The following is a 115,343-nucleotide window of genomic DNA, read 5'->3' as shown; positions in this document are numbered from 1 at the left end:
ATTCGCCGCCTTCCGATATTGCCAGCTTGACGATCCGCACCTCCACTCTCCGCACGCGCGCATCGGAGACAAACAGCGTGTCGCAGACATGCTCGGCCACTGCCTCGATCAGGGTGAAATGTGTGTCCCGCGGCAGCGCCGTGGTCGCAGCATGCTTCAGGTCGATATAGCTTTTCGAGGCGCCGAGCGGCGTGTCGGGATCGAATCGCTCGGGCATGTCGATGTCCGCGGTCACCGAGATGCGCAGCGGCTGCGGCAAATGCGTTTCTTCGGAGTAGATGCCGGTCAGGACTTCGACTTCCAGGTCGTGGACCTGAAGCTGGAGGAGATCGCGCAAACGCATGCCTTTCGTGAATTTGCGCCGCGCATAGCAGAAGGTGTCGCGGGAGGAAGCCTCGCATCATCATCAGGTCTTGCGTCATGATGTGCGGGCGTTAAAGCGCGCGACCCCCTGGTGGGGGTCCGAACTGAAGGAATGCCCGTGATTGCCTTGGTTCCGCTTGCAAGCATTGCTCCTCCAGCGATCGATTCCCTGCTCGATCGGGCATTCGGGCTCGATCGCCGCGGCCGCACTGCCTACCGGATCCGTGCCGGAATTTCCGCCCTCGACGAGCTCAGCTTTGCGGCGCTCGGCAAGGAAGGTGAGCTATTGGGCACCATCCAGTGCTGGCCGGTCGAACTGGCATGCGACAACGGCAAGGCCTTCCCGCTCGTGATGGTGGGTCCCGTCGCGGTCGAACCCGATCGGCAACAGGAGGGTATCGGCCGCGCGCTGATGGATCGCATGCTCGACGCGGTTCCCGGCTGCAGCTCCAGAGGGTGCGATTCGCTGATGCTCGTCGGCGATCCCGAATATTATGGCCGCTTTTTCGGCTTCACTGCGGAGCGTACCGCCGAGTGGCGCCTCCCCGGCCCGTTCGAGTCGCATCGCCTGCTCGCTCGGGGGCCGCGTGTGCCCGATTGCGCCGGGCTACTCGGACCTCGTTCCCCGCGGACGGCGTAACCGTTCCCCGCTCGCGCCGAACGGTCTAAGGAAGCCCATGCCCGCCCCGCCCCCGCCCGATTTCGCCAACCTCTCGCTGACTGAGATCGCGCGCCTGGCGGAGGAAAATCGCCTGCCGCCCGTCGAGAGCTGGAATCCCGATCATTGCGGGAATAGTGACATGCGCATTGCGCGCGACGGCACCTGGTTTCACCAGGGCTCACCGATCGGTCGCCCGGCAATGGTGCGTCTCTTCTCGACGATTCTCCGTCGCGAGCCGGATGGGCGTTTCGTGCTGGTGACCCCGGTCGAAAAGCTGGACATCGACGTCGAGGATGCACCGTTTACCGCAGTCGAGCTGAAGGCGGAGGGCAGCGGCGAATCGACCAAACTCGCCTTCCGGCTCAACACCAGCGACATCGTCACCGCTGGGCCAACGAACCCATTGCGCTTCGACGACCAGGAAGACGGTCCGCGCCCTTACCTGATGGTGCGTAGAGGGCTCGAGGCGCTAGTGACGCGGTCTGTATATTACGAACTTGCTTCGATGGCATTGGGCAACGGCACCCAACCGGCGGGCGTGTGGAGCAACGGCGCATTCTTCGCGCTGGAGCCGGGCGCATGAGTCTCGCCGATCGGCTGCGCGCCGCCCTGGAGGCCCCGCATGCGGAGGCCCCGATCCTGCTTCCGAGCGACGATTACCTCATCGATCCCCAGGTTGCCGGCCGCGAGGCGGCGGTGCTGGTCGCGATCACCGATCGTGCGGAGCCCGGAATTATCCTGACCACGCGGACCGAGACACTGCGCAGCCATGCCGGACAAGTCGCGTTTCCGGGCGGGCGGATCGATCCGGACGATGACGGCCCCGTCGGCGCGGCGCTGCGCGAAGCCGAGGAGGAAATCGCGCTCTCCGCCGGAAAGGTCTGGGTGATAGGTGTCGCCGATCGCTATCGCACGGTCACCGGCTTCGATGTCACTCCGGTTGTCGGCGTCGTACCGCCCGATCTGCCGCTGGTACCCGCCGAGGCGGAAGTCGCCGACGTATTCGAGGTTCCGCTCTCCTTTCTGTTCGACCCCGCCAATCATGTGCAACGCGTCGCCGAGCATCTTGGTCGGGAGCGACGTTATTATGAGATCCTGTGGAGAGAGCGCCGGATCTGGGGCGCCACCGCAGCCATGCTGATCAACCTTTCGAGGCGGATGCGATGGGAAATCTGATGCTGCCGGATGCCGATTGGCGTCATCGTGCAGGGCTCGACCGGCTGGTCGAGGTGTTGGGAGACGTCCGGTTCGTCGGGGGCTGCGTACGCGACACCCTGCTGCAGATCCCGGTGTCCGACATCGACATCGCCACGCCGCTGCCTCCCGAGGATGTCCTCGACCTGCTCGGAAGCGCGGGTATCCGTGCCGTGCCCACCGGCCTCGCGCACGGCACGATCACCGCGGTGATCGAGAGCGGCCCGGTCGAAGTCACGACGCTGCGCCGCGACGTGTCGACCGACGGCCGCCACGCCACGGTGGCCTTCACCGACGATTGGCGTGCGGATGCCGCGCGGCGCGACTTCACGATGAACGCGCTCTACGCCGATCCGCGCACGGGGGAAATGTTCGACTATTTCGGCGGGCGGGCCGATCTCGATGCGCGCCACGTCCGCTTCATCGGCGATCCGCTGCAGCGCATCGCCGAGGATCATTTGCGCATCCTCCGCTTCTTCCGCTTCCTCGCGCGCTTCGGCGACCAGCCCGATGCCGAGGGACTTGCGGCCTGCGCAGCACGGGCGAACGACCTCATGGCCTTGTCGCGCGAACGGATTGCCGACGAGCTGCTCAAGCTCCTGGTCGCAAAGGACGCCGTCCGCGTCGTCGATCTGATGGTCGATCGAGGCATCTTCCAACCGGTGCTGCCCGAAATCGAGCAATCAGGCGTCGAGCGACTGGGTCAGCTCTCCCGGCATGAGGCGTCGGCAGGAATCGAGACCGACGCCGTCCGCCGGCTCGCGGCGCTGCTCCCCGCAGACGCACAGACGGCGGAGACGATCGGCGCGCGGCTCAAGCTATCGAAGGCGCAGCGCAAGCGACTCGTGGTCGCGGCGGGCGCGCTAGCCGACCTGCCGAAGGCCATGGCGTATCGTATCGGCACCGAAGGCGCGGTCGATATGCTGCTTCTGGCTGGCCGGCCGGCTGACGCCAGGCTCGTGTCGGACTGGCCCCTGCCCCGCCTGCCGATCGGGGGGGGCGCGCTGGTCGCACGCGGGCTTTCAAAGGGTCCGGACGTCGCGCGCCTACTTCGCCAGATCGAGGATCGCTGGATTGCAGAGGACTTTCCCGATGCGGCGCGCGTCGAGCAACTGGCCGACAGCCTGGTGGCTCAGGCGCTCAGCAACGCGTAGGCATCGGCCTCGGCCAGCGGGCGGGCGTAGAGATAGCCCTGGCCATAGGAGCAGCCCAGCGCCGCCAGCGTCTGCGCCAGTTCGTTGGTCTCGATGCCTTCGGCCGTCGTCTGCATGCCCAGCGCCTGCGCGAGGCTGAGGATCGCGCGGACGATCGCGACCTTGTCGCGATCCGCCAGCATTCCCGAGACGAAGCTTCGGTCGATCTTGAGGATGTCGATAGGCAGTTTCTGGAGATAGGCCAGGTTGGAATAGCCGGTGCCGAAATCGTCCATCGCGAGCGTGGTGCCCATGTCCTTGAGCGCTATCATCGTTCGAGTGATCCGATCGGGGTCGCTGACGATCGCGCTCTCGGTGAGCTCAAGTGTGATCCTTTTGCCCGAAACGTTGTGCCGGGCGAGCGCCGCCTCGACCATTTCGGGAATGCTGTCGCGTTGCAGCTGGATTGCGGAGAGATTGACCGCAACCTTCACGCCACAGTCGCCGCCGGCCGCGCGGTCCCATTCCGCAATTGCCCTGGCGGCTTCCTCCATCGCCCAGCGGCCGAGCGGGATGATAAGTCCCGATTCCTCGGCGACCGGAATGAATTCGTCCGGCGAGAGCTTGACACCGTCCTCGGTCGTCCAGCGCGCCAGCGCCTCGAAGGAAGTGATCTTGCCGGTTCCCAGATCGCAGATCGGCTGGTAGCTCAGCGTCATCTTGCCGTTCTCGATCGCGCGGCGCAGTTCGGTCTCGATGCTGAACTGTTCGCGAGCGATGTCGAAGGCGCGCGCCTGATAGATTTCGGTACGGCCGCTCTTCTTCGCGCGCTTCACCGCAAACTGCGCGTGACGGATCAGATCTTCCGGATCGCCCGAATCGTCGATGCCCATCGCAATACCGATCGAGCAATCGACCCTGATCTCGAACGCAGAGAGACGGAACGGCGTGGTCAGCGCCGCTTCGATACGCTTGGCTACCTGGAGCGCGTCGGCGAGCCCTTCGTCGAGCGTCAACAGCACGCCGAACTCGTCGCCGCCCATCCGCGCCAATATGTCGCGTCCGCGCAGCGCGCCCTTCAGGCGCCGGGCGACGGAGATCAGCACCTCATCGCCCGCCAGCCCGCCCATGCAGGCATTGACGCGGCTGAATCGATCGAGATTGATTACCAGCACCGCAAAGCGCGCCGACTCACCCGGGGCGATCGCATTTTCGAGCTGGTCGCTGAACCCGGCGCGATTTGGCAGGCCGGTTAGACTGTCGGTCGCCATCTCGCGGCGCAGACTATGCTCGGTGCGCAGCTCGGCGGTAAGGTCGACCAGCGTCACCAGGCAGCTGCGCGCCCCCCGGTCCGAGGCGCGCCGGGCGAACAGCACGCGGAAATAGCGGCAGTCGACTTCCTCGCCAAACTGCCAGCTGATCTCGCAATGGGTTTCGTCGGACTCCAGAAAGCGGCGCAGGCGGGTGCCGAGCAGGCGGATCAACGGCGATTCCTGCGCCACCGTGCCCAGCCCGGCCGTGCGGAACGGCTTGTTGAGCGCGCCGAACCGAAACTTGCCTCCCTCGAGAAAGACGGTCGCCGCGGGCACCGGCAGCAGATCGAGCATCATCGCCGTATCGAGCGGGCCGACGGCAAGCGCGTCCGGCACCTTCGGAGCGGTCTCCGCGGGCTGGTGGGGGGCAGGCTTGATGCGTCCAAACGCCATTGCCTTCATCCCCTAGAGGGAATTGGTTAAATCGGGCTGAAGCGCGGGATCCGGACTAGAAGCGGTTGTCGCGTGGGAAACCGGTCGGCGGCATTCGCCCCGCCGCGCCCCGCGCCGCGCGCCACGGCGAGAGATCGGTCTCGGTCCGCGTCCGCCCGCTCTCGCCGCCCATCGCCCAGCTCAGCCCATCGGCCATGCGGAAGCTGATCGCATCCGAAAGCCCGCCGTCGCGGTAGCGCTGGAGCTGCACCCCCTGCCCCCGCGCCAGCTCGGCGACTTCGGTGATCGGGAATACCAGCATCTTTCGATTGTCGCCGATCGCCGCGATCGTATCGTCCTCGGTGCCGACGCGTCGAACGATCTTGAGCCGGGCGCCCGCGCGTGGAGTCACCACTTGCTTGCCCTTGCGGGTTTCCGCGATCACGTCAGACACGTTGACGATGAAGCCACGCCCGTCGCTCGCCGCGAGCAGCAGCTTCTGGCTCGCCACCGCCGGCATCAAGGCGACGATGGTCCGCTCGCCCTCCAGGTCGATCATCAGCCGCACGGGCTCGCCAAAGCCGCGCCCGCCGGGCAACTTGTCGCCGCCCAGCGTGTAGAAACGGCCATTGTCGGCGGCGAGCAGGATCTTGTCGGTGGTCTGGGCGTGAAAGGCGTAGAGCGGGCCGTCGCCTTCCTTGAACTTCAGGGTCTCCGCAGACGCGAGCTCGACATGCCCCTTCATCGCCCGGATCCATCCGCGCTGCGACAGGATAACGGTGATCGGCTCGCGCTCGATCATCGCCTCGAGCGGAATCTCGCGGGTCGGCCCGGCTTCGGTGATCGCAGTGCGACGTGCGCCCAGCGGCGTATCCTGACCGTAGCGAACGAGCAGCTTGCCGAGATCGCGCTTCATCCGCGTGCGCTGGCGCGCGTCGGACGAGAGCAAGAGCTCGAGCTCGCCTTTCTCTTTCTCCAGCGCTGCCTGCTCTTTCCGAAGCTCCATCTCCTCGAGCCGGCGCAGCGAGCGGAGCCGCATGTTTAGGATCGCTTCGGCCTGGCGATCGGTCAGCTCGAACTCCGCCATCATGATCGGCTTCGGCTCATCCTCGGTGCGGATGATCTCGATGACCCGATCGAGGTTGAGGAAGGCGGTGATATAGCCCGCGACGATCTCGAGCCGGTCGCCGATCTTGTCGAGTCGATGCTGCGACTTGCGCTGGAGGACGATGAACTGGTGCGCGAGCCACTGGGTCAGCGCCTCGTGCAGGCTCATCACCCGCGGCGTGTGCAGCGCATCGAGTACGTTGAGGTTGAGCGGAACGCGGATTTCGAGGTCCGACAGCCGGTACAGGCTGTTCATCAGATCCTCGGCGCTCACCGTGCGGCTGCGCGGCTCGAGGATGATGCGCAAATCGTCGGCGGATTCGTCGCGGACGTCGCCGAGGATCGGGAGCTTCTTGTCGTTGATCAGCTCGGCGATCGCCTCGATCAGCTTGCCCTTCTGGACGCCGTAGGGGATCTCGGTAACGAGCAGGTGCCAGCCGCCGCCCTTCTCGGTCACCTTCTCGATCTTCGCACGGACACGAAAGCTGCCGCGGCCGGTCACATAGGATTCGCGGATCGCGGCGGGGCTGTCGACGACGACGCCGCCGGTCGGGAAATCGGGCCCGCTGACATAGTCTAGCACGTCCGCTTGCGGCTGATCGATCAGCGCGACCGCGGCGTTGATCAATTCCGCGGCGTTGTGCGGGGGGATCGAGGTCGCCATCCCCACCGCGATGCCGGCGGCGCCATTGGCGAGCAGATTGGGGAACAGGCCCGGGAACAGCTCGGGCTCTTCCTCCTCTCCATTATAGGTCAGGCGGAAATCGGTGGCATTCTCGTCGAGCCCGTCCATCAGGTCGATTGCGACCTGGGTCAGCCGGGCTTCGGTATAGCGATAGGCGGCGGCATTATCGCCGTCGATATTGCCGAAATTGCCCTGCCCGTCGACCAGCGGATAGCGCAGCGCAAAGGTCTGCGCGAGGCGGACCATCGCGTCATAGACAGACTGATCGCCGTGCGGATGATATTTGCCGATGACGTCGCCGACGACGCGCGCGCATTTCTTGTAGCCCGAGGCAGGATCGAGCCGCAGCAGCCGCATCGCCCAGAGCAAGCGGCGATGCACCGGCTTCAACCCGTCGCGCACATCGGGCAGCGAGCGCGCGGTGATCGTCGACATCGCATAGACGAGATAGCGCTCGGACAGCGCGGTATCGAACGGAACGTCGGACTGGCCGGCGGGATCGGGCGTTTCGGTGTCGAGGGTCATATCGGGAACGCGATAGCAGGCGGGCCGGCATGGGAAAAGCGCGGCGAATTATGCAGAATGCCGCGGTGCGTCCAACCTGTCCGTAGCCGAAGCGCTATCCAGCCGCTCGAGCCTGCCGCGTCGTTTTGCGATGTTCTTATAGTCCCATTGGATCGTCCGCGAAGCCGCCAGCCATCGGTGCAGAAGGTCCGAGTCCACCGCATCGACGCTCGCATAGTTCGCCTCCGCCGCCTGGAACTTGCCTTCGGGCGCAAGGCCTGGCTCGTCGAACGATCGACCGCTCCAGAACAAGAGCTGCACCCGCCCCTTGCGCACCAATAGCCGACGATCGGATTGCCGCTGAGGAACCACACCGGGCCGCCGTGCCAGAGCCTGGCGCTTGCTTCAGGAAGTCCCCGCGCAATCTCGTCCGCAAGTCGCTCGCAGATATGTCGCCATTCCGGAGCCTGTGCCTCGTGATACGCGCGAATGGCCTCTTCCATGCGCCTAGACCAGGGCTTCGAGCCGGACATATCCGGCCTCCATGCCATGCTCCATACCGGTGGCGAGCATGGCCGCCCGCGTCTCGGCGTCGGGCAGGGTCATCAGCATCGTCATCAACGTCCCCGTGCCGCTGGCCTCGAACGTGGTGACGATATGATTGTCGGGCGTGGGATCGGGCAGGTGCATCCGCTCGACATGCTCGATCCGACTGAACGGCGTGAGTTCGATGAATTCGCCGGTGAGCTGGAAGCGATGACCGTCGCCATTCGCCCATTCGTAGCGGATTTCCCCGCCCGGCCGGGCATCGTTGATGCACAGGGGCATCGTCCACCCGTCTGGCCCGAGCATCCATTTCTGGATCAGCTCCGGTTCGATATGCGCCCGATAGACCGCCTCCGGCGCCGCCGCGAACTGGCGGGTCACGATAACATTGGTCTCACCGTCGGTCTTGATCTCGAGTTTCGACATGGCTCGTCCTTTCTCAATCGTTGCGCGGGCTCCCCGACAGGGCATCGAGTCGATCATAATTCATCTCCAGCCCCTCGCGGAGCTGTGTCAGCCATGCGTCGATCGCGTCGAGTGCGCCGGGCACGAGCCGACACGGCCGCTTCGTGCCGTCGATACGCCGCACGATGAGACCGGCGCCTTCGAGCACCTTGAGGTGCCGCGACACCGCAGGCTGCGACATCGCGAAGGGCCGGGCGATGTCCATCACCGTGGCCTCACCCAAAGCGAGCTGGGCAAGGATCGCGCGTCGTGTCGGGTCCGCGAGGGCGCCGAAGGTCGAGTCCAGATTCAAACTACATAACCTCGTTATATAAGCTATGCGCTATATAACCAGGTCGGTCAAGTGTAGGGCTGGCTTTACGCCTGTCGCCATCCTGCCGCCATCGGAGCCGCCCATCAAAATGGAATAATAAGGCAGGATGCCACATTTTGGCCATGGTTACGGCTATTTTACGGCTTTACTTTGTCCCTGCGTCGTGATGGGATGACGGCTCCTACTGCTGGAGACTTGCCCATGCGCCGCATCCTAGCGCTTGCCACCGCCGCGACCCTGGCCGCCTGTTCGGCGGAAAATCCGGATACCACGCAGCCCGGCCAATCGGTTGCGGAGGGCGTCCCGAACGACGCGCTCGCCGCCGACATCGCCCGGAGCGCCGTGCCCGCCGATCCCCGATCGAAGCTTCCGACGACGCTGCCGCAACTCAGCTATGCCTACACACTGTCTTATCTGGTCCCCGGCGATAAGATCGCCACCGCGCAAGACGCGCACCGCGAACTGTGCGCGGAAATGGGGCCGTCACGCTGCCAGCTCGTCGGGCTCGAGCGCGGCGTGGGCAGCGACCGGTCCAATGCAGCCTCGCTCAAGCTGCGTGTCGCCACCAGCGAAGCCCACCGCTTTCAGGTCCTGCTGGATCACAGCGTCAACGCGGCTGGCGGCCGCGCCGAAAACGCCACGATTGCCACCGACGAAGTCTCCAAGCAGATCGTCGATACCGAGGCCCGCGTTCGCCAGCGCGAACTGCTCGTCGCGCGGCACACCGAAATGCTTCGCAAGCGCGGCGGCACGCCCGCCGATCTGCTCGACGCAGAACGCAGCATCGCTCAGGCGCAGGGAGAGCTGGAACAGGGCCGGAGCTGGCTCGCCGAGCTAAGGGGCCGCGTCGCAATGTCCGACTTCCAGATCCGTTATGCCGCGATCGCGCCATCGGCCGGTCAGATCGGCGCACAGCTTGGCGAATCGCTCTCCGGCTCGGCCGCGGTATTCCTGATCGGCCTGCGCTTCCTGCTCTCGCTGCTGATCTATCTCCTCCCCTGGGGGCTGCTCGCCGCGATTCCCGTCGTCGCTTTCCGCGCCCTGCGCAGACGGCGCGCCAGCGAAGCGTGATTGCACGGCACCACGCCGTGCTTTATAGGCCCGAACCTTCCAGCGCCCCGGCAGTCGTACGGTCCCATCCCGTGCCGCCGGGGCCACGCTTTTCAGGGGTATAGGCCGACATGGCACGCCGCCGTCAGATCTACGAAGGCAAGGCCAAGATTCTCTATGAGGGTCCGGAGCCCGGCACGCTTATCCAATATTTCAAGGACGATGCGACCGCGTTCAACGCCCAGAAGAAGGGCACGATCAGCGGCAAGGGCGTGCTCAACAACCGGATTTCCGAGCATATCTTCACGCTGCTCGGCCATATCGGCATCCCCACGCACTTCATACGCCGCCTCAACATGCGCGAACAACTCATTCGCCAGGTCGAGATCATTCCGATCGAAGTCGTATGCCGCAATGTCGTTGCCGGCAGCTTGGCGAAGCGACTGGGGATCGAAGAGGGTGGCCCCCTGCCCCGCACGATCATCGAATATTATTTCAAGGACGATGCGCTCGGCGATCCGATGGTCACCGACGAGCATATCCTGGCGTTTGGCTGGGCGACGCAGGAGGAACTGCACGACATGGCCGACATGGCCATCCGCGTGAACGACTTCCTTTCGGGCCTGTTTGCCGGAGTCGGCATCCGGCTGATCGACTTCAAGCTCGAATTCGGCCGGATCTGGGATAATGATTTCGCACGCGTGATCCTTGCCGACGAGATCAGCCCGGACGGGTGCCGGCTCTGGGATATCGCCACGGACGAGAAGCTCGACAAGGATCGCTTCCGTCGCGACCTGGGCGGTGAAGTCGAGGCATATCAGGAAGTTGCGCGGCGACTTGGATTGTTGCCGGAAGGTGCCGATTCGGCGGTCCTCGACCTCGAAAGCCATCGGAAGCGCCGGGGGAAGTAAGTCCCCGACGCTGCGTTGGAAGCATCCTAAAAAGCGCGATTTTTGCACTCGGGTTAAACAGCTTCTTAACCACGGCCGCTTTATTCCCAAGCCAACTTCCGGGCTGGGGGAATTTCCGATGCGTTCGTTCCGTAACTTCGTGGTGCTTTCAGGCGCCGTTCTGCTCGCCGCATGCGGCGGCGATACCGCACCGCAGACTGTCGGCAGCGTCGCGCCCCCGGCAGGCGGATCACCAGGCTCCGGCGGCGGCGTCGGCACCGGCGGCGGCACGACCACGCCGACGCCGACCCCGGCGAATTTCCTCGATGTGACGAGCGCCGCCACCTTCGACGCGATCGGCGGCTTCCAGGCGCTCGACCGCAAGACGGATGCCACGACAGGCGCGGTTGCGACGCTCTACACCGGCAATGCAGCCACCGTCGGCGCCCCCAGCGGCACGATCAGCTATGATCCGCGCGACGGCGTGTTCACGCTCAAGGTCGCCGACACCAAGGCAAACGTTTCGCGTGACCTGCGCTTCCAGGATCCCGCCCATCGCACTGAATATAGCAGCGCCGGCTTTGCCGCGCGCCAGTTGCCGAACCTGTCCGGGTTCAATTATCTCGAAGTCTTCGACGGCACGTCGAACCCCGTCTTCTTCTATCAGCGCCCGGGCACCCAGACGACCTATGTCTCGCTGGGGGGATATTCGCGCACCGCCGAAGACGTGACTGCCGGCACGTTCAACGCCGAACGCGGCGTTTTCGTCTTTGGCCAGAAGACCGCGATCGCGCAGGTCCCGGCGGCAGGCTCGGGCACCTATGAAGGCGGGATGCTCGCCTCGATGGTCAACGATCCCAGCGGCGGCAATGCCTCCTATCTCCAGTGGATCAACGGCACGAGCAAGATCGACATCAATTTCGCGACGGGCAAGGTCGATATGGCGCTTGCCGGCACGGTCGGACCTGCCTTTGCCCAAGGCGGCGGCGCCGTGGACCCGACCCGGTTGGCGGTCGGGAACGGCTCGACCTTCCGCGCGAACGGCACCGCGCAGGTCGATCTGATCCGCAGCGGTGGCTTTGCAGGCGTGTTCCGCCAGAATGTCGCCGCAAGCCCCGGCGTGGCGGCGCAGCAGAATGTCGGCTTCACGGATGCCGCAGGTACCTTCCTGGGCGTCGACTTCGCAAGCGTCTCGCAGGGTCTGCCCACGGCGGGCGCAAGCTCGATCGACGGCGCCTTCTTCGGCCCCGGCGCGATCAATGTCGGCGGCAATTTCCGTATCATCGGCGGTGTGCCCAACCAGCGCATCGACATCCAGGGCGCGTTCACCGGCGCGAAGAAGTAAGCGCCGGCCACCACCGGAACAGCGCCATGCGTATCCCGATGCTTGCCGCTGCCCTGCTCCTCACCGGGCTGGGCGCGCCCGCTCATGCGCAGGTCACCCGGCAGTGCGTCGACGATATATGCGAGCTTCGCCTGACGCCGGACCAGTTGGTCGCGGCGGCGGAAAAACTGGTGGGGATGCGGCGTTTCGACGAGGCCAAGCCGCTGATCGAGGCGCTGCGGCAGGCACCGGGCTATGCGCTGCAGACGCGCTTCCTGAGCGGCTTTATCGCCGCCGAGCAAGGCGATTTCGCCCGCGCCGCCGACCAATATAAGGCGATCCTGGCCGACGACCCCAACCAGACCCGCGTCCGGCTCGAACTGGGCAAGGCGATGATGGCGCTGGGCAAGCCGCAAAGCGCCGACAAGCAGTTTCGCCTGGCAGGGCAGGACGGCGATCTGCCGCCCGAACTCGCCAAGGCTATCCGCGGCGTCAGATCGGTGATCCGGCAGCAGCGCGCCTGGCGGCTCGACGTGGATTTCGGGATCGCACCCGACAGCAATATCAACAATGCAACCGCCGTGGATCAGGTGACGATCAATCTCGGCGGCTATACCCTCCCCGTGACGCTCAACGACGGCGCCAGGGCGCGATCGGGCACGGGCCAGACCGCCAGCGTCTCGGCGGGGCTGCGGCTCCCCGTCGGGGGCAATTTCTCGATGCTGCTCGACGTCGACAGCAATGGCACCAACTATGCCGGCGCGGCCTATGACGATTATCAGGGCCAGATCGCCGCGGGCCCCGAGCTGCGGCTCTCGCAGAGTGCGAGCATCTTCGCCGAAGGCGTGGTCGCGCAGCGCTGGTTCGGTGGCAGCCTCGCCAGCCGCCAGTTCGGGATCAAGGCGGGCGGCCAGGCCGCCATCGGCATGCGTGACCGCGCCGGTCTCCAGCTTGACGCGCGGCGCACCGATGCCCGCTTCGGCGACGAATATGACGGCTGGCAGGTGGGCCTCTACGGCAGCTACGAACATGCCCTCTCGCAATCGCTGGTCGGATCGGCAGGCTTCATCGCCCGGCGCGACTGGCTGCGCGAGGCGGCATTCTCCAGCACGGAGCTGGGCCTGACCGCCGGCGTCGGCGGCGAATTGCCGCTGGGCATCAACTTCAGCCTGAGCGGCAGCGTGAGCCGTGCGCATTACGATGCGCCGATCCAGCTATTTTCGCCCGATCCACGCAGCGACTGGCGCTTCGCCACGCGTGCGACGCTGGGCAATCGCGGCATCCGCCTGTTCGGCTTCTCCCCCGAAATCAGCCTCTCTTACCTTCGCAACCGGTCCAACATCGACTTCTACAGCACCGAGCGCGTTCGCGTGCGGATGGCGCTCGCCCGCTATTTCTGATTGCGGCGCGCGGCGCGGCGCGGCATAGGCGCGGGCCATGAAGCTTCGCATCATCGTGACCTTGAAGAACGGCGTGCTCGACCCGCAGGGCAAGGCCATCCAGCATGCGCTCGGGGGTCTCGGTTTCGAGGGCGTCCACGACGTCCGCGCCGGCAAGATCTTCGAGCTCGACGTGGCCGACGGCACCAGCGACGCCGCGGTCGACGAGATGTGCCGCAAGCTGCTCGCCAACACCGTCATCGAAAATTATCGAGTCGAGCCTGCATGAAGACGGCGGTCATCGTCTTTCCGGGTTCCAACTGCGATCGCGACATCGCCGTCGCGCTGGAAGCGGTGACGGGCGCGCGACCCGAAATGGTCTGGCACGGCGACAGCACGCTTCCCACCGGTCTGGGCATGATCGCCTTGCCGGGCGGCTTCTCGTATGGCGACTATCTGCGCTGCGGCGCGATCGCGGCGCGTTCGCCGATCGTGCGCGCCGTGATCGACGCGGCGGGACGCGGCGTGCCGGTAGCGGGAATCTGCAACGGCTTCCAGATCCTGACCGAGACCGGGCTGCTCCCAGGCGCGCTGATGCGCAACGCCAATCTCGATTTCGTATGCCGCGACGTGGCGTTGCAGGTGGACAATAGCCAGTCGATCTTTACCTCCGCCTATCGATCGGGCGAGACGATCTCGATCCCCGTCGCGCATCATGACGGCAATTATTTCGCCGATGCCAAGACGCTAGACCGGCTCGAAGGCGAAAGCCGGATCGCGTTCCGATATGCCGAGGAAGTCAACGGATCGGCGCGCAACATCGCCGGGCTGCTCAACGAGTCCGGAAATGTGATCGGCATGATGCCGCACCCCGAGCGCCGCATCGAAGCCGCCCATGGCGGCACCGACGGCCTACGCTTCTTCGAGGGGCTCCTCCAGGCCGTCGGCTGAGACGCCGAACAGCGATGTCCTGCGCGCCAGGATCAGGATCACGGTCGGCCAGAGCATCCCGTTCCAGATATCCTTCCAGCTCCCCCACAAGTCGAACGACGGCGCCTGCATGAAATTGTCGCGCAGGTCGAGCAGTTCGCCGATCAGCGCCACGCCGAGCCCAGCGCACCAGGGCTTCCAGCTGCGCAGCGGCCAACGGAACAGCAAGGCGGGGCCGAACAGGACCAGCAGCACGAAATGCACGTGCAACGCATCCTTCGCGAGCCCGAGATTGTCGATGAACACCATCTTGAGGTCTTGAAAGGGACCCACCGTCAGACCTTCGTCGCGAACGGGCTAAAATCGGTACCTTCGTCAAACACGTCCACGCCTTCACGCCTCTTCAGAAAACCAACCAGCATATAGGTGACCGGCGTCAGCAAAACTTCCCACGCTACCTTCAGCGCCCATTGCGTGAACATCACCTGGACCACAAGGTCGGTCGTCCAGCCTTCCGCACCCAGAAATGCAAGCGGATAGAAGATCAGGCTGTCGATCCCCTGCCCCGCCACTGTCGATCCGATCGTGCGGCTCCACAGCATCCGCCCCTGCGTCCACAGCTTCATCCGGGCCAGCACATAGGAATTGACGAACTCGCCCGCCCAGAATGCGCAGACCGACGCCAGCACGATCCGCGGCACCTGGCCGAAGATCGTCGCATATGCGGACTGGTTGCCCCAGCTCGGCGCCGGCGGCAGCAGGACGACCACCCAGGCCATTAAGGCCATGAACAGCACCGCGACGGTACCCGCCCAGATCACCCGGCGGGCGCGGGCATAGCCATAGACCTCGGTCAGCACGTCGCCGATGACGTAGGAGAGCGGGAAGAACAGGATGCCCGCGCCGAACGGCCAATATTGCTCCCAAAAGGGCAGCCAGATCTGCGAGACCTTGCCCGCCCCCAGCACATTGGAGAGCAAGAGGATCGCCACGAAGGCCGCCATCACGAAATCGTAATAGCGCAGTTGCCCACCCGCGATCGCGCGCGCGGAAACCTGCTCGGGAATGGCTGCCCCCTCGTTCATCCGCTTTTTATGATGCCGGTTCCGTCGCGGCGCAATCCGCGCTAACCGCATTCGGCGCGCGCCCGTAGCTCAGCTGGATAGAGCACATGCCTTCTAAGCCTGTGGTCGCTGGTTCGAATCCAGCCGGGCGCGCCACCCACACTCAAGCACTTGATATCATTGTACTATCCTATGGAGTTAGCGCCGAATCCGCGCAGTTCTGCGGTCTTTTAGCGCTCGTCAGCGACCGCGTGGGCGGAGACCGGATTTCGTGCGAGGCTCATTGAAGGCATTCGCCTGCGCGTCTCTCGACGGCATTTTCGTGGCCACGGGGCTAATCGTTCAAGCGAGCCCGAGATGTTTTCGTTGATCGCTCCAGGCGATCGGGATGCCGGGCAACTTCAGCAGCCGACGGCTGGTCAGGGAAGCGGGATGGTTACCATCGAGGATGGCAGCCGTGATGTCGGGCGCGAGATATGCGAGCCGCGCGAGCCGCTCGAGGTGGCGATCCCCGCGTCGCGTCGGCTCTGCAAACAGCTCTCCGCGCGCCTGATGAGCCTTGGCAAGCAGGGTGGCCAGTCTGGGATCAGCGGATGGTTGGCCTTGGGCCTTGCTTGTGATGACGAGCCGTGCGCCGCGGTTTCGCCAAGTGATGTCGAGGGCCACAACGATGCGTGGGCCGTCGCTGGGTGCCGCCGGAGCTTCGTGATCCAATGTAGCTAGCAGCGCGTCGCGCGCCACGCTCGCGTCAATGCGGCCCGCATGAACTGTGATAGAAAAGTCCAACCGCTCCAGGAGCGAACGAGCCCAGCTTCGTGAGTCTGGCCCAACCTGCAACGCGAGCTCGGCGGCGGCCGCGAGCCTTTTGCGCACCGTTGCAGTGTCACCACCTTCACACAGCCCGTTCGATTTTACCTCGTTTAGCAGGAGGCTATGAATTGACGCGCGAACCGCCGCGTCGAGCGCTCTTGCCGGGACCCTGGTGATTGGTTCTGATGGTCCATGCAGACCGCGATCGATATCCTTGCTGATGCTCGACACATAATAGTGGTACCGCCGCCCCTGCTTCACGGTGAACGACGGCGACATTGGCCGGTCGGCAGAATCGCGGATCATACCGGTTAGCAACGCGGTGCTACCGCCGATGGTGGCGTTGCGGCGCTCGGCGGCGGAGGCAGCCAATTTGGCCTGGACTGCCTCCCACAGATCCAGCTGAACGATGGCCTCATGCTGACCGTCATGCAGCTTCTCCTTATGACGCAGCTTGCCGAGGTAGATCGGGTTCGAGAGCAGCCAGTAAAGTGCACCTCGCGAGAACGGACCACCGCCGCGCGGACCCGCCTTTCCGTACTGGCGCTTGGTGCGAACGCCCTGCTCATCGAGCGCCGCTTTCAGAGAGCGCACGGAGGGCAGTTCCAGGTAGGAACGGAAGATGTGCAAGATCGTGGCGACCTCTGCCGGGTTAGGAAGCAGCTTCCGATCGCATACATCATAGCCCAGCGGGACATTGCCCCCCATCCAGATGCCTCGCGCCTTAGACTGCGCCACCTTGTCGCGCACGCGCTCGGCAATGACCTCCCGCTCGAACTGCGCGAACGACAGCAGAACATTGAGCGTAAGCCGCCCCATGCTGGTGGTCGTATTGAACGCCTGCGTCACGCTTACGAACGAGGAGCCAGCGGCATCCAGCACATCTACGATCCGCGCAAAGTCCGACAGAGCTCGGGTCAGGCGGTCAACCTTGTAGACGACGATGACATCGACCTTCCCGCTGCGCACGTCGGCAAGCAGCCGGACGAGGCCTGGACGTTCCAGCGTACCGCCAGAGAAGCCACCATCGTCATATGCTTCGGGCGAGAGAACCCAGCCTTCAGCCTTCTGGCTCTTCACATAGGCTTCACATGCCTCACGCTGGGCATCGAGGCTGTTGAACGCCATGTCCAGGCCTTCCTCGGTCGACTTGCGCGTGTAGATCGCGCAGCGCAGCCTCTTCATGACCGAGTCCCGAAGAAGCGTGGGCCAGACCACCGTGCGCCGGTTATCTCGCGCGCGATGGCCGAGAGAGACGTCCACGTCCGCCCAGCGTAGAAAAACCTACCATCCGGCTCGACGCTCACGCGATGGGTCCGCCCGCCCCACTCGCGCAACAGCTGAGTTCCAGTGCCAAGTGTAGTGCCGCAGACCTTCTTGGCCTGATTGCCGTCGGCATTTGCTACGACCAGTTCCCGAAGCCGACGTTCGAGGCGTTTGTCCGGCCCGCCGAACAGGGCCAGCTGCGCTTGATGCGCGAGGTCGCGCGCAAGCAGGCTCGGCGTGACTGCCGGAGCGGGTGCGCGATGCACCCGCTCCCATTCCGCAATCAACTCCGCTGCAGACATCGCAACAATCGCCGCAACGCGATCCGCTCGGCCGCTCACGCCTCGATCCGGTAAATCGTGACGCTTCCCTGCTGGGCGCGCACGATCGCATGGCCCTTTTTTCGAAGGCCGGTGAGCGCTGCACGCACCGTATGCGGCAGCCAGCCTAGACTGCTGCCCAGCTCCTCTATGCTCGCTCCCGCGGGAGCATTGAGCATTGCAACGAGCCACTCGATCTTGGTTGGCGCGCGGGGCGTGACGGGCTGTTCTGACGGCGCAGCTGTCCGCTTAGATGAGCCTGTACGTTTCGTGATCATCGGTGATTTCCTCTGTCGGGACTTGGCGGCATGCCGGTCCCACCACCTAGAGCCCCGCTGGTGATCAGCCGGGGCCCGACCCGCCGAAGATCAGCGCGAGCCGTGCGTTACCAATGCTCTGTTGCGCCCCGCAGTCCAGTGCAATGTCTGCTTCGCGTCCCAATTCCGGCCACTGATGACGGTAAACGTGGCGCCCGTTAGCAACCATTCACCGTTCTCGCGCGGGGGCGGTCAATCACCCGGGCCTCAGCCGACGGAGCGATGACTCGGACACCATTCTCCCCTGCCGACAACAGAGTCCATTCACGCTAATAATTTAGGCTCCAGCCGATGAAGCCCGCCATCCACGCGACCCATAAGAAGCCGATCAGAGCAAGCGCTACGACGAAGCTGCGTGCACGCGCAGCCCAATTCAGCTTCGCCCGCAATGCGAGCCATGCGTTTACAAGCCCCAGGATCGCCCCGAGCAGCGGCACGATCGCAGCGACTTGCAGGAACCGGATAAAGCTATCCAGCCCGCCATTGTAATAGCTCACGTCGGTCCGCAAAATTGGCGCGAGCACGCTGTACCAAGCGAGGAGATAGATCAGGTTCGCAACCACTGCGATCCGCGTGAGACGGCGGACCCGGGCCTCACAGCCAGTGGCAAGCGGCCCAAGCCGCCGGCTGTATCGCACCCACGCCGCGATCGGCCAAGTGATCGCGGCGCACAGCAGGACCAGCAAGGAGAGGCCGGTGACAAGCTGGAAAACAACCCCGCTGCGGCTTGTTGGCGCCGCCTGTAGGATCGCCACGGGATTGCGGCTGTCGACGATGGCGGGACGTCCACCTGATTGGACGGCGAGCAATTGTCGCGTGCCGGCGACTTCGCGCCAGAGGCCCGGCGCAATTTCCCGGAAGCGCTCGCCTGGTACCCAGGACGCGCTGATCGTGCCATCCTCGTGCGCGACGATTTGGTCCTGTTGCAGTAAGTAGAACAGGCTGATGAAGCCTGTCTCGACGCGCCGCGAACTCTCATAACTACCGGCGATGGCGCCCGCGTCGCCCGTCGCAGTGGCGATCGCAGGTGGCGTGACCGGCACAGGTGCCGCGAAATAGCGATCGAGGAAGAGCTGGAACAGCCGCTCGCGCGCGCCGTAGACTGCGTCATTCTCGCCTCTGCTGTTGAAGCTGACGAAAATGCCAACGCCCTCCTCGGGAAGGAGGTTCAGGTCGCTATGGAAGACCACCGTATCGCCACCATGTCCCAGGACGATGCGACCGTTGCGCTTTCCGCGGAAAAAGCCATGAGCGAGGGTGTCGAATCCCGCCGGCGCTCTCAGCGACGGCGAATGCATCAGGCGCGCCGTCTCGGGCCGCAGGATGCGGGCGTCGCCAAAGCGACCGTCCTGCAGGTGAGCAAGCATGAAATTGGCCATGTCTGCCGCGGTCGCGGAAATCTGTCCGGCGGGAGCGGTGCCCACGAGCTCGAACGGGCTCGGCGGCGTCTCGCTGGTACGATACCCCTTGGCTGCGGTCTCGGCGAATGCCGGGGGAAGCGGTTGGCGCGCCGTCGTCGAGCGCATGCTCAGCGGTGCGAGGATGTGCCGCTCCACATAGGCCTCGTAGGATTCCCCTGAGACACGCTGGACGATGTACCCGGCAAGGGCGGTGCCGTAGTTTGAATAGGCCGGCACCTCTCCCGGCGCGAACATGAAGGGACGCATATTCTCCTTCAGATAGCGCTCGTTCGTTTTCAGAAACTTCGGATCGGTAGCCATGACGTCCTTCAGCCCCTCTTCGAAGCCCCCGCGGTGCGTCATCAGATCGGCCATCGTCACAGGTCGATCGCCCCGGGGCGAAATCCTGAAATCGAGATAGCGGTTCACGTCGGCGTCGAGATCAATCTTTCCCGCTTCCACCAACTGCATCACCGCCGTCCACACGAACAGCTTCGAAGTGGAGCCGATCCGCATCTGATGGCGATCCGGATCCATCGGAGTTTCTGCCGCTACGTCCGCATAGCCGTAGCCCCGCTTGAACAGTACCTCGCCGTCGTCGACGACCACGACCTGCGCAGCCGCGATCTTTCCCTGTTCGAGCGTGGCGGCCATGAAACCGTCGAGCCAAGCGCCAAGATCGGTCGCCGTGAGCGCATGCTGGCCGGAGGCGCGCGGAGCAGCCGCTACCGCTGCCGGACGGGGCCCCTGCTGGGCAACGGCCGCCGCTGCGAGCGACAGGACCCCAAGCAGGGCGAGCAACAATCTGCGACCGGTCAATTTTGTTCTCCAGCACGAACATCCGGATGGAAGCGTCGCCACCGAGCCGGTTTATAGAGAACAAATATTCTCTTATTGATGAGCCGTCAAGATTGGCTATCTTGACCCTCCGTCCTCAAAGTATTGCGAGCCATGCCGAAGCGAAGCCCCGACCATATGAGCGCCCAGCGCGAACGCATCCTTCGCGCCACCATCCGGTGTATCGGGGACCTCGGCCTCGAACAGACTTCGATCGCCGCTATCCGAAAGGAGGCTGAACTGAGTACCGGCGCGATCTACAAACACTTCACCGGAAAGGACGAAATCGTCACAGCGGCGTTGCAATTCGCAGCGATGGACCAGTCGGACGTGCCACACCACTGGCCGTTGCTCAGGGACGATATGGCAGCGCTGGGCGATGAGCGCGGCTTTGATATGAATGTTATTGCCAGGACGAACCTGCAATTGCTCGCCAGCAGCCTTCGGCCCGGACCCCTGCGTGTCTTGTTAACGTCCCAGATGGAGCACACGCTTTCGGTTCTTGCCGACCGGCTGACCGCGATGGAGCAGGCAGGAGAAATCCGGCTGCGGATGAGTCCACTACGAACCGCAAACTGCATCGCCGCGCTAGCGGAAGGACTAACTTGGCTGGGCCTGGCATCCGGTCGCAGGTTGGAGGAGATATCGCGGGACATCGTGGCGGGTTTGGAATGCTTGGTAGACGCGGACGCATCAGCGTCGGTTAGCGATTAGTAGGCCCAAACCTCACCTACGGGGCGAGACAGCTGATGCCCGAGCCTCGCCCCGCCTCCGTCATCTGCTCGCTGTTCGTTTTATGAGCGGACGCTCAACTCAGCGCTTAACGCAGCCCTCCCGGCCCGCTAGCGAACGCCGTGGGCTGATGCCACATTGCTTTGACAGAGCCCTTAAGAGCCATAGCTCAACTCCTTTCGCACGGTAAACGACCAAATTGTTCGCGGGGTGCCTACCACCTGCCGGCGGCCGGGTCGCTAAGTGCCCTGGGCGGACGCGCGAAGCTGACGCCATAAGCAGGCTGCGATGCGCTTTATGAAGAAGCCGTTGAAGCGGCACGGCTCGCCCGAGGCGATCACCACCGATGGGCTTCGGTCGCACAAGGCGGCGATGAAGGAACTCGGCAACACCGAGAAGCAGGAGGTGGGACGTGGGGCAACAACCGCGTCGAAAATAGCCACCTCTCCTTCCGAAGACGGGAACGAGCAATGCTCCGGTTTCGACGGATGAAGACGCGGCGGATATTCGCCAGCGTGCATGCCAACGTCCACAACCACTCCAATTTGGAGCGTCATTTAGTCGATCGTCAAACGTTCAAGGAACGCCGCTCAGCCGCCCTGGCTGAGCGGCAGATCCTTGCGAGCTAGGCCGCTGCGCTCAAAGGCCGAACTGCATCGTGTGGAGAGCGGTTCGCATTAGACTGACAGCAGCCCTGCGACGTACAAATTGGTGAGATGGGCCGTCGGGGCAGGGAACTCGCGCGAGCGAACCAACGTTTTTCGGGCTCTGGCTCAGCGAGTCTGAAGGCCGCCATGGAACGAAAGGCGGGCCATGGGGGTCACTCTCGTTGGTAAGAACGCTCCATGTTAGCCCCTCAATCCGCTGGCGGCAGCAATTGGTTGATGCCCGCTGCGAGTGTCTCGAGCTTGTAAGGCTTCCGAAGGATCGGAAAGTCGCGCTGATGGGCGGGAATGAATTGCTTGCTGCTATAGCCGCTTGCGAGCAGCACAGGCAGATCGAGGCCCATCTGCTTGATCCTCTTTCCGAGATCGACACCGCTCATGCCGGGCATGACGATGTCCGAGAAAACAATGTCGAACTGGTGTTCGTCCAGCAGGCGGAGCGCTTCGTGGCCGTCCTCTGCTTCCACGACGTCGCAGCCCAGATCCTCCAGAAGATGTCGAGCGAAGTAGCGCACGTGGCCGCTGTCTTCGACGAGCAGAACCTTCAGCCCCACCGGGATCGTAACGTCCAGTTGGCCTCTTGCTTCCTCTCGAACAGGCTTGGTCGTCCGGGGTAGCAAGATCCGAACCGTGGTGCCTTGCCCTACCTCCGATTCGATATTGACCGCGCCCCCCGATTGGACGGCGAAACCGTGTATCTGGGACAGTCCTAGCCCAGTCCCCTTGCCCGTCGGCTTCGTGGTGAAGAAAGGTTCAAAGACCCGCTCCAGTTTATCTCGCGGGATACCCTCACCAGCGTCGCTGAGCGCAAGCTCGACCATATCCCCAACTGAGCGAGAAAGGTTCCTCGTCGAGATGTTGATCGACCCGCCGTCCGGCATGGCGTCGCGGGCATTCAAGACGGCGTTCAGCAGAGCGGTTTCCAGTCCGGTAGGGTCAATCTCGACTGGCCAGAGCGCTGCCGAAAGATCGAGCTGGAGTTCATACTGGCTGCCAAGGGTACGCTGAAGCATCTCGCCCATCGCATCCATACGAACACTTAAATCGATGACTTCAGGCTCAAGGGGTTGGCGCCGCGCGAAGGCCAGCAGCTGCGAGGTCAGGCTCGTTGCCCGCTCCGCCGTTTCCAGCATCACATGCAGGTAGCGATTGCGCTTCTCGGCAGGCATCTCCGGCTGCCTCAGCAGAAAGTCTGCAGAGCCGCTCATGACCGTCATCAGATTATTAAAGTCGTGAGCTATTCCGCCGGCCAGCTCGCCAAGGGCCTGCAGCTTCTGCGATTGTAGCAGTTCAGCCTGAGTCTGTCGAAGTTCACCTTCCGCCCGCACCTTCTCGCTGATGTCGCGCGTGATCTTCGCGAAACCAATATGCTCGCCTGATTCGTCGTGGATCGGGTCAATCACCACATGGGCCCAGAACAGCGAACCGTCCTTGCGCACGCGCTGTGCTTCGGCTTCGAATTTTCCGGCGTGCAAGGCGGTTTCCAGTGCAGCTTCCGGCGCGCCGCGAGCACGGTCTTCCTCGGTGTAGAAGCGAGAAAAATGCTGCCCTACCACCTCGGCCTCTTCATAGCCCTTGATGGCGCGAGCCCCGGAGTTCCAGCTTGTGATGACCCCGCGCCGATCCAGCATATAAATTGCGTAGTCTCGGACGCCCTGCACGAGCATGCGGAATTGCAATTCGCTGGCGTACGCCGCCTGTTCCAAAAGCCGTTTGTCGGTGATGTCTCGAGTGATTTTGGCGAACCCGAGCAGCGATCCATCGTCCGATCGGATCGGATCGAGAATGGCGTGCGCCCAGAAGCGGGTGCCGTCCTTTCTCACCCTCCACCCTTCGGCCTCGAAGCGGCCTTCACGTGCTGCCGTCTCGAGCGCTCTCGCAGGCAATCCTGCATCGCGGTCTTCCGGCGTGAAGAAGCGCGAGAAATGCTCGCCAATGATCTCTGCCGCAGAGTAGCTTTTGAAGCGCTGGGCGCCCGGGTTCCAGGTCACCACCCGGCCGGTCGCGTCGAGCATATAGAGCGCATAGTCCGTAACCGATTGGACCAACAGCTCGAACCGCCGGTTCCCAGTGTGGTCATCAAAAGCAGACGTAGCCATCCAAAATCCTACCGGTCCCCCGCGAGTGCCTAGCGGTCGAAGCGTCAGCGAATCAAGCGCCTTACGCGCCCGGTCAGGCCGAGAGGGACGGCGGCATCTCAAAATAAACGCCCGTTAGCATTGGCTACGCCAGAAAGCGGATTCGGCGGCAGTTAAGGACGTGGTGGAGGACCTAATTGCCTCGTCAGCCGGCTCCGGCAAATCTGAACGAGTGGTAGCTAAGGGCACGCGATGGACATGAGCTGCACGGCCGGAATTGGGCGCGTAGCTGCCGTCTCAAGCTGACGGGGACGCGTGCGCTCGGCGACCACCCCCTACTCAATTTCGCGGATGTGGGAAGTTTTGGCAACCACCGGTGTCCGGATGGCAAGCTGGGTACTTTTGACCTCCCCCACCCTGCTCCTCATGGCCGGGAGTCGCAACGCGCAGGACTGCCCTGCTCTATGATCCTGCACGTTGACCATCTGGTGACCTCCGCAGAGCGGCGTGAGTCCGGCAGCCCCGGGGGCGACGGTGCTGGGTCGGCATCGTGCTGGCAAACTGTGGCGGCCAGCTCACGTCAGCTCGGAATGAAGTTCATCCAAAACAGCCGGTTTGATGGCGAACGCGTCTCGGATGTGGCGCGTTGATGTTGCCGATCGGCCTGAGTGAGGGGCACCGAAAGGCGAGGGTCAATCCCGCGGCTGTTCGCCGCGGAGCTCGGTAAGCACAGCTTGCATTGCACGTAAAACATACGACCTAGCCAGCACGTTGTGGATCTCGTTAGCATCGGCATCGGGTGCGAGTTGAGCCTGTGCACGCTCAGCGCGCGCTTTATGGGCGAAGTAGGCTAAGCCAAGGTCATCCATATAATCTTCTACCGTAATCCGACTAGAGTGTGGGGCAGGATCCACCGACCGACGTGGTAACTATCAACGACGTGATGGGCCCGGCGCCAGAACATAAACGCTATGGGTGAACGAAATGCGTCTCGACAGGGAAATGCGGCTCCCGGCTGTCACTCGCTTGTCTCACCGACTAGAACGACGAGGTCCCCCCTCCGTTTGGCAAGCAGCCGCTTACTTACGGTAATCCATTAGAGGAGATCCCCAAGGTTCAAGCATCCGCCATCTTTGAATCGCATTCCGAAGCGGAGCGCGTCGTCTCTGAGCTTCGGGCCGCAGGTGTTGGGGACCCCCACCTTTCGATCATCGCCCATCATGGAGGAACGACCACTGCCACATCGGGCGAAGGGGAAATTAAGACGAGCATCACCGCAATGTGCTGCGTGGCATCTTGGATGGCGGTGCACTTGGCGCCGGTCTGGGGACTGAAGCGCTCGCTATTCCCGGCGTCGGCCCAATCGCAGCAGCGGGCGCGATTGCAGCTGGTGCTGTTCACGAAGCAACGGCTATCGGCGCAGGAATTGGTGCATTGACCGTCGCCTTCAACGAAGTTCTGACCAAGCATGGCGTAAGTGAGAAAGATGCCACCTACTACGGCGGCCGCATGAACGACGGCGGCGTGGTCGTAACCGTCGGTGGCGACGATATCGATGCCGAGCGTGCTGGTGAATCCTTCATCACAGCGGCCGTCACAACTCGACGCAAGAGCGCTCGCCCCACCCCTGGAGCTTTAACGATGGACGGTTAGTAGAATTTGCCCTTTCTTAACCCATGTTTCTCTGGAATATTTTCGTTTTATTTGCGTCAGCTGGAGATAGAAAATGATTATGGCTGATTTATTTTCAGGATCTCGATTAGGTGGCATAAACAAACTGTGTTATAAAGACCTATCCCCGGCGATGTCTCTTGAGGCGCTGGTGACTGTGAGACGAATGTGCTCCCGCCTTGGGCCGGAGATTTTATGTACCCTTCGCAGCATCGTTCGTTACACGCGTTCGTGCATCGTCTCACCTCGAGATCCATCCTGACAGAGGATGAGATCAACGCGATTCTCGCCCTCGATGGTCACGAGGTGGTGGTGGCTGCGCACTCCGACTTCGTGCGTATGGGCGAGCATGTTGATCACTCTTGTCTCGTGGTGGATGGGCTGGTTGGGCGTTTTGGCCAAAATTCGAATGGCGCACGTCAGATTACTTGCCTGCACATTCCAGGCGATATGGCCGACCTTCCGTCGGTGGTGAGCCCCAAATCTGGTTGGGGTTTGGCCGCGATGACGCGCACGAAAATCCTCCGCGTGCCTCACGCCGAACTTCGACGCATCGCTGCGAAGCATCCGGGAATCGCCGAGGCTTTTTGGCGTGACTGCGTGGCGGATGGATCGATCTTCTCGGAGTGGGTCGTAAATGTAGGCCGGAGAGACGCCCTCACCCGCGTTGCTCACTTGCTTTGCGAGATGGCAATCAAGAACGAGCTAGCGGAATGCGGTACCAAGCGCTATTTCCCGTTTCCGATTGTTCAGGCCGACCTTGGCGACGCCACGGGCCTGACTACCGTCCATGTGAATCGAACTCTCAAGGAGCTCAGAGAGCGATCCATCGTTACTGTGCGAAGCGGTGCCGTCACTATACATGACTGGGATCAGCTTGTTTATGCGGGTGACTTCGATGTTGCTTTCATGCTCCTCGACGGCCCCTCTCCCCGCATCGCTGCATCGGCCGGAGACGCCCATATATACGCGGAAGGAATGATAATAAGCAGCGCTTCGACGCAGAACCCACGCCGTTGACATGTTTCTGTTTTGTCTTGATCCATGGTCGTTGGCATCCCCAGCGATTAGGCAGACCTCTCTCATGCGCCAACCGAGGACATGTCTCTTTCGGTTCCTCTGAAGATCAGTTTCTTACGGTTGCGACCGCTTCGAGGCGTCAACCTTGGCTTTTAGGCAGCGAAAGGCCCCAGCCTCCCCATGAGTACGCACGAGCAATGCTTAACCAGCCGAAACCGAGCTGTGTCCTAGGACATCAACTTTTCTCGCCCACGCCGCTTTCGTGGATCTAGACTCGACTGGCATGGCCGGAGTTGGAACATACGAATAATACGCTGGAAAAGTGATCTTGATGGGGATCATTACACGGCGACTATGTGCTTCATGTAGTGATGTTAACATACGCTATCATTGAACACGACTGGTAAGGACGCCAGTGGCTGTGAGATCTGCCTGGTCCGGCCTTTGTAGGGAACAAATCATGTTTCATCTTCTAAACAGGGGTCTGCACCTATTTGGCGGCCGGTGTTTATCGGGAGACGAAGCTCCGCCGCCATTGTGAGAAGCCGTCCGCATAGAGAGGTTGCCAGCGTGCGGCAGCAACTAGCCGTTCGCGAAAAGCCGATCGTAAGCGGGTTAAACGCGGCAAATAATGGTGCAAAGCGTCATGCCGGTCACTCGCGTCCGGATGACAGGTCCACGCGTAGCTTCAGGGATTCCGCGTGCATGGAGGACGGTCGTTTGTAAGCTTGTCCCGCGGGGGTTAATCCGCAGCGGCTGTCCGCGAGCCCCTGATACGGACTCACGGGCCCCCTACGCCTCCTGCTGGCTTAACCGTGCGCTCAGGCCGTCATCCTGCGCCTTTCGCTTGCAGAAGTGTGAAGCAGATGGTGGTGCCTGTCTCACCCGTCTGTGCCACCCATATCGTGCCCCCCATGGACTGAACAAGTGTTCGACAAATTGCCAGGCCCACGCCCAGACCTTTCCCCGCCGAAGGCGTGAACGGCGAGAAGACATCCCTCCCGTCGTCTGGTATTCCCGGCCCGTCGTCGATCACGCACACATCGACGAACTTCGCGTCGCGGCAATTCGTCTCGATAGTGATGACGGGCTCCCTGCCGCGACAGGCATCACGAGCATTCCGGATGAGGTTCACCAAGACCTGCTGCACTTGAACCGGGTCCGCCAGTGCATTTGCTGGTCGAGTGTCTGGATCCGGAAAGACTTTTACGACTGACCCAGGCTTCGCCGCCTCCGCCAGGGTCACGGCGCATCCTATGACTTCTCTTACTGAGATTGTCTCTACCCTCGCCTGGCGGTCCTGGACCAGATTTCGCACGCGGCGAATGATTTCCCCGGCATGCACAATTTGCCCACGCGCTGAATTCAATGCCTCAACGGCCGCGATCTTTTCCAACGCGCTGTCTCGGGCCAGCCGCATCGTGCCGGCCGCGAGATAGTTGGACGCAGCGGCAAGCGGCTGGGCCAGTTCGTGCGCTAGCGTGGCCGCAATGGCATTTAGGCCGTCGATACGCGCGAGGTGACCGACCTGCTCCTGAAGCGATTCGAGCAGCTTGCGCCGCGTAATATCTTGGTCAGTGCCGTGGACGCCGATGAGCCCTCCGGTCTCGTCAAGATCCGCCACCGCGACAACGCGCCGATGACTGACCACGCCGCTGGGGAGGCGGACGGCGAATTCATACTCGTGCCGGCCGCGACGTGACTGCATTTCTTTTAATACCAATCCGAAGGCGTCGGCGCCTTGAGGCCCGGCGAACTCAGTCAAATCACGCAGCGCAATGCGGTCGGGCGTTCTAGGACGCTCATACATGGCGCAGAGATCCCCGGACCACAGGAATTCTTGCCGGGCGCTGTCGAAACTCCAGTCACCCAGCATGGCCAGTCGCTGGGCTTCCTGCAACCGGGCGTTCGCCGCGACTATCTCCGCTTGGCGAATGGCTCTGCGTTTCGCCAGGGCGAGCACCAGCCAGGCGGCGATGAAAATGGCGAGGCTTATCAGCGCCGCACCTACGCGATAGCCGCCAGCGCGCGCTCGAAGAGGTCGTAGTATTGCCTCTTGCGAGACGCCGCAGGTAACGAAGACCCCGTATCGTGACAGAGGACGAAAGCTGAAATATCTTACTACGCCATCCAGCGCGCTCGGAGCTAGATACGTCCCAATGGGGTCTTGCTTCTGCATTTGCATGACCGGCTTGCCGCGAAGGTCCTGGCCGAAGCTGAGTGTGTTTCCGGTTCGCCGGGCCCGGGTGATCCCGTCCAGGCCAATGACCGAGACGACTTCGGTATCTCCCAACGAGGCATTTTCGAGGAAGTTCGTCATCTCGCTCGGCCGAACATGAACACTAACCGTTCCGCCGAAGCTCCCGTCGCGCAGATTCACACGGCGGGACAAGATTAGAAACCAGCTGCCCGTGAATCGGGAGCGGGACGGAGGATTGACTCGAAGCGCGGTACTTGGGTTCGACCGGTGGAGCTGGAAGAGCGGCCGGTCAGAGACGTTCACTTTCGGCGGCGCGGACGCTACGCTTGAAGCGACCAAGTCGCCGCGCGCATTGATCACATTGATCTCGCGGAGGGCCGGGGCTCGAACCGCGAAATCGGCCAGCGGGAGGGGCAGCGTCGGCGACGGCGCACTTCGCTCGAGGAGGTGGGCATAGCGGTCAGCCACATAGGCGGTCGCCAGATCGGCCCCCTCCAACGTGCGCGCTACATATTGTTCCAGAGCGATGGTCCGGTTGACATTTTCTCTGATCGCCGACCCGACAACCTCCCGCCGCTCCTGCCGGATTTGGAAGAGGACGACCGCCCACACCAGCACAATTACGCTCAGCGTTGTGCAGATGACGGCGCCTTTTGCCGCAAGGCCTGGCAATTGGGTCATGTCGCCATTGACCTCAGGTGTGACGGGGCGCGCGCCGGGAGGATCATCGGTCAGGAGTGCAGATCAAAGTACGTTATTTTACGTATAGTCCTGCCCGCGCCCAATGCTTCACATTTCGCTATCGGCGGCAATCGACTGCTAGCTCCCGCCGATATGCATCCACATTACGGCGGCTGCGCTGGTGGTTTCTTTAAGAATTGCCGATTTCCTACCGCCCCGGGGGCCGCAGGGCACATCTTGGCGCTGCTTGCTCAGCATACATGCAGAAGCGAATAGCGGGTAACGGCCCACAAGTGGCTCGACGGCTCCCGACACAACTTGCCAGTCGGAAATCCGCCCGATTCGGCCGCCCGCTGATAGAGCGTCTGCGCGCCAAAGCAGCTACGAAGGAGCCATGCTTTCGCCGTTAGCATCAAGGGACAACCGCTTGCCTCCTCATACCAAGGAGAAGATTGAGACCGAAATCGGCGCAGACGCTTTTATATTGCCGACTACACTTCGAAGATCGCGAGGCTCTTACGGGGCACAGTGTTGTCTCCTCCTATGGCGCGCCCGTCGCCTGCCGCAACGAGTCGGTCAATGTGCGCAGCCGTCATGGGTGCGCCGTAGCGGAAACCCTGCGCTTCCTGGCAGCCGCGCGCCCGGAGATAGATCTCCTGCGCCTCGTTCTCGACGCCCTCAGCAATGACTCCCAGGTTGAGCGTACGCGCGAGGGCGAGTACTGCTTCCACGATCGCCAGGTCTTGATTGTTGTAAGGCAGTTGCGCCACGAAGCTACGGTCAATCTTCAGTCTGTCGACCTGCAGCTCCTTGAGAGTGGTCAGCGAAGCAAAGCCAGTGCCAAAGTCGTCCAACGACAGCCACACGCCTAGCATTCGAAGTTTGAGCAGGTTGTCGCGCGTGCCCTGAGCCTCGGAAAGCGCAACCGCTTCGGTGACTTCGATCTCCAACGCTTGCGGCGGCAGGCAGTGGCGGCTCAGTGTGTCGCGCACCATACCCGCTAGGTCGTGACCCTTCACCTGATCGGGAAAGAGGTTGACCGCCACGCGGAGGCGGTTGCCGGTGCGCCACCAGATCGAGGCTTGACGGCATGCCTCTTCCAGCACCCATGCACCGACGACGGATGCTTGGCGACTGGCCGAGAGAACGGCGATAAAGTCACAAGGGGAAAGCAGCCCGCGTTCTGGGTGGCGCCAGCGCAGTAGCGCCTCCGCGCCGATCAACGCGCTGTCGCAGAGCCGGACTTGAGGCTGATAAAAGAGCTCGAACTCGCCGTTCAGGGCCGCCCGCTCGACCTCGTCCTCTAGCAGGCGTCGCTTCTCATAGGCTTCGCGATCAGCGGAAGTGTGCAGGTGGACACGACCACCTCCTTCCGTCTTCGCGCGATAGAGGGCAAGATCGGCGTTGGCTAGCAGCTCCTCTACGGTGCCTTGGGTGCGTTCTGGCACGATGATGGCGCCGCAACTTCCCTGCACGCGCATACTTCTGTTGCCCGTATAGAACGGTCGGTCGGTCAGCGCCTTTAGCAACTGCGCAGGCAAGTCACCGCCAGCGTGATCACGGTCGACGAGGGCAATAAATTCGTCCCCGCCCAGCCGGGCGATCACATTGGATCCGCCGCAGCACTGCCGGAGCCGCTCCGCAACCTGCTGGAGCAAGGCGTCACCAGCGGGGTGGCCGAAGCTGTCATTGACATCCTTGAATCCGTCGAGGTCAATGAGCAGAAGCGCTGCCAGCCTGTCTTCGGCTAGCTTCATCCTTGCCATGTTCATGGCGCTGGCGCGGTTGGGCAGACCGGTTAGCGCATCGCTAAGCGCGAGCTTGCGCAACTCCTCCTGGGAGCGGTGCTGCTCGGTCACATCGCGGATGAAAAGCATGATTTCGCCGCTCTCAAGCGGCAGGGCGTTGATCAGGAAGTGACCCTCCAGCGGTGCATATTCCAAGCTGAAGGATAGCGGGCGACGCTGGTCCATCGCTTCGCGAAACATATCGCCCACCCAGCCGTGTTCGATGCCAGGAAATGTCGCCCAAAAGTTCCTGCCGCAGGCGTCATAGCTCTTGAGCCGGCCCCGGGCACGATCGTTGAGAAAATTGATTGTCCAGTCGGGGGAGACCGTGATGACGCTATCGCTGGTGCCCTCGAGCGCGTCATAGAGCCTACGATGGCGCTCGGCGTAGCCATCGGCCAGCTCGTCGTAAACATTTGCCAGCGCGTCGAATTCGGCGCCATCGCCGATCGCACCCACTCGGGCGTCACGTTCGCCACGTTGCCAAGCAAGGACAGCTTTGGTTAACCGCTGCATCGGCCTGCTGACCGAACGCACCGCAAACCAGCAAGTCAGCAGCAGTGCGACCATCACCGTCGCTACCAGCAGAAGCATGCGCAACCACGCGCGACGTTCTACGCCCTCAAGGGCGGTCACCCTATCCGTGCCTACCGCCACCATGAACGGCATAGCAGTTTCACTCTGCGGCGGCACATAAGCGATCACGCGGTCGCTACCATCCAGCCATCGAGACTCGAGGGTTCCAGCCGAGTGTGAGGTAAACGCACCCTGCAGATGCGCGGGAAGGTTCTGGCCGACGCCCGTCCCGTCCGGCAGCGACACCAAGATCCGCCTGTCAGGACCGGCTATTGCCAAGCGCGTCGCTGGTGGCAGTCCGGCGCGTTGGAGGCTTTTTGCCAATTTGCTGAGGTCAAGCCCAGCCACCAGCACGCCAGTCACCCCGCCGCGAGCGTCCAGCACCGCGAGGTTGAAGTTTAGCGAGGGGCGTCCCATCAGGCGCCCGATGACATAACCTCCCGTGCCGAAGTCGCGGGTGGCGAGTGCTCGCTGAAAATAAGCCCGATCGGAAATGTCAGTGCCGGCCCGGGCGCTACTGCACCATATCCGGCCCGAAGTATCGGCAACCCCGATCGCCTGGTACATTTCAAATTGACGCTGAATGCGAGACAGGATGAGATTGCATCGAGCCACCTCCCCCTGCTGGATTGCGGGTATCTGGGAGAGCGCCGTCAGCAACTGCCGCGCACCCATGACAATCCGCTCCTGTTCGGCCGCAGCGCGGTGCGCGGTCCGCAGTGCGACGGTGGCAATTTCGGCGCGCTCCTCGAGCCGTTCCTGGCGCGCGCCGGCCCCCTCCAGCACGACAAGCGGCAGCATGGCAAGAAGCACGACGACCGCAAGGCGTTGCGCGACCCTCAATTGGGGTGGACCGGGTTCACTGGCTCAACAACGTGCATGACTAAATTCACCATCGAGCAGCTCGCGATGTTTACCGCGAGAATTGTTGCTAAAGTCTTGCACCTGCTCCCAAAACTGCGGTCTAGTTCTGCGGCTCTGCGATGACTCCCTCTCTTGATCGGCAACCTTGCCGTGGATGATAGTGGATCGCTTCGTCGCGGACGGAGGCGGCAGCTTCGCGGTCAAGACCCTGCGCGCCGTGATCTCGGCTGTGGCGGGTCGGTAGATGCGCATCATGCTGTGGACACCGCCTGCCAGGAACAGCAGAAGCAGCAACCCCACCCGATAAAGGTGAGGTCCGGGTTAAGCAGGGCCCCGAAGCTGGTCGGCACCACCACGATGACGATACTCGGCAAAGCGATTCATGGGCGGACGAAGATGCCTGCAGCAACTCCGGCGGCATAGCCGAATACCAGTCCAACCTCCAAGATGTGCGATTGCGTGTCGCCCACTTGCATCGCGCGAGCGCTGAACGCGCCAAACGCGCCAATCGCGACGGCGAATGCGAGATACGCGATGGCGAAGATCCGCTTCCAGACGCGCCGCGCCGGCAGCATCGAGATCGTCGGAGATCGCCTCCGCCCGATAGAGACGCAACGGGAAGAGCTGCGCGAGCACCGCGACGCTGCCCGCGGCAATCGTCAGCAACAGGGGAATATCCCTACCAAAGGCCGCGACACGGGCGCTCACGCCGAGAAAGGCCACCGCTATGTTCAGATTTGGCGTGAGAGCGGCATGGAGCAAGGTGCCGACCGCGACATCCGTACCGGCAGGCAATTCGCCCTGGCCGAAGATGGCACCATGAAGCCGTGGACGGCTCCCTGTCCAAACCGGGCGAAGCGATCAAATATAGCGGCCGCGGTCCTCACGCGGCTGCCGTGGAACGGCCCTGTGATGCTAGCCAAGGCGCGAAATCTTCTGCCTCCAGAGGCCGGGCGAAATGATAGCCCTGCGCCTCGTCGCAACCCATGTCGGCCAGTAAGTCGGCGACTTCGGCCGTCTCGACTCCCTCCGCGACGACGCGATAGCCGAGGTCGTGCGATAGTGAGATCATTGAGCGAACCAGTGTCCGCTCGCGTTCGCCGGCGGTCAGCTCCCGGACGAAGGACTGGTCGATCTTCACCACTTGGGCGGGGAGGCGCTGGAGATAGGAAAAACTGCTTTGGCCGGTGCCAAAATCGTCGATCGCCAGGCGAACGCCGGTCGACGCGATAGCGCTCAACTGCCCAATCGCGTGCCCGGCATCGCCCATGATGGCGCTCTCCGTCACTTCCAGCTCAAGCATCGCCGCAGGCAACCGGTGCTTGAGCAGGTAAAGCTGTATCTGCTGCGCGAAATCCACTTCGTCGAGGTTCGTCGCCGAGACGTTGACCGACAACTGGATGTCCACACCGGTCCGCTGCCAGGCCCGCAGCTGCGCCAGTCCTGCGTCCAGAACTTTGGCGGTCGTGTCCCGCGCCAATGACGTCTGCTCGACGATCGGGATGAATTCGGCGGGAGAGACTTCCCCCAGTTCGGGATGGGTCCAGCGGAGCAATGCCTCGGCGCCCACGCAAAGTTTTGAGCGGAGATCCACGCGCGGCTGGTAGACAAGCCTGAGCTGGCGCGGAGACTCCAGCGCAGCGCGGAAGTCGTGGAGTAGCGCGAACCGCCGCTGGTGCGTTTCGTCGGCCGCAGCGGAATAGATGCTCACGCCGGTGTTGAAGTTCCGCGCATCGAGTGCAGCGCTATGGGCCCGGCGTAGCACGTCGCGGGACGGCGTTTCTCCCGAAACGAACGGCGCCACCCCGATCGTCGCGCTCATTACCAGATTCGCTTGGGAGCCTGTGCGCGGCCTCTGCAGGCCGGCGGCGAGGCGGTCGAGGTAGGCTTCCTGATCCACATCGGGCTCTGCGAGATACGCGAATTGCGCCAAACCCGTATGATATGCCTGGCGCTTCCCAATCTCAGTGCGCAAAGCGCGGGCCGCTTCGTGCACCATTTCCTCGATATAGGAGGATCCCATCACGCGGACACCTGCGCTGATCTGTTCTGCTCGCGCGAGCTCGATTACCACGACAAACCGCTTGCGGCCGGGATCATCACGCCCGAGATCATCGAGATCGTCGATGAACTGGGTGAGATTGGGGAGGCCGCTGAGCGGATCGATGCGGCCGAAGGCGTGTTGCAGCTCGATCTGCGACATCGCCATCTGCGCGAGGTCATTTAATGCCGCCAGCTCGGGCGCAGTCGCGGTGCGCGGCTCGGTCCCGAGGACGCACAGCGCGCCGAGGCCGAAGCCGTCGCGTGTCGTGAGGGGCGCCCCCGCATAGAATCTCACGCCCTGTGCGGCAAGGATGCTGGTGGCATAGTATTCGTCGGCAAGCAGATCGGGAATGACCACCATATCCGCGTTTTCGGCAACCTGCGCGCAAGGCGCCTTTTCGCGCGGTATCGACACGTACTCGACGCCCAAGCGCGACTTGAACCACTGGCGATCGCGGTCGGTGAGTGAGACGGCGGAGATCGGAAGCCCGAAAAGCTGGGCCGCCATTCGCGTGATGCGGTCGAAGCTTTCGCTAGGCGGCGTGTCCAGCAAGTTGAGCTGGTATAGCGCGTCGAGGCGCGCAGCTTCGTTTGTATCGGCCATGTACGTCCTTCGAGGCCACAAGGCACTCAAACATTTAAGAAAGCTGTAATCACCCACCTCCAGTCGAAAGGTCGGGGGTAAAGGGCGCGGATAGACCCTGCCGATGGGTGGCCCTTGTGGGGTAGCGCCGTTAATCTGCGGACTGGCGGAGTTCGGGTCGGTCAATACAAATGGTAGATGTAATGGCTCTCCCATATGGACGGCGGACACCGCCTCCGAACTATGGCTCGATGTTTATAGCAACCTAGCGAAAATGCTCTCGGCCTTGAATGAGAGGCGGCTATTCCACTTTGGTCGGTCAAAAGCTGCCAGTCCGCAAGCGGCTCACTTCCAGCCGTTCGAACGCAGTAGGGAGGAATGTCCGTTATTGGGCCGATTCCGGACCGGCTGCCTTCGGGCGCGCTCCCACGATATCGGACGAACGGAACGCCTCAACAGGGCACTACTATGCCCTCATGCGGCCCCGCGACTTCCCATTAGTTAAAATCACGCACCTAGTTAACTATCCAATCTACGAGCTTGAAATCAAATATAAAGAGACGGCGACAACCCTGCTGTAGCGACAGGCAAGTCTTCTCGATAAGCAAGCCCGCCAATAGGCAACCTATTGCCTCTCTATTCAACGACTTGCTGAGATCCTCGCATTTGAGATACGCAGAAATTTAGATTCTTCTTGTACCGCACTACTTATGATAGTAGACGAAGGTTACTTTATTTTATGTTTCCGTAATGGCGCATTGCCGCTGGGGAGCAGGAGAACCATCGTGGCCACGGACACCTCGCTGGCGACGCCTAATGGCGTCGGCTCGGTTACGCACGCGCCAAATCTGCCGGCGGACTTTACACAAGTTTTCGAGAGCAAGTTTGTGGAAACCGGCCAGCTGCGGTTGCACGCAGTTATCGGAGGTGAAGGACCGCCGCTTCTGCTCGTGCACGGCTGGCCCCAAAACTGGTATGCCTGGCGGCAGCTGATGCCTGCGCTTGCGCAGAAATTCACTGTCATAGCGGTCGACCAACGCGGCATCGGCCTCTCGGACAAGCCGCTCCACGGCTACGATACCGGCACCCTCGCCAACGACCTGATCGGCTTGATGGAGACACTTGGCCATCACCACTTTGCTGTCGTCGGACACGATACTGGTTTCGCGATCGGTTATGCGCTGGCGGCGGATTATCCCGACCGCGTCACGCGGATCGTACTAGCCGAAATACCGGGACCGCCCATGTCGTCTGCGTCGCCACCGGTTTTTGTCCCGGCCCACGTCAACAACCGGTTGTGGCACATCCCGTTCTGCCGTGTTGAGGCGCTGCCCGAGCAGCTGGTGGTAGGGCGAGAAGATCTCTTCTTCGGCTACGAGTTCGAGATTCAGGGCGGGAAACCGCCTGCCGACGCCATAGCCTATTATGTTGACCTCCTTTCCCGCCCGGACGCCCTATCCGGCAGTTTCGGATTCTACCGGGCGCTCGACATGACTCTCGCGCAAAACGAGATGCGCAAGGCCACGCGTCTTACCTTGCCAGTCCTCGCGATCGGTGGTGAACGCAGCTATGGTGAGCATGTCGCCGACACCATGAAACTCCTTGCAGACGATGTGCGGGGCGTCGTCATTCCCGGAACCGGGCACTGGATTGCCGAAGATGCGCCCGAAGCTACGCTCGCCGCGATCATGGCGTTTCTGTCTCCGTATGGCGACGTCGCGCCGGTGCAGGTACCGCCCGTCCTGCGAGTGCTGCAATGAAGTACTCAAAGGGGATTTTGCTTGCCGCCGCTCTCATCGCAATCGCTGCTACAGCGGGCGGCCAAGTCATTTCCGCGGATGTCTCGCGCACCGACTTGCAGCGTCACGATCTTTCGATACCGGGCCGCGAGACCATCCAGGCGCGAATTGACATTGCCCCCGGCGCCACTGCTCCGTGGCACCGTCATCCCGGGGAGGAAGTGATCTACCTACTCGAAGGTGCGCTGGAATATCAGCTTGAGGGACAGAAGCCGGTCACTCTCAAACCGGGTGACGTCCTCTTCGTACCCGATGGCGTGGCGCATACGGCGCGCAACACCGGCAGCACCAATGGCGCGGAATTGGCCACATACATCGTCGAAAAGGGCAAGCCCTTGCTCGTCCTAGCGCCTGAAATTGGCAAGCGCTGAACACGCCCGATGGAGAAAATCGCGATGTGCCGACGAACCCATCGTATCCCTTTCGCACTTCTGGCCGTCGCGTTGGCCTCGCCCGGGACTGCGCAGCGAGTCGATCCGGGACAAGAATCGACGCCGTTCGTGCCGATCGAGAACGAACCGCCGGCCGAGCTGTTCGTCGATCAACCACTTGCAGCACCGCTTGCCCGCGGGTCGGCGATTATACCGTACCGTACGAAGCATTTTCGGGTTCTGCCGGTCTTTGGTGCCGCCGCGGTAAACGTGTCGCCGCGCGCTGGCCATCTCCATGTAAGCGTCGACGATTTGCCATGGCGCTGGGCGGATGCCGGCGACAACGGCGCCGTTGTCGTGAATGGCCTCCCTGCCGGATCGCACAAGATACTGATCGAACTCGCAACACCCGTGCACGGCGTTCTGACGGGTAAGGCAGTGACCTTCGTAATCCCTGCCCTGCCGAGCGGGAAGTCGGCCGCCCCCGGTTCGGGCGACAATCATTGATCGAGGAGCCGAACCCGAAAGTAGCTTCCGAAAACTTTCTCCGCATGGCGATACGAGTGACGGTCCGCGTGTAGAGCTACACTGGCCGGGCGAGTGCAAAGCAATGAGTAGCAGCTTTTGGGGCCAGCAATTGCGTTGGTGAATGGCCGCGATTAGGGCGCATTGCCGTTCGGCCGGCTAGGGCGAGAGCGGACGGGCAGCTGATGGGTCGTCTGCGGACAGGCAGCTATCGGCGTCAGATCGCATAAAGCGGACATTGGCTTAGCTCGGCGGTCGAATCGCTAAGACCTAGGTTCGGCCACTCAGGTCGGCCTTCGTACTACCCAACTGCGGACGCCGCGTTAATGTCGCCGTCGCGGCTGCTTTCGCTCGATAGAAGAGAGTACATCGTGAGTTTGATGTCACGGGTCTGGCAGTACCTATCCAGAAGCCAGCGGGCTTTCGCCCGCTGGCAGAGTTACTCAGATTTGCGCCAAGCCTCCATCCGTGAACAACTCGCTACCCGTCATGAAGCTGCTGTCCGACGATGCTAGGAACGCGGCAGCCGCGGCGACTTCCGAAGGATCGCCGACATGCCCGATCGGCGTGGTAGCCCCCATTTCGATCATCGCATCGCGACCGACGACCTCGGCCGCCAGTTCGGTCAGCGTCGGCCCGGGTGACAGGACATTGACGCGGATACCGGTGCCGCGCAGGTCCTGCGCCCAGCTGCGCGCGAGATTACGGACAGCGGCCTTCGATGCGCTGTAGATGCTGAAGGCGGGCGTTCCCATCACTCCGGTGGTCGATCCGGTGAGGATGACCGAACCACCCTCGCCCATCAGCTTCAGGCCCTTTTGCACCGTGAAGATCGTGCCCTTCACATTTATGTCGAAGGTCTCGTCATAATGCTCGGGGGTGATCTCGGTGAGCGGCACCAGGGCGCCGGTTCCGGCATTGGCGAACAGGATATCCAGCGTGCCGCGCTCCGCCTTCACCGTGTCGAGCAGCCGGTCGAGATCACCGGCATCGGTGACCGATCCTGCCACCGCGCACGCATTCGCGCCAAGGGTGGCCACCGCCGCGTCCAGCTTCTCCTGCCTCCGGCCAAAGATGTAGACGAACGCACCTTCCTCGATAAAGCGCTTCGCCGAAGCCAGGCCAATGCCTGTGCCGCCGCCGGTGATGATCGCGGTCTTGCCTTCTAGTCGGTTCATACGTGCCTCCAGTTCTTGGTTGCACGCAGCTGGCCCTCAACCTACCTAGCGACAAGTATGCACCTTAAGGTAAGTACCTCAAATTTCCGACGTGCTTCAGACCAAAATCGTCGATCGCGCTCCAATCGTCCCAGGCTTCACCTGCGGACTCGACGCAACGCTCAAGATCATCTCGGGCAAGTGGAAGCCGCTTGTCCTGTATTTCCTGTTGCGTGGTCCGACACGCTACGGCGAACTCAAGCGCGCCGTGCGCGATGTCAGCGACAAGGTGCTGATCCAGCAATTAAAGGAGCTGGAATCGGACGGCGTATTGCGCAGGAACGACTACAAGGAGGTCCCGCCACGCGTGGACTATACGCTTACGCAGCTGGGCCACAGCCTTGCCCAAGCGCTTGAGCCCTTATGCACCTGGGGAACCGACAACATGGCAGAGATGCAGAGGATTTTCGCCGAGCGGGATAGCTGGCTTCGCGAGAAGCAAGCCTAGCCGCGTGGCAACGAACGATCATCAGACTCTGGGTTGGGCGCGAGCTGATCTGAACGGCTGAAGCTGACGCTAGCCAATCGTCAGCTTTGCGACCGAGTGGACCCAATTTCCGACACTCACGTCGAACATCCGATCTCCCGAAAACGGACGCTCGTTCAGGGAACGAAGCAACCCTGCGGGACATAGCGTGACATCGGCCCGACGCCGGGGCAGCTTGCCGGCCATGACACAGGACCTACCCCTGAAACATGCAGCAATACGTCGTGGCACGATCGTGCGGCCGATGTCTCCGCTCGGAACCTATTGGTCGCAATCGTCACAGCACGAAGATGCGGCGTACGTGGTGCGAGAGGATTTAATCTTCACCGCCTGCCACTTCGACCAGGACATGCACGAAGGAGATTACTATTCCGAATACGACGAGCCAACGCCTGAGGAAATCCGGCTGCTGGCCTCACTAGCACTTTCGATCGGACTGGACCGCGGGACCATGGCTCAATACCCCTGCGTCGCGTCGGTCCGGCTCGATGAACGCAGACGGCTTGATGATCCACAGGTCATTGCTGAAGTCGAGACTTCACTTCGACGCAAGCTGAGCTCGGACACCAGGCAGGCGCGAGGTGCAGTGCCCATGCCGCCGGGCAATTACGAACATTTTCACTGGCCATTGCCAATTTCAACTCACCAAGACCTGCGTTCCAACATTGATGCTAGCGATCACCTGATGATTCGGGGTCTCGCCACTTGGATGAAGGCCTCAATGATGAACATGCACGAGGCTTTTGGGGAAGAGGCAAATTATCCGTTATGGATCTCGCTCGATGCGTCGTTCGCGGTCATCCAAGAAATTGTGCGCGCAAATGGCGTCTCCGATCCATCAGCGGTTGATTGCCAGGCCTATATCCACGATTCCTTCGGTGAAGCGAACAGCGGACTCAAATACTTCGAAGAATTCTACGCGGACCGCATCATGACGATGCATCCCCGGAATCGATTCGGCACATTTGCGTTCGCCCCAATCAGTCACTGCGACTTCTACGCTCTCCACGACGCGCTCCGGGAGGTCTATCGTTATATACTGCTCGGAGAGGTTGTGGATCCGCAGCAACCATTCGACACTGACTCGTTTTAGGCATTTCAACGCGCAACTTCGCGAACTCGCCGCGCCGGCTGAATCAGGAGACCCACAAGTTGACGTTCATACCGCCTCTCCCGCTTCCCAACTTCGGACATCTGTTCAGGTGCGGCGGGATGACTGAAACTGGGCCGGAAGCGGGCTGGCAGCTTTCGGTTAGCCACCCTCATAAGCCGTCGTTGGAAACCAGTGACGCTCACTTCACTGGATCAGCTTGTTCAGATCGTCAGGAGTGTTCACGTTTTCCAGCGCGAGCATCTGGTCAGAAATGACAATGGCTTCCGCGCTTCCAATCCAGCTTCGAAACGACAAATTGCCAGCCGCGAGGTGACGGTCGAGCTTGCTTGCATATCGAACGGGCCAGAACCCCACCGCGTGCTGTAGCTCGAACGCCTTTGCCTCCGCCCCTTCGAGTAGCACCCGCAGATTTTCTGGCAATGGATGCACATCGACGGGAACGCAGAGCACCGCATCGAACCCGGCGCTCTCGGCATGATGCAGCGCTGCATTGAGGCCGCCTAACGGGCAAGATCTCGAGCCGGGCGATCGGCAAGCGAAGGGATTCCGGGCCAAGTGCGGCCGCATATGACTAGGCCGTCGGTTTGACCCTCCATGCATTGTATCGTGTGACCCATCAGGGAACGCTGCCCGAGCATCGCCGCTGCCTTGTCACTGCCGAAGCGCCGAGATTCCCCCCCCCGCCAGAATTGCGCCAAGGATTCTCATGGCTAACTAAAACCCGAGCATGGAGACGATGTCCCCCGCGACCAGCGCCGGATGTCCAGCCGGTCCACGAACCAGTGCATTGGCGCGCGCCAGGGTCCATTGCGCCGATGCCGACTGCCGTTCGATTATGTGCACGCCGCGCCCATCCAGTTCGGCGCACAGGAATGTTTCTCGCGATCCGATCTCAGCCATGGTCGTAAGAAGTGGCATTTGTGTCCATTTGAGCCCGGTTGCAAAACGACCGCCACCCAGCGCGCAAAGCAGCGGCGCGAGGAACAGCCGTGCAATCGTCATCGCCGCAGTGGGATTGCCCGGAAGGCCGAGAACGTGCCGATTGCCGATCCGGCCATACCAAACCGGCTTTCCTGGTTTGATTGCAACGTCGGCGAAGCAGAGCTCGAGCCCCAAGGGCATCAGCCCGTGCTTGGCAAAGTCGCGATCGCCGTTCGAGGCCCCGCCAGCCATTACCAGAACATCGCAATCGCCGAGCGCAGCCGCAGCCGCGACTTCGATGTCCGTCAAGACATCGCGGACTCGTCTCGATCCGAGAGGAATGCCGCCATACTGGCGTGTCATCAGCAAAATCGCTTCGGACAGACTATCAGGCAATTGGTGCGGCGTATCCGCAGCCAGGCCGGGTGCCACCAGTTCATCGCCGCTCGTGAGTAGTCGAACGCGGGGCCGCCGCCGGACTTGAACCGAACCCACATCCGCGGCCGCCGCGACAAGCAGCGCGCGCGGATCGAGAGTGCGTCCGGCGGCGAGGACCAGATCGCCTTTCGCCATGTCCGACCCCCGCGCGCGAATGTGCCTTCTAGTCGATAGTTCACCATGCAGTTCGATGCCGTCTGGGGTGCCCCGGACAAGTTCGCGAACCACGACGCGATCCGCACCTTTCGGGACGGCGGCACCGGTCATGATGCGCACGGTCTCGCCAGGGCCTAGTTGCTCGGCCCATGGTAGCGCCGGATACGAACTGCCGACGACGCGAAATTGACGGAGCCCCGCTCGCAGATCGTGCTCGCGCACCGCGAAACCATCCATCGCAGCCGCGTCGTAGCGGGGGGAATCAATCCTTGCGTAAATTGCTTCCGCGAGGACGCGGCGACCGGCCTTGGCCAGCGGCACGGTTTCGACACCGAGTGGCGTTGCGTGGGCAGCGAGGATCGCCTGGGCTGCGTCGAAGGTGAGCGTCGCCGCGCATGCGTCGCGGCCGCGCCCAACTGGCTCAACAAATGCCATGCGCGAGTTCCTCAAGCAGAGGCGTGACGGGTGCGTGGCCGCGCCTGTTGGAAACCGCCTCGCCGACCAAAATCACCATGGGCTTTCCGGGCGCCATCGATTGCGCGGCGAGCGGCAGCAGGTCTAGGCGGGTGTGCACCAATTGCTCGTCGGCAAGGCTCACGTCACAAGCAAGGAGCACCGGTGTCTGTGGATCGAGCCCAGCCCCGATCAGCTGCCGGCTGATCTCTCCTGCCGCCGCACGACCCATGTAGAACACGGTCGTGCATCCCGGATCGGCCAGCGCCGCCCAATCCATCGCGAGCGGGGCGCCCGCCTGAACATGGGCCGTGACGAATTGAACGCGCCGGGCCAGGCCGCGTAGCGATAGCGATATACCCGCGGAAGCGGCAGCGGCACTTGCGGCGGTGACGCCGGGGCAGATTCGAGTCGCGATCCCCGCTGCCGCCAGCGCCGCGACCTCCTCCATCGAGCGCGCGAATAGAGAGGGGTCGCCGCCCTTGAGGCGAACGACGCGCTCGCCGGCATGCGCCGCGGCGACCAGCAGATCGTTGATGCTGGCCTGATCCTTGGAATGGCGCCCGGAGCGCTTCCCGACCGCGACGCGGCGGACGTGTGACGGGATCAGGTCCAGCACGCCCGGACCGACGAGCGCGTCATAAAAGACGACGGTCGCCGCATCGATCAGTCGCTCGGCCTTGCGGGTGAGCAAATCGGGATCGCCGGGTCCGGCACCGACCAACCAGACTTCGCCCGCAGCAATTGCTTCAGCCATTCACGGCCTCCTTCGCTTGTCCGATCAGCCGCTGGATAGCGGGGCGGCACGAGCCGCAATTGGTTCCGGCGGAGAGTTTGCAGCCAACCGCCTCGACGCTGGCGAGCTGCTGGTCTGAAATCGCGGCGAGGATCGTCTTCATCCCCACGTCGAAGCACACGCACACCACCGGACCGCGATCGGGTGCGGGTGTCGCGGATCGGCCTGCCAGCAACTCCACCGGCGCCGGCGCCGCTGTGTCCCCGAGCTGGGCGATCAGCCAGTCGCGCGACGGCAGATTGCCGGTTCGCGAGAGATAGAGCGCGGCGACGAGACGCCCATTGGCGAGGACCGCGTGCCGGGTCTGGCCCCGCGCAGTGTCGATGGTCTCGACGCGCTCGCCCTTGGGAAGCAATGCGCGGATCAGCCGCGTAACGTCGCCGTCGCCGGCAAGTTCGACAAGCCAACCCTGCGCCACCCGGACGCGGGTGACCCAAAGCGCATCGATCGCGCCGGGTTCGTCGCGCGCGATCAGGAAGCCGCGCCATTCGGCGGCCACGCGCGCGAGAGTCGCCGGGGTCGATTTGAAGCCGGGTTGCCCCGAATGCGGATCGACCAGCGAGCGCGGCAACAGGCCGGCGCGGCCGCCGCTCGATTGCCGATCGGTCCAGTGGATCGGCGTGAAGATTTCGCCGCGTCGCTGACCTTCGCTCAGGGTCGCGCGGAAGATGCTTTGCCCCTGCGGCGTCGAAACGCGCGCCAAATCGCCTTCCACGACACCAAGCGCTTCTGCATCCAAGGGATGGATTTCGACCATCGGTTCGCGGCGATGACTGCCCAGCTTCGGCGACAGGCCAGTGCGCGTCATCGTGTGCCACTGGTCGCGATACCGCCCGGTGTTGAGCGTCATCGGCCAATTCGCGAGGGGTGCTTGCAACGGCCGCTGCGTCACGCCGATTAGCCGCGCTCGCCCGGTCGGCGTGGGGAAGCGGCCGTCGGCGAAGACGGCACCACCCCAGCGCCAGGGTTCCATTTCCTCATAGGCCGCATTCGAAATCGCCGCGTGCTTGCCAATATCGAACAAGCGCGCGCCGTGATTCTGATAGGTCGAGAGCCGGGTGTGTTCGCGGTAGATATCGGCCGGGCGGCTATAGGCGAACTCGCCGGTCCAGCCCATGCGGCGGCCGACTTCCTTGACGATCCACCAATCGGGTTTGGCCTCGCCTGGCAGTTCGAACAAGCGGCGCTGGCGGCTGATCATCCGCTCCGAATTGGTGATGGTGCCGTCTTTTTCGCCCCAGCCGGCGGCGGGGAGCTTCACATGCGCGAAGCGCGTGGTGTCGGTGTCCGCGATGCAATCGGAAACCACGACGAACGGGCACTTGCCGAGCGCCTCGCGAACCGACCCTGCGTCGGGCATCGACACCGCCGGATTGGTGGCCATCACCCACAAGGCCTTGATCCGGCCTTCGCCGATGCTGCGGAACAGGTCGACCGCCTTGAGCCCCGGCTTTGCGGCGACCGCTTCGGTCCCCCAGAATCGCGCCACACGCGCAACATTATCGGGTGCGAAATCCATGTGCGCAGCCAGCGTCGTCGCCAGCCCGCCGACTTCGCGGCCGCCCATCGCATTGGGCTGGCCGGTGATCGAGAACGGGGCCGCGCCGGGCTTGCCGATGCGGCCGGTGGCGAGGTGCAGATTGGTGATCGCGTTGACCTGATCGGTGCCGCGCAGCGACTGGTTCACGCCCTGGCTGAACATCGTGACGGTGCGCGGGTGCGCCGCAAACAGGTCGAAGAAGCGCCTGAGATCAGCGGGCGGAACATCGCAGCTCCGCGCCACCGACCACAGGTCGCTCCCCTCTCCTACTCTGTCCCAAAAGTCGTCGGGGACGTCGACGCTTCGGGACAGGTAAGCTTCATCGATTAGGCCCGCCTCGCGGCAATGCGCGAGCAGGCCGTTGAACAAGGCGACGTCGCTGCCCGGACGGATCGCCAGATGCAGGTCGGCATCCTCGCAGGTCTCGGTGCGGCGCGGGTCGATCACGACGATCCGGGTTCCGCGCGCCGCGCGGGCGGCGAGGATGCGCTGATAGACGACCGGGTGGCACCAGGCGGTGTTGGACCCGACCAGGATAAGCAGATCCGCCGCATCGAGATCGTCGTAACTGGCGGGCACCACATCCTCGCCGAACGCGCGCATATGCCCGGCGACCGCGCTCGACATGCACAGCCGCGAATTCGTGTCGATATTGGCCGATTCGATGAAGCCCTTCATCAGCTTGTTGGCGACGTAATAGTCCTCGGTCAGCAATTGTCCCGAGACGTAGAAGGCGACGCTGTTGGGGCCGTGCTCGGCGATCGTGTCGCGGAAACGCTTGGCAACCAGGTCGAGCGCCTTGTCCCAGCTTGCGCGCTTGCCGTGGATCATGGGGTATAGGAGGCGGCCTTCGAGGCTGGTGGTCTCGCCGAGATGGGTGCCCTTGGAACAGAGCTTGCCGTGGTTCGCGGGATGTTCGACGTCGCCCTTGATCTCGACCGTGCGTTCGCCGGTGACAGTCGCCGCGATCCCGCAGCCGACGCCGCAATAGGCGCAGGTGGTGCGGATCGCGCTCATCCTATGCCGCCGCCTGCAACGCCGAGGCGCGGCAGATCAGCACCCGCCCGCTCACGACCTTGACCGGCACCACCGGCGTGCAGCCCTTGTCCTCGCCCTGCGCCGACCCCGTCGCCAGCGCGATGTTCCAATTGTGCAGCGGGCAGGCGACGCTATGGCCATGGACGATGCCCTGGCTGAGCGGCCCGCCTTTGTGCGGGCAGCGATTGACCAAAGCAAACACCTGATTGTCGCCGGTCCGGAACACCGCAATCTCCTCGCCCCCCGCCACGGGCACGGTCCGCGAACCGCGCACCGGGATCTGGTCGAGCCAGCCGATATCTAGCCAGTCTGCGATCATGCCATTCCTCCTTCGGGGCGAAATTCGGCCATGTGCGCGTGCTGGCGCGCATCATCGGCGACGCGCTGGGCCCAGGGGTCTTCCTGGCTGAAGCTTTGCGAGAACAGGAATCGCGCGGCAAGCGCGTCGCGGCCCTCGGCATCGTCGGCGATCCGCGCCTTTATATAGTCGACGCCGACCCGCTCGATCCACGGCGCGGTGCGCTCAAGATAGCGGGCTTCCTCGCGGTAAAGCTGCACGAAGGCGGCGCAATAGTGCATCGCCTCGGCCTCGGTCGCGACCTTGCACAGGAAATCGGTGGCGCGGACCTTGATCCCGCCATTGCCGCCGACCGACAGTTCGTAGCCGCTGTCGACGCAGACCACGCCGAAATCCTTGATCGTCGCCTCGGCGCAATTGCGCGGGCAGCCCGATACGGCGATCTTGAACTTGTGCGGCATCCAGCTGCCCCAGGTCATCCGCTCGATCTTGACGCCGAGCCCGGTCGAATCCTGCGTGCCGAAGCGGCACCATTCGGAGCCGACACAGGTCTTCACCGTGCGGAGAGACTTGCCGTAAGCATGCCCGGAGACCATCCCGGCGGCATTGAGATCGGCCCACACCGCGGGCAAATCCTCCTTGCGGATGCCGAAGATATCGAGCCGCTGGCCGCCGGTGACCTTGACCATCGGTGCGTCATATTTCTCAACGACATCGGCAATCGCGCGCAGCTCGCGCGGATTGGTGATCCCGCCCCACATCCGCGGCACCACCGAATAGGTGCCGTCCTTCTGAATGTTGGCGTGCATCCGCTCGTTGACGAAGCGGCTCTGCTGGTCGTCGATATATTCACCGGGCAGCGCACACAGCAGATAGTAGTTGAGCGCGGGCCGGCACGACGCGCAGCCATCGGGCGTCAACCAGTGGAGCCGCTGCATGACTTCGGGGGTAGAGCGCATGCCTTGCGCCACGATCTCGCGGCGGACATCGTCATGGCCGAAGCTGGTGCATTTGCACATCGTCCTTGGCCCCGCCTCGACATCGTCGCCCAGCGTCAGTGCGAGCAGCGTCTCGACCAGCCCGGTGCACGAACCGCAGCTCGCCGAAGCCTTGCAGCCGGCACGCACCGCATCGAGCGACTTCGCGCCCTTGGCGATGCAGGACACCACCATTCCCTTGGAAACGCCGTTGCAGCCGCAAATCTCGGCCGTGTCCGAGAGCGCCGCAACGGCCGACTTAGGGTCCGCTTGCCCCCCTCCCGAGGCGAAAGCCTGGCCGAAGATCAGCACGTCGCGCAGCTCGGCAATGTCCGCCTGGCGCTTGAGCAAATCGAAATACCAGCCGCCATCGGCGGTGTCGCCGTACAGCACTGCGCCGACGATGCGGTCGTCCTTGACCACCACGCGCTTGTACACCCCGCGCGCGGCGTCGCGCAGGACGATGTCCTCGGCGCCGTCACCGCCCGAGAAATCGCCCGCGGAAAAGACGTCGAGTCCCGCCACCTTGAGCTTGGTCGAGGTTACCGATCCCCTGTAGCCGCTCGGCTTTTCGACAAGACCGTCGGCAAGCGCTCGGCACATGTCCCAGAGCGGCGCGACCAGGCCATAGACATTGCCGTCATGCTCGACGCATTCGCCGACCGCGAGCACCGCCGGGTCAGACGTCACCATATGGTCATCGACATGCACGCCGCGCCCGATCGCCAGCCCGGCCTCGCGCGCCAGCCGCACATTGGGGCGGATGCCGACTGCCATCACCACCAGGCTTGCCGGGATCAGCGTCCCGTCCTTGAGCCGGACGCCCTCGACATGCGTCTCGCCAAGGATCTCGTCAGTGTCGGCGCCGGTCAGGATCGTCTGCCCGCGCGCCTCCAGCGCGGTCTTGAGCAGCCAGCCCGCGGCTTCGTCGAGCTGGCGTTCCATCAATGTCGGCATGATGTGGAGCACGGTGACTTTCATGCCGCGCAGCGTCAGCCCATGCGCGGCCTCGAGCCCGAGTAGCCCGCCGCCGATCACCACCGCATCGCCGCCGACATCGGCTGCCGCGAGCATGCGATCGACATCGGCCATGTCGCGGAAGCTGATCACGCCATCGAGCTTGTGGCCTGGCACGGGGATGATGAAGGGGTCCGAGCCGGTGGCGATGAGCAGCCGGTCATAGCTGACCGTGCGTCCCGATGCCGCCATCACCGACCTGGCCTGGCGATCGATCGAAATGACCGGATCGCTGGTGACCAGTTCGATGCCGTGGTCGCGATACCAGTCATGACCGTTGAGGATGATGTCCTCGAACGCCTTCTCCCCCGCCAGCACCGGCGAGAGCATGATCCGGTTGTAATTCACATGCGGCTCGGCGCCGAAGATCGTCACGCGGTAGCGATCGGGATCGCGCGCGAGCAATTCCTCGACCGCGCGACACCCGGCCATGCCATTGCCGATCACCACGAGATGTTCGCGCCGCGGCGGCACGTCGGGCGATCCGCCCGCCTCCCCGCTCCAGTCGTTCCCCGAAAGCTCCATCTCGCTTGCTCCGAAACGCGAAAAGCCGCCATGCGGAGCACCTTCCGAAGAAGATGCCCGCATGGCGGCTTTGCCAATCACCCTGACCGGAGCCTCGCAGCGTCCGGTCGATGCACCCCCGTCTCCCGTCCCTGGAAGCGGCGGCTATGTCCTGTCCGGGCAGCATTGCCCGACGTCTGCATGATGCGCAGACATGCGCCGCGGTTCAAGCGTTATTTTTGCGCCGCAGCATGGCGGTCAAAATGCCCAGTCGAGTTGTACCCACGCCTTGCGGGTGTCGGTTGCAAATCGATCCGCGTCATACCGGGCATAGCGCAGCGCGAGGGTGTATTTGCCCAGCTTTCCGCTCGCGAGCAGGTCGACCTCGCTGCCATAGCGCCGCGCCAGCCGGTCGCTGTCAAACCGGTGATAGGCCGCCTGCAGCGACACGCCCGTGAACGGGCCAAAGCGCTTCGCGCCATATCCGAACGTGCCGTAAAGATCGTGGATACCCTCCGGCGGCGTGGTCAGGAAATTGTCGGCCCAGCCTTTGAACTTGAACCCGGTGGCGAGGGGCGTCTGGAAGGATGTCAACGCCGCGCCCTCGGCAGCGCCGAGCACTTCATATCCCACGCCCAGCCTGGCCCGGGACACGGTAAGCCCCGCATCCAGCAGATAATAAGCCGCGCGATAGCGGTTCGGATTGCGGCGATAGTCCGACTGGCTCGCCCAGCTCGCCTGATAGGACAGGGACGCCGCCTTGCCGATCAACCGGACCCCCGCCAGCCGAACGCCATAGGTCTGGCTGGAAAGCCGATATCCCTGCACCGCGGCCTCGTCCTGATCGATCAGATAGGCGAACCCGCTGAGGGTGGCCGCGGGCGTCGCATAGCTCAGCGTGGCGAAGATATTGTCGCCCGAGATCGCCCGGGGACGAGCCCCGGCGCCGTCGATGCCCCAGATGGTGCGGACGGCCCAGGCATAGCTCAGATCGGCTCTGACCCGCGGCGCCGGGCGCCATTCGAACCGTATCGCGTCGAAGGTCTGCCCGTTCTGGCGAAAGCCGATCGCGCCGACGAATCGTTCGTCGTCCAGCGCGATCCGCTGCCGGCCCGCCGTCACCGCCAGCGCCTCGTCGCGATAGTGGATCTGCGCGCGATAGAGTGCAATGCTCTGCGGATCGGCGATCAAGGGCCGCGTCGCCGGGCCTTCAAGCCCGTCGAAATAGGCGTCGGCTACTGCAAGATTTCCCTGCACCTCCACCAGCGCGCCAAACCCGCCGCGGGTCGCCGAAACGCCCGCGCGCACGCGCATGGTCACCGCCTCGGCTGTATCGGCCAGCCCCGCCTGATCCACCAACTCGCCGCGCAATCGCGCTTCGATCAGCGGCTTCAAAATAATCGCCTGGGCACAAGCGGGCCCTGCGGTGGCCGCGAGGGCCACCGTTGCTATTGCAAGTTTCATCGAATTTCCCCCGATCAGGCCGGGGCGGAGCATGGCTCCGCCCCGGCCTCAGCTCAGATCCGCACGCCTTCCGCCGCAGCCCAGCTGTTCCGCCACCGCGTCTTCACCAGTGCCAGCCCGGCAAAGGCGACCAGTGCGAGCCCGGCGAAGATCAGGAACCCCGCCTGATAGCTGCCCGTCAACTGCTTCGCGATCCCCAGCGACGAAGCGAGGTAGAAGCCTCCGACGCCGCCCGCCATGCCGACCAGCCCGGTCATCACCCCGATCTCGCTTGAAAAGCGTTGCGGCACCAGCTGGAACACCGCGCCATTGCCCGCACCCAACGCCAACATAGCGAGCACGAACAGCGCCAGGGCACTCGATACCGTCGCCGCGCCGCTCACTCCGGCGAGTGCGAACGCAGCCACGATGAACACCGCGCCCAGCGTCTTCACCCCGCCGATCGCATCGGCGAGAGCGCCCCCCATCGGTCGCACCAGCGATCCGGCGAAGACGCAGCCTGCGGTGCAATATCCGGCTGTGATCGTGCTGAGCCCGAAGCGATCGGTGAAATAGATGGTGAGCGATGCAGCCAGCCCGACGAACCCGCCGAAAGTAACCGCATAGAAAGCCATGAACCACCAGGCATCGGCGCGCTTGAGCGGTTCGAAATAGGCGACTAGCCGCTTGGGCGCGGGCGCCCCCGGCGCATCCTTGGCAAGCAGCATATAGGCGACGAAGACGATCGAGAGCGGAGTGCACGCCAGGCCCAGAACCGCGTTCCAGCCAAACATCTTGGCCAGCGTCGGGGCGAACAAGGCGGCGAACACCGTTCCCGAATTGCCCATGCCCGCCAGTCCCATCGCCTTGCCCTGATGCTCGGGCGGATACCAGCGGCTGGCCAGCGGCAGCGCGATCGCAAAGCTCGCGCCGGCAAAGCCGAGGATGACGCCCAGCACCAGCGTTCCGCCGAAGCTGTTCACCCCCAGCGTCCAGGCCGAAAGCAGCCCGCCGATCACGATCATCTGGCTGATCGCGCCCGAACGCTTCGGCCCGATGCGATCGACCAGCAGCCCGTTGACCACCCGCAGGATCGCCCCGGCCAGCGTCGGCGTCGCCACCATCAACCCCTTTTCGGCTGCGCTGAGCTGCAACGTGGCGGCAATGTCGGGCGCAAGCGGCCCGAGCAGCACCCAGACCATGAAGGCCAGGTCGAAATAGAGGAATGCCGCGATAAGCGTCGGCGTGTGCCCGCTGCTCCAGAATGCCGATTTCGCCCGCACGGGCTTCGGATCGACATCCGCGCCCCCACCGGCATAAGCGAATCCGTCCCGCATAACGTCTGCAATCTTCATCGTCGCGCTCCCCGGTGCCGCGCAGGCACGAAAAAAGCCGCCTCCGATCCGCCGCCCGAAAGCGGTGATCGGACAGCGGCTTTGCTGTCGTCTGATGAAAACACCCGCCGTCCTTGGCAGGCACTTCCGGTGACGCCACCCCGTCCCTGGGCGACCCCTATAGGTTGCGCGGATTGCGCGCCCTTCGCAAGTGCAAAATAATCAACGCTTCTGGCCGGCTTCCAGCGCGTTTATATAAGCCGAAATCGCCTCCGGATCGAAGCTGCGCCCGTCGAAAAAGCGATCCGGTGCAAGGGTTAAGCTGCCCCGATGGCTGCCCGCGCTCAGCGGCTCGCCCAACGCCCCCTCCACCTTCATGCTGGCACCCGGCATCGGCGTCGCCTCCCCGGCAAGCGCCCGCCGGTACAGGTCCGAGCGGAATACATTGGCCGCAGCACGCTCCGAGGCGGGGCTTGCCCCGGTCATTCCCCAGCGCAGGAATTGCGAGTAAATCCACAAGGCCTGGCTGCGCCAGGGGAAGTTCGCTGCGCCGCGGTGGAACACCAAGAAATCGGCGATCTGAATTGGCTCACTGCCCTGTCGCAACGGCAGTCGCCCCGAAAGCGCCTGTGCGATCAGCGCTGCGGGCTGGCCGACATGATGCGGTCGCGCGAGCAATTCCGCCAGCGCATCACGATTGGCCGGATCGTCGCACCACGCGGCCGATCGGGCGAGCGCGCGGACCAGTCGGTCGAGCGTTCCGGGATTGCTCTCGGCCCAGTCGGCGCGGGTCGCCAGAACCTTTTCGACCCCGCGCCGCCAGATCGTCGCCCCCGCCGCGGCGATTTCGCCCAGCCCTTCGTGCACCGCAACGCTGCTCCACGGCTCGCCGGCGATGAAGCCGTCAATCTCGCCCGCGCGCAGCGCCTCGGTCATCAGTGAGGGCGGCAGCACGCGCAACGTGACGTCGCGATCGGGGTCCACGCCGGCAAATCCCAGCCAGTAACGCAGCATCAGCGCGTGGCTGGAAAAGCGGTGGACGATGCCGATCACCGGCTTGCGCCGATGCAGCCCGATCGCAGCCGCGAAATCATGCGCGGTGGCGACGGGATCGTCGATCCGGTTGCGCGGCACGGGATCGAGTGCCGCGGCGAATTCCGAAGACAGCGTCAGCGCATTACCATTATCGTTAAGCTTGAACGGCGCGGCGACTGCGCACGGCGTCTGGCTGAGACCGAGCGTGACCGCGACCGCCAGCGGCGCGAGCAGATGCGCCGCCTGCACCTGGCCATAGACCAGCCGATCGCGCACCGTCGCCCAGCTCGTGTCGCGAACCAGCGAGAGCGCCAGCCCCTCCGCCTCGGCAAAGCCAAGTTCGGCGGCGACCAGGATCGGTGCGCTGTCGGTAAGCGGGAGGAAAGCGATCGAAAGCGGCGTCATCCCGTGCCTCCCAGCAGTCCGGCCGCGGTGATCAATGCCTCGGCAACGTCGGCGATCCTGCGCCCCTGGTTCATCGCGGTGCTGCGCAGCAAGGCATAGGCTTCGGCCTCCCCCAGCTTGCGGCTCTCCATCAGGATGGCCTTGGCGCGATCGATCGTCTTGCGCTCGGCAAGTTCGCTGCGTGCATCGTCGAGTTCCGCCTGAAGCTTGGAAAAAGCATGGAAGCGGCGAATGGCAAGGTCGAGGATCGGCTTCACGCGCTCCTTGCGCAGCCCATCCACGACATAAGCCGAAACCCCTGCATCGATCGCTGCGCCGATCATATGATCGTCTGACTGATCGACGAACATTGCGATCGGGCGCGCAAGCGCCCGGCTTACCGCGAGCATTTCCTCGAGCGAATCACGACTTGGATTGCCGAGGTTCATCAGCACCACATCCGGAGCCATCCGCTCCAGCCGCGCGACGAATGCGCCCTGCGCCAGCACCACTTCAATATCATCGAACCCGGCTTCGCGCAGCCCATCCTCAAGGATGGTCGCGCGCAGGCCGCTTTCATCGATGATCGCGATGCGCAAATTTTTTCCCTCGCAGCCGTGGCGATCTATGCTGCACGTGCGAGAAATCCACAAGGATGACGCGATCCGGCGGATGGCGGCTTTTGGGTTCGAGCCAAGCGTTGCTCAATGACTGCAGTTAGGGCGCAAAGCGGTCGCTGATCGCTTGATGAACGAACGTCCGTTTGCGGGTCATGATCGCCCGAAAGCGGACAGGCAGCTTTCCACCCAGTACGTCCAGCAGTTCTACCTCAACCGATGGCGGCTTTCGGGATCAGCTACAAGCCCGTCGAATGACTGACTATAGGGCGCGAAGCAGCCCTAGGGCAGTTCCGTCCACCAGGCTGGCCACTCTATTTTTTTGGGCGTTCGGGTCGCGTGCAGGACCTCGCGCTGCTCGGGAATCGTCAGCCGACGGTCGCCAAGTCGAGTGAGCGCTAGCTCGACTAGCCACGGTTCGAGGACTCCGCGCGTGGAGGAGCGATAAGGATCAAGCTTCTTCGATATGCCGAGCTTGCGTGTGGCAGGTTCCACGCTGCCAGGGGTGACCGGGCTTATGATGATCACTCGTATCTCTTCCCCGCCAAGTTCTCCTCGTGCGGCGCGCGCTTCTGCGATCGAAGCCAGCGCACTCCGTGCTGCCGCGCTGTCGCCGTCCAGTCCCCGCTTGGCCATTTGCAGCAGGAAAGCCTCGGCGGCGGTGACGCGTCGCTCCACCCCATCCTCCCGAATGGTGACCCTCTGCCGCAGCACGGCGTCATGGGGCGCGCGGCTCCCGCTTCCGCGCGGACGACCCTTCGGGTTGCCGCTCTGGCCCTTCTGGAACCGCGTGGCCTTCGGTGGCTCGCGATAGCCGACCCTCCGTAGGACATCGCCGCCGTCATCCTGGTTACTCATGGCTCGCTCGCCTCTGGCCAAACGATGGAATCGGCATCGCGCGTGCTGCGCCGAACCTCATCGAGGTCGCGCTTGGTCAACACTCTTGCCCCCCGCCTCCTCAGCGCCGCCTTCACCGCCCAAGGCTCCAGCAACAGGTGTCGCTCGGGACTTGGCCAGTCTCGGCGTGACGAATTTGGAGCGGCAACCCCGAGAATTTGCAGCGCGGACTCGATGCTACCGGAATCTGGAAACTCGTGAAGCACTTCGACGGGCTTACGCCGAACCGAGTTTTTGGCGCGACCCACCTTCTCGTGCCGCGCGATCATGCGGTAAATCTCCCGCTGTGCAGCACGATCACCGCCGATCGCGGCCTGGTAGGTTCTCTGCTCGAGCGCTTCGTCGATGGTCATTTGGCGCGGTACGCCTGCTTGCATCACGGTTAGGGTGCGGTCGATGACGATATCGAAGGCAGAACCAGGAGAGGTGATAGGCTGTTTGCGCGGACGCCCCTTCGGATTACCGCTCTGCCCCTTTTGAAATCGACCATGTTCAGGGGGCAGCACGCGCGCCATGCTCAGCGCCCCTCACTCGAAATGAGCGTCGGCGTGCCACCCGTCATCCCGACCCAGCGGTCAATCGCCACATCGACATAAGCTGGATCAATGTCGACACCGCGGAACCGACGCCCGACACGCTCAGCGGCGATCAGGCTCGTGCCTGATCCGAGAAAGATGTCGAGCACCAGGTCACCGCGCCTAGTTACGTCGCAGATCGCATCGGCAACCATGGCGACCGGCTTGACCGTTGGATGGAGCCCAAGGTCGGCGCGCCTGCTGCCGGAGAAGGAGTTGACGGAGGGATAGTCCCACACATTGGTGCGGTTGCGGCCGTGGCGTCCGAGTTCAACTGCGTTAAAATGCGCAGCCTCGCCGACGCGGTAGACAAATATGAGCTCGTGACGCGAACGGTACAGCGATCCCATTCCGGCATTGCTCTTATTCCACACGCACATATTCAGTCGGTCGCCGTATATGCTGGCAGCCACTGCTGACACATCGTCCATGTGCCGCCAGTCCATGCATACGAAGTGGACGGCACCGTTGCGCGACACCTCGGCGCAGGCAGTCAAGGTCTCGGCGAGAAACGTTCGGAACGCCCCCTGGGTCATCTCGCCCGAAGCCATTGCGAATTCGCGGTGCCGGCCTTTGGCATTCGCATGTCCGTTGATCTTCACGTTATACGGGGGATCTAGAAACGCCGCATCAATCGGGTCACTGCCAACGATCTCGCGAAGGAAGGCCAAGTTGCGTCCATCGCCGCATCCCACCTGGTGCTCGCCAAGCAACCAAATGTCCCCGTGACGCGTGCGCGGAGCCACTCGCACCGCAGGAATGATCTCCTCTTCTGGATCGACCCTGCCGTTCAGCATGACGTCGATCTCGCCGGTTGAGAACCCGGTCAGCGTCAGGTCAATATTCATGTCGGGCACGGCCAGTTCGCCGAGCTCGAGTTTCAGAACCTCGAGATCCCAACCGGCCCCGAGGGCAATCTTGTTGTCTGCAAGCCGTAATGCGCGCTTCTGCGGCTCGCTAAGACCGGCGAGCTCAATGGTCGGCACCTCGCCCAACGCCATTTCCTTGGCCGCGAGCAATCGACCGTGTCCGGCGATAAGTTTGCCGTGCTCATCCACCAGGATCGGATTGGCGAACCCGAACTCCCTGATCGATGCTACGATCTGCTCGATCTGTCGCTTTGGATGCGTACGCGCATTGCGTGGATCCGGCACGAGTGACTCAGGGGCGCGATAGAGTATCGCGAGCGGGCGGCCGATGTGTTCAGCGGCGCGAGCGGTAGTGCTTGCCATAGGGGCAGAACATAGCAGATCAGACATGGAACGAAAAGAGCACACCCGCATCGCCGAAATAGGGGTGAGCTGCATGAAAACCTGCGACGGAATGCGACCTCCGGGTGTGGCATTGGGCGGCGCTTCGCCGGCGTCGCAGCCCTTTTGCCTCGTGCGGAAAGAGCCAGTTTCAACGCGCGGCCAGATTACCTGTTATGGAGGGTTAGGCGCCTGATACGGTAAAATAGGATCCCTGTTACGGACGTTCAGTTTCCCTGATTCGTAAATAACAGGATGGCTCAACGCCGGCCAAAAAAGCCTGAGACTTCCAGCATTTAGAGACGCCTCCGGCCGTGGCCTTCGCGATAGACGCCTGTTTTCAGGCCGCATTTGACTATTTTCCCTGTTAATTCGCGCAAAACAGGGATTATCAGGCGGAGACTGGTTCGCGCGTGACTGCCTCGCGCGCCAACAAATCGTTGGGAGGAATTGCTTCTGCTATGGGCTGGCAGGAGCAGGAGGATATCGCGGCCGCTCTGTTCGGCTCGCTCGTTTCGGACGCGCGGCTAGCCGCCGCCTCTCTGAGCTGAGATGCTCGTGATTCGTCGCATTGTTTCGTAAGACTCGCGAGTGCGGCCGCGACGCTCGTCAGGAGCCCATTGTGCGAGACCTTGGTCGAGCGCCGCAGCCGCGTCGCCGAGCTCGGCTTCACCGAACATGGCAGCGGTGCCCGCGAGATTATGGGCCATCACGTTTACAACGCTCACCTCTTCATCGGTGAATCGCCCGCTGCGGATCATCTCGCCCAAGGCCTGGAGCATTTCCCTTCGCCGTGCTTCATAGCGAGCACGCAACGACCCTGCGACGGGCGCAGCTTGAGGCGGGTGGTCGCTATCCAGCGCGACGGCGGCAGCGTGCAGGACGTCGCCGCCCGCAGGAGTGGCGGCTAGATAGCGACGGAGCACCAGATCGAGCGCGTGGGGCTCCAGCGGCTTAGTCAGATGGTCGTTCATCCCGGCCTGCAGGCATCGCGCGAGATGCTCCGGCTGGGCGCTTGCCGTCAGGGCGACAATGGGCACGGTCGCGGCGCGACCCGCTTGCGCCCGGATCGTGCGAGTCGCCTCGAATCCGTCCATGACCGGCATGTGGCAATCCATCAGGATGAGGTCAAAGCGTTGTGCCTTCAAGGCCGCAATCGCCCCGACTCCGTCCTCCGCCAGTTCGACGGCGCAGCCATATTTGGACAGAATGGCAGTCATCAACTCGCGGTTCAGATCGACATCGTCTACCACGAGGACCCGCTTGCCTTCGAGGGACAAGCTCTCCGTACCGGAGACCTCATGCTCGTTGCATTCCTGCACGTCGGCAATGGGGAGCGTCACTTCGAACCAGAAGGTGGAGCCGGCGCCCAGTTCGCTGGCCACGCCGATCTCGCCGCCCATCAGGGTCACGAGCTGCCGCGAAATGGCCAGGCCGAGCCCGGTGCCCCCATAATGGCGGGCGACCGATGCATTCGCCTGGACGAATCGGTTGAAGAGGTTCGCGAGCTTGTCTTGCGCAATTCCGCTGCCGGTATCGACGATCTCGATCCGCATCCGGGCGTCGCTCTCGACGCGATCGAGCAGCCTGACCCTGGTCGTGACGGTGCCGTCGCAGGTAAACTTCACCGCGTTCGAAAGAAGATTTAGGAGTATCTGGCGGAGCCGGCCGGAATCGCCGACGAGCCTGGTGGGCAAAGCGGGATCGATTTCCACCCGCAGGCTCACATCCCGCAGGGCGGCCTGCGGCTCCAGCAAGGAAACGACGGTGGTGAAAAAGACATCCACGTCGAACGGGTTGCAGTGGAGCGAGAGCTTGTCCGCCTCGAGCTTCGAGTAATCGAGCACATTGTCGATCACCCCGTGCAGCGCGATACCTGCACTTTGCACCATGCGGACCCGGCGCTGAACCTCGGGGGCAAGCCCGATGCTCTCGTTGAGCAGGCGCGAAAAGCCGATGATGCTGTTGAGCGGGGTGCGCAGCTCGTGGCTCATATTCGCAAGGAAATGCTCTTTCGAATGCATCGCGTCCTCGGCGGCGAGCTTGGCCGCCGCCAGCGCATCTTCCTGTTCCTTCTGGGCGGTCACGTCGCGAATGACGTCGAGATAGCCGGTGACCGCTTGCGTCTCTCCGTCGCGCATCAAGGCAGGGCTCGACTCCAGCCATACCCATCGCTCCTCGATCTTGTGCCACGCGCGCCAGCGGACGCATTTTCCGGCTTCGCCATTGCGCAACGCCCGGAACGCGGCGCGCAATCCTGGAAGGTCTTCGGGGTGGGCGATGGTGGCCGCCTGCTCGCCCATACGCTCTTCGCTGCCATATCCGATGACGGTCACCGATGACGGCGAGACGAAGGTCGTGCGACCGGCAAGGTCGCTCGTCACGATGACGTCGGTCGAATTCTCCGCCATCAGCCTGTACCGCTGGTCGCTCTCGCGCGCTTGTTGTTCGGCGCGCTTCAATTCGGAAATATCGAGCAGCACGCCGAATGCGCTGACCGCGACGCCGGCGTCGCGCTGGATCGTCCCGCGTGCGAGGATGTGCCGGATTTCGCCGTTCGGCAGCAGGAGGCGATAGCTGTTCTGATAGTCGGTCGCGCCGCTGGCGAGGGCATTTGCCAATGCCTCCGCCGCGTGCTCGCGGTCCTCCGGATGGCGGCGGGCGATCAACTTGTCGAAGCTGGGTGTGTCATGCTCCCGATCGAGATCAAAGATCGTCCAGATCTCGTCGGACCAGGTCATCTCCTGCGTGATCAGGTCCAGGGAGGAATAGCCCATATGCCCGATCTTCTCCGCGGCCTGCATCAGCACGTTCGCCTTCAACGCCTCCCGCTCGGCGCGCTTGAGTTCGCTGATGTCGCGCTTGCTCACGAAGACGCGATGCACCGCGCCGAGATCGTTGCGCAGCGGGACCAGGCGAATATCGAAGATCGCATCGTGCCCGGCGTGAGTGCCTTGCTCGATCGTATGCTGCCCTTCTCCCGAAACGATCGCCGCTTCCAGATCGCGCTGCATCCGCTTCGCGCGCTCGGGCGGAAACAGGTCGCCGAGCCCCTTCCCGCGCCCCGCGGCAACCGGGATTCCAAGCGAGCGCTCCGCCACCTCGTTCATCGTGATCAACGAGAAGCTGTTGCCGTCGACGGCGTAGACGATGTTGATGTCGGAAGAGCTGTCGAATATCCCTTTGAACAGTACTTCTGCCTCCCGGACCGCAGCAGCCGACCGTTCCGCCGCGGCATGGGCGCGGACCAGTTCTTCGGACCGTTCCTGCAGTGCGCGCTGCGCCTCCATGCGGATGGTCACGTCGCGGCAGGCCGAGACGATCTGCGGGGTGCCGTCTTCGCTCGCAACGACGCGGGCGGCGAACTCGATATGGATGAGATCGCCGTTCCCGTGGCGCAAGCGTGTCAGATGCCTGACCGTCGAACCCGGCGGCGCTGCAATTAGCCGCACCGTCGCGCGTCTCATCGGATCGCGCTCCTCGGGTGGCATGAACTCGAAGACAGATTTGCCCACCACCGCGTCCGGAGCATAACCGAGGATCTTCTCGCTCGACGGCGACATATAGAGGCAGCGCCCTTCGATCGAATAAAGCCCCACCATGTCGCTGGCGCTCTCCGCCAACAGCCGATAGCGGTCCTCGGACTCGCGTTCGGCCGACAGATCCTGAACCTGGGCGATCAGATGTTTGGGGGTGCCGTCATTCCCGAGCACCAGCGAGACCGACAGCCGCACCCAGACGACGCGACCGCTCTTGCGGATATATCGCTTTTCCAATTGGTACGAGGGGATCTCCCCGGCGATCAGGCGCCGGAGCAACAGTTCGTCGCCGGCCAGATCGTCGGGATGCGTGATCGTCTGGAAATCGAGCGTCAGCGCCGCTTCGCGCTCGAAGCCGATCAGGTCGCAAAACGCCGAATTCACCTTCATCAGACGGCCGTCGAGCGCCACCAGCGCCATGCCGGTGGGGGCATGGTCGAACGCATTCTCGAACAGCTCGATTTTCGCAAGCCGCTCCGAAATATCCTGGATCAGCGCGGTAAACTGCCAATCTTCGCCGATATTGGTGGCGCTCAGGGCCAGCTCGATCGGAAAGACGTCACCGTTGCGGCGGATCGCCGTGAGTTCGATGCGGCTCCCGATCAATCGCGCGCTGCGGCTCGCCATGAAGCGGGCCAGACCCGCGTCGTGTCCGGCGCGCAATTCGGGCGGGACGATGATCTCGGACATGCGTTGCCCGATCACTTCGTCGGCATTCCAGCCGAAGGTCAGCTCGGCATGGCGGTTCCAACCGCTGATCGTGCCATCCCGATCGATCGTGACGATCGCCTGATGCGCGGTGGCCAGGATGCTCTGGAGCCGTTGTTCGTTGGCTCGCACCGCTTCCTCGAGGAAACGGCGCTCGGCCACGCCGTCTGCCAGGATCTGGCGCGTAAGCTCGGCAGTCGCCTGCTCCGCCGCATGCCGCAGCAATGCTTCGCGACGCAGTTCGGTGGATCGTCTGGCAAACAGTATGAGCGATCCGGTCCCGAAGATAAGCAGAACGGTGATCGCCTCGTCGATCAGCCAGGCTTCATGTCGTTCGGCAAAGGCGACGAGCAGTTCGAACACGTCCAGCTCGAAACAGAGCAGGCCGGAGATTGCTGCCCCCAGCAGCACAAGGATAAGGTCGAAATGCTTCCGCGCGAGTGGGCGCGTCGATGGATGGTCCAGCGTCCATCTCCCTTCGCCCACACCCATGGCGCGCAGCCAATAACAGACGGTGAAGACGCACTTCGGGGTCGCCCGGAGGCTAGGTCCTTCCGAGCAGCAGTTCCTCGACGCGGAAAACCAGTTGGTCGGGGTCGAACGGCTTCTTCATATAGGCCGTCGCACCTTCATACATCGCCAGATCGACGTCGCTTTGGCTGCGCCGACCGGTCAGGATGAGGACTGGGGTGGCCGCGAATTCCATGCGATTGCGCATTTCCCGCAGCACGATGATCCCGCTCGCTTCGGGCATGTTGCAGTCGAGAATGACCATATCCGGACGCTTCGCCACGATCGCGCGCCAGGCGTCGCCACCATTGTCGACCGCACCGACGATATGTCCCTCGGCCAGAAGTGCCTCTCGAACGACTTCGCGCACCAGTTCGTCGTCGTCGGCAATGATGATATAGGCCATGTAACTTCCTTGGAATAACCGCGCCGCCGACGGTTCGTGCAGAACCCGCCCCGCTTCAGATCTTCTTCCTGCGCCAGTCATTTTCGCTCAGCATGGCGGCGACCCGCCGAACCAGCTCCTCGGGGGCGAAGGGCTTGACTAGATAGTCGTTAGCGCCCGCCGCCATCGCCCGCTCGATATCCGCCCGGCTGCTACGCGCCGTGAGCATCAGCACGGGAGTCAGGTAGATCGCAGGAATCCGGCGCATCTGCTCCAAAATCTGGACGCCATCCATTCCGGGTACGCCGCAATCGAGGATGACCAGTTCGGGCTTCTTGAAGGCGACCGTCTCGAACGCGAGCGTGCCGTGGCCAATCACGCCGATCAGGTGGCCCGCCTGCGTGAGGATATCTTTGACGATATCGCCCATCAGAGCGTCGTCCTCTACATATATGATACGCGCCATGTCTCAGTCTCCGGAGACCGATTCCTACACAGAATGCACGCCAAGTCACTGACTTCGACGCATTCTCGGCGCAGCTTAGGTATAAGTGCGGAGCCGCCTGCGCAGAGCGAAAGCTCGATCGCCAGGCAGGACGGCCCTGCCCGCCAGCACCAGGATTCGACTCCGACCACCCAGGGAATGTGAATGCCCGCCTGGGCGGGGACGATCTTGCGGCGCTCTGCAGAGGTGCGGGGATGCCTTAATGGCGCCCGGCTACAGGGCCTCCACAGCCACGAACCGGATCAGCGCAACGGGGTGATCCGCTGCGGCGGTCCTCCGCCGCCGGCACAGATCCACTCGTTGGCCGCGCCGACGAAACAATAATGCGAATTGACGATCCGGCGACGCTCAGCCTGCCCGGGCGATTGCTCGCACACCACATAAGTGCTGGAGACCGGGTACATCACCGCGTTCACCGGCGCGCCGCTGTTGACGCGCACCGCGCCATAGCCGGGCTGGTTGCCGACGGTGTTGCGGATCGGAGTGCCCACCTGGAACGCTTCGAACGTCACGCCATACCAATAAGGCGCGCGAGTCTGCATCGTGTAGAGATCGGCGATCCGGCGCTTGAACAAGGCGGCCGAGGCCGGCGTCGCGCCCGAAACCGGCCCGGTGTAGGCGGTGCGCCCGCAGGGCCCGGTCAGCCCTGCCGCTGCCGGTGCCGCAGCGGCGGCGGCAGGTGCCGCGGCGCCCGCCGCTTGCGGCCCGACGCGGATCTGCGCGGCGGTCAGCCATGGCAGGCCCTTGGCGTCGCGGACTCTGTTGACTGCCTTGAGCAGGTCGCCGCAATCGGTGGTGGAAACGTTGCTCGCCGCCCCGCCATTCTTCCACTCGACGATGTCGCACAGCGTCCAATCATATTGCGGGTGCTTCACCGACTTGAGAACTTTAAGGGTCTGGCCGATTCCCGTTTCCAGGATTGCGCCCACCGGCAGATAGACCAGCCCTGATTGGGCATAAGCGGACGGCACCCCGGCAAGGGATACCGCGACCAGCGGCACCGCCGCCATGGTTGCGCGGATCATTGTGGTGCTCCCGGATCGGTGGCAGGCGGAAGTGCCTCCGCCCCGGGCGCAGGTGCGCTTGCTGGTGCGGGGGGAGCGTCGCTCAGCGCAGCAAGCTCCTCCGCCTCTTTGACGCGCGCCTCGCCCGCGGCGATCTGAGCAGCGTTCATCCAGTTCTTGATGCTCGCCGCTCCGCCATTCTTCCAGAGAACGAACGCGCATTCGGTTTCGCGGCTCACGCGTTCCGGGCGGCATTGCAGGATCTTCACGGTCTGACCAATGCCGGTTTTCACTACCTCGCCGGGCTGGAAGACGCGCTCGGCCTCCTGCGAGAGCGCGGAACCCGCAGGGCAAAGTGCGGCTGCGCATGCGACGAGCAGAAGCGGGACCCGGCTCATTGTGTCCACACCCGGAAGCTGCCGGCATCATTGCCGATCATCGATGCGCCGTCGGTACCGATCAGCGGGTAATAGGTGCCGTTGCGCAGCGCCATCTGGACGCCGTTCTTGGTAACGATCTGCGTGCCTTGGCGCGGCAGGGTTATCACCTTCTTTCGATAATAGGGATATTGGGGGCCATTATTATTGTCCCAGGGCGCGCAGCCCCAAAGAAAGATGTTTACCACGCCATTGCATCCGGTTCCGGCGCTGGCTGGCGTAGCGACGCAGGCGGCAAACCCCGCGGCTGCGATCCCTGCCAGGCGTACGTTGATCGCGAACATGAGCATTTCCTTTCGCTTCGGTGGGCGGGCGTCCGCCGATCCTCGCGATCCTAGAAAGAGCCAGCCGCAAGTATTGGATATTTCGGCCAGGCGCTTCAGTCGCGGGGCAGGCGCGCGCGACCTTTGACCGCTAAGCGATGGCGAATACATGCGCCATACGGTGAGTTGCCATGCACCAGATTAGAGCCCGTCGTGACCCAACTAGCTATGCTGACCAAGAGCGATGCCGCGGTGCGCCACCGCATCGGGCTTGCCACGCGCCCCGCGGCCGGTATCGCGCCCCGGTCCAGCTCGCGATTTGCATGGCGAGACTAATACGAGCGTGCACCGGTCAACAATGACGTGACCGGCTTCGCTGGCAGCGGATCTATCGCGTGCAGGCCCTGCGCAGCCGCGCCCAGCACCTTACTGCGTTCGCTAAGACCGGCAGTAAACACCGGCTTTCTTAGCATAGCGAACTGGTGCGGCGTCATCCCCAGGAAAGCATGTGAATCACGAATAAAGTGCGAAACGTCGGTATATTGCTCCGAAATCCCAGCGTAACCGGGCTTCTTCTCATCATCCAGTACGCTCAGCAGCGATCTCAGAAAGCGGCTGCGCCTCAGCAATAGTTTAGGCGAAAAGCCAAAGTGCCGTCTCGACAGCCGGCGCAACCTCGCCGGCTCCAGCCGTAATACGGATCGAGCCGTTTCGATGTCCCCGACGCGTTCGTCGATGACGACCCCCACCAGATCGCGAAGCAATCCTTCGTCTCGGTTGGCGGGACCGATCGCACCTTCAAAGAAGGCATCAAGCATGGGTGCTATCGGATGCGACAGATCTACCGAATCGAGGAGTGCCACGAGTCGGTCGGAGTGCGCAGCTCCCAAAAGCGCGCCAAGCGGTACGACGCGGTCGGCGACGTCCTCGGCGGCAACGTCGAAAAGCCGAGACCAGCCGATCGGGCTGATACCGATGCCGACACTGGCACCTGCGTCAATTGACAGCTTAGTTGCGAAACTGCTGGCTCCCGCGACCGTCGCCCGCGGCATTTCGCGGTAATGATTCCGACGGGTTATGATTCTCGACCCTCCGCCGTCGAGCGTGACGCGAATATAGGGGTTGCCGGGAAGCAGCCAGTCGCCGTGCCCACCAGCGGGAACGCGGCCCGCGCGGATGACGTGATAGCCAGTAATGAAAAGACTGATCGTCGGGCTAGCTGCTTCATACCGAACCAATAGATCAGTCGGCATCGATCGTCCCGCCTCGTTCTTCCTGCCACGAATACAGTAAAGCAAGTCCTGCCTAAGTCAAAACGCTTACGTCGCGTCCCTGCTATCAAGTGCCCGCTTTCGGGGGCAGGCGTCGGCACCCGGATCGGCAACGTTTGTGGCGGATAGCTGCCCTACCCTGCCCCGCCGACCGCTTCACTGACGGCATTGAACGCCCTGCTCGCCTACCTGTTGTCGGAATTCACCTTCGCCGCTGTTCGGGGCTACCGGCATTGGGGCGAGGATGCGGCGGTGGCAGGTCGGTGGAACCCCTGATGTCGCCTAGTCGTTGGGGGCGTGCGGGGTAGATAAAAGGCCAAGCTTATGTCTTCCACCGACTTTCTTTCCTCCCTCAACTTGATGACACTTGTGATCGTCGTGATTGTGGTTGCCATTGGCTTTGCGTTTTTCCTTCGCAAGCGTCGCAATCGCCATCCCTTGGACGGACAGGAGGAGCGAAACGTCGCTCGCGATCTCGATGCCGGGAAGAGCGCCCCGGACCACCTTCCACCATCCTGACGGCTGGCGGCGAGGATGCCGATATAGGTTCCGATCCGGTCGGCCGCGCTCCTGCCCGACGACTGGGTCGGCCTCTAGTTGCCGCTCGATGGACGACCGGTGTGAAGTCGTCACATGCGGGCGATTCCGCTCAGATCTCGACCCACAGGTTGAGAGGGATGCGGCGGTTGCCCCAGAGCAGACCTGTGGCGAAGCTGTCGACACGCGCGTCGATGCGCACTGCTGCCAAGCTGCCATAGCCGGCCTCGCCGCGCGGATTGATCCACCATCCGGCGGATCCGTCCCACAGTTTCACGTGATCGTCGCCGACGACCACTGCGTTGCCTTCATGGTAGATCGCGTCGCCATCGATCCAGTGATCGGACACATCGCCCTTGCCCCAGCTCTCGCGCCAGGATGCCGCGGCATCGGCGCTGTAGCGCTGGATGAACTGCGCGCGGAAGGCGCGGAGTCCCCGGGCGACGAACGCTTCCTGCGCAATCGCGGCATGCACGCCGCAATCGACGATCTTGGCGTCGACCGCTTCGCACCAGTGGATCGGCCAGGCCGAAGGACCCCAGGCCGAATGCTCGCGCATCCAGCGAGGGCCGGAGAGAATGTCGCCGCCGTTCAACTGCGCGAAATCATAGGCGATCAGCCATTCGTGCGCGATGTCGCAACATGCCTTGCCGTGGTGCGAGATATGGCTGTTGGGAAAATGCTCCCATTTGCCACCCGGCGATGCGATGGGCGTGGCGAGCATGAAGCCTTCGCCGGCAAGCTGCTCGGAGGTGCGGACGTCCGCCCGCTTCGCCTTATCCTCGACCAAATACATAAGACATGCTCCTGTCATAACCGCCGGCATCGCAGAAAATCAGAAGGTCGCCGGCGCGGGTGCCTTCGGGAAGCTGGACGTTGGAGGCGATGATGTCGTGCTCCATGCACAGCCGCCCCATCAGATAGGTCTTGCCGCGGCCGATCGGCTGCAACGCGCCGGTCTCGCCGCACTGGCGGACCATCCGGTGCGGCTGCCAGAAGTGCATCGGGATTTCGGCGATCGACGCGTCGACCACCGCCTCGATCATGTCATCCTCGTGCTCCTGGATTTCGAGCACGCGCATTGCCAATGCCATCGACGGCTGCGCCATCGCCTTGCCGGGCTCGGACGCGATCTGGCGGACGGCGGGAAGCATCGCGCGCACCAGTTCGGCGGCATGCGCGATCTTAGAGGTTTCGTCGGCATGCCAGTCGTCGGGATACCAGCCGCCGCCCATATCGAGCATCTCGATCGTCCGCCCGCTCAGCCGCTCGATCGAGCGGCACCAGCGCAGCATCGATTCGAACAGATGCCACCACTGCGCGACGCCGACATGGCTGCTCGCCATGTGGAAATGCACGCCGAACTTGCTGTCGGTCGGCAGCCGCTTCACCGCCTCGATCAGCTTGGCGAAGGTGGTCGGGCTGTCGAGCGGAATGCCGAAGCGCGAGGTGATGTTGGGGGTACGGATGCGGATGCCGATATGCCTGGCCGACATCTCGCCCGCTTCCACCGCGGCAACCACCCGATCGAGATCGGCGACGCTGTCGCAGAATACGGCATGCATCGTCTCGCGTGGCATCAGCCCCTCGGGCCACCATTTGCCGGGGCCGTTGAGGATCACCTGATCGGGGCGGAAGCCGACTTCGAGCGCGGTCTGGACTTCGCCCAGGCTGATCGCCTCCGCGTAAAAGCCATTGTCGAGCGCCAGCTTGATCAGGCGCTTGTCGGGGTTGGTCTTGATCGAATAGCCGCTGATCACCTCGACATCGTCGGTGCTCAGGCGGCGCGCGCGCTCGGCGGCGCTGGCGAACAGCGCCTCTGCCGTGCTTTCCATATAGATATACTGCGGCGTCTGCATCGCGCCGAAATCCTGCGCGCCGATATCGGCGACATAGGTCTCGGGCAGCGCGGACACCGCGTTGGGCGCCGGCGATCCTTCGGGCGCGAGCGCCACGTCGAGCATGTCTGGATCGATCTTGTGCAGCCGCGCGGCGAGCGCAGTGAGACCAGAGGGATGTTTCATCGAATGGCCGACCGCGCCCGCGAACGGCTCGGGGAGCGGTGGCAGCGGGTAATCGGCGCGCACCGGCACTTCGAGGACGACGCGGGTGAATTCCGCCGACTGGGCAGGCACAGGCTGCGCCCGCACGCCGGTGGCGGCCTGCACCAGCAATGCCGGCAGATTGTGGCCGGCGATCGTCGCGCCATGTACCCAGGCCGGGAAGCGCGGGTTCATCTCGATCAGCCAGAGCTGGTCGGACGCATCACGCACCATTTCGAGCTCGCCGCCACCGGTCCAGTTGGTGTCGCGCACCATCCGCCGCAGCGGCTCGAGGAATTCAGGCGGGACGTCGGAAACGTCGCCCGCCCAGGTCTTGCCCTCGGCGGTGACGTCGCGCTTGCGCATGCTGACCGCGCCGAGCAGCTCGCCTTGATAGGCGGAGAGCATGACCGATTCCTCATAGCCGCTGACATGCGCCTGGAGGAAGAGTTTCTCGGTCGACCAGACCTTGCTCAGCGCATTGCGCACCGCGGTGAAGGCATCCCAGGTCGGGGTGCGCGAGGCATCGTAATAGGGTCCCTTGAGCCACACGCGCCAATCCTGCGCGCGGCAGAAAGCGTGGAGATCCCAGTCGCTATGCTCGGTCGAGAGATAGGTCGGGATGCGCACCGGGAGGCCGGAGGCGGCTTCGACCACCGGCTTGGTGATCCGCTTGATCCCGGCCATCGGTGGCGCGAGCAGATTGGCGTGACCATCGGGGAACACGCTCGCAAGCCACATCGCCTCGAGGTCGCTGCCCGAAATCCACAGGCCGCCGGCGTCGAGGACCTCGCGGACCCTTTGGCCGTAGCTTTCGAGGTCGAGCTCGCCCCAGGGGCGCTGGATCCACAGATCATCGAGCTCGTCGAAATGGATGCCGGAGACGCCGTTCGAATATTCGACGCCGACGATCGTCGCGTCGGGATAGCCCTGCCGCAGCGACCGGACGATGCCCACGCCGGGCTGGGGATTGCCGCCGGCGTAGAGCCCGCTCACGAAGATTTTCATAGACGTTCCAAAGGTGACGCCAAACGCTCCCAAAGCGATGCTTCGGAGACAGTCGTTCAGCAGCGAATGAACTAGCCAATCGGCTTATTTAAAGAAAAATTGGATCGCGCTTTAACCGGGATTAAATTGTGCAAAAATACATAGATAACTCAAATCAATGCCGCTGCGGTCGAAACGGCTAAGCGCATCGGCGATGACCGATGCCGACTATCCCAGCTACAAGGACACCGACTCCTTCATCGATGTGCAACGTCTCAAGTCGCTCGATGGGTTCATCACGCAACGCTTGCGCGAGCGGCTGGCGGCGGCGAACGACCGGCACTTCTATACCGGGCCGTTCCTGTTGGACGACGACGCGCCCGACCGGCCGGGATCGCGGATGATCGAGCTGACCCGCTCGCGCGAGCCCGAGGACTATTACGATCTCGATCGCACCGAGATCTGGGAGCCCACCGCCGAAGCCGAGCATTTTGCGCCGCTGATGGATTTCATCGCGACGCTGCCCTTCGCCGCGACCGGCCGGATGCTCATCCTGTACGATCCCAGCGGCGGCGCGGTCTCGGCGCATAAGGACCATGACAGCGCCGAACTGTGCCACGAATTTCTCTGGATGCGCACCAATCTGCGCAAGCCCTTCTACATGCTCGACCCACCAAGCGGCGCGCGCGCTTATGTTGGAGGACACTCGGCCTGGTTCGATACGGTGAACCAGTTTCACGGCGCCGACGCCAGCGACGGGCTGTCGTTCAGCATTCGCGTCGACGGCGTGTTCGACGATGCCTTCCGCAGGCGCATTCCCTTCCCCAGCGAGAATCGATCGTCGGCGCCGAGCCTATGGGCAAAAGCGGGCTAAGCGGGATCTCGAGCGGTCGATCGATCCGGCGCCGAACCCTCGGGCACCGGTCCGTCCGCGTCGGGATCGGGGGAATGCTTCTCCATTGCGCCGCTGGCTTCCGCAAAGGCGGTGCCAGACGATTCCTCGACGAGGAGCGGCCCGGCCTGCGTCTCGATGGAGCGGCGCAGTTCGGGATGCGGCGTCCCACGATTTTCGGTGCGTTCGCCGGCCAGCCCCTGGGGCGCCTGACCCTGCTTGTCGTCCTCGCCGCTACCGTCCAACGGCATGCCGGTTCTTCTGTCGGTCATTGAATCTTCCTCGCCACCGCGCCCTAACCAGCGCTAGAAGCCAAGGTTCCGATCCGGTAATATTGCCAACGTGGTATAATGATCCAGTATAATATTCAGCGCGTCGCCGATTGGCCAATAAATAAGGCGTGAGGCGTCCATGACTGCAGGTAGAATTTGAGAATAACCTGAGTTAAATATTGGAACCTATTCATGAAGCCCTCTGTTTACGCCGGACTAGAGGGAGCTTTTTCATGAAACATCTACTTATCTGCGTGAGCGCCGCTGCGCTTGTTGCCGGCTGCGCGCCGATGAACACCGACAGCGGCGCGAACATGCCCGCCGACGCGATGCCGACCGATGCGATGGGCTATGTCGCCATGGCTGGATCGAGCGACCTGTATGAGATCGAATCATCGCGGCTGGCGCTCCAGCGCGCACAATCGCCCGCGGTGCGCCAGTTCGCGCAGATGATGATCGACCATCACACCATGACGACGCAGCAGGTGATGCAGGCCGCGCAGGCGGCGGGCATGACCCCGCCGCCGCCGATGCTGATGCCGCCGCAGCGGGCGATGCTCGACGAACTGCAGCCCGCGACCGGCGCTGCGTTCGACCGGATGTATCTGGGGCAACAGCGCACCGCGCACGGCATGGCGCACGCCTTGCATCGAAACTATGCGCAGAACGGCGATACCCCGCAGCTGCGCCAGACCGCGACCGCCGCCGTCCCGATCATCCAGCGCCATATCGATCAGCTTCGAACGCTTTCGGCCAACTAAGTCGCGTCGATGCGGGGGATGGTCGGCGGGCCGCCTTCCGCGTCGATCGAAGGGCGTCGCCCTGCGCGGACGTGAGAGGAACTTGCATGCTGGCGATGGACTATCGCGGACCCTATCGCGTCCGCCTCACCGAAAAGCCGATGCCCGAACTCCTGCACCCGCGCGACGCGATCGTCCGGGTGACGCGCTCGTGCATCTGCGGCTCGGACCTCCATCTCTATCATGGCTTGGTGCCCGATACGCGGGTGGGCATGACCTTCGGCCACGAATTCTGCGGGATCGTCGAGCAGCTCGGCCCCGAGGTCGAGAATCTGAAGGTCGGCGACCATGTGCTGGTGCCGTTCAATATCGCCTGTGGACAATGCCATTTCTGCCAGCAGGGGCTGTACGGCAATTGCCACGAATCCAATGCCCAGGCGACTGCGGTCGGCGGCATCTACGGCTATTCGCACACTGCAGGCGGCTATGACGGCGGCCAGGCCGAATATGTCCGCGTGCCCTACGCCGATTTCGGCCCCACGCTGATCCCCGACTGGATGGACCCCGACGATGCGGTGCTGCTGACCGACGTCGTACCGACCGGGTACCAGGCCGCCGAGATGGGCGGCATCCAGAAGGGCGACACCGTCGTGATCTTCGGCGCGGGACCGATCGGGCTGATGGCGGCGCGCTGCGCCTGGCTGTTCGGCGCGGGCCGCGTGATCATGTTCGACCTGCTCGACTATCGCCTCGAGTTTGCGAGGACCTATTGCCCGGCCGAAGTCTATAACTTCAAGGAGGTCGACGATGTCGTGGTCTTCATGAAGAAGACGACCGACGGGCTCGGCGCCGATGTCGCGATCGACTGCGTCGGCGGCGATGCCAAGGGCAATTTCCTCCACACCTTGTTCGGCACCAAGCTCAAGCTCGAGGCGGGCTCGGCGATCCCGCTCCACTGGGCGATCAATTCGGTCAAGAAGGGCGGCATCGTCTCGATCGTCGGCGTCTATGGCCCCACCGGCAACATGGTCCCGGTCGGCAATGTCGTGAACAAGGGGCTGACGATCCGCGCCAACCAGGCGTCGGTGAAGCGGCTGCTGCCGCGGCTGATCGAGCATGTCCGCCTGGGCAACATCGATCCCAAGGGAATGATCACGCATCGCGTGCCGCTGGAGGATGTCGCCGACGCCTATCACATCTTCGCGGCCAAGCTGGACGGCTGCATCAAGCCGGTGCTGGTTCCCAATGGCGCATGATCAGGAGCGGACGATGAATCTCCCCGTGAAGAGCGAGGGCCGCAATCTGCTGGATACTTCCGGCATCATCGGCTGGGGCGTCGACGCCGACCCCCGGAACGACCCCACCTACCCGATCCGCGACCGCGCGAACGATCCGGGACTGACAAAGAATTGGGTCCGCCCGCCGGTCCAGCAACCCGCTGTCGAAATCCTCCAGTCGATCGAGCATATCCGCCAGCCCGCAGTGGTCGGCACGTCAACCCCGCCGAGCGGGCTCAGCGGAATGATGCGCCGGCTGGCCTTCCGCTGGAGCGAGTCCAACTGGATCCACTGGCTGCTCCTGCTCGGCGCAGACCGGGTGAATGTCGTCGAGGGCGTGGTCGACGACCTCGCCCATGCCCGCATCCCCAATATTCCGGCCGAGATGGGCATCCGTTCCGAACTCGCCTTCAACAAGACCGGCTTTGCCAAGAAGGTCGCCGTCGCCGGCCTGCTTTCGGCATTGGTCGCAGGCGTGCTGATCGCTCGTCGCGCACCGGCGGCCGAGCGGCCTTCTTCGGGCGACTGACGGAGCGGCGCAGATGCAGAAGTCCGAGGAATTTATCGGCGCACTCGCCCGTCCTTCCAACGGCGCGGCGCCGCCATGCGCCGATGCGCAATCTCCCCCGATCCCGAAGCCGCGCGACGTGCCCTATCCGGGGCAACTCGCGCTCAACATCGACGCGACAGACACCGATCGCGGCATTCTGCATGGCCATCTGACGCTCCCGGTCGCCGGACCCGGGCCGATGGTCCTGCTCTATCCCAAATGGATGCCGGGCTATCATTCGCCTCAGAATCCGCTCGAGCTGTTTGCGGGGCTCCAGATCATGGCCGGGGAAGTTCTGCTCGATTGGCGGCGCGATCCGGTTGAAGTCTACGCCTTTCATATCGACGTGCCCGGTGGCGTGGCGGCGCTGGAGGTCGACTTCCAGTTCCTCTCTCCCTCGACTTCCAATCAGGGCGACGTCGTCGTCACGTCGGATCTGTCGAACCTGCAATGGGGCCGGATGCTGCTCTATCCGGCCGGCTATTATTCGCGCGGCATCCAGATCCGAGCGACGCTTGTCTTGCCCGAAGGGTGGATGTTCTCGACTGTGCTGGATGCGCGCACCGAAGACGGGCCGACGGTCGAGTTCGAGCCCGTGCCTCTCGACGTTCTGGTCGATTCGCCGGTAATGGCCGGCCGCTTCGCGCAGGAGATCCCGCTCGACGGCGAAGGCACGGTGAGGCTGAGCCTGTACGGCCATGACGGCGCCGACCTCCAGGCTTCGTCCGGGCAACTGGCGCTCAAGACCGCGCTCGTCGATCAGGCAACGCAGCTGTTCGCATCGCGCCATTACGATCGCTACCGCTTTCTTGTCGCGCTCAGCGAAGAGCTGGGCGGGGGCGGAGTCGAGCATCATCGCTCGGCCGAGATCGTCGTCCCGCCCGATTATTTCCGTGAATGGGACGCCAATCTCCCCAAGCGCGACGTGTTCGCACACGAATTCATACATAGCTGGAATGGCAAGTTCCGCCGCGCCGCCGATTCCTGGGCACCCAGCTTCGAAGAGCCGATCCGCAACGACCTGATGTGGGTCTATGAAGGGCAGACCCAATATTGGGGGCATGTCCTCACCGCGCGCGCGGGGCTTTGGTCGACCGACATGGCGTTGCAGGCGCTTGCCAAGGTCGCCGCCACCTATGATGTGCGGCCCGGCGGCCTGTGGCGGACGATGGCCGATACGACGCGCGATCCGGTGATCGCCAGCCGTGCGCCCCTTCCCTGGCCCAGCTGGCAGCGCAGCGAGGATTATTATTCCGAGGGCCAGTTGCTGTGGCTCGCAGTCGATACGCTGATCCGCGAGCGCTCTGGTGATACGCGCTCGCTTGACGATTTCGCCGCCGCCTTCTTCGGGGTGGACGATGGCAGCATGGTCACCCGCACCTATGATTTCGGCGACGTCGTGCGGACCCTCGGCGGCATCGTCGATCATGACTGGGCGTCGCTGCTCACCCACGAACTGCGCAGCCGCAAACCTGGCGCGCCGCTCGAAGGACTGGAGCGCGGCGGCTACCGGCTGGTCTATCGCCGTTATCGCAACGATTTTTGCAAGCGATACGACGCCTTGGCGCAGCAGCTAGACATGCGCTTCTCGATCGGCCTCAACATCGGAGCCGACGGTACGATACAGGAGGTAATGTGGGGCAGCGCGGCGTTTCACGCAGGACTGACTTCCGGTGCAAGAATCGAACGAGTGCAGGGCGACGAATATGACGCGCGCCGGATCGGCAAGGCCATCGACGCAGCATGTGACGGCGCTCCCCTTCATCTGAGGGTGCGGGCGCGACCGCAGGCGAGGCCGCGCGATATCGCAATCCTCTATCATAGCGGCCATCGCTTCCCGCATCTCGAACCCGTGGCTGGTGCGCGTGCGCGGCTCGACGAAATTTTTGCGCCCCGCTGATCTGTCGTCGCTGCCTCGGCCGCTCATCAAGCGCAGCCGCACCCGTGCGGACATCGCGGCTCCCGCCGCTAACGCGTCGCGTCCGCCCACCTTGCTGGCTCTAGTGCGACCGACTCGCTTCGTGCGCTATCCCGGCTGCTCTTGGAGGAGGTCGGTGGCAGCGATCGTCCGTACGGTTCTCAGCAGGCCGTCGGTCAGCGAATAAACCCAGCCGTGGAGCATGACCTCCTGCCCGCGTTCAAATGCGGCCCGGACAATCGGCAAGCGGGAAAGGCGATCGAGCTGCTCGGAGACGTTGAGCTCCACCAGCCGGTCGATCCGCTCGCGTTCGCCCAGCACCTCCAGTTCCGTGCGGTGGCGATCGCTGAGCTCCCCTACGTCGCGCACCCAGTGGGCAACCGCGCCTGTCGCGTCACGGTTCATCCCGTGGGCGACGCCGCCGCAGCCGTCATGTCCGCACAGGATGATGTGGCTGACCTTGCTCTTTTCGATCGCGATCTGAAGGACGGCCATCAGATTGTCGTCATCCTCGTGCACCAGATTGGCGACGTTGCGATGGATCGACATCACCCCCGGCGGGGAATTGGTGATCTGATCCGGGGCTACCCGGCTGTCGGAACAGCCGATCCACAGGAAGTTGGGGTTCTGATCGGCTGCCTGACGGACGAAATAATCGGGCCGCTCGTCCTTCAGCTGGGTTGCCCAGGCCTTGTTGGCCAGCAGCAGCAGGGTTTCGTCGTTCATATATGTACCAGCTCCCTACGCGGCGCGTTGATGAGCGGCGCGCTGCGTTCGGCGATATCGCCGCGGACCAGGACTCGAATGTCCTTGAAGTCGGCGCCGCGAACGAACGCGTTGATGATGTCGATATTGTCGAGGTCTACGTAGGACGTGCCGGACAGGTCGATCAGCAGATTCGATCCCTCCGGAACCGCGTTCAGGCACTTTTGCAGTTCATATTTGTGGATGAAGTACAGATTGCGCCGCGCGCGGATCATCACATTGCCGCGCCCGTCATCGACCAGCACGAGCGCCGGGCGGAAGTTGCGGGCGATAACGAACATGAAGCCAATCGCCAGACCGATGGCGATGCCCACCAGCAGATCGGTGAACAAGATAGCAGCGACGGTCGCCACGAACGGTACGAATTGCGTCAGGCCCTGTTTCCAACGCTTGGCGTAGAGCGATGGCTTGGTGAGCTTATATCCGGTCTGGATGAGCACCGCGGCGAGGACCGCGAGCGGAATCAGGTTCAGCAGGAACGGGATCAACAGTACCGACAACAACAGCCAGGAGCCATGCAGCATCGTCGATAGCTTGCTGTTGGCGCCGGCATCGACGTTCGCCGAGGAGCGAACGATCACCGACGTTACCGGCAGACCGCCGATCAGGCCGGATATCAGGTTGCCGCTGCCCTGCGCGAACAGCTCGCGATTCTTGTCGGTAGTGCGACGGCGCGTGTCGAGTTCGTCCACTGCTTTCACGCTCAGTAGCGATTCGAGGCTTGCGACGATGGCGAGCGTGACTGCCACGGTCCAGACGGCCGAGTTGCCGATCTGCCCGAAGTCGGGGAAGGTGAACAGGCGGAGGAAGCCGCCCAATCCTTCGGCGATTGGGACCTGGACCAGATGCTCGGCCCGCAGGTACAGCCCCGGAGCGATTACGCCGAACAGGGCGTTGAGGGCGACGGCACCGACGACCACAACCAGCGGCCCCGGAAGCAGTTTCAGCGGCCCGTCTTTCGGCCGTTTCGCGTCCCACCAGAACAGGAAGGCCATCGACGCGGCCGAGATGATCAGCGCCCCGGCAGTCAAATGGGTCGCGAAACTGTAGAAGATGGCGCTGATCGTGTTGAACCCGTCGACCTGGGCGAAGCTGAAATCGCCCCCGGGATCGCCATCATAGCCGATCGCATGGGGGATTTGCTTCAGGATCAGGATGAGTCCGATCGCCGCGAGCATGCCGGTGATGACCGAGGACGGCACGAACTCCGCCAGCACGCCGCCGCGAGACAGCGAGAAGATCATCTGCAGAATGCCCGCCAGCGCGACCGCGAGCAGGAACGCCTCGAAGCTCGGCAGCCGTTCGATTGCGGCGAAGACGATGGTCGTCAAACCCGCGGCGGGACCGCTCACCGAGAGCGGCGATTTGGACAGGAAGCCGACGACGATACCGCCGACGATGCCGGCGATCAGCCCCGAAAAGAGCGGCGCGCCCGACGCGAGCGCGACGCCGAGACAGAGTGGAAGCGCCACCAGCGCGACGACGATCGACGCTGGCAGATCCTGCTTCCAGCCCGAGAACGGCAGGACTTTTGTCATTCCAGAACTTTCACGATTGGGGTGGCCCGCTTGCGAGGGCCAGGCTTTTCAGCGTGGTCGAGGCTCAGGCCGCCTCGACCCTGACGAAATCGGCGGCCAGGCGCCGCGCCGGCGACAGTGCGACCGGCAGCGCCTCCCCTTCCTGGACCGCCAGGAAGCGGCCCTTCTCGCCGTCCAGCGCCAGGATGCCGCCGGTGTGAATGTCGACGAACCAGCCATGGAGCGTCAGTTCACCCTTGGCGATCCGGCTCGCGACTGCCGGATGCGTGCGCAAATGCTGCAATTGCACAACGACATTTTCGAGGCTCGCCGCGCGGATCGCCGCCGGGCCGTCCAGCTCGGGATAGCTATGGTCGACGACCGCCTTTGCCGCCTGGCTGTGGTTGAGCCATGCCCGCACGCTGGGCAGCGCATCGAGGCCCTCGGGATTGGTCAAGGCGCCCATCGCGCCGCAGCCCGAATGGCCGCAGATGACGACGTCCGTGACGCCGAGGGCCGCGACTGCATATTCGATCGTCGCGGTGACGCCGCCATTCTGCTGGGCGAAGGGAGGAACGATATTCCCCGCATTGCGGATGACGAACAGCTCGCCCGGACGCGCCTGCATGATCTGTTCGGGGACGATGCGCGAGTCGGAGCAGGAGATGATGAGCACCTTGGGCGCCTGCCCCTCGTGCGCGAGCTTGCCGTAGAGATCCGCCTCGTTCGCGAAAACCTCGGTCTCGAAGCCGAAAACCCGGCCGACGACATCGTTCATACCCGACATAAATTCACCCTCGATGTTGCAGCGCGGTAAGCGCCTGTTCGAGAGCCATTTAGCGAGCGGGACCTTTCCGTACCCGCGCCTGATTGTAACGAAGTGTTTCTGGTGCGCTACGTTTTCGCGGCGATCGGCAACCGGATCGTGGCCGCCAGCCCCCCTTCCGTCCGGTTGACGAGCGTCAGGCTGCCGCCCTCATCGGCCACCGCGCGCTCGACGATCGAGAGACCAAGTCCGAAGCCGCTGGTGTCGCGCTGCCGCGCATGATCGAGCCTCACGAACGGTTCGCGGACCAGCATCATCGACTCGTCCGGGATGCCGGGCCCGTCGTCGCTCACGCAAATGAGGACGGCATCCCCCTCTGCGCTAAGCAGCAGCTCGACATCCGAACCATAATGGACTGCGTTTTCGACCAGATTGACGACGGCGCGACGGATCGCGATCGGGCGCAGCCGCATTTCGAGATGCGCGGGGCCCCGATAGCCCACCTCATGTCCATGATCGCTGAAATCATCGACGATGCTCGCGCACAGTACGGCCAGATCGATCAGGCGGGGCGATTCCGGCTCGCCGTCACCGCCGAGGAAGGTGAGGAGCGAAGTCACCATCGCCTCCATGCCCTCGATATCATCCTCTACCTCGCGGCGCAGCGCAGGATCCTTCACTGCCTCGATGCGCAGCCGCAACCGCGCGAGCGGTGTACGCAAATCATGGCTTACCGCGGCCAAAGCGCGCGTCCGTTCGTCGATCAGCCGCCGGATCCGCTCCTGCATGGCGTTGAACGCCTCCATCAGGCGCTGCACGTCGCCCGAGCCCTTCGGGGCCTTGGCGGTCGATGCCCGATCGAGCCCCGGGCCGAATTGCTCGACCGTCTCGGTCAGCAAGCGGACCGGTTTCAACGTATGGCGAATGAAGAGCCCGCCCAAGATCACGAGCGCCAGCAGCGTCATCACGCTCGAGAAGATGCGTCCATAGATGGCGCTGGTCGTCTGCAGGGGCTCGACGGTGCGGAAGAACAGCCAATCGCCTTGCGGCAGCTGCAGCGATCCGACCGCGATGGTCGAGCCACTGTGAGGCAGGGTTTGCGCCTGAAGGTTCGTTTGGGCCAGCGTCGGCTCCCACGCGACGATCTGCTCCCTGATCCCATCCCGGCTCTCGCCGTTGCTCGGCAATACGGGGCGGTTCGCGCTCCACTGCACGAAGTAGCGGGCCGTCGTCAGTTCCACCGCCATCGCGCGGCGCTGGTCATAGGGCTGTTCTGCAATCAGGCTGCGCGCGATGACGAGATGCTCGGCCAGGCGCCGCGCCTCGTCGTTCCGCACCGAGAACTCACTCGCTTGTTCGTAGATGATCGTGCTGATCGTGAACTCGACGACCAGCGTGACGAGAAAGATCGCGAACAGCCGTGCGATGATGCCGTTCGGGAGGAAGCGCAGCCGCTTCACTCGCGCTCGACCGGCGCGTTAAGCATATAGCCGACCCCCCGCACCGTAACGATCGGCGCGCGCTTCTCGGAGGTCGACAATTTGCGCCGCAATCGGCTGATCAGGACGTCGATGCTGCGATCGGTGGCGTCGGCCTGGCGCGTGCGGGACAATTCGATCAGCCGCTCGCGGGCGATCACGCGGCCGGCCTGATCGAGCAAGGTGGTCAGCAGATCGAACTCGGCGCCGGTCAGCTCCACCACGGCGCCGCTGGGCGCGCGCAACTCGTGCCTTCGTGTATCGGCAACCCAGCCATCGAAATGATAGAGGCCGAGCGACGGGCTGCCGGCGCCGTCGGATTCGAAACGACGCAGCACGGCCCGGACGCGGGCGACCAATTCCCGCGTGCCGAACGGTTTCGAGATATAGTCGTCCGCCCCCAGTTCCAGCCCGATGACCCGATCCGTCTCGCTACCCTTGGCGCTGATGAAGATGATCGGCACGTCGCTATCACGGCGGATGCGGCGGCAAAGATCGATGCCGCTGGTTCCCGGCAGCATGATATCCAGAAGGATCAGCTCGACGCCTCCCTCGTCCATAGCCCGCCACATTTCGGGCGCGGCCGAGCAGGGCCGCACTTCAAAGCCGTTTTCTTTCAGCGCTCGCGCCGTGAGCACGCGCAGAGCGGGATCGTCCTCGACAAGCAAGATCATCGCGCGCCGATACCGATTCACGGCTTCGGCATGCAAGGAGAGTCTTCATGTGGGCGCAGCCCTCCCCCGTCCCCCCTCGACCATGCCGAAGGGCGGGCCCGTCCTCCCGATCGCCGCATCCGCTGCTCGATGCGCTTTCAGAGTGTTTGCAGGACAGACTCCCGGGCGGATCTCGTCGATGGACCGACTAATCTCCAATGAGCATCGATTAGAAGCATACGCTTCGATTAGAAGTGTCTAAGGTACGTTGTTCTCACGCGCGCCGTGGGTCATCAGCGTAGGATCCTCGCTCGATGCCAAGGTGGTCGAACCTAGCGCTGAAGGCGACGGTCATCGGCACGGCGATATGCATTGTCGCTCTTGTGTGGGCGCTCGTGCTGATCCAGATCCAATATGAGCGGCGCGAAACCGTCTCGGCGGCGATCCGGAACAACATCAACAGGTCCATTGCGCTGGAGCAATATGTCGCGCGCACATTGGAAGGAGCGGACCTCGCGAGCGCCTATGTCGCCAACCGCTATTCCGCGCTTCTGGAGCGGAACCGGCTGGCCCCTCCCTCACCGATCCCGATCATTCCGCTCGGCGACTTCACGGTCAGATCTCCCGCCGTGCGAGAAATCAACATCATGAACGCGCGTGGCGATCTGATCGCCACCAGCGAGGCGTCTCCCCCTCCAAGGGTAAACGTCTTCGAGACCCCCATCTTCCAGCAGCATCGCTCAAACCCGAGCATCGCCCTGCGCGTGAATCCTCCGTCTCGCTCTCGCTTTTCCGGAAGATGGCTCTTGCTCCTGACACGTCGCGTGAACCTTCGCGACGGGAGCTTTGGCGGAACCGTGAGCGTCCAGATCCATCCGAACGAGCTCACCAACTTCTTCAAGGACGCATCGATAAGCGAAACCGAGCTCGTCTCGGTCATCGGTCTCGATGGGATCACGCGTGCGCGACGCACCGGGAACACGCTCAGTTTCGGTCAGGACCTTCGGGGCACCCTGGTGATGCGCATGCAGGACCGGAATCCCAACGGGACCTATCTCGGTCCCAGCGCGCTGGATGGTCTGGTGCGCTATTTCAGCCATCGCAGACTGTCTCGCTACGGGATATTCGTGACATCGGGCGTGTCCGAGGCGGCCGTTCTCCTGCCGGCTCGGGCGCGAGCAGGGGGATATTTTGCAGGCGCCACGCTGATCGGCCTGGTGATCGCGATCGCGGCATGGCTGGTGCTTGCGCTGATAAGGCGCACAGCCCTGAGGGAAGCCGAAATCATCGCGGCGAATGCGCGTCTGCGAGCCGCCCAGCGGTTGGCGAGGCTGGGCGACTGGCGCTTCGATATTGCGACGGAGACCTTCCACTGGTCGGAAGATCTCTGCGCGATGTACGAGCGTCCGACGTCGCCGGCCGATGTCACGCTCAGCGACTTCGGCCAACTCGTCGGGCAGCACGGGCTCGACATCTTTCGCTTCGCACTGAAGGAAATGCAGGCGCTACGCGGCCGGCACGAATATGAGCTCGCGGCGCGCCTTCCGAGCGGGATCATCAGCCACCGGCGCATCGTCGCCGTTCCCGATTTCGATGCGGCGGGGCAATTGGCGGGCGTTCATGGCACCGATCAGGACATCACCCCGCGCAAGCTGCTCGAATCGCTCCAGGAGCAAGTCGGCCATCTTGCCCGGATCGACGGCCTGAACGTCATTGCGGCGACGTTGGCGCACGAGTTGGCGCAGCCCCTGGCGGCGGCGTCCAACTTCCTCGCCGCCGGAACGATGCGGCTGGCGCAAGAGGGAGAGCCCGACATGCGCGAAGTCATTGCGACCTTGAACGCGACGCGCGGGCAAATCCTGCATGCCGGCGAGATAATCCGGCGCGTGCGCGATCTGGTGCGAAATCGCGAGGCCCGGGCGGACCTGATCTCGCTGCGAGAGGTAATCGAGAGTGCCGTGACCTTGTCCGAGGCGGCCAGCCCTGGAGCCCGGATCGATCTTTCCTCGCTCAGGGAAGGTGCGCCTGCAAAGGCACTGGCGGACGCCGTCCAGGTGCAGCAGGTCCTGGTCAATCTCATCCGCAATGCGCGCGACGCGTCTCGCCCGCGGGAAGCCGCCATCACGATCGCCACGAGTTTCCTCGACTCGGCATTTGTTCTGATCTGCGTGACCGATGACGGGCCCGGCATGGCAAGCAGCGGGGACGACGTTTTTTCTCCGTTCACGCCTTCGCTGCGCGAAGGTCTCGGCGTCGGCCTCGCAATCTGTCGAACCCTGGTTCAGGCCATGGGAGGCTCGATATGGGTGGCTGAATCCGGCAATTCGGGCACCACCGTCTGTTTCACGCTGCCACGCCCGATCGAGCTCGCTCGCGAGCAGGAGGTCGAAGCGCGTGCGACGCGAAGATCAAAGGTCGAGCAATGAGTCCCCGAGATTAGGCAAGGCCCGGCGCCGACTGTCACGTCGCCGACTGTTGCGAGGTCGCGGAGATTCATCGATCTTCGAACGCCCGGCAGTCGCGTCGCGCCGAAAGTCGCCGATCGGGTGAAAGGGAGGTGCCGACATGCACGAGGTCTCCACAATCATATTGAGCGGAGGCGCCGCCGAACGCACGCCGGCGATCGCCCGTGAATTTCGAGGGGGCGCGCTCCGCATTTCCGACGTCTTCATCGCCGATCATGTGTCCTATGCGCAGCAGGCGCCAAGGCATCTGCTGAACGTGCCGCTTGCCGTGGATGGCGCGCCATCGTCCGGGATTGCCTTGTCCTTCACCCCCGCGGACCGAGAACGTCGCGGTCGGACCTGCCAGGGTGGGATGATCGGGCTCCAGATCGGTTTCGACGACTGGTTCTTCGATGAGGCTTGTGAACAGCCGGTACGCGCGAGCCTGAAAGCGGCCGACAAGGTCGACGCCAAATCGACCCTGATGGCGCATGCGATCGTTTCGCTGGACCCGCGGCAGACCCCCGATCGGATCGCCCACGACACGATGCTGATCGCGCTCGCACGCCATCTCGGCCGGACCTATGGCCACACGACCGGGCGTCGCGACGACGGCTGGCTACACCCGCGCGCGCTTTCGCGCGTTATCGAGCGGATCGGATCGGACCCGGCGATGTGCGTGTCGCTACAGGATCTGGCGGCGGAGGCAGGGCTCGGCGTTAGCGCGTTTATCCGAGCCTTTCGCGGCTCGGTGGGGGTCACGCCGGCCGCCTTTGCGCGGCGAATGCGCCTGGAGCGAGCCGCGCAGCTGCTGCAGCGGACCGACCTTCCCGTCGGCGAGATCGCCCTGCTTTGCGGGTTTTCCTCCGCTTGGCATTTCATCGGCGTCTTCAGTGCGGGCCGCGGCACGACGCCCGCACGCTGGCGGTCCACGCTGGGCCCCGCGGGATAGCTGGGCCTGCACAGTCCGACTGCGAAAAGGAACGACCGGGACGGCTTGGCCTCGAATGAACATTTCGCTGGATGCTCCGGGCTGTAAGGATTATTGGACACTGCCTTCGCCAGCTCGCAAGGTACTGGCAGGGATCAGCATGGAGAGCTTCGACATGATGCAATCGGGATCGACAACTCGCTTCGGCCAACTGGCGCTGTGCGTGGCGGCTTCGGCGCTCGCACTGGCGGCATGTTCCCAGGAGAGCGCGCAGGAGGCCGATACGCAGGTTGCCGCCGCCAACGAAACGGCGGCCCCGGCCGAGGCGGCTGCGCCCGCCGCCACCGCACCGGCACCCGCAGCCGACAACACGGACACGATCAGCGGCGTCAAATTCGCCGCCTACACCGGCGATGCGACGAAAGGTAAAGCCGATTTCGCCACCTGTGCGGCCTGCCATTCGGTCGATGCCGGGGTGAACAAGATCGGACCGTCGCTGCACGGTATCGTCGGCCGCAAGGCGGGCACGGTCGCCGGCTTCGCCTATTCGGCGGCGAACAAGAATAGCGGCATCACCTGGACGCCCGAAAAGCTGTTCCAGTATCTCGAAAAGCCGCAGCGCGTAGTGCCCGGGACCAAGATGATCTTCCCCGGTTTCCCCGACCCGCAGAAGCGCGCCGACGTGATCGCGTATCTGCAAGGCAATACCTGACCATCCGAACGGGCCCGGCGACCAGCGTCGCCGGGCCCGATCATTGCCGCCGCACCCCGCGCGTCAGATCGGCCAGATGGACCGGGAAAGACAGCAGCAGCGGCAGCCCGATCCAGCGCCAGTCCATTCCCGCAAGTGCGGCGCGAAGCGCCAGCAGCATGAGCGCACCGGGCGCGAGCCTCAGCAGCGCGTCAGCGATACGCCACCCTCCCCACCTGGTCAGCCACAGCAGCTCGAGCGCGATGACGGCGAGCACCAGATCGACGGCGTGCCCGCTGGCGAACAGCCACTGCATCGCGCTCAGGAAAAGGGTCCGTTCAGATTGACGATGGTCATGTTGAGATAACCGGCAAAGGTCACCCACAGCAGATAGGGGATCAACAGCACGGCCCCGACCATCGAGCGCCGCCAGATGATCACGATCAGCACGGCGACCGATAACCACAGCCCCAGCACTTCGATCAGCGCCCAATCGGGCCGGTGCAGCCGGAAGAAAAGCAGGCTCCACAACAGGTTGAGGACGCCGTTGAGCGCGAACATGCCCAGTAGCCATTCGCGTTCGCGCCAGTCGGGTGTCGCCAGCCAGCCGGTCACCCCGGCGATCGCGGTGGAGGCGAAGATCGCGGTCCAGGCCATGCCATAGACGGCGTCGGGCGGCGCCCAATCGGGCTGCGCCAGACTGCGATACCAGGGCCCGATATCGGTAATCGTCGCGCCGAGCACCGCGACGGCGGTGGCGGCGAACGCGGCAGTCAGGATCGGCATCAGCCAGGCGCGGCCCATCCCCACTCAGCCCGCCGTCTGCATGAGATGGCGCATGTCTTTCACGAAGATGCGGAGGTAAGCGAGCGGCCGGGCATAAACGAGCCGCTTGTTCATATAAGCCGGCCAGATCAGCTTCTGCACATCCCGGTCCTCGCACATCGCCACGAAACGTTCGCGCCGACGATCGTTTCGGTACCAGAAATATTGCATGATCCCAAGGATCCAGAAGACGCGGCCATGGGCGCGCATGAAGCGCCGGCGGGCCTGGCCGAGCGCCTTCGGGTTCCCCGAGACCAGGAAGGCGCCGACCGCGGCGGCGGCTTCGCGCCCAGCCACCATCGCATAATAGATTCCCTCGCCCGACGCCGGAGCGACCACGCCGGCGGCATCGCCGGTGACCAGCACGTCGCGGCCATTGTCCCATTTGCGCAAGGGTCGCAGCGGGATCGGCGCGCCCTCGCGGCGGATCGTCTCGCAGCCCGCAAGTCCTTCGCGCGCGCGCAGGCGGGCGACCGCGTCGCGCAGTCCGAACCCCTTGTTGGCGCTGCCGACGCCCACGCTGGCGGTGTCGCCATGCGGGAAGATCCAGGCGTAGAAATCGGGCGACAGCGCGGCCTGGTAGAAGACGTCGCAACGCCCGCGATCGAAGCCCGCGTCGCCGGGCGCGGGCGAACGGATCACTTCATGATAGGCGAAGACGCAGGGCATGGTCTCGGCTCCGTCGAGCGTGGCGCGCGCGACTCGCGAGCGGGCGCCGTCGGCCCCGATCACGCACCGTGCACGGACGCGGCGCTCGGGCCCGCCGCGCGCGTCGGTATAAACCACGATCGCGCCCTCCTCGCCGTCCCGCTCGATCCGGTCGAAAGTGCCAGTGCGGCGTTCCGCACCGGCCAGCGCGGCGCGCGCGCGCAGCCATTCGTCGAAGCTCTCGCGATCGACCATGCCGACGAAGCCCTTGCCCACCGGCATGTCGACTTCGTTGTCGGACGGCGCGATCATCCGCGCCGCGACCGCGCGGCCGACGATCAGCTCGTCGGGAATCGCGAAGTCCTCGATCAGCCGCGGCGGGATGGCACCGCCGCACGGCTTGATTCGTCCGCCCCGGTCAAGAAGCAGCACGCTGCGCCCCGCCCCGGCAAGATCAGTGGCAGCCGTCGCGCCCGAGGGTCCGCCGCCCACCACGACGCAATCGAAGCGTTGCACGCTCATGCCGGGCTGCCGGTCCAAGCGCGCCGCGCGACGCGCGAGGGTGCGCGACGGGCGACCGACGCGGCGGCGAGGAACAGAAGCGATTCGAGCCCGAAAACGAGGGTGAAGGTCTGTGGCGTAGAGCCGATCAGCGCGCGCCCTGCATCGACGCCGACCGCGCCGATCAGGCCGCCCAGCCCGAACGCGACCGCCTGCGCCGCGCCCCACACACCCATGCGAATGCCTTCGCGACCTCCGCTGGGGCTGGCCTTGCCGCCCCCCGCCAGCGCCATCATCGTGCTGATCGCCGCTACTGCGAACACCCCGTTGGCGAAGCCCAACATCGCAATATTGGCGGCCAGCGGCCATACCGGGCCGGCCTGCGCCGCCATGGCGAGGCCGACAAGCGCCAGCGCCGAGCCGATGCAGCCGCCGACGATCCACCGCCGCAAACCCGCAGCGCTGCGCCCACCAAAGGCACTCCCGCCGACACCGACCAATACCATCCCGGCAAGCACCCCGGCATGCTGGATGCCGGACAGCTGGGTCGATTGCCCGGGGCTATAGTCGAACAGCAGCCCGGCAAAGGGCTCTAGGATCAGATCCTGCATCGAATAAGCGCACATCGACAGGAACACGAAGATGGTAAAGCGGCGAGCCTCTTCGTCGGACCATATCTCGCGCAGCGCAGTGGCGAAATCGGAAGCCGGCGCGACGGGGGGCGCAGGCCCGGGCGCCGGGCCTGCGCGCTCGCCCTCGACGCCCCACACCGCGACGATCGCCAGCAGGAATGCCCCGCCTGCAACTGCGCTCCCTACGGTCGCCAGCCGCGGCAGCGAGAAGGGATCGATCAGCGCGCCCGCAACTCCCGCTGTGACGACGATGCCCGCGATCATCATGATCCAGGTGATCGATGCCGCCGCCGCCCGGCGTTCGGGTGCGACGCATGTCGCGAGCAATGCCAGCAGCGACGTGCCCGCCGCGCCGACCCCGGCGCCGATCATCGTGAAAGCGACTAGGGCCAGCGCATACCCCCATGCCGAGCCCGTCGCGAGCAGGCTTACCGCGTCTATCGCCAGCACCGCGCCCAGCGCCAGGATCGCCATGCCGAGCAGGATCCACGGCGTCCGCCGCCGCCCGCGATCCGAGCCGTGGCCCCACATGGGCCGCGAAAGCTGGACGGCGTAATGCCAGGCGACCAGCCCGGCTGGGAGCGCCGCGGGGAGCGCATATTCGACGACCATCACCCGATTGAGCAACGATGTTGCCAGCATCACGATCGCCCCGATCGCACTCTGCACCAAGCCGAGCCGGACGATGCCGAGCCAGCCAAGCGACGCGGAGGTCATAGCCCCATTACCCCGCCCAGCCCGAATGCCGACGCGAGCATCCCGAACACGTACAGCGTCGTCCCGGTCGCATTGTACCAGGGAGTGTGGGTACGGGGATCGCTGAGAAGGCGCCGCATCAGGATCAACTGGCCTGCCAGCAGTGCTGCGACGATCGCCGCCGCGACCGAATGTCCCCACGTCGCGAGTAACGCCACGACCACGAACTGCGGCAGTGCCATCACCGCGCAGGCGAGCCGCGCGGCGCGATCGACGCCGAGCACCACCGGCAGCGAGCGCAACCCGGTGGCACGATCGCCCTCGACCGCCTTGAAATCGTTGAGCGTCATGATGCCGTGCGCGCCGAAACTATAGAGCGCGAGAATGATGAGCACCGGGACGGACGGCAGCGCGCCGGCCATCACGCTCGCGCCGGTGAACCAGGTCAGGCCTTCATAGGTCAGCGCAACCACGGCCGGGCCCCAGATGCCGCTTACCTTGAACCGGAACGGCGGCGCGCTGTAGCCCCAGGCGCAGAGCAGGCCGAGGCAGGTCGCGGCCAACACCCATGGCCCGGTCACCGCGGCCAGCGCCAGCGACAATATTGTCCCGGCAATGGCGATCCGCAGCCCCCAATTGCCGCCGATTCGGCCCGACGGGATCGGCCGACCCGGTTCGTTGATCGCGTCGACGTCGCGGTCGAACCAGTCGTTGATCGCCTGAGAAGTGCCGCACACCAGCGGCCCGGTCAGGAGCACGCCCGCGATCAGGAAGGGCCAGCGATCGGCGATCGGTACGCCCGACGAGACCACGCCGCACATGAACGCCCACATCGGGGGGAACCAGGTGATCGGCTTTAGAAGTTCTAGGACATCCCGCGCCGCCGGGATCGGGGCCGGGCTTCTGCTGGAGAGCGATCGATCCATGCCCGAAGGCTAGGCATGACACTGCAGATCGTCAAACCAAATTGACATACCCGGCCGGGCGCCGGTCAGTTGGAGTCGGGAACCAGATTGCCCAGGCCATGCCGATGCATCTTGGAATAGAGGCTCTGCCGGCTGACCCCGAGGATTTCGGCCGCGGACGCACGATTGTTCGACGTATATTCAAGCGCCGCTTCGATGCAGAGCCGCTCGATCAAGTCGGTCGATTCGCGAACGATTTCCTTGAGCGACGTCCGGCCGACCAGTTCGGTCAGCTGCTCCACCGAACGCGGGACATCGCGCGGCGCCGGAGGCAGGTCGCGCATCCGGCGAGCGACATTGCGAATGGTGAAGCCGTAGCATTCGCCATTGGCCGTCGGGGCAACGACGCCCGAAACCTCGACCTCTTCCTGCCCGCCCGCCGATCCGCGCAGGATCGTCGCGACGTTGCGCACGGTGCCATGTTCGCGCAATTGCCCACGGATCAGATCGAGATCGATGCCGGGACGGCCGAGCCATGTCGCGAGCTTGGCGCCGGTGACACGTTCGGCCGAGGGCATTTCGGTCAGTTCGACGAAGGCGGCGTTGGCGGTCAGAATATTGAAATCGCGATCGGCGAGGACGAAGGCGTCGGGCATGCGCTCGACTACCTCGCTCAGCGTCGCCTGGTGGCGATCCCCCGGGCTCGCCGCGTCCACCGGCAGCGCGCGCACCAGCATCAGCGGAACGCGCGATTCGCGAAACAATTGCGCCGAGATGCGCGCCGGACCGCGGCGATCGCGCAGCCGCAGGGTGACCGGCGCGATATAGTCCGCGACTTCGGCCGCGCCGAGATGGGCGATGAAATTATCCCGGTCATCGGCTTCCACGATCGCATTGACCGGGGTGCCGGCAAGCGCGCCGTCGGCCAGATCGAGCATGCGATGCGCGGCAGGGTTTGCTTCGCGGATGAGACGGGTCTGGGCGTCGACGATAAGCACCGGCTCGGATGCGATATCGAACAGCATCCGGTAACGCGTCTCGACCTGCCGCAGCCGGATATAATCGCGTTCCAGCGACTGCTGAGTGCGCAGCAATTGTTGCTGCATTGCAGCAGCGCCGCGCATGTCGCGACCGATCGCGATCAGCCGGCTACTGTCACCCAGCGCCATCACCAGGTAACGGACGGGCACGTCGCCGCCTGCGACGCTGTGGTTGATCTGGCGCCAGCGCTGGTTCCCACCGGGTTCGGACGCGGCGTCAAGCATCTCGCGAACCTTGGTCCGGCTCTCCACCGTCACCGTATCGATCCACCTGCCACCGACCCACGCGTCGAAGCCGTGGCCAAGCAATTCGCCCTGGGCGATCGCGACATCGAGGACCACGCCCTCAGCCGTCAGGATGATCGTCAGGTCGCCGACCGCGGCGAGCAACGATGCCGCAGTGCTGGCGGACAACGATCCCGGGGTCGTTCCGGCAATAGCGAAAGCCGCGTTGCGTGTATGGGCTGCAAGCTTGTTCATCGAAGATCGTCAAGCTCCGCGAAAGGGATGACCTCAACGGTAGTGCGCGGCCTCCCGGGCTCGCTCACGCACCAGCGACGTGGCCATTTTGAGAGCAACTTTTGCATCGCGGGCGGTTCCATCAGCTCCAATTTGCCGCGCGAGATCAGGGTTCGCAGCGAAAACTCTGCCCCCGACCATAACGCATGCACGCGGATTCCTGGAAACGTTTCGCATTGCAGCAATAAGCGAAGGCAGTTCGGCAATATGGCAGTCGCAACTGATCGTCAATCCGATGAGGTCGAACCAGCCGGCGGAGACCCGCTTGAGCAAGTCGGGCGTGGTCGCGTCGCTGAGGCGGTCGGTCTCCCAGCCGTCGCGGCGAAAGACTTCCTCGATCACGACGGTACCAAAGCTGTGGCCGTCGCCCGGCATGGACGCGAACAGCGCACTGCTGCTGCCGCCGGCGCCGATGCGCTTCGGCGAGGCGGGCGTGGCGATCTCGTGGACGATTTCCTGCAGACGCCACAAGCCCATCGTCACGTCGATGAAATCGCAGCGATCATCTTCCCAATATTCGCCCAGCAGCCGAGCCGCCGGCGCGAGCAAATCCACCATGACCGTGTCGACCGAGACGCCGCGCGAGAGGATTCGCTCGACATGCGCCAGAAGCACGTCTGCCTCGACCTGCAAAGCCATCGGCGCGAGCGCCTCGACCTCGGCAGGGTCGATCGTGACGCCGCTCTCCTCGATCTCCGCGGCCGGGGGCTCCAGATCGGTTGCGTGCGCCACCATCAGGCGCGGAATGATCTCGCTTTCGATCAGTGTCGTGAGCGATCGGCTATCGTCCAGATCGACCCGCGATCGGAAAGCGGAAAGACTGTCGTCACTGCGTCGCCAGTTGCGAGTCAGCATGCCGCCGTCGTCGGTCGGAACACCTCTGGCAGATCGCATCAGCGACGGCATATCGATGCCCCTCCCCGTTCGGGCCAGGCCTTGCGGACTGGTCAGTGATACGCCCGATCACAGGATGCGCCGCCTTATTGGCTGGCTCCATCGAGTCGCGAGCATAGGATCATTTCCGGCCCGCTTACAACCGCAAAGAACCACCGCACTGCAACATGTGTCAAATAGTTTGGACGTCAGTTTTAATTGACACTTTGCCGAAGGTTGGCCTAGTCTTTGTGCATTGGGGCAATGGCTAGGCGGGACGCGATGCGGTCGAACGACCCTTCCTTCGCAGACATCAAAGGGGGCACACTCCAGCCTCTCTACACGCCCGAACAGCGCCGCCGCCGCGACTCGACTCGCTGGACGCTGGTGCAGGGGATCCTCGCCCCGGTGCAGTTCCTGATCTTCCTCGTCAGCCTGGCGTTGGTGCTGCGCTATCTCGCCAACGGCGAAGGTGCTTATGCCGCGACGGTCTCGATCGTGGTCAAGACGCTGGCGCTCTACGCGATCATGATCACCGGCTCGATCTGGGAAAAGGTCGTGTTCGGCAAATGGCTGTTCGTCCCTGCCTTCTTCTGGGAAGACGTGTTCAGCATGCTCGTGCTGGCGTTGCACAGCGCCTATCTGGTGGCGTTGTTCGCCGGGCTCGGCTCGGAGCGCGATCGGATGCTGCTCGCGCTGGCCGCCTATGCCACCTACGCGATCAACGCCGCGCAGTTTCTCCTCAAATTGCGCGCGGCGCGGCTTCAAGGGGCGACCCAAGCCCGAAGCCTGGCGGTGGCAGGGTGACCGCGTTGCTGTCCGCCGCGCCGCTGGGATGCGAATCCGCACCCGTCCTGCGCGAACGCGGACAGCGCGAGGTTTTCTGCGGACTGACCGGGATCATCTGGCTCCACCGCAAGGTTCAGGACGCTTTCTTTCTCGTCGTCGGCTCGCGCACGTGCGCGCATCTGCTCCAGTCGGCCGCCGGCGTGATGGTGTTCGCCGAGCCGCGCTTCGGCACCGCGATCATCGAGGAGCGCGACCTCGCCGGGATGGCCGATTGCAACGAGGAGCTCGACCGAGTCGTCGATCGGCTGCTCGCACGCCGGCCGGATATCAAATTGCTGTTCCTCGTCGGCTCGTGCCCCTCCGAAGTGATCAAGCTCGATCTCTCGCGCGCCGCTGCGCGGCTCTCGGTCAAGCATGCCGGCGTGACCAAGATCCTCAATTATTCGGGCTCGGGGATCGAGACCACCTTCACCGAGGGCGAGGACGCCTGCCTCGCCGCTCTGGTCCCCGATCTCGCCGCCGACACCTCGGACGCGCCGAGCCTGATGATCGTCGGCGCGCTGCCCGATGTCGTCGAGGACCAGTTCCTGCGGCTCTTCGCCGAGCTCGGCATCGCCCCCGTCCATTCGCTCCCCGCCCGCCGCGCCGGCGCCATGCCGCCGGTTGGCCCGAACACGCGCTTTCTGCTCGCCCAGCCCTTCCTGGGCGAGACCGCGCGCGCGCTCGAAGATCGCGGCGCGGTACGCCTCGACGCGCTGTTCCCGTTCGGCGCGGAGGGAACCACCAACTGGCTCCAGGCCGCCGCGACCGCCTTCGGCGTGGACGACATGCACTTTCGCCGGGTGATCGCCCCGGGCCGCGAGCGGGCCAAGCGCGCGATCGCGCATTCGGCCGAGCGGCTGGCCGGCAAGCGCATCACCTTTCTCCCCGATTCGCAGCTCGAAGTGCCGCTCGCGCGCTTTCTCGCCACCGAATTGGGCATGGTCCCGGTCGAAGTCGGCACGCCCTATCTCCACCGCCGCCATCTCGCGCAGGAACTGGCTTTGCTCCCCGCCGACACGCTGATCAGCGAAGGCCAGGACGTCGACAAGCAGCTCGATCGCGTTCGCGCCGCGCAACCCGATCTCACGGTCTGCGGCCTGGGGCTCGCCAACCCGCTCGAGGCCGAGGGGCTGACGACCAAATGGGCGATCGAACTGGTCTTCTCGCCGATCCACGGCTTCGACCAGGCCGGCGACCTCGCCGAACTCTTCGCGCGGCCGCTGCGGCGCCGCGACGTGCTGAGGGTCTGAGGCGATGCAGCTGACCGTCTGGACCTATGAGGGACCGCCGCATGTCGGGGCGATGCGAGTCGCGACAGCGATGGAGGGCGTCCATTATGTCCTCCACGCGCCGCAGGGCGACACCTATGCCGACCTGCTGTTCACGATGATCGAGCGGGCGTCCAAGCGCCCGCCGGTCACCTACACCACCTTCCAGGCGCGCGACCTCGGCAAGGATACCGCCGAGCTGTTCCAGACCGCGACGCGTGAGGCCTATGCCCGCTTCCGCCCCCAGGCAATGCTGGTCGGCGCTTCGTGCACCGCCGAGCTGATCCAGGACGATCCCGCCGGCATGGCGCAGGCGATGGGCCTGCCCTGCCCGGTCATCGCGCTCGAGCTGCCGAGCTATCAGCGCAAGGAGAATTGGGGCGCGGCCGAGACCTTCTACCAGCTCGTCCGCACCCTCGCCGACAAGAGTGCCCGCCCTGCCCCGCGCGAAGGCCGCCGCCCGTGCGCCAATTTGCTCGGCCCGACGGCACTCGGCTTCCGCCACCGCGACGACGTGATCGAGATCACCCGCCTGCTCGACACGCTCGGCGTCGATGTACACCTGGTCGCCCCGCTCGGCGCCTCGCCCGCCGATATCGCGACGATCGGCGCGGCGGACTTCAACATCCTCCTCTACCCCGAGATCGGCGACACCGCGGTGCGCTGGCTGGAGAAGACCTTCGGCCAGAAGACCGTGCGCACCGTGCCGATCGGCCATGGAGCAACGCGTGACTTCATCGCCGAGGTCGCGGAGATAGCCGGGATCGACGCATCGGCGGCGCTCGATACCTCGAACCTGCCCTGGTGGAGCCGCTCGGTCGACTCGACATATCTGACGGGCAAGCGCGTCTTCATTTTCGGCGACGCGAGCCACGCCATCGCCGCCGCCCGCGTGGCCCGCGACGAGCTCGGCTTCGAGGTCGTCGGCCTGGGCTGCTACAACCGCGAATTCGCCCGCGACCTGCGCGAAGCCGCCGTGCGCTACGGCGTCGAGCCGCTGATCACCGACGACTATCTCGAAGTCGAGGAGGCGATCCAGGCGCTCCAGCCCGAACTGGTGCTCGGCACCCAGATGGAGCGCCACATCGCCAAGCGGTTGCGCATCCCCTGCGCAGTGATCTCGGCACCGGTCCACGTCCAGGATTTCCCCGCACGCTATTCGCCGCAAATGGGGTTCGAGGGCGCCAACGTGCTGTTCGACACCTGGGTCCACCCACTGGTGATGGGTCTGGAGGAACATCTGCTGACGATGTTCCGCGACGATTTCGAATTTTCTGACGCCAGCGGGGCGAGCCATCTGGGGCATGGTTCTTCTTCTATCCTCCCCGGCACGGGGAGGGGGACCGCCGACGAAGTCGGTGGTGGAGGGGGCTCTCCACAAACGGACTCGCCCGCGGAGAGCCCCCTCCACCATGCTACGCATGGTCCCCCTCCCCGTGCCGGGGAGGATTTCTGGTCCCCCGAAGCCGAAAAAGAACTGCTCAAAATCCCCTTCTTCGTGCGCGGCAAGGCACGCCGCAACACCGAGAAATACGCCGCCGAACAGGGCCTCACCGCGATCACGCTCGACACGCTCTACGACGCGAAGGCGCATTATGCCCGGTAGCGCGCCCCTCCCCCAGAAACCCCTGCACGTCGTGATCGTCACGCTCGACAACCATCTGTCGGGAGCAGCTGAACGCGCCGCCGCGCAATTCGCCAGCGACGGTTCGCCGATCACGATCGGCTTTCACGCCGCCGCCGACTGGGACCGCGACGCCGGCGCGCTCGACCGTTGCACCGCCGACATCGCCCGCGGCGACATCGTCATCGCGACGATGCTGTTCCTCGAGGATCATATCCGCGCGGTGATGCCCGCGCTCGAGGCGCGGCGCGAGGAGTGCGCGGCGATGCTCGGGCTGATGTCGGGCAGCGAAGTCGTCAAGCTCACCCGGCTCGGCGACTATCGCATGGACAAGCCCGCCAAGGGCCCCCTCGCCTTGCTCAAGCGCCTCCGCGGCTCGTCCAAGCCCGGCGCGACGGCGGGCGCGAGCCAGATGAAGATGCTGCGCCGCCTGCCCAAGATGCTGCGCTTCATCCCGGGCACCGCGCAGGACGTCCGCGCTTATTTCCTCACGCTGCAATATTGGCTGGCGGGCAGCGACGACAATGTCGTCAACATGGTCCGCGCGCTCGCCAATCGCTACGCCGGCCACGCCGCCCGCGCCGAAGCCCCGCGCGACTATCCCGAAGTCGGCCTCTACCATCCCGAGCTCGCCGAACGGATGGTCGAGCAGGTCGATGCCCTTCCCGCCAAGCCAGGCACCGCCGGCACCGTCGGCCTGCTGATGCTGCGCTCCTATCTGCTCAGCCGCGATACCGGCCATTATGACGGCGTGATCGCGGCGATGGAGGCCAGGGGGCTGCGCGTCATCCCGGCCTTCGCCAGCGGGCTCGACTCGCGCCCGGCGATCGAGGCATTCTTTCTCAAGGACGGCCACGCCACCGTCGATGCGGTGGTGTCGCTGACAGGCTTCAGCCTCGTCGGCGGCCCAGCGTACAACGATGCGGCAGCGGCCGAAACCACGCTGGCGCAGCTCGACATACCCTATGTCTCGGCACACCCGATCGAGTTCCAGTCGCTCCAGCAATGGGGTGCGAGCCGCCAGGGCCTGCTGCCGATCGAAGCGACGATGATGGTCGCGATCCCCGAGCTCGACGGCGCGGTGCTGCCCAGCGTGTTCGGCGGCCGCGCCGACGGCTCGGGCGAGGCCTGCACCGGATGCGGCCGGCGCTGCATATTCCCCGCATCGGGCCTGGCCCGCGCAATGCAGAGCTGCCCCGAGCGCGCCGAAGCGCTCGCCGGCAAGGTCGCGAAGATGGTCGCGCTGCGCCGCTCCGATCGGGCCTCACGCAATCTGGCCATCGTGCTGTTCAACTTCCCCCCCAACGCCGGCGCAACCGGCACCGCCGCGCACCTCGCGGTGTGGGAATCGCTCCACGCCACGCTGACTCGGCTTTCGGCCGAAGGCTATGAAGTCGCGGTCCCCGCCGACGTTGATGCGCTGCGCGAGGCCGTCCTCCACGGCAATGCCGCGCGCTACGGCGCCGACGCCAACGTCCACGCCCGCATCCCCGCCGACGATCATGTCCGCCGCGAGCCACACCTCGCCCAGATCGAAGCGCAATGGGGCCCCGCACCGGGCAAGCAGCAGAGCGACGGCGGCACCATCCACGTCCTCGGTGCGCAGTTCGGCCAGGTCTTCGTCGGCATCCAGCCCGCCTTCGGCTATGAAGGCGATCCGATGCGACTGCTGTTCGAGGGCCGCTTCACCCCGACCCACGCGTTCAGCGCCTTCTATCGCTGGCTGCGCGAAGATTTCGGCGCGCACGCCGTCCTCCATTTCGGTACGCATGGCGCGCTCGAATTCATGCCGGGCAAGCAGGCCGGCCTTAGCGGCGATTGCTGGCCAGAGCGGCTGATCGGGGACCTGCCCAATATTTACCTCTACGCCGCCAACAACCCCTCCGAGGGTCTGATCGCCAAGCGCCGCTCGGGCGCGACCCTGGTCAGCTACCTCACGCCCCCGTTGGCCGAGGCCGGTCTGTACAGGGGTCTCAACGACCTCAAGGCACTGCTCGAGCGCTGGCGTTCCTCCCCATCCGAGGACGAGCGCGCCGCGCTTGAGCCGATGATCCGCGCGTCGGCGGAGGCACTGGACCTCAGCCCAGCTCCCCCCCGTCATGCTGAACTTGTTTCAGCATCTATCGCGTCACAAACGACGACATCGCCGGTGGAGGAATGGACCCTGAAACAAGTTCAGGGTGACGGAGCGTGGGACATAGCCTCGCTCCCCGCGCGCCTCTACGAAGTCGAACGCGAACTGATCCCGCACGGACTCCACGTCCTCGGCGCGCCAATGTCCGAAGAAACGCGCGCGCAGATGATTGCGGCAGGCGCCGATGCCGATCTGTCGGTCGAGAACGAAGAGCTCGATGCGCTGGTCCATGCGCTCGATGCCGGCTTCGTCCGCCCCGCGCCGGGCGGCGACGTGCTGCGCAATCCCAAGGTGCTGCCGACCGGGCGCAATATCCACGGCTTCGACCCCTTCCGCATCCCCGGCGCATTTGCTTGTGACCAAGGCACGCGCCAGGCCGAGGAATTGATCGCGCGGCACACCGGATCCGGCGCGCCCTTCCCCGAGACGCTGGCGATGGTGCTGTGGGGCACCGACAACCTCAAGTCCGAAGGCACCCAGATCGCCCAGGCGCTGGCGCTGATCGGCGCCCGGCCGCGCTTCGACGGGTTCGGCCGGCTCGCCGGCGCCGAACTGATCCCGCTTGGCGAACTCGGCCGCCCGCGGATCGACGTGGTCGTCACGCTTTCGGGCATCTTTCGCGACCTGCTGCCGCTCCAGACGCGGATGATCGCCGAAGCCGCCTGGCTCGCCGCCTGCGCCGACGAACCGCTCGACCAGAATTTCGTCCGCAAGCACAGCCTGGCGCACGCCGCCAAGCATGACTGCGACTTCGAGACCGCGGCGCTGCGCGTCTTCTCCAACGCCGAAGGATCGTACGGCGCCAACGTCAATCTGCTCATCGACGACGGCGCGTGGAGCGACCCCGACGAAATCGCCGAAGTGTTCGAGCGCCAGAAAGGCTATGCCTATGGCCGCACCGGCAATCCCGCGCGCCAGGCCGACTTGTTCAAGACCGCGCTCGCCGGCGTCGATCTCGCTTATCAGAATCTCGACTCGGTCGAGCTCGGCGTCACCGACATCGATCATTATGTCGATGCGCTCGGCGGGATGAGCCGCTCGATCACCCGGGCCAAGGGCAGCAGCGCCCCGATCTACATCGTGGATGCGACCCAGGGCGCGACCAAGGTCCGCACGCTCACCGAGCAAGTCGATCTCGAGACCCGCACCCGGATGCTCAATCCGCTCTGGTACGAAGGCATGCTCAAGCACGGCTTCGAGGGCGTCCGCAACATCGAGGCGCACGTCACCAACACGATGGGCTGGTCCGCCACGACCGGCGAAGTCAGCCCCTGGATCTATCAGCGGATCAGCGAGACCTATGTGCTCGACGCCGAGATGCGCGAACGCCTCGCCACGCTCAATCCCAAGGCTTCGGCCCGCGTCGCCAATCGCCTGATCGAGGCGAGCGACCGGCAATATTGGGCGCCCGACGCGGCGACCCTGGCGGCGCTCCACGCCGCCAGCGACGAACTCGAAGACCGCCTCGAAGGCGTCACCGCGGTGGCGGCATAAGGAACCTATATGGCATTGCTCGATCCCCCCACCCGCACCCGCGACAGGATAGGCCTCGATGGCGAGGGCAGCCTTCAGGTCGCGCTCGATCCCAACGATCGGATCGGCACCGCCAAGGTGTTCGCGGTCTATGGCAAGGGCGGAATCGGCAAGTCGACCACCTCGTCGAACCTTTCCGCCGCCTTCTCGCTGCTCGGCAAGCGCGTGCTCCAGATCGGCTGCGACCCCAAGCATGACAGCACCTTCACGCTGACCAAGAAATTGATGCCGACGGTGATCGACGTGCTCGAAACGGTCGAGTTCCACGCCGAGGAACTGCGCCCCGAGGATTATATGTTCGAGGGTTATAACGGCGTGATGTGCGTCGAGGCGGGGGGGCCGCCGGCGGGCACCGGCTGCGGCGGCTATGTCGTCGGCCAGACGGTAAAACTTCTCAAGCAGCACCATCTGCTCGAGGAAACCGATGTCGTCCTGTTCGACGTGCTCGGCGACGTGGTGTGCGGCGGGTTCGCCGCGCCGCTCCAGCATGCCGAGCGCGCGGTGGTGGTCGCGTCGAACGACTTCGACAGCATCTTCGCGATGAATCGCATCGTGGCGGCGATCAAGGCCAAGGCTAAGAATTACGACGTACGGATGGCGGGCGTGATCGCCAACCGTTCGGCCGCGACCGACGAGATCGATCGCTTCAACGCCGCGACCGGGCTCAAGACGCTCGCGCACTTCCCCGATCTCGACGCGATCCGCCGCAGCCGCCTCAAGAAATGCACCCTGTTCGAGATGGAGCAGACTCCCGAGGTCGCCGCCGCCTGCGACGAATATAAGCGCCTCGCCGCCTTGATGTGGGCGGGCTGCGACGCACTCGACGCCGAGCCGATGAAGGACCGCGACATCTTCGAATTCCTGGGATTCGAATGATGTCGACGCTGACCTACGATCGCTTCCGCACCGATCTCGAAGCCTATTTCGATCGCACCGCGTCGAAGGCATGGGAGCAGCTGACCTCGGATGCGCCGGTCAGCGGCGTCCGCGCGAAGGTGCGCGCCGGCCGCACCGAAATGCGCGACACCCTGCTCTCGTGGATGCCCGCCGACATGACCGGGCTGCGTATGCTGGACGCCGGCTGCGGCACCGGCGCGCTCGCGGTCGAGGCAGCGCAGCGCGGGGCGGAGGTCGTCGCGATCGACGTGGCGGGGAGCCTGGTCGAGATCGCCCGCAAACGCGCGCCCGCCGGCCTCAACATCGACTGGCGGGTCGGCGACATGCTCGATCCCGCGCTCGGCCGCTTCGATCATGTCGTCGCGATGGATTCGCTGATCCATTACCCCGCCTTCGATATCGTCGATGTCATCCGCGCGCTGGCCGATCGCACCGCCGGATCGATCGCCTTCACCTTCACGCCGCAGACCCCAATGCTCAGTGCGATGCTCGGCATCGGCCGGCTGTTCCCGCGCGGCGACCGTTCGCCCGCGATAATTCCGGTACGCGAGCCGTTGCTGCGCACGCTGATCCGCCATGCGCTGCCCAAGGCCCGCCTCGGCCGCGACCGCCGCATCTCGGCGAGCTTCTACACCAGCCATGCGCTGGAGATACTGCCCTGAGCTACCTTATCGCCTTGAAAGCCTCGCTGGCTCCGCCCCCCGCGCCCGATCCCGGCGTTGCGCCGAGCCCGGTCGAGAGCCTCAAGACCGGCGCGTTCTGGAACCGCCTCGGCGCGCGCTTCCTGCCCTTCGCCGATGCCGCGACCGAGGATCTGCCGCTCAGCCGCATCCTGCGGCTGTCGCTGTTCCAGGTATCGGTCGGAATGGCCGCGGTGTTGCTCACCGGCACGCTCAACCGGGTGATGATCGTCGAGCTCGGCATGTCGTCCAGCCTGGTCGCGGCGATGGTCGCCCTCCCCTTGCTGTTCGCGCCGCTGCGCGCGCTGATCGGGTTCAAGTCGGATCACCACGCGTCGCTGCTCGGCTGGAAGCGCGTTCCCTACATCTGGTTCGGCACGCTGATGCAGTTTGGCGGGCTCGCGATCCTGCCGTTCGCGCTGCTGGTCATGTCGGGAGACGGCGTCGGATCGCCGTTGATCGGGCAGGTCTGCGCGGCGCTCGGCTTCCTGCTGGTCGGGGCTGGCATGCACACCACCCAGACCGCGGGGCTCGCACTCGCCACCGATCTCGCCCCCGACCATGCGCGCCCACGGGTCGTCGCCTTGCTCTACGTCATGCTGCTCGCCGGCATGATGATCAGCGCGATCGTGATCGGCCGGCTGCTTGCCGATTTCACTCCCACCAAGCTTGTCCAGATCGTTCAGGGCGCCGCGGTGCTGACGATGGTGCTCAATCTGGTCGCATTGTGGAAGCAGGAAGCCCGTAACCGCGCGGCAACCGCGGTGCGCGCCGATCAGCCCGCGTTCCGCGATGTCTGGGCGGTCTTCGTCGCACGGCCCCGGACGATGCGGCTTCTCGTCGCGGTCGGGCTCGGCGCCGCGGCCTTCAGCATGCAGGACGTGCTGCTCGAACCCTATGCCGGGCAGATCCTCGGCCTGACGGTCGGCGCGACGACTTCGCTCACGGCGTTGTGGGCGCTCGGCATGCTCGCCGGCTTCGCCCATGCCGCGAACCGGCTCGGCGAAGGCAGCGATCCGCACCGGCTGGCCGGCTTCGGCGGCGTTGCCGGCATTTTCGCCTTCCTGTTCGTGATCTTCGCCGGACCGCTGCAGTCGGTCGCCTTGCTCGGCATCGGCGCCACCTTCATCGGCTTCGGCTGCGGTCTCTTCTCGGTCGGCACGCTCACCGCGGCGATGGCGATCTCGGACGACACCGCGCTCGATGGCCGCACCGGCCTCGCGCTCGGCGCCTGGGGCGCGGTGCAGGCAACCTGCGCCGGGCTGGCGATAGCGGTCGGTGCCTTCGTCCGCGACCTGGTGTCGGCAGCCGCGGTCGCGCGCGATCTCGGCCCGACCCTCGCCGCCCCCGCCACCGGCTACACCTTCGTCTATTGCGTCGAGATATTGCTGTTGCTCGGCACGCTCATCGCGCTCGGGCCGCTGGTGCGCAGCACCGATGCCCCGCTTCCTACCAATCGCCGCTTCGGCCTCAGCGAATTTCCGATCTGAAAGGGACCGCCATGCACCCCCAGCTCACCCCCGGCATCGATGTCGCCCTCCTCGTCTTCTGGGCGTTCGTCCTGTTCTTCATCGGCCTGGTCTTCTACCTGCGCCGCGAGGATCGACGCGAAGGCTATCCGCTCGAGGATGAAATGACCGGTCGGCTCCAGGCGCCGGGCGGCCCGCTGTCGATGGCGTCGCCCAAGTCTTTCCTCCTGCCGTTCGGGCATGGCACCGTCACCACCCCGACCCAGGGCCGCGAGCCGATCGACATCGCCGCGCAGCGCACCGAACGTTCGCACGGCGCGCCCTATGCCCCGACCGGTAACCCCCTGGTCGACGGTATCGGTCCGGCGGCCTGGGCGGATCGCGCCAAGCGTCCCGACCTCGACATGGAGGGCCATCCGCGCATCGTGCCACTCAGCACCGCGGCCGATTTCTGGGTGGCGCGTGAAGATTCCGATATGACTGGCTGGCCGGTGATCGGCGCAGACGGGGTCGTCGCAGGCACGGTCAGCGACCTGTGGATAGACCGGGCCGACCGGCTGGTCCGCTACATCCAGCTCAGCGGCACCGATGGAGTCGGCATCGGGCCGGTCATCGCGCCGATGATGATGGCCAAGGTCGACCGCCGCCGCCGCCGCGTGGTGATCGACGCGGTCAACGCCGCCCAGTTCGCCGAGGCGCCGCGCCCCGCCGCGCCCGACCGGATCACGCTGTACGAAGAAGAGCGCGTCCAGGCCTATTTCGGCGGCGGCTATCTCTATGCAAACACCAACCGGCAGGAGCCCCTCATATGACCGAGTATGAGAATGAGCCGATCCCGGGACTGCCGGGTATTCCGCCCGCCGGCGAGCAGATCCTCTGGCAGGGCTCGCCCGACTGGCGCGTGCTGGCGCGTACCGCATTCCACACCAGGCTCGTCGCCGCCTATTTCGTCCTGCTCACCGCCTGGGCGCTGATCAGCGCGCTGGCCCAGGGCGTCGGCGGGCCCGGCGATCTCCTCGGCGCCGGGATGACCGCGCTCGTCGGCGTGATCGGCGTCGGCTTGCTCCATCTGCTCGCCTGGGGCTCGGCGCGCACGACGATCTACACGCTCACCAATCGCCGGATCGTGCTTCGCATCGGCATGGCGCTGCCCAAATGCATCAATCTGCCGCTCGCGCTGGTGGGTGCGGTCGATCTCGCCGCGCGTGCCGACGGATCGGGCGACATGCCGCTCACCATCCGCGGCCAGCAGAAGCTCGGCTATCTTGCACTGTGGCCGCATGCGCGGCCGTGGAAATTGGCCCGGCCGCAGCCGATGCTGCGCGCAATTCCCAAAGCGGCGGACGTCGCGGCGCTGATCGCGCGGACCTGCCTGGCCGCCAATCCCGAAGGCCGCATCGCCGCAGCCCGGCCCAGCGCCGCCCCGATCGAATCCTTCGGCGAAGCGGTGGCGGCATGAGCGGCACCCACAGCCATGGCGACATGCTGCCGCGCGGGACCCTGTTCCTCGCCGGTGCGCTCGTCCTGTTCGCGTTGACTGCGGCGAGCGTCGTTCGAATCGCCGACATTCCGCCTGCGGCATCGCCCACATTGATGCGCGAACAGGCCGGGATCCGGGTCGTTAAGTCGCGCGACCTGCGCTTCATCGATCGCGCCGACGGCGCGGTGGTGATCGAGGACGTGAAGGGCGGCGTCGCCTCGACGGTGGTGCCTGGCCAGCAGACCGGCTTCATCCGTGGGGTGATGCGCGGACTGGCGCGCGAACGGCGCGCGCACGGCATCGGCGACGGCCCTCCCTTCAAGCTGACCTTGTGGGCGGACGGCGAGCTCTCCTTGGTCGACAGCGCCACCGGTCGCGCACTCGAGCTCACCGCCTTCGGCACCACCAACCGCGCGACCTTCGCGGCTTTGCTCGACGCGAAGAACGCCGTCTCCGTGGACCCCGAAGCATGATCGCGCTGCGCCGCACCCGCTTCGACACGCCCTGCCGCGTCGAGGTCGAGCTCAGCGACGAATATTGCCGCGCGAATGTGGTGCTGGCGAACGACTATGAAGTCGGCCCGGGTGATCGCGTGAAGGTCCACGGCGCGCCGATCTGCGTCGGCTTCGGCGAGCGCCGCGTCGAGGATCGCATCGCCACCGTCGAGCGCGCGAGCACGGTCGAGCGGCTGTGGACCAAATTCGCCGGCCATTTCGAAATGGCGGAACTCTACGAAGTCAGCTTCAGCGATCGGACAGTGCTATGAACGCCGTGACCCCCATCAAGGCCGCAACTTCGGCCGATGCGATGGCGCTCGCCCGTGAGGACACCGTCCTGAGCCCGCGCTTCTACACCACCGATTTCGCGGCAATGGACCGGATCGACGTGACCCCGGTGCGCGCCGAATGGGATGCGCTGATCGCCGAGATGGTCGCCGATCCCAACCGGCTCCACTTCAAGCGCACCGAGGCGTTCGACGGCGTGATCGAGAGCCTGCCCGACGGCCTGCGTCAGGAATTCACCGATTTCCTCGTCAGCTCGCTCACCGCCGAATTCTCGGGCTGCATCCTCTATGCCGAGATCGCCAAGCGGGTGAAGAACCACGACATCAAGCAGCTCTTCAAGCTGATGAGCCGCGACGAGAGCCGCCACGCCGGCTTCATCAACGATACGCTCAAGGACGCCGGCATCGGCATCGATCTGGGCTTCCTGACGCGGACCAAGAAATACACCTATTTCCGCCCGAAATTCATCTTCTACGCGACCTATCTCAGCGAAAAGATCGGCTATGCGCGCTACATCACGATCTTCCGGCATCTGGCGAAGCATCCCGAGCTGCGCTTCCACCCGATCTTCAACTGGTTCGAACTGTGGTGCAACGACGAGTTCCGCCACGGCGACGCCTTCGCGATCCTCATGCGCAACGATCCCAAGCTGCTGACCGGGGTCAACAAGCTGTGGATCCGCTTCTTCCTGGTCGCGGTCTACGCGACGATGTACGTCCGCGATCACAATCGCCCCGCTTTCCACAAGGCGCTCGGCATCGATCCAACCGAATATGACCGCCGCGTCTTCACGATCTGCTCGGAAATCACGCGCCAGGTGTTCCCGGTAGTACTCGATACCGACAGCCCAGGCTTCGCGCGCGGGCTCGAGCGGATGCGCAAGATCGCCGTCGCCATCGATGCGGCGAAGAGCCAGGGCGGGCTGGCCGGCGGGATCAAGCGCATCGGCCTTGTCGGTGCCGCCGCAGTCAATTTCGCCCGGCTCTATTGCACGCCGGTCAAGCGCAACATCGCACCGGCCACGGTCCGGATGGTCCCGGCCTGGTGACACTCCCGCCGCTCCTGTTCGCGCTGCTGATGTGGTTCATCGGCACCGGCGCCGTGGTCTGGCTCGACAGCCGGCCGCGCGAGACCTTCCGCACCAGCCTGATCCTCGCCGGGCTGGTCGCGATCGGCGCGATCGGACTGGTCTGGGCGAGGGCCGGCGATAGCAGCGTCGGCGGCGCCTATGCCGGTTTCGCCGCGGCGATCCTGATCTGGGGCTGGCACGAAATGAGCTTCCTGATGGGGCATGTCTCCGGTCCCAACCGCGCCGAATGCCCGCCCGAGGCGGTCGGCTGGGCGCGGTTCAAGGCCGCGACCGCCACCGTCATCCACCACGAGCTGGCGATCGCCGCGACCGCGATCCTGCTGTTCGCGATCACCTGGGGCCAGCCCAACCAGGCCGCGCCGCTCACCTTCCTGTTGCTGTTCGTGCTGCGCGTCTCGGCCAAGTTCAACCTGTATCTGGGCGTGCCCAATCTCAGCGACGAGGTGTTCCCCGAACATCTCGCTTATCTGAAAAGCTATTTCCGCAAGGCGCGGTGCAATGTGCTGTTCCCCTTCTCGATCGTGCTCGGCAGCGCCCTCGCTTTCTGGGCCTGGACCGTGGCGGAGGCCGCGCCCGCGGGCAGCGGCGCCTCGGCAAGCGCGACGCTGATCGCCGGGCTCACGATACTCGGGGTAGTCGAGCATCTATTTCTGGTTTTGCCGCTTCGCGATGCGAAGATGTGGCAATGGGCATCCAACAACAAGGCGGCACGAGCCGTCGTCGAACGCGTGGGGAGAGGGTAATGGATTACGAGGCAGTGTTCGCAGGGCAGCTCGACGGTTTGCGCGAGGCGGGCAATTACCGCGTCTTCGCCGAGATCGAGCGCCAGGCCGGCCAATTCCCTCGCGCCAAGCGCTGGACCGAGGATGGCCAGGTCGCGGACGTCACCGTCTGGTGCTCGAACGACTATCTCGGCATGGGCCAGCACCCCAAGGTGCTGGAGGCGATGCACGAGACGCTCGATCGCTGCGGCGCCGGCGCGGGGGGCACGCGCAACATCTCGGGCACCAATCACCAGCATGTCCTGCTCGAGGCCGAACTCGCCGATCTGCACGGCAAGGAAGCGGCGCTGATCTTCACCTCGGGCTATGTCTCGAACTGGGCGGCGCTTTCCACCCTCGCCTCGCGGCTGCCCGATTGCGTGGTGCTGTCCGATGCGCTCAACCATGCGTCGATGATCGAAGGCATTCGCCACAGCCGCGCCGAGTGCAAGCGCTGGCGGCACAACGATGTCGCGCATCTCGATGAACTGCTCAGCCAAGTCGAGCCCGGCCGCGCCAAGCTGGTCGCGTTCGAGAGCGTCTATTCGATGGACGGCGACATCGCCCCGATCGCCGAGATTATCGAAGTCTGCGAAAAGCATGGTGCACTCAGCTATATCGATGAGGTCCATGGCGTCGGCCTTTATGGCCCGCGCGGCGGCGGCGTCGCCGAGGAGCTGGGCCTGATGCACCGCATCGACGTGATCGAGGGCACGCTGGGCAAGGCGTTCGGCGTGATGGGCGGCTATATTACCGCGTCGAAGAATCTGTGCGATTTCGTCCGCAGCTTCGCGAGCGGCTTCATCTTCTCGACCGCGCTGCCCCCCGCGGTGGCGGCCGGCGCGACTGCGTCGATCCGGCACCTCAAGGAAAGCCAGATCGAGCGCGTCCGCCACCAGAACCGCGTGGCGATCGTCCGCCAGCGGCTCGACGCGCTCGGCATCCCGCATTTGCCCAACCCCAGCCACATCATCCCAGTGATGGTCGGCGACCCGCACCACGCCAAGATGATCAGCGACTGGCTGCTGGCCAATCACGGCATCTATGTGCAGCCGATCAACTATCCCACCGTGCCGATGGGCACCGAACGGCTGCGGATCACCCCGTCGCCGGTGCATACCGACGGCGACATCGATCGGCTGGTGACCGCGCTCAGCGAGATCTGGTCGCAATGCGCCCTCGCCCGCCAGGCAGTCGCGGCTTAGACTCCAAGCTTCGACATCGCCATCCCGGCGAAGGCCGGGATCCAGGGCCAAGCAGTACGTCGCTTGGTTACCCTGGATCCCGGCCTTCGCCGGGATGACGTTTTTGGAACCGGCAAATCGAGCCCTATTCCGAAAGCCGCCGCCGCAAGCGCCACAGCGAGAATGCAACGACCGCCAGCACCAGCGGCACCGCCGCCGCCATCGCGAGATCGTGGCTGTGGCCCGGCAATGCGCCCACGAGATAACTCATCAGTGCCACCAGATAATAGCTGATCGCGACGATCGACAGCCCCTCCACCGTCTGTTGCAGCCGCAGCTGCAGCCGGGTGCGGCGGTCCATCGACGTGAGCAGATCGCGGTTCTGCTTGGCGAGCGCGATGTCGATCCGCGTTCGCAGCAATTCGCTGGTCCAGGAGGCGCGCCTCGACAGGTCATCCAGCCGTGCCGAAAAGGATTCGCAGGTGCGAAGCGCCGGGGTCAGCCGCCGTTCGGTGAAATCCGCCAGCGTTTGATAGCCGCGCACGGTGCCGATTTTGAGGCCGGCCAGGCGATCGATGCTGAGCTGGCCATAAGCGCGCGTCGCGCTCATCCGATAGCGCGTCTCGGCGAGCAGCCGGGCGAGTTCGGCCGACAGGAAGGTGAGCTCGTCGAGCAGTTGGTCATCTTCCGACGTCCGTTCCGAAACGGCATGCGTCAGGCCCGCGAGCCGCGCCTCCAGTCCGGTCACCGCCGGAGTCAGCCGTTGCGCGAGCGGGAGGCCGAGCAGCGCCATGTTCCGGTAATTGCCGAGTTCCTGCAGCCGCAGCAGCAGTTGCGCCGGCTCGTCATGTTCCAGGCCACGATCGCGCACGAGCAGTCGGCCATAGCCGTCCTCATTCAGCCGGAAATCCGAGATCACCGTCGCCAGGCCGCCGGCGACATCGCAGACGATCATCGCCTCAGGCGCGAACCACGCCTCGAGATCGGCGGGCAACGGGTCCGGCGCATTGCCGCCGACGAAGGCGATCTGGGTCGCGCGGACGATCTCTCCGGGCATATGGTCGAGGATTCTGGACTGGATCGGCTCGAACAGCTCGGGGTCGAACGGCGCGTCGAACGGCCCGGGGCACAGCAAGGTGTAGGTCGCGAATTCGGTGTGGCGTTCCCAGACAAGCGTCACGCCGCCCAGGTCCAGCACCGCATATCGGGCCGACACCGGCACCACTTCACGCCCGGCGGTAACCAGCATCGCGATATGGTCGCGTGCGGAATCGCCCGAAGCTTCGCCGAGCAGCGTTACGATCTGGAGCAGGCGGCACGGCGCGGCAAAACGCGGCAGCCGGCGGACGTGCATCTCTTCCGAAAGCGCGGCACGCAGCGGGTGGCTGCGGATCGTCACGATGCCTGGCCCCTTGCGGCGAGGCCGCCGCCCCGGCTCGTTGCGGCGAGGGCGCCGCCCTGGCTCGTTGCGGCGAGGGCGCCGCCCTGGCTCGTTGCGGCGAGGGCGCCGCCCTGGCTCGTTGCGGCGAGGGCGCCGCCCTGGCCCGGCGCGGCGAAAGCGCCGGCAAGCCGCTCCGCGCCGCTCGGATCAGCGGCGCGGAGCCAGGTCACTTCTTGTCAGTCATTGCCGCCGGCTTGGCGAAGGCGGCCGGCACCGCGCCGCCCGCGGCCGGCCCGCCCTCAGGCGCTGCGGCCGGCGCACTCCCCGCTAACGAAGGCGCCTGGCTGAGCATGCTAACCCCTCCCAGCGGCTTGGAAACGCCCTGGTGGCAGGTCGTGCAATTGACCTTGTAGGGATCGCCTTGCGGCCCCTTGCGATTTGCCGGGAAGGTCGCTTTCAGCGACTCGATATAATTGTCGTTGACGTCGCGAACCATGCGGATGCCGTAATAGGCCGTACCGCGCTGCGCACGGCTGAGGTTCCAGGCGCGGAACGACTGGCTGTTGTGGCAATAGGTGCAGTTGACCCCAAGCGCAGAGCTGACGTGCATCATCAGGCCGTAGGACTTTTCGGCATCCTTGATCGACACGACATGGTTCGGCGACGGATATGCGCTGCTGCTTGCCACCGGGACCTGGCCCTTGCCGGCCAGATAGGCGGCGAACGGATCATAAGGCAGCGCCGAATAGCCGACATTGGTGTTGGGGCTGTTCTGGCCGTGGCGGTTGCCCAGCACCGAGCCCGGATGCGGCGTGCCCTCGGCCAGCGCCCATTTGTTCTCGGGGACGGCATTGCCGCGGTGACAGGTGAAGCAGGTGACGCCGGTCGTCTTGACGTGGCTCGCCCATTTAGAATTGATGGTCTGCGTCATCTGGATCATGCGCCGCGCGACGACCTTGGTATATTTTTCGTCGGACGCCAAATTCTCGGGGTTATGACAATAGCTGCACCCTTGATCCGGGGGCGCGACCCACTGATTCATCTCGGCCATCAGATGGTCGAACCGCTCCTTGCTCACACCGCCGAGCACCTTGACGTTCTGATAGCTCTGCCCTGCAGTCGGGCCGCCCTCGGGCGGCAGGGGATAAGGTGCGGCGGGAATTGCGCTGGCCTTTGCGACGGTATTGACGTCGACGATCTGCTCGAGGCCCGTGCCGCGATAGCCGGTCTGGGTTGATTGCTTGGGGCCGAGCTCGCAACCGCCCAGCAGCAGGGTGATCGATCCGGCGGTGACGATGAGGAAAGAACGGCTCATTGCGGCGCTCCCGGCAAGGTTGCAGGATCGACGACGCCCGTGCCCGGATAGCTCGGGGCATAGCCGTGCAGAACCGCCCAAAGGTACCAATTGTCGACCACCGTCCCGGTCAGCAGGATCCCGATCGCACCGGTCAGCGGCGTCAGCACCGCGAACCACCACGCCCAGCGGTGGATCGATTCCATCGTCGCGTTGAAGCCCATCGTCCAGCGCCAGAATAGCGCCGCGCGCTCGGCTGCGGTTCCGCGATCGGTGATCTGCTCGATCTCGCGCTCGCCGCCATAGCGCCCGACCGCGAGGATCGTCGCGCCGTGCATCGCGAACAGCAAGGTCGATCCGTACAGGAAGACGATCGAGAGGCAGTGGAACGGATTGTAGAAGAGGTTGCCGTAGCGGATCGAGAAGGCCGCGGTCCAATCGAGATGCGGGAAGATGCCGAACGGCACCGCCTCCGCCCAACTGCCCATCAGCATCGGCCGGATGAAGCCCAGGGTCACGATCAGGAAGACCGCCGACAGGAACGCCCAGGCGACATGCGTCCCCATCCCGAGCTGCGTGGCGCGTCGATGCGTACGCAGGAACCAGAGCAGCAGCGAGGCTACCATGAAGAAGCCCGCAATCTTCCACCACCCGCCCTCGGCCAGCGGCACGAACAGGCTGAATCCCCATTGCGGGCCGGGCGGCTCGAGCGCGAGCCAGGGCAGCTGCCGGACGAACTGGATCGGATCCCAATTGACCGAGGCGAACATGTTCAGCCCGATGATCTCGAAGCTGAGAAAGGCGCAGATCAGCGAGGCGATGCCAAGCTTGCCGAGATAGATCGGGCCGATCTGCGCGGCGCCGAGCTTGCCGGCCCAATAATTATAGGTGCTCGCCTCGCCACGGGCAAAGCTTCCCGCCGGCAGCGGCGGTCCAGCCTCGAGCGGTCCGCGCAACTGCACCTGGGTGAATATGTTCTGATAACGCAGCATCGCCCGTCCCCCCTCAAGACCAGATCGGCAGGTTGAGCCACCACGTCCACCATTCGGGCCAGCCGCGTGTCCATAGCGGCCCCGAGATGATGATGCAGATCGCGCTCCAGAACCCCGCCGAGAGCGCCAGGAACAGCCCGAGGCGGTGGATCCCGAGCGTGCCGATCGAATAGCCGATCGTGTCGCGGAAGAAGGCGTCCTCATATTCCGGCGACTTCACCGCCTCGCCCTTGGGCGGGTTGACCGCCGAGAGCACCAGCGCGCCGTGGAACGCCAGCGCGCCACCGGTGACGAAGAAGAAGCTCACCGCCAGCATGTGCGCGGGATTGTAGTGGAAATGGAGATATTGGTAGCCGGTGTTCGACACCCAATCGAGATGGCTGAAGATGCCATAGGGGAAGCCGAAGCCCCAGGCGCCCAGCATCCACGGGCGGATCACCACCAGGCTGACATAAGCGAAGATCGCGAAGCCATAGGCGAACGGCACATGATAGCCGATCCCGAGCTTTCGGCAGATCTCGACTTCGCGCAGCGCCCAGGAAACGAAGGCGCCGATCGCGCAGACCGTGATGATTTGCCAGAAGCCGCCCTCCCGCAAGGGTGCCAGGCCCAGGCCATAGCTGATGTCGGGCGGGGCGATGCTGACCAGCCAGGGATTCCAGGTCGGCCCCAGCGAGGCCGCATAGAAGATCAGGGCAGTCCCGAGCGCCGCGGTGATCGCGGTGGTTACGCCGAAGAAGCCGACGTAGAAGGGACCGACCCAGAAATCGAACAGGTCGCCGCCGATCAGCGTGCCCCCTCGCACTCGGTATTTTCGCTCGAAGCTCAGCAGCGCCATGGCATATCTCCGCTCCCCGACGCATGCCGGGGATCGTTACGTTCAGGTCGTCGTCCTCAGACGAGGCCGGGCTTTCGCCCGGCTTCGTCCGCCCGCGTGCGCATCAGCCCACGCGGTGGCGTCAATCGCTCAGGTCCCGGGTGTCGCGGGAGCCATCGCTGCCGGTGCCGCCTTGTGCGGACCGTCGAGCCAGTTGAACCGGTCGGTGCTGAGCAGGATGAAGTGAATCAACAGTGCCAGCACGAACAGGAAGATAAACAATGCGACGAGCGCGCGGCGCGGGTCGAATATGAGCCAAATTCTCCACATGATGTGGTCCTCCTCACTTATGGTCGAAATATCGGTCCGGGCTTATCCGAGCCAGGGCCGCCAGTTCCAAACCAGTACATGCGCGATGATCGCGATGACGGTGAAGATCAGGAAGCTGGTGATGAACAGCTTGTGGAATTCTTTGGCTTCATCGGGGGTGAGGTAGGTTCCCAGGCCCGGCCTTTCGTTTGGATCGCTCATTTTCTACGTCTCCGTGTTTTCCCGTCAGGGCAGGAGCGTGGAACGCGCTCCCAGGCGGTATCCGCGCGGGCCAAAACCCACGAGGATCGGTGTGTCCGCAGCGATCGGCGCAGCGGCGATGCCGGTCCGATCGGGCGGAGAAGCGTGGCCGCGCTCACAGGTCGCGGCTTTCGGTGATCGCGAGCGCCAGGCGCTCGGGCGTGACGGAGGCCTCGCCGGCCCGGCGCGCGGCGCGTTCGGCGGCGTCGCGGATGCGCTTGGCCATCGAGATGCGCACCAATACCGGCGCGCGCTCGACGACGGCATCGAGTTCCGACTTGGCGGCCTCGTCCCACATCAGCTCGCGCTCGATCCGCGCCGGCGTGGCCTCGACCTTGTCGAGCTGGCCGGCGAGCGGGAGGATGTGGAAGAGCGCATCGAACAGCGCGTTGCAGACTTCCTGGATCAGATAGGTCGCGCCGGCATAGCCCATGAACGGCGTGCCGGTATGGCGGCGGATCACCGCGCCGGGGAAGCTCGCCGGGATAAAGACCCCGCGCATCCCGCCCCCGCCGGCGGCCTCGGCCATGTACATCCGCTCGTTGAAGCTGCCGAACAGCACGAGCGGCGGATTGGTCGCGATCATATCCTTGACCGACTGGTTGTCGGACTTGGCCCCCGCGCAGCGCGACACCGCGAAGTTGCAGGGCAGCCCCATATCCTCCTCGAGGAACTTGCGGATGCCGCGCGCATAGGTGTCGGTGGCTACGATCCCGAAGCTGGCGGTCCCGAAGAAATCCTGGGTCACCGAGCGCCACAGATCCCAAAGCGGCTTGATCGTCGTATGCTTCTCGCGCTCGATGAACGGCTCGGGATCGAGCCCGGTCAGCTCGCCCAGCTTGCGCAGGAACAAGGTCGTCGATTCGAGCCCGATCGGCGCTTGCAGATAGGGACGCTCGAGCGCCTCGCAGAGGCCGCGCCCGAACTCGCGGTACATGCAGACATTGACCTGCGCGAGCGGCAGTTTCTTGACGTCGGCGAGGTGGCTGCCGAGCGGGAACACCATCCCGACCTCCGCGCCGATCCCCTCGATCAGCCGGCGGATCTCGGCCAGGTCGGACGGCATGTTGAAGGTGCCGTACATCGGCCCGATGATGTTGACAGTCGGCTTTTGCCCCTCGCGCGGCGGCTTGGCCGGCGGAACCTTCTTCGTCCCGAACTGGGTCCACAGCCAGGTCAGCGCGCGATCGCCCGATTGCCACTGATCCTCGTCGATCGTGCGCGGCAGGAAGCGCTGGATATTGGTCCCCTCGGGGGTCACCCCGCCGCCGATCATCTCGGCGATCGATCCGGTGACCACCACCGCCGGCAGATCGGGATCGAGCGTCTTCCACGCCCGCTTCATCGCGCCCTCGGTGCCGTCGCGGCCGAGCTCCTGCTCGCCAAGTCCCGTGACGACGATCGGCAATTCGTGCGGCGGCAGGCCGTCGGTATAATGCAGCACCGACGTGACCGGCAGATTCTCGCAGCCGACCGGACCGTCGATGATCACCTGCAATCCCTTGATCGCAGTGAAGGCATAGACAGCGCCCCAATAGCCTCCGGCCCGATCGTGATCGAGGATCAGCGTCATGTGCCGATATGCTCCTCGGCCTTGGCCGCGGCGATCCGCTTGGCGGCGTATTTAGCCTTGAACTCGGGGCGATCGACCGGAGTGTCTTCCCACACCCCCGCGGTCGCGCCGGTGCCGACACCCTCGAAGAAGGCCGTCATCTTGTCGAAGCGATGCTGGTTGGCGAGCGCGGCGTTGACCACCATTGCCAGGCTGCCCGCCCCCGCCGGCCCCATCAGCGGTCGCGCCGAGATGAGGTTGGTGAAATAGAGCGCCGGGATCGATTTCTGCTTGGCGTGCTGGACCACCGGCGTGGTGCCGATCGCGAGATCGGGGCCGAACTCTTCGACCGCGGCGATATCCTGTTCGAGGCTCGCGCGATATTGCACGCGGCAGCCATGCGCCTCGAGCCATTCGCGATCGGGATCGGACCAGACCGTCCGCGGGCAGGCGGTGCCGACATAGGGCACGTCGGCGCCGCTCTCGATCAGCAGCCGCGCGACCAGCAGTTCCGAGCCTTCATAGCCCGACACCGTGATCCGCCCTTTGACCGGCTTGGCGGCGAGCGCCCCGCGGATCGCAGGGATGAAACGATTCTTCGAAGCGTCGATCCTGTCCTGCGCGACTCCGCACGCCTTGCCGATCGCATCGAGCCACGCCGCGGTGCCGTCCGCGCCGACCGGCGCCGAGCCGACCACGGCGCGTCCCGCGGCCTCGAACTCGCGGATGCTCGCGGTGTAGAAAGGATGGATCGCGCCGACGACCGCGCAATCGAGCGCCGAATACAGCTCGCGCCATTCGCGCGTCGGGACGACCGGCCCCGCCGCCAGCCCCAGCGGCTCGAGCATCAGGCCGATCCCGGGCGGGTCGGCCGGAAACATCTCGCCGAGCAACGTCACCGTCGGCCGGTCTGGCCGCTCCTTGGGCGCGGCCACCGGGCCCTGCTCGGCCTCCTTGCGCGCATAACTAAGCATCGCCCCGGCGAGCACATCCTTCGCCTCGGCATGCGTCGGCACGCCAAAGCCGGGGACGTCGATACCGATCACCCGGACGCCGTTGATCTGATCGGGCAGCAACTGCAGCGGCACGCCCGAAGCAGTCGGCACGCAGAGATTGGTGACGATGATCGTGTCGTAGAGCGCCGGGTCGGCGAGGTCGTGAACCGCGTCGCGGATATCCTCGAACAGCTTGCCGGTGACGAGCGTCTCCGAACTGAACGGGACATAGCCGACGCTGCGCTTGGCGCCGTAGAAATGCGAGGTGAAGGTCAGGCCATAGACGCAGCATGCCGAGCCCGAGAGCACGCTCGCGGTGCGGCGCATGCGCAGCCCGACGCGCAAGGATCCGAACGCCGGGCACATCGATTGCGGCTGATCGTGCGGCCCCTTGGGATAATCGGCGGCGTAGCGATCGAGGATTTCGGACTTGCCGGCGGTGACCGCCGCCGCGTGCATTGTCTCCTTCGAACCGCAGCCACCTTCGGCCGGGCTCGGCGTGAGGTCGATCCGGTCGCGGTCGCGGGGAAGGGCTTCTACCGTCACCGATCAGACCGTATCGTACACGACTTCGAGGCTCGGCTTGGCGACATAGGCCGCGCCGCGCATATCGGCTTGGGTCGCCGGCTTGAGCGAATAGTCCGCGCCGGTGACGTCGGCGCTGAACAGGCCGAGCAATCCATCCTGGTCGAGCGGTGCGGGGCGGAGCGGCGGCGCCTCGGCTACGTTGACCGCGAGTTCCTCGAACAGCGATGCCCATTGGCCGCCGGGCTTGCCGATGATCTGGTAGTTCGCGCTCTTCTTGCGGATGTCCTCGTTGGCGGGGATCGCACACAGCACCGGAATGCCGACCGCCTCCGCAAAGGCATTGGCCTCGCCGGTGCCGTCATCCTTGTTGAGGATCATCCCCGCGACGCCGACATTGCCGCCCATCTTGCGGAAATATTCGACTGCCTTGCAGACGTTGTTGGCGACGTAGAGCGACTGGAGATCGTTCGAGGCGACGACGATGACCTTCTGGCACATGTCGCGCGCGATCGGCAGGCCGAAGCCGCCGCACACCACGTCGCCGAGGAAATCGAGCAGGACGTAGTCGAAGCCCCATTCATGGAAGCCGAGTTTCTCGAGCGTCTCGAAACCGTGGATGATCCCGCGCCCGCCGCAGCCGCGCCCCACTTCCGGACCGCCCAATTCCATCGCGAACACGCCGTCGCGCTGGAAGCAGACATCCTCGATCCCGATCTCCTCGCCCGCCAGCTTCTTCTTCGAGCTCGTCTCGATGATCGTCGGCGTCGATTTGCCTCCGAACAGCAGGCTGGTCGTGTCGCTCTTTGGGTCGCAGCCGATCAGCAGCACGCGCTTGCCCTGCTGCGCCATCATGTAGCTCAGGTTGGCCAGCGCGAACGACTTGCCCGACCCGCCCTTGCCATAGATGGCGATGATCTGCGTTTCCTTGGTAACGGGGCCTGTGTGGACCGGATCGGGCTCGAACGCGGCTTCCTCGCGCAGCTCGCCTGGATCGAACATGCTCATATACTTCTCCAGTCGAGGACCATCTTCAGGCAATCGGGATCGGTGAAGGCCTGCGGATAGGCGTCGACTGCCTCCGCGGCGGGGCGGGCATGACTGATCAGCCCGTCAAGCTCGAGCAGCCCGGTGTCGATCAGCGCCAGCGTCGCGGCGATGTCGGCGGGGGTGAACTCCGCGGCGATGCGCAGTCGTGCCTCGCGCATGAAGGCCGGAGGAAAGGCAAAGGATAGCCGGTCGTAGAAGCCGGCCAGCACGACTTCGCCGCCCTTGCCGAGCCGTCCAAAGGCAATGTCTAGGATGTCGCCGGCGCCGCTCGCGTCGCAGATCGCCCGATAGTCGCGGCGCTCGTCGGTCGCGGGGTCGATTACCGGATAGCCGAACCCGTCGCGCCGGTCAGGATTGGTTTCCCAAACGGTCGGGGTGCCG

Annotated in this window: 105 protein-coding genes, 1 tRNA gene and 1 pseudogene (2 of these 107 cut by a window edge); 43 read left to right on the top strand and 64 right to left on the bottom strand. The window is 64.3% G+C overall.

Annotated features, from left to right (window positions below):
* Positions 1–343: the 5' portion of a dihydroneopterin aldolase gene (locus OKW87_RS02485; RefSeq protein WP_265542049.1), read on the bottom strand. Its footprint begins 35 nt before the window's first position; 343 of the gene's 378 nt are visible here — the first part of the coding sequence; the start codon lies at positions 341–343; its stop codon lies beyond the left edge, outside the window.
* 138 nt (positions 344–481) lie between these two features.
* Between OKW87_RS02485 and OKW87_RS02480 the strand changes: the two genes are divergently transcribed.
* The 4 genes from OKW87_RS02480 to OKW87_RS02465 are packed head-to-tail and all read left to right on the top strand — an operon-like array spanning position 482 to position 3,372.
* Entirely contained in the window at positions 482–1,003 is a 522-nt protein-coding gene (locus OKW87_RS02480) for a GNAT family N-acetyltransferase (protein WP_265542045.1), read from the top strand.
* 37 nt (positions 1,004–1,040) lie between these two features.
* Positions 1,041–1,607, top strand: a complete 567-nt coding sequence (locus OKW87_RS02475; RefSeq protein WP_265542044.1) for a DUF1285 domain-containing protein — start codon at positions 1,041–1,043, stop codon at positions 1,605–1,607.
* Complete coding sequence (locus tag OKW87_RS02470; RefSeq protein WP_265542042.1) at positions 1,604–2,200, top strand: CoA pyrophosphatase; 597 nt, start codon at positions 1,604–1,606, stop codon at positions 2,198–2,200. Before OKW87_RS02475 ends, OKW87_RS02470 begins: the two co-directional genes overlap by 4 nt.
* Positions 2,188–3,372 (top strand): CCA tRNA nucleotidyltransferase, encoded by a 1,185-nt coding sequence (locus OKW87_RS02465; RefSeq protein ID WP_265542041.1) that lies wholly within the window; start codon positions 2,188–2,190, stop codon positions 3,370–3,372. Before OKW87_RS02470 ends, OKW87_RS02465 begins: the two co-directional genes overlap by 13 nt.
* Here OKW87_RS02465 and OKW87_RS02460 read toward each other — a convergent pair.
* The 4 genes from OKW87_RS02460 to OKW87_RS02445 form a co-directional block, all read right to left on the bottom strand.
* Entirely contained in the window at positions 3,351–4,958 is a 1,608-nt protein-coding gene (locus OKW87_RS02460; RefSeq protein WP_265543958.1) for a putative bifunctional diguanylate cyclase/phosphodiesterase, read from the bottom strand. The two genes, OKW87_RS02465 and OKW87_RS02460, sit on opposite strands and share 22 nt — an antisense overlap.
* Before the next feature lie 154 nt (positions 4,959–5,112).
* Positions 5,113–7,353, bottom strand: coding sequence for a DNA topoisomerase IV subunit A (gene parC / locus OKW87_RS02455; protein ID WP_265542040.1), 2,241 nt, complete (start codon positions 7,351–7,353; stop codon positions 5,113–5,115).
* A gap of 486 nt (positions 7,354–7,839) precedes the next feature.
* On the bottom strand, positions 7,840–8,304 hold the full coding sequence (locus OKW87_RS02450) for an SRPBCC domain-containing protein (protein WP_265542038.1): 465 nt from the start codon (positions 8,302–8,304) through the stop codon (positions 7,840–7,842).
* Between the two features lie 13 nt (positions 8,305–8,317).
* A complete protein-coding gene (locus tag OKW87_RS02445) occupies positions 8,318–8,635 on the bottom strand; it encodes an ArsR/SmtB family transcription factor (RefSeq protein WP_265542036.1) in 318 nt (105 codons plus the stop codon).
* Between the two features lie 222 nt (positions 8,636–8,857).
* On the opposite strand from OKW87_RS02445, the gene OKW87_RS02440 reads away from it, so the two are divergent.
* From OKW87_RS02440 to purQ, 6 genes are all read left to right on the top strand, one after another.
* A complete protein-coding gene (locus tag OKW87_RS02440; protein WP_265542034.1) occupies positions 8,858–9,727 on the top strand; it encodes a DUF4349 domain-containing protein in 870 nt (289 codons plus the stop codon).
* A gap of 110 nt (positions 9,728–9,837) precedes the next feature.
* Entirely contained in the window at positions 9,838–10,617 is a 780-nt protein-coding gene (purC, locus tag OKW87_RS02435) for a phosphoribosylaminoimidazolesuccinocarboxamide synthase (protein WP_265542032.1), read from the top strand.
* Positions 10,618–10,735: 118 nt separating this feature from the next.
* Complete coding sequence (locus OKW87_RS02430; RefSeq protein WP_265542031.1) at positions 10,736–11,941, top strand: hypothetical protein; 1,206 nt, start codon at positions 10,736–10,738, stop codon at positions 11,939–11,941.
* A 26-nt stretch (positions 11,942–11,967) separates the two neighbouring features.
* Positions 11,968–13,320, top strand: coding sequence for a surface lipoprotein assembly modifier (locus OKW87_RS02425; RefSeq protein WP_265542029.1), 1,353 nt, complete (start codon positions 11,968–11,970; stop codon positions 13,318–13,320).
* 37 nt (positions 13,321–13,357) lie between these two features.
* Complete coding sequence (gene purS / locus OKW87_RS02420; RefSeq protein WP_265542027.1) at positions 13,358–13,588, top strand: phosphoribosylformylglycinamidine synthase subunit PurS; 231 nt, start codon at positions 13,358–13,360, stop codon at positions 13,586–13,588.
* Positions 13,585–14,250: a phosphoribosylformylglycinamidine synthase subunit PurQ gene (gene purQ / locus OKW87_RS02415; RefSeq protein WP_265542025.1), complete on the top strand. Its 666-nt coding sequence runs from the start codon at positions 13,585–13,587 to the stop codon at positions 14,248–14,250. The genes purS and purQ overlap by 4 nt, the downstream gene beginning before the upstream one ends.
* Here purQ and OKW87_RS02410 read toward each other — a convergent pair.
* Together OKW87_RS02410 and OKW87_RS02405 are read right to left on the bottom strand one after the other, a co-directional pair.
* Positions 14,212–14,562 carry a hypothetical protein gene (locus OKW87_RS02410; RefSeq protein ID WP_265542023.1) on the bottom strand — a complete coding sequence of 117 codons (351 nt, stop codon included), beginning with the start codon at positions 14,560–14,562 and terminating at the stop codon, positions 14,212–14,214. The genes purQ and OKW87_RS02410 overlap by 39 nt on opposite strands.
* Before the next feature lie 2 nt (positions 14,563–14,564).
* A complete protein-coding gene (locus OKW87_RS02405; protein ID WP_265542021.1) occupies positions 14,565–15,314 on the bottom strand; it encodes a queuosine precursor transporter in 750 nt (249 codons plus the stop codon).
* Between the two features lie 58 nt (positions 15,315–15,372).
* Here OKW87_RS02405 and OKW87_RS02400 point away from each other — a divergent pair.
* Positions 15,373–15,449, top strand: a tRNA-Arg gene (locus OKW87_RS02400).
* A gap of 186 nt (positions 15,450–15,635) precedes the next feature.
* On the opposite strand, the gene OKW87_RS02395 is transcribed toward OKW87_RS02400, so the two are convergent.
* From OKW87_RS02395 to OKW87_RS02380, 4 genes are all read right to left on the bottom strand, one after another.
* The gene (locus OKW87_RS02395; RefSeq protein WP_265542019.1) at positions 15,636–17,288 is read right to left on the bottom strand and encodes a recombinase family protein; all 1,653 of its coding nucleotides are present in this window, start codon (positions 17,286–17,288) and stop codon (positions 15,636–15,638) included.
* Positions 17,285–17,710 (bottom strand): DUF2924 domain-containing protein, encoded by a 426-nt coding sequence (locus OKW87_RS02390; protein ID WP_265542017.1) that lies wholly within the window; start codon positions 17,708–17,710, stop codon positions 17,285–17,287. Before OKW87_RS02390 ends, OKW87_RS02395 begins: the two co-directional genes overlap by 4 nt.
* Positions 17,707–17,967, bottom strand: coding sequence for a DUF3489 domain-containing protein (locus OKW87_RS02385; protein WP_265542015.1), 261 nt, complete (start codon positions 17,965–17,967; stop codon positions 17,707–17,709). Before OKW87_RS02385 ends, OKW87_RS02390 begins: the two co-directional genes overlap by 4 nt.
* A 308-nt stretch (positions 17,968–18,275) precedes the next feature.
* Positions 18,276–20,225 carry a serine hydrolase domain-containing protein gene (locus tag OKW87_RS02380; RefSeq protein ID WP_265542013.1) on the bottom strand — a complete coding sequence of 650 codons (1,950 nt, stop codon included), beginning with the start codon at positions 20,223–20,225 and terminating at the stop codon, positions 18,276–18,278.
* 156 nt (positions 20,226–20,381) lie between these two features.
* Between OKW87_RS02380 and OKW87_RS02375 the strand changes: the two genes are divergently transcribed.
* Together OKW87_RS02375 and OKW87_RS17515 are read left to right on the top strand one after the other, a co-directional pair.
* Complete coding sequence (locus OKW87_RS02375; RefSeq protein ID WP_265542010.1) at positions 20,382–20,957, top strand: TetR/AcrR family transcriptional regulator; 576 nt, start codon at positions 20,382–20,384, stop codon at positions 20,955–20,957.
* A gap of 288 nt (positions 20,958–21,245) precedes the next feature.
* Positions 21,246–21,604, top strand: a pseudogene (locus OKW87_RS17515) (DDE-type integrase/transposase/recombinase); the annotation flags it as partial.
* 227 nt (positions 21,605–21,831) lie between these two features.
* Here OKW87_RS17515 and OKW87_RS02365 read toward each other — a convergent pair.
* Positions 21,832–23,739, bottom strand: a complete 1,908-nt coding sequence (locus tag OKW87_RS02365) for a hybrid sensor histidine kinase/response regulator (protein WP_265542007.1) — start codon at positions 23,737–23,739, stop codon at positions 21,832–21,834.
* 1,260 nt (positions 23,740–24,999) lie between these two features.
* Between OKW87_RS02365 and OKW87_RS02360 the strand changes: the two genes are divergently transcribed.
* Both OKW87_RS02360 and OKW87_RS02355 read left to right on the top strand, forming a co-directional pair.
* Positions 25,000–25,371 carry a hypothetical protein gene (locus tag OKW87_RS02360; RefSeq protein ID WP_265542006.1) on the top strand — a complete coding sequence of 124 codons (372 nt, stop codon included), beginning with the start codon at positions 25,000–25,002 and terminating at the stop codon, positions 25,369–25,371.
* A 213-nt stretch (positions 25,372–25,584) separates the two neighbouring features.
* The gene (locus OKW87_RS02355) at positions 25,585–26,409 is read left to right on the top strand and encodes a Crp/Fnr family transcriptional regulator (RefSeq protein WP_265542004.1); all 825 of its coding nucleotides are present in this window, start codon (positions 25,585–25,587) and stop codon (positions 26,407–26,409) included.
* Between the two features lie 829 nt (positions 26,410–27,238).
* Here the strand turns inward: OKW87_RS02355 and OKW87_RS02350 are convergent.
* From OKW87_RS02350 to OKW87_RS02335, 4 genes are all read right to left on the bottom strand, one after another.
* Complete coding sequence (locus OKW87_RS02350) at positions 27,239–29,290, bottom strand: ATP-binding protein (RefSeq protein WP_265542001.1); 2,052 nt, start codon at positions 29,288–29,290, stop codon at positions 27,239–27,241.
* 491 nt (positions 29,291–29,781) lie between these two features.
* Positions 29,782–32,454 carry a bifunctional diguanylate cyclase/phosphodiesterase gene (locus OKW87_RS02345; protein WP_265541999.1) on the bottom strand — a complete coding sequence of 891 codons (2,673 nt, stop codon included), beginning with the start codon at positions 32,452–32,454 and terminating at the stop codon, positions 29,782–29,784.
* 443 nt (positions 32,455–32,897) lie between these two features.
* Positions 32,898–33,092, bottom strand: a complete 195-nt coding sequence (locus OKW87_RS02340; RefSeq protein WP_265541997.1) for a hypothetical protein — start codon at positions 33,090–33,092, stop codon at positions 32,898–32,900.
* A 308-nt stretch (positions 33,093–33,400) separates the two neighbouring features.
* Complete coding sequence (locus OKW87_RS02335) at positions 33,401–35,164, bottom strand: bifunctional diguanylate cyclase/phosphodiesterase (protein WP_265541995.1); 1,764 nt, start codon at positions 35,162–35,164, stop codon at positions 33,401–33,403.
* 764 nt (positions 35,165–35,928) lie between these two features.
* On the opposite strand from OKW87_RS02335, the gene OKW87_RS02330 reads away from it, so the two are divergent.
* From OKW87_RS02330 to OKW87_RS02320, 3 genes are read left to right on the top strand one after another with little or no spacing between them, the layout of a single operon-like run.
* The gene (locus tag OKW87_RS02330) at positions 35,929–36,903 is read left to right on the top strand and encodes an alpha/beta fold hydrolase (protein ID WP_265541993.1); all 975 of its coding nucleotides are present in this window, start codon (positions 35,929–35,931) and stop codon (positions 36,901–36,903) included.
* A complete protein-coding gene (locus OKW87_RS02325; RefSeq protein ID WP_265541991.1) occupies positions 36,900–37,313 on the top strand; it encodes a cupin domain-containing protein in 414 nt (137 codons plus the stop codon). Before OKW87_RS02330 ends, OKW87_RS02325 begins: the two co-directional genes overlap by 4 nt.
* 9 nt (positions 37,314–37,322) lie before the next feature.
* Positions 37,323–37,820, top strand: coding sequence for a DUF6130 family protein (locus OKW87_RS02320; RefSeq protein ID WP_265541989.1), 498 nt, complete (start codon positions 37,323–37,325; stop codon positions 37,818–37,820).
* Between the two features lie 461 nt (positions 37,821–38,281).
* Here OKW87_RS02320 and OKW87_RS02315 read toward each other — a convergent pair whose 3' ends face one another.
* Positions 38,282–39,016 (bottom strand): SDR family NAD(P)-dependent oxidoreductase, encoded by a 735-nt coding sequence (locus OKW87_RS02315; protein ID WP_265541987.1) that lies wholly within the window; start codon positions 39,014–39,016, stop codon positions 38,282–38,284.
* Positions 39,017–39,107: 91 nt separating this feature from the next.
* On the opposite strand from OKW87_RS02315, the gene OKW87_RS02310 reads away from it, so the two are divergent.
* Positions 39,108–39,503, top strand: a complete 396-nt coding sequence (locus tag OKW87_RS02310; protein ID WP_265541985.1) for a winged helix-turn-helix transcriptional regulator — start codon at positions 39,108–39,110, stop codon at positions 39,501–39,503.
* 283 nt (positions 39,504–39,786) lie between these two features.
* Positions 39,787–40,635, top strand: a complete 849-nt coding sequence (locus OKW87_RS02305) for a hypothetical protein (RefSeq protein WP_265541984.1) — start codon at positions 39,787–39,789, stop codon at positions 40,633–40,635.
* 204 nt (positions 40,636–40,839) lie between these two features.
* On the opposite strand, the gene mobA is transcribed toward OKW87_RS02305, so the two are convergent.
* The 21 genes from mobA to OKW87_RS02205 form a co-directional block, all read right to left on the bottom strand.
* Entirely contained in the window at positions 40,840–41,211 is a 372-nt protein-coding gene (gene mobA, locus OKW87_RS02300; RefSeq protein WP_265541982.1) for a molybdenum cofactor guanylyltransferase, read from the bottom strand.
* Positions 41,157–41,294: a hypothetical protein gene (locus tag OKW87_RS17510; RefSeq protein WP_443025095.1), complete on the bottom strand. Its 138-nt coding sequence runs from the start codon at positions 41,292–41,294 to the stop codon at positions 41,157–41,159. Before OKW87_RS17510 ends, mobA begins: the two co-directional genes overlap by 55 nt.
* A gap of 76 nt (positions 41,295–41,370) precedes the next feature.
* A complete protein-coding gene (locus OKW87_RS02295) occupies positions 41,371–42,606 on the bottom strand; it encodes a molybdopterin molybdotransferase MoeA (protein ID WP_265541980.1) in 1,236 nt (411 codons plus the stop codon).
* Positions 42,593–43,381 carry a uroporphyrinogen-III C-methyltransferase gene (cobA, locus tag OKW87_RS02290; protein WP_265541979.1) on the bottom strand — a complete coding sequence of 263 codons (789 nt, stop codon included), beginning with the start codon at positions 43,379–43,381 and terminating at the stop codon, positions 42,593–42,595. Before cobA ends, OKW87_RS02295 begins: the two co-directional genes overlap by 14 nt.
* Positions 43,374–45,977, bottom strand: a complete 2,604-nt coding sequence (locus OKW87_RS02285; RefSeq protein ID WP_265541978.1) for a nitrate reductase — start codon at positions 45,975–45,977, stop codon at positions 43,374–43,376. Before OKW87_RS02285 ends, cobA begins: the two co-directional genes overlap by 8 nt.
* Position 45,978: 1 nt before the next feature.
* Complete coding sequence (gene nirD / locus OKW87_RS02280; protein WP_265541976.1) at positions 45,979–46,317, bottom strand: nitrite reductase small subunit NirD; 339 nt, start codon at positions 46,315–46,317, stop codon at positions 45,979–45,981.
* Positions 46,314–48,815 carry a nitrite reductase large subunit NirB gene (gene nirB / locus OKW87_RS02275; RefSeq protein ID WP_265541974.1) on the bottom strand — a complete coding sequence of 834 codons (2,502 nt, stop codon included), beginning with the start codon at positions 48,813–48,815 and terminating at the stop codon, positions 46,314–46,316. Before nirB ends, nirD begins: the two co-directional genes overlap by 4 nt.
* Before the next feature lie 237 nt (positions 48,816–49,052).
* Positions 49,053–50,258, bottom strand: a complete 1,206-nt coding sequence (locus tag OKW87_RS02270; RefSeq protein ID WP_265541973.1) for an alginate export family protein — start codon at positions 50,256–50,258, stop codon at positions 49,053–49,055.
* A 53-nt stretch (positions 50,259–50,311) separates the two neighbouring features.
* A complete protein-coding gene (locus OKW87_RS02265; RefSeq protein ID WP_265543956.1) occupies positions 50,312–51,574 on the bottom strand; it encodes a nitrate/nitrite transporter in 1,263 nt (420 codons plus the stop codon).
* Positions 51,575–51,793: 219 nt separating this feature from the next.
* On the bottom strand, positions 51,794–53,011 hold the full coding sequence (locus OKW87_RS02260; protein WP_265541971.1) for a CmpA/NrtA family ABC transporter substrate-binding protein: 1,218 nt from the start codon (positions 53,009–53,011) through the stop codon (positions 51,794–51,796).
* The gene (locus OKW87_RS02255) at positions 53,008–53,589 is read right to left on the bottom strand and encodes an ANTAR domain-containing response regulator (RefSeq protein WP_265541970.1); all 582 of its coding nucleotides are present in this window, start codon (positions 53,587–53,589) and stop codon (positions 53,008–53,010) included. The genes OKW87_RS02260 and OKW87_RS02255 overlap by 4 nt, the downstream gene beginning before the upstream one ends.
* A gap of 300 nt (positions 53,590–53,889) precedes the next feature.
* On the bottom strand, positions 53,890–54,465 hold the full coding sequence (locus OKW87_RS02250) for a DUF5681 domain-containing protein (RefSeq protein ID WP_265541968.1): 576 nt from the start codon (positions 54,463–54,465) through the stop codon (positions 53,890–53,892).
* Positions 54,462–55,019: a DUF5681 domain-containing protein gene (locus tag OKW87_RS02245; protein ID WP_265541966.1), complete on the bottom strand. Its 558-nt coding sequence runs from the start codon at positions 55,017–55,019 to the stop codon at positions 54,462–54,464. The genes OKW87_RS02250 and OKW87_RS02245 overlap by 4 nt, the downstream gene beginning before the upstream one ends.
* A 2-nt stretch (positions 55,020–55,021) precedes the next feature.
* Positions 55,022–56,311 carry a site-specific DNA-methyltransferase gene (locus OKW87_RS02240; RefSeq protein ID WP_265541964.1) on the bottom strand — a complete coding sequence of 430 codons (1,290 nt, stop codon included), beginning with the start codon at positions 56,309–56,311 and terminating at the stop codon, positions 55,022–55,024.
* Between the two features lie 545 nt (positions 56,312–56,856).
* Positions 56,857–60,987 carry a PAS domain S-box protein gene (locus OKW87_RS02235; RefSeq protein ID WP_265541962.1) on the bottom strand — a complete coding sequence of 1,377 codons (4,131 nt, stop codon included), beginning with the start codon at positions 60,985–60,987 and terminating at the stop codon, positions 56,857–56,859.
* Positions 60,988–61,120: 133 nt separating this feature from the next.
* Positions 61,121–61,492, bottom strand: a complete 372-nt coding sequence (locus tag OKW87_RS02230; RefSeq protein ID WP_265541960.1) for a response regulator transcription factor — start codon at positions 61,490–61,492, stop codon at positions 61,121–61,123.
* A gap of 55 nt (positions 61,493–61,547) precedes the next feature.
* Entirely contained in the window at positions 61,548–61,937 is a 390-nt protein-coding gene (locus tag OKW87_RS02225; protein WP_265541958.1) for a response regulator transcription factor, read from the bottom strand.
* 281 nt (positions 61,938–62,218) lie between these two features.
* The gene (locus OKW87_RS02220) at positions 62,219–63,001 is read right to left on the bottom strand and encodes a hypothetical protein (RefSeq protein WP_265541956.1); all 783 of its coding nucleotides are present in this window, start codon (positions 62,999–63,001) and stop codon (positions 62,219–62,221) included.
* Complete coding sequence (locus OKW87_RS02215; RefSeq protein ID WP_265541955.1) at positions 62,998–63,378, bottom strand: hypothetical protein; 381 nt, start codon at positions 63,376–63,378, stop codon at positions 62,998–63,000. The genes OKW87_RS02220 and OKW87_RS02215 overlap by 4 nt, the downstream gene beginning before the upstream one ends.
* Positions 63,375–63,701: a hypothetical protein gene (locus OKW87_RS02210; protein WP_265541953.1), complete on the bottom strand. Its 327-nt coding sequence runs from the start codon at positions 63,699–63,701 to the stop codon at positions 63,375–63,377. Before OKW87_RS02210 ends, OKW87_RS02215 begins: the two co-directional genes overlap by 4 nt.
* A 311-nt stretch (positions 63,702–64,012) precedes the next feature.
* A complete protein-coding gene (locus tag OKW87_RS02205; RefSeq protein ID WP_265541952.1) occupies positions 64,013–64,933 on the bottom strand; it encodes a hypothetical protein in 921 nt (306 codons plus the stop codon).
* Between the two features lie 342 nt (positions 64,934–65,275).
* On the opposite strand from OKW87_RS02205, the gene OKW87_RS02200 reads away from it, so the two are divergent.
* Positions 65,276–65,470, top strand: a complete 195-nt coding sequence (locus OKW87_RS02200; protein WP_265541950.1) for a hypothetical protein — start codon at positions 65,276–65,278, stop codon at positions 65,468–65,470.
* Positions 65,471–65,600: 130 nt separating this feature from the next.
* Here the strand turns inward: OKW87_RS02200 and OKW87_RS02195 are convergent, their stop codons facing one another.
* Both OKW87_RS02195 and OKW87_RS02190 read right to left on the bottom strand, forming a co-directional pair.
* A complete protein-coding gene (locus OKW87_RS02195; RefSeq protein WP_265541948.1) occupies positions 65,601–66,284 on the bottom strand; it encodes a hypothetical protein in 684 nt (227 codons plus the stop codon).
* Positions 66,265–68,538, bottom strand: a complete 2,274-nt coding sequence (locus OKW87_RS02190; protein WP_265541946.1) for an ATP-grasp domain-containing protein — start codon at positions 68,536–68,538, stop codon at positions 66,265–66,267. Before OKW87_RS02190 ends, OKW87_RS02195 begins: the two co-directional genes overlap by 20 nt.
* Positions 68,539–68,731: 193 nt before the next feature.
* Here OKW87_RS02190 and OKW87_RS02185 point away from each other — a divergent pair, with 193 nt between their 5' ends.
* Complete coding sequence (locus tag OKW87_RS02185) at positions 68,732–69,391, top strand: hypothetical protein (RefSeq protein ID WP_265541944.1); 660 nt, start codon at positions 68,732–68,734, stop codon at positions 69,389–69,391.
* Here the strand turns inward: OKW87_RS02185 and OKW87_RS02180 are convergent.
* Entirely contained in the window at positions 69,388–69,681 is a 294-nt protein-coding gene (locus OKW87_RS02180) for a hypothetical protein (protein WP_265541942.1), read from the bottom strand. The genes OKW87_RS02185 and OKW87_RS02180 overlap by 4 nt on opposite strands.
* 233 nt (positions 69,682–69,914) lie before the next feature.
* Between OKW87_RS02180 and OKW87_RS02175 the strand changes: the two genes are divergently transcribed.
* The 4 genes from OKW87_RS02175 (at position 69,915) to OKW87_RS02160 (ending at position 74,148) form a co-directional block, all read left to right on the top strand.
* On the top strand, positions 69,915–70,442 hold the full coding sequence (locus tag OKW87_RS02175) for a DUF4142 domain-containing protein (RefSeq protein WP_265541941.1): 528 nt from the start codon (positions 69,915–69,917) through the stop codon (positions 70,440–70,442).
* An 86-nt stretch (positions 70,443–70,528) separates the two neighbouring features.
* Positions 70,529–71,677 carry a zinc-dependent alcohol dehydrogenase gene (locus tag OKW87_RS02170; protein WP_265541940.1) on the top strand — a complete coding sequence of 383 codons (1,149 nt, stop codon included), beginning with the start codon at positions 70,529–70,531 and terminating at the stop codon, positions 71,675–71,677.
* A 13-nt stretch (positions 71,678–71,690) separates the two neighbouring features.
* Positions 71,691–72,227 (top strand): hypothetical protein, encoded by a 537-nt coding sequence (locus OKW87_RS02165; protein ID WP_265541938.1) that lies wholly within the window; start codon positions 71,691–71,693, stop codon positions 72,225–72,227.
* Positions 72,228–72,240: 13 nt separating this feature from the next.
* Positions 72,241–74,148: a M61 family metallopeptidase gene (locus tag OKW87_RS02160; protein ID WP_265541937.1), complete on the top strand. Its 1,908-nt coding sequence runs from the start codon at positions 72,241–72,243 to the stop codon at positions 74,146–74,148.
* A 126-nt stretch (positions 74,149–74,274) separates the two neighbouring features.
* On the opposite strand, the gene OKW87_RS02155 is transcribed toward OKW87_RS02160, so the two are convergent.
* The 5 genes from OKW87_RS02155 to OKW87_RS02135 form a co-directional block, all read right to left on the bottom strand.
* On the bottom strand, positions 74,275–74,892 hold the full coding sequence (locus OKW87_RS02155) for a carbonic anhydrase (protein WP_265541936.1): 618 nt from the start codon (positions 74,890–74,892) through the stop codon (positions 74,275–74,277).
* Positions 74,889–76,469: a SulP family inorganic anion transporter gene (locus OKW87_RS02150; RefSeq protein WP_265541934.1), complete on the bottom strand. Its 1,581-nt coding sequence runs from the start codon at positions 76,467–76,469 to the stop codon at positions 74,889–74,891. Before OKW87_RS02150 ends, OKW87_RS02155 begins: the two co-directional genes overlap by 4 nt.
* 64 nt (positions 76,470–76,533) lie before the next feature.
* Positions 76,534–77,226 carry a carbonic anhydrase gene (locus OKW87_RS02145; protein WP_265543955.1) on the bottom strand — a complete coding sequence of 231 codons (693 nt, stop codon included), beginning with the start codon at positions 77,224–77,226 and terminating at the stop codon, positions 76,534–76,536.
* A gap of 116 nt (positions 77,227–77,342) precedes the next feature.
* Positions 77,343–78,674, bottom strand: a complete 1,332-nt coding sequence (locus tag OKW87_RS02140; protein ID WP_265541933.1) for an ATP-binding protein — start codon at positions 78,672–78,674, stop codon at positions 77,343–77,345.
* Positions 78,671–79,366, bottom strand: coding sequence for a response regulator transcription factor (locus OKW87_RS02135; protein ID WP_265541932.1), 696 nt, complete (start codon positions 79,364–79,366; stop codon positions 78,671–78,673). Before OKW87_RS02135 ends, OKW87_RS02140 begins: the two co-directional genes overlap by 4 nt.
* 293 nt (positions 79,367–79,659) lie before the next feature.
* Here OKW87_RS02135 and OKW87_RS02130 point away from each other — a divergent pair, with 293 nt between their 5' ends.
* From OKW87_RS02130 to OKW87_RS02120, 3 genes are all read left to right on the top strand, one after another.
* Complete coding sequence (locus OKW87_RS02130) at positions 79,660–81,771, top strand: ATP-binding protein (RefSeq protein ID WP_265541931.1); 2,112 nt, start codon at positions 79,660–79,662, stop codon at positions 81,769–81,771.
* Between the two features lie 139 nt (positions 81,772–81,910).
* The gene (locus OKW87_RS02125; RefSeq protein WP_265541929.1) at positions 81,911–82,741 is read left to right on the top strand and encodes a helix-turn-helix domain-containing protein; all 831 of its coding nucleotides are present in this window, start codon (positions 81,911–81,913) and stop codon (positions 82,739–82,741) included.
* A gap of 139 nt (positions 82,742–82,880) precedes the next feature.
* On the top strand, positions 82,881–83,432 hold the full coding sequence (locus tag OKW87_RS02120; protein WP_265541927.1) for a c-type cytochrome: 552 nt from the start codon (positions 82,881–82,883) through the stop codon (positions 83,430–83,432).
* A 40-nt stretch (positions 83,433–83,472) separates the two neighbouring features.
* Here OKW87_RS02120 and OKW87_RS02115 read toward each other — a convergent pair whose 3' ends face one another.
* The 7 genes from OKW87_RS02115 to OKW87_RS02085 all read right to left on the bottom strand — a co-directional run bounded on the left by OKW87_RS02115 (position 83,473) and on the right by OKW87_RS02085 (position 90,083).
* Entirely contained in the window at positions 83,473–83,727 is a 255-nt protein-coding gene (locus OKW87_RS02115; RefSeq protein WP_265541925.1) for a hypothetical protein, read from the bottom strand.
* 5 nt (positions 83,728–83,732) lie between these two features.
* The gene (locus tag OKW87_RS02110) at positions 83,733–84,215 is read right to left on the bottom strand and encodes a TspO/MBR family protein (RefSeq protein ID WP_265543954.1); all 483 of its coding nucleotides are present in this window, start codon (positions 84,213–84,215) and stop codon (positions 83,733–83,735) included.
* Positions 84,216–84,221: 6 nt separating this feature from the next.
* A complete protein-coding gene (locus tag OKW87_RS02105) occupies positions 84,222–85,406 on the bottom strand; it encodes a geranylgeranyl diphosphate reductase (protein WP_265541923.1) in 1,185 nt (394 codons plus the stop codon).
* On the bottom strand, positions 85,403–86,734 hold the full coding sequence (locus tag OKW87_RS02100) for a BCD family MFS transporter (RefSeq protein ID WP_265541921.1): 1,332 nt from the start codon (positions 86,732–86,734) through the stop codon (positions 85,403–85,405). Before OKW87_RS02100 ends, OKW87_RS02105 begins: the two co-directional genes overlap by 4 nt.
* Positions 86,731–87,639, bottom strand: coding sequence for a chlorophyll synthase ChlG (gene chlG, locus OKW87_RS02095; protein WP_265541919.1), 909 nt, complete (start codon positions 87,637–87,639; stop codon positions 86,731–86,733). The genes OKW87_RS02100 and chlG overlap by 4 nt, the downstream gene beginning before the upstream one ends.
* A gap of 65 nt (positions 87,640–87,704) precedes the next feature.
* Positions 87,705–89,072 carry a transcriptional regulator PpsR gene (gene ppsR / locus OKW87_RS02090; protein ID WP_265541917.1) on the bottom strand — a complete coding sequence of 456 codons (1,368 nt, stop codon included), beginning with the start codon at positions 89,070–89,072 and terminating at the stop codon, positions 87,705–87,707.
* A 99-nt stretch (positions 89,073–89,171) separates the two neighbouring features.
* Positions 89,172–90,083, bottom strand: coding sequence for a cobalamin B12-binding domain-containing protein (locus OKW87_RS02085; RefSeq protein ID WP_265541916.1), 912 nt, complete (start codon positions 90,081–90,083; stop codon positions 89,172–89,174).
* A gap of 249 nt (positions 90,084–90,332) precedes the next feature.
* On the opposite strand from OKW87_RS02085, the gene bchF reads away from it, so the two are divergent.
* The 14 genes from bchF to hemA are packed head-to-tail and all read left to right on the top strand — an operon-like array spanning position 90,333 to position 105,807.
* Positions 90,333–90,857 carry a 2-vinyl bacteriochlorophyllide hydratase gene (gene bchF, locus OKW87_RS02080; RefSeq protein WP_265541914.1) on the top strand — a complete coding sequence of 175 codons (525 nt, stop codon included), beginning with the start codon at positions 90,333–90,335 and terminating at the stop codon, positions 90,855–90,857.
* Positions 90,858–90,862: 5 nt separating this feature from the next.
* Entirely contained in the window at positions 90,863–92,131 is a 1,269-nt protein-coding gene (locus OKW87_RS02075) for a ferredoxin:protochlorophyllide reductase (ATP-dependent) subunit N (RefSeq protein ID WP_265543953.1), read from the top strand.
* Positions 92,132–92,135: 4 nt separating this feature from the next.
* Positions 92,136–93,755, top strand: a complete 1,620-nt coding sequence (gene bchB, locus OKW87_RS02070; RefSeq protein ID WP_265541912.1) for a ferredoxin:protochlorophyllide reductase (ATP-dependent) subunit B — start codon at positions 92,136–92,138, stop codon at positions 93,753–93,755.
* A complete protein-coding gene (locus OKW87_RS02065; RefSeq protein ID WP_265541910.1) occupies positions 93,745–97,401 on the top strand; it encodes a magnesium chelatase subunit H in 3,657 nt (1,218 codons plus the stop codon). Before bchB ends, OKW87_RS02065 begins: the two co-directional genes overlap by 11 nt.
* 9 nt (positions 97,402–97,410) lie before the next feature.
* The gene (bchL, locus tag OKW87_RS02060; protein WP_265541908.1) at positions 97,411–98,316 is read left to right on the top strand and encodes a ferredoxin:protochlorophyllide reductase (ATP-dependent) iron-sulfur ATP-binding protein; all 906 of its coding nucleotides are present in this window, start codon (positions 97,411–97,413) and stop codon (positions 98,314–98,316) included.
* Positions 98,316–98,999 carry a magnesium protoporphyrin IX methyltransferase gene (bchM, locus tag OKW87_RS02055; protein ID WP_265541906.1) on the top strand — a complete coding sequence of 228 codons (684 nt, stop codon included), beginning with the start codon at positions 98,316–98,318 and terminating at the stop codon, positions 98,997–98,999. The genes bchL and bchM overlap by 1 nt, the downstream gene beginning before the upstream one ends.
* Positions 99,000–99,013: 14 nt before the next feature.
* The gene (locus tag OKW87_RS02050; protein ID WP_265541905.1) at positions 99,014–100,507 is read left to right on the top strand and encodes a BCD family MFS transporter; all 1,494 of its coding nucleotides are present in this window, start codon (positions 99,014–99,016) and stop codon (positions 100,505–100,507) included.
* Between the two features lie 11 nt (positions 100,508–100,518).
* Positions 100,519–101,298, top strand: coding sequence for a photosynthetic reaction center subunit H (gene puhA / locus OKW87_RS02045; RefSeq protein ID WP_265541904.1), 780 nt, complete (start codon positions 100,519–100,521; stop codon positions 101,296–101,298).
* Positions 101,295–101,945, top strand: a complete 651-nt coding sequence (gene puhB, locus OKW87_RS02040; protein WP_265541901.1) for a photosynthetic complex putative assembly protein PuhB — start codon at positions 101,295–101,297, stop codon at positions 101,943–101,945. The genes puhA and puhB overlap by 4 nt, the downstream gene beginning before the upstream one ends.
* Positions 101,942–102,439, top strand: a complete 498-nt coding sequence (puhC, locus tag OKW87_RS02035) for a photosynthetic complex assembly protein PuhC (RefSeq protein ID WP_265541899.1) — start codon at positions 101,942–101,944, stop codon at positions 102,437–102,439. Before puhB ends, puhC begins: the two co-directional genes overlap by 4 nt.
* Positions 102,436–102,732, top strand: a complete 297-nt coding sequence (locus OKW87_RS02030; protein WP_265541897.1) for a hypothetical protein — start codon at positions 102,436–102,438, stop codon at positions 102,730–102,732. The genes puhC and OKW87_RS02030 overlap by 4 nt, the downstream gene beginning before the upstream one ends.
* Positions 102,729–103,799: a magnesium-protoporphyrin IX monomethyl ester (oxidative) cyclase gene (gene acsF / locus OKW87_RS02025; protein ID WP_265541895.1), complete on the top strand. Its 1,071-nt coding sequence runs from the start codon at positions 102,729–102,731 to the stop codon at positions 103,797–103,799. Before OKW87_RS02030 ends, acsF begins: the two co-directional genes overlap by 4 nt.
* Positions 103,796–104,584, top strand: coding sequence for a putative photosynthetic complex assembly protein PuhE (gene puhE / locus OKW87_RS02020; protein WP_265541893.1), 789 nt, complete (start codon positions 103,796–103,798; stop codon positions 104,582–104,584). Before acsF ends, puhE begins: the two co-directional genes overlap by 4 nt.
* On the top strand, positions 104,584–105,807 hold the full coding sequence (gene hemA, locus OKW87_RS02015) for a 5-aminolevulinate synthase (RefSeq protein ID WP_265541891.1): 1,224 nt from the start codon (positions 104,584–104,586) through the stop codon (positions 105,805–105,807). The genes puhE and hemA overlap by 1 nt, the downstream gene beginning before the upstream one ends.
* A gap of 124 nt (positions 105,808–105,931) precedes the next feature.
* Here the strand turns inward: hemA and OKW87_RS02010 are convergent, their stop codons facing one another.
* The 11 genes from OKW87_RS02010 to bchC form a co-directional block, all read right to left on the bottom strand.
* Positions 105,932–107,185, bottom strand: coding sequence for a DUF3422 domain-containing protein (locus OKW87_RS02010; RefSeq protein ID WP_265541888.1), 1,254 nt, complete (start codon positions 107,183–107,185; stop codon positions 105,932–105,934).
* Positions 107,182–107,397, bottom strand: coding sequence for a hypothetical protein (locus tag OKW87_RS02005; protein ID WP_265541886.1), 216 nt, complete (start codon positions 107,395–107,397; stop codon positions 107,182–107,184). The genes OKW87_RS02010 and OKW87_RS02005 overlap by 4 nt, the downstream gene beginning before the upstream one ends.
* Positions 107,394–108,482 carry a photosynthetic reaction center cytochrome PufC gene (gene pufC, locus OKW87_RS02000; RefSeq protein ID WP_265541884.1) on the bottom strand — a complete coding sequence of 363 codons (1,089 nt, stop codon included), beginning with the start codon at positions 108,480–108,482 and terminating at the stop codon, positions 107,394–107,396. Before pufC ends, OKW87_RS02005 begins: the two co-directional genes overlap by 4 nt.
* Positions 108,479–109,453 (bottom strand): photosynthetic reaction center subunit M, encoded by a 975-nt coding sequence (pufM, locus tag OKW87_RS01995; RefSeq protein WP_265541883.1) that lies wholly within the window; start codon positions 109,451–109,453, stop codon positions 108,479–108,481. The genes pufC and pufM overlap by 4 nt, the downstream gene beginning before the upstream one ends.
* Positions 109,454–109,466: 13 nt before the next feature.
* Entirely contained in the window at positions 109,467–110,291 is an 825-nt protein-coding gene (gene pufL / locus OKW87_RS01990; RefSeq protein WP_265541882.1) for a photosynthetic reaction center subunit L, read from the bottom strand.
* 129 nt (positions 110,292–110,420) lie between these two features.
* Complete coding sequence (gene pufA / locus OKW87_RS01985) at positions 110,421–110,600, bottom strand: light-harvesting antenna LH1, alpha subunit (RefSeq protein ID WP_265541881.1); 180 nt, start codon at positions 110,598–110,600, stop codon at positions 110,421–110,423.
* 42 nt (positions 110,601–110,642) lie between these two features.
* Positions 110,643–110,801: a light-harvesting antenna LH1, beta subunit gene (pufB, locus tag OKW87_RS01980; protein WP_265541880.1), complete on the bottom strand. Its 159-nt coding sequence runs from the start codon at positions 110,799–110,801 to the stop codon at positions 110,643–110,645.
* 154 nt (positions 110,802–110,955) lie between these two features.
* A complete protein-coding gene (bchZ, locus tag OKW87_RS01975) occupies positions 110,956–112,413 on the bottom strand; it encodes a chlorophyllide a reductase subunit Z (RefSeq protein WP_265541878.1) in 1,458 nt (485 codons plus the stop codon).
* Positions 112,410–113,846, bottom strand: coding sequence for a chlorophyllide a reductase subunit Y (bchY, locus tag OKW87_RS01970; protein WP_265543950.1), 1,437 nt, complete (start codon positions 113,844–113,846; stop codon positions 112,410–112,412). The genes bchZ and bchY overlap by 4 nt, the downstream gene beginning before the upstream one ends.
* Positions 113,847–113,936: 90 nt before the next feature.
* On the bottom strand, positions 113,937–114,920 hold the full coding sequence (locus OKW87_RS01965; RefSeq protein WP_265541876.1) for a chlorophyllide a reductase iron protein subunit X: 984 nt from the start codon (positions 114,918–114,920) through the stop codon (positions 113,937–113,939).
* Positions 114,917–115,343 carry the 3' portion of a chlorophyll synthesis pathway protein BchC gene (gene bchC / locus OKW87_RS01960; RefSeq protein ID WP_265541875.1) on the bottom strand. It continues 500 nt past the right edge of the window, so the window shows 427 of its 927 coding nt (coding positions 501–927); its start codon lies off the right edge, out of view; it ends in the stop codon at positions 114,917–114,919. The genes OKW87_RS01965 and bchC overlap by 4 nt, the downstream gene beginning before the upstream one ends.

The organism is Sphingomonas sp. M1-B02 (assembly GCF_026167525.1).
Taxonomy (GTDB): domain Bacteria; phylum Pseudomonadota; class Alphaproteobacteria; order Sphingomonadales; family Sphingomonadaceae; genus Sphingomonas.
This window is presented reverse-complemented; position numbering and strand designations above follow the sequence as displayed.

Coding starts and splice junctions, on each gene's coding strand:
- OKW87_RS02475 (WP_265542044.1), top strand. CDS start 1,041: ATGCCCGCCCCGCCCCCGCCCGATTTCGCCAACCTCTCGCTGACTGAG.
- OKW87_RS02470 (WP_265542042.1), top strand. CDS start 1,604: ATGAGTCTCGCCGATCGGCTGCGCGCCGCCCTGGAGGCCCCGCATGCG.
- OKW87_RS02465 (WP_265542041.1), top strand. CDS start 2,188: ATGGGAAATCTGATGCTGCCGGATGCCGATTGGCGTCATCGTGCAGGG.
- OKW87_RS02460 (WP_265543958.1), bottom strand. CDS start 4,958: ATGCTCGATCTGCTGCCGGTGCCCGCGGCGACCGTCTTTCTCGAGGGA.
- parC (WP_265542040.1), bottom strand. CDS start 7,353: ATGACCCTCGACACCGAAACGCCCGATCCCGCCGGCCAGTCCGACGTT.
- OKW87_RS02450 (WP_265542038.1), bottom strand. CDS start 8,304: ATGTCGAAACTCGAGATCAAGACCGACGGTGAGACCAATGTTATCGTG.
- OKW87_RS02440 (WP_265542034.1), top strand. CDS start 8,858: ATGCGCCGCATCCTAGCGCTTGCCACCGCCGCGACCCTGGCCGCCTGT.
- purC (WP_265542032.1), top strand. CDS start 9,838: ATGGCACGCCGCCGTCAGATCTACGAAGGCAAGGCCAAGATTCTCTAT.
- OKW87_RS02430 (WP_265542031.1), top strand. CDS start 10,736: ATGCGTTCGTTCCGTAACTTCGTGGTGCTTTCAGGCGCCGTTCTGCTC.
- OKW87_RS02425 (WP_265542029.1), top strand. CDS start 11,968: ATGCGTATCCCGATGCTTGCCGCTGCCCTGCTCCTCACCGGGCTGGGC.
- purS (WP_265542027.1), top strand. CDS start 13,358: ATGAAGCTTCGCATCATCGTGACCTTGAAGAACGGCGTGCTCGACCCG.
- purQ (WP_265542025.1), top strand. CDS start 13,585: ATGAAGACGGCGGTCATCGTCTTTCCGGGTTCCAACTGCGATCGCGAC.
- OKW87_RS02405 (WP_265542021.1), bottom strand. CDS start 15,314: ATGAACGAGGGGGCAGCCATTCCCGAGCAGGTTTCCGCGCGCGCGATC.
- OKW87_RS02395 (WP_265542019.1), bottom strand. CDS start 17,288: ATGAAGAGGCTGCGCTGCGCGATCTACACGCGCAAGTCGACCGAGGAA.
- OKW87_RS02385 (WP_265542015.1), bottom strand. CDS start 17,967: ATGATCACGAAACGTACAGGCTCATCTAAGCGGACAGCTGCGCCGTCA.
- OKW87_RS02375 (WP_265542010.1), top strand. CDS start 20,382: ATGAGCGCCCAGCGCGAACGCATCCTTCGCGCCACCATCCGGTGTATC.
- OKW87_RS02365 (WP_265542007.1), bottom strand. CDS start 23,739: ATGGCTACGTCTGCTTTTGATGACCACACTGGGAACCGGCGGTTCGAG.
- OKW87_RS02355 (WP_265542004.1), top strand. CDS start 25,585: ATGTACCCTTCGCAGCATCGTTCGTTACACGCGTTCGTGCATCGTCTC.
- OKW87_RS02350 (WP_265542001.1), bottom strand. CDS start 29,290: ATGACCCAATTGCCAGGCCTTGCGGCAAAAGGCGCCGTCATCTGCACA.
- OKW87_RS02345 (WP_265541999.1), bottom strand. CDS start 32,454: ATGCTGCCGCTTGTCGTGCTGGAGGGGGCCGGCGCGCGCCAGGAACGG.
- OKW87_RS02340 (WP_265541997.1), bottom strand. CDS start 33,092: ATGCTGCCGGCGCGGCGCGTCTGGAAGCGGATCTTCGCCATCGCGTAT.
- OKW87_RS02335 (WP_265541995.1), bottom strand. CDS start 35,164: ATGGCCGATACAAACGAAGCTGCGCGCCTCGACGCGCTATACCAGCTC.
- OKW87_RS02325 (WP_265541991.1), top strand. CDS start 36,900: ATGAAGTACTCAAAGGGGATTTTGCTTGCCGCCGCTCTCATCGCAATC.
- OKW87_RS02320 (WP_265541989.1), top strand. CDS start 37,323: ATGGAGAAAATCGCGATGTGCCGACGAACCCATCGTATCCCTTTCGCA.
- OKW87_RS02315 (WP_265541987.1), bottom strand. CDS start 39,016: ATGAACCGACTAGAAGGCAAGACCGCGATCATCACCGGCGGCGGCACA.
- OKW87_RS02305 (WP_265541984.1), top strand. CDS start 39,787: ATGTCTCCGCTCGGAACCTATTGGTCGCAATCGTCACAGCACGAAGAT.
- OKW87_RS17510 (WP_443025095.1), bottom strand. CDS start 41,294: ATGCTCGGGCAGCGTTCCCTGATGGGTCACACGATACAATGCATGGAG.
- OKW87_RS02295 (WP_265541980.1), bottom strand. CDS start 42,606: ATGGCATTTGTTGAGCCAGTTGGGCGCGGCCGCGACGCATGCGCGGCG.
- cobA (WP_265541979.1), bottom strand. CDS start 43,381: ATGGCTGAAGCAATTGCTGCGGGCGAAGTCTGGTTGGTCGGTGCCGGA.
- OKW87_RS02285 (WP_265541978.1), bottom strand. CDS start 45,977: ATGAGCGCGATCCGCACCACCTGCGCCTATTGCGGCGTCGGCTGCGGG.
- nirD (WP_265541976.1), bottom strand. CDS start 46,317: ATGATCGCAGACTGGCTAGATATCGGCTGGCTCGACCAGATCCCGGTG.
- nirB (WP_265541974.1), bottom strand. CDS start 48,815: ATGGAGCTTTCGGGGAACGACTGGAGCGGGGAGGCGGGCGGATCGCCC.
- OKW87_RS02270 (WP_265541973.1), bottom strand. CDS start 50,258: ATGAAACTTGCAATAGCAACGGTGGCCCTCGCGGCCACCGCAGGGCCC.
- OKW87_RS02265 (WP_265543956.1), bottom strand. CDS start 51,574: ATGCGGGACGGATTCGCTTATGCCGGTGGGGGCGCGGATGTCGATCCG.
- OKW87_RS02260 (WP_265541971.1), bottom strand. CDS start 53,011: ATGACGCCGCTTTCGATCGCTTTCCTCCCGCTTACCGACAGCGCACCG.
- OKW87_RS02250 (WP_265541968.1), bottom strand. CDS start 54,465: ATGAGTAACCAGGATGACGGCGGCGATGTCCTACGGAGGGTCGGCTAT.
- OKW87_RS02245 (WP_265541966.1), bottom strand. CDS start 55,019: ATGGCGCGCGTGCTGCCCCCTGAACATGGTCGATTTCAAAAGGGGCAG.
- OKW87_RS02240 (WP_265541964.1), bottom strand. CDS start 56,311: ATGGCAAGCACTACCGCTCGCGCCGCTGAACACATCGGCCGCCCGCTC.
- OKW87_RS02230 (WP_265541960.1), bottom strand. CDS start 61,492: ATGGCCTATATCATCATTGCCGACGACGACGAACTGGTGCGCGAAGTC.
- OKW87_RS02225 (WP_265541958.1), bottom strand. CDS start 61,937: ATGGCGCGTATCATATATGTAGAGGACGACGCTCTGATGGGCGATATC.
- OKW87_RS02220 (WP_265541956.1), bottom strand. CDS start 63,001: ATGATCCGCGCAACCATGGCGGCGGTGCCGCTGGTCGCGGTATCCCTT.
- OKW87_RS02215 (WP_265541955.1), bottom strand. CDS start 63,378: ATGAGCCGGGTCCCGCTTCTGCTCGTCGCATGCGCAGCCGCACTTTGC.
- OKW87_RS02210 (WP_265541953.1), bottom strand. CDS start 63,701: ATGTTCGCGATCAACGTACGCCTGGCAGGGATCGCAGCCGCGGGGTTT.
- OKW87_RS02205 (WP_265541952.1), bottom strand. CDS start 64,933: ATGCCGACTGATCTATTGGTTCGGTATGAAGCAGCTAGCCCGACGATC.
- OKW87_RS02200 (WP_265541950.1), top strand. CDS start 65,276: ATGTCTTCCACCGACTTTCTTTCCTCCCTCAACTTGATGACACTTGTG.
- OKW87_RS02195 (WP_265541948.1), bottom strand. CDS start 66,284: ATGTATTTGGTCGAGGATAAGGCGAAGCGGGCGGACGTCCGCACCTCC.
- OKW87_RS02190 (WP_265541946.1), bottom strand. CDS start 68,538: ATGAAAATCTTCGTGAGCGGGCTCTACGCCGGCGGCAATCCCCAGCCC.
- OKW87_RS02185 (WP_265541944.1), top strand. CDS start 68,732: ATGACCGATGCCGACTATCCCAGCTACAAGGACACCGACTCCTTCATC.
- OKW87_RS02180 (WP_265541942.1), bottom strand. CDS start 69,681: ATGACCGACAGAAGAACCGGCATGCCGTTGGACGGTAGCGGCGAGGAC.
- OKW87_RS02175 (WP_265541941.1), top strand. CDS start 69,915: ATGAAACATCTACTTATCTGCGTGAGCGCCGCTGCGCTTGTTGCCGGC.
- OKW87_RS02170 (WP_265541940.1), top strand. CDS start 70,529: ATGCTGGCGATGGACTATCGCGGACCCTATCGCGTCCGCCTCACCGAA.
- OKW87_RS02165 (WP_265541938.1), top strand. CDS start 71,691: ATGAATCTCCCCGTGAAGAGCGAGGGCCGCAATCTGCTGGATACTTCC.
- OKW87_RS02160 (WP_265541937.1), top strand. CDS start 72,241: ATGCAGAAGTCCGAGGAATTTATCGGCGCACTCGCCCGTCCTTCCAAC.
- OKW87_RS02155 (WP_265541936.1), bottom strand. CDS start 74,892: ATGAACGACGAAACCCTGCTGCTGCTGGCCAACAAGGCCTGGGCAACC.
- OKW87_RS02150 (WP_265541934.1), bottom strand. CDS start 76,469: ATGACAAAAGTCCTGCCGTTCTCGGGCTGGAAGCAGGATCTGCCAGCG.
- OKW87_RS02145 (WP_265543955.1), bottom strand. CDS start 77,226: ATGAACGATGTCGTCGGCCGGGTTTTCGGCTTCGAGACCGAGGTTTTC.
- OKW87_RS02135 (WP_265541932.1), bottom strand. CDS start 79,366: ATGATCTTGCTTGTCGAGGACGATCCCGCTCTGCGCGTGCTCACGGCG.
- OKW87_RS02130 (WP_265541931.1), top strand. CDS start 79,660: ATGCCAAGGTGGTCGAACCTAGCGCTGAAGGCGACGGTCATCGGCACG.
- OKW87_RS02125 (WP_265541929.1), top strand. CDS start 81,911: ATGCACGAGGTCTCCACAATCATATTGAGCGGAGGCGCCGCCGAACGC.
- OKW87_RS02120 (WP_265541927.1), top strand. CDS start 82,881: ATGGAGAGCTTCGACATGATGCAATCGGGATCGACAACTCGCTTCGGC.
- OKW87_RS02115 (WP_265541925.1), bottom strand. CDS start 83,727: ATGCAGTGGCTGTTCGCCAGCGGGCACGCCGTCGATCTGGTGCTCGCC.
- OKW87_RS02110 (WP_265543954.1), bottom strand. CDS start 84,215: ATGGGCCGCGCCTGGCTGATGCCGATCCTGACTGCCGCGTTCGCCGCC.
- OKW87_RS02105 (WP_265541923.1), bottom strand. CDS start 85,406: ATGAGCGTGCAACGCTTCGATTGCGTCGTGGTGGGCGGCGGACCCTCG.
- OKW87_RS02100 (WP_265541921.1), bottom strand. CDS start 86,734: ATGACCTCCGCGTCGCTTGGCTGGCTCGGCATCGTCCGGCTCGGCTTG.
- chlG (WP_265541919.1), bottom strand. CDS start 87,639: ATGGATCGATCGCTCTCCAGCAGAAGCCCGGCCCCGATCCCGGCGGCG.
- OKW87_RS02085 (WP_265541916.1), bottom strand. CDS start 90,083: ATGCCGTCGCTGATGCGATCTGCCAGAGGTGTTCCGACCGACGACGGC.
- bchF (WP_265541914.1), top strand. CDS start 90,333: ATGCGGTCGAACGACCCTTCCTTCGCAGACATCAAAGGGGGCACACTC.
- bchB (WP_265541912.1), top strand. CDS start 92,136: ATGCAGCTGACCGTCTGGACCTATGAGGGACCGCCGCATGTCGGGGCG.
- OKW87_RS02065 (WP_265541910.1), top strand. CDS start 93,745: ATGCCCGGTAGCGCGCCCCTCCCCCAGAAACCCCTGCACGTCGTGATC.
- bchL (WP_265541908.1), top strand. CDS start 97,411: ATGGCATTGCTCGATCCCCCCACCCGCACCCGCGACAGGATAGGCCTC.
- bchM (WP_265541906.1), top strand. CDS start 98,316: ATGTCGACGCTGACCTACGATCGCTTCCGCACCGATCTCGAAGCCTAT.
- puhA (WP_265541904.1), top strand. CDS start 100,519: ATGCACCCCCAGCTCACCCCCGGCATCGATGTCGCCCTCCTCGTCTTC.
- puhB (WP_265541901.1), top strand. CDS start 101,295: ATGACCGAGTATGAGAATGAGCCGATCCCGGGACTGCCGGGTATTCCG.
- puhC (WP_265541899.1), top strand. CDS start 101,942: ATGAGCGGCACCCACAGCCATGGCGACATGCTGCCGCGCGGGACCCTG.
- OKW87_RS02030 (WP_265541897.1), top strand. CDS start 102,436: ATGATCGCGCTGCGCCGCACCCGCTTCGACACGCCCTGCCGCGTCGAG.
- acsF (WP_265541895.1), top strand. CDS start 102,729: ATGAACGCCGTGACCCCCATCAAGGCCGCAACTTCGGCCGATGCGATG.
- hemA (WP_265541891.1), top strand. CDS start 104,584: ATGGATTACGAGGCAGTGTTCGCAGGGCAGCTCGACGGTTTGCGCGAG.
- pufC (WP_265541884.1), bottom strand. CDS start 108,482: ATGAGCCGTTCTTTCCTCATCGTCACCGCCGGATCGATCACCCTGCTG.
- pufM (WP_265541883.1), bottom strand. CDS start 109,453: ATGCTGCGTTATCAGAACATATTCACCCAGGTGCAGTTGCGCGGACCG.
- pufL (WP_265541882.1), bottom strand. CDS start 110,291: ATGGCGCTGCTGAGCTTCGAGCGAAAATACCGAGTGCGAGGGGGCACG.
- pufA (WP_265541881.1), bottom strand. CDS start 110,600: ATGTGGAGAATTTGGCTCATATTCGACCCGCGCCGCGCGCTCGTCGCA.
- pufB (WP_265541880.1), bottom strand. CDS start 110,801: ATGAGCGATCCAAACGAAAGGCCGGGCCTGGGAACCTACCTCACCCCC.
- bchZ (WP_265541878.1), bottom strand. CDS start 112,413: ATGACGCTGATCCTCGATCACGATCGGGCCGGAGGCTATTGGGGCGCT.
- bchY (WP_265543950.1), bottom strand. CDS start 113,846: ATGCACGCGGCGGCGGTCACCGCCGGCAAGTCCGAAATCCTCGATCGC.
- OKW87_RS01965 (WP_265541876.1), bottom strand. CDS start 114,920: ATGAGCATGTTCGATCCAGGCGAGCTGCGCGAGGAAGCCGCGTTCGAG.